The following is a 115,343-nucleotide window of genomic DNA, read 5'->3' as shown; positions in this document are numbered from 1 at the left end:
TGGAGGCAATTTTTCAGTTATCCCTTCCTTTTTAATCCATTTGTGGTATTTCATTCTATTGAAATTCCAAAGATTGGTATGACAACCAATGCTGGTGATGTCAGTAAATCCTTCTTTGGTTAAAAGAAAACTCATGTATTGCGGCAAATGCAAACAGTGTTTTACCTTGTTGAAAACCTCTGGGTTCTCTTCTTTCAAACGGTAAATTTGCATTCCTGAATTCAGGCTTCCTAAAACCGGAGAAGCAGTTTTCACTGCGAAAACTTCTTCTCCTTTGTATTTAGAATAAAACTCATTTTTAAGGTTTTCAGGATATGGTCTAAGATAATTGTACAATGGCGTCAAAGGATTTCCTTTTTCGTCAACATACACAAAACTAGCACCATAAGTACTAAAATTAACAGCTTTTAAGTTGTATTGGGTTTGAGATTTCATCTGTTCCCAACAACCCAAAAACCAGTCTTTTAGCGCTACAATATCTTCGCATGGAAATCCGTTTTCATCAACTGTTTCAGGAAGGTTTACTGAATTTTCCCAAACAATTTGATAACTTTCATTGAATAGAAAGGCTTTTTTATTTGTTTTTCCAATATCGAAAATGGCTACTGCATTCATTAATTATGGGTTAATAAGTTATGGGTTATGAGTTTTGGGTTATGAATTATTTTTTTTGCTCGAATAGTTCAATGGCAATAAGCTAAAATCTTTTTGACATCAAATAATCAGCTTTATAACTTATAACCCATAACTCACAACTTATATTAAAACTACAATCCTGTTGCTACAGTTTTCAATCCTCTTGCTCCAATTAAAGCATCACGTACTCCTAATTCACGGTATAAAGCAACTGGATTAAGAGCTGCACCAGCACGTAAACGAGCTTCAGCTACTAATGCACGAACATCAGTACGGAAAGCATTTTGTAAAATTTCCTGAGCTTTAACAACATCATTTTCATTTTGAGCAATTTCTAAAGCTTTTCTATCAACAGAAAGTGCCTGAGCATAAGCAATCATGATAGCCTCAACAGATTGTAATAAATCTTCCATTGGATCTTTTACATTGTGAGAAGCATCGATCATCCAACCTAAGTCAGTTGCGTGGTTCATTCCTCTTGCATCCATACCTTCAACTAATTCATTGAATATTAAGAATAATTGGTAAGGTTTTAATGCACCTGCAGTTAAATCGTCATCACCGTATTTAGAATCGTTAAAGTGGAAACCTCCTAATTTATCTTCCATCAATAAGATAGAAACAATTTGCTCGATATTAGCATTTGGAAGGTGGTGACCTAAATCAACCAAAGTTTTAGCTCTGTCTCCTAATTTTTTAACATAAGAGTAAGATTGTCCCCAGTCAGCTACTGTAGTTGAGTAGAAATTAGGCTCAGCACATTTGTACTCTAAGAATAATTTCCAGTTAGAAGGCATAGCCTCGTAGATTTCCTGTAAACTTTCCAATGTATTTTCGTAAGCTTTACGGAAATTCAATTGCCCAGGGAAGTTAGATCCGTCAGCTAACCAAACAGTTAATGAGTCAGAACCTAACTCAACACCTTGCTGGATAACATCGATATTGTGTTGAACCGCTTGTTTACGGATTGATTTGTTTACGTTTTGTAAAGAACCAAATTTATAAGAATATTGGCTATCAGCCTGATCCTGAAACGTGTTAGAGTTAACAGCGTCAAATTTCAAACCGTGTTGAGCAGCCAAAGCTTTGATAGCATTACGATCAGAAGGGATATCCCAAGGAATGTGTAATGAGATAGCACCAGAAGCTTTGTTTAAAGCGTGTAGCAAACCTACATCTTCGATTTTTTCTTCTAAAGAACGAGGCTCTCCACCACCCGGGAAACGACCAAAACGAGTTCCTCCTGTACCTAAAGCCCAAGATGGAATTGCAATTTGGAAATCGATTAATTTTTTAATGATGCTTTCACTTTCAGCAATTTCAGAAGCAGTGAAAACCAATTTATTTTTATGTGCTGCATAAAGTCCGTCATTATGAGCAGCTATTTTATTAGAATCTAATATCATGATAATTATTTTTTTTTTAAGGTAAATAAAAAACTTCTTTAAGTGAAACACTCACCGGAGAATTGTCAGGATTTGCATCCATGATATCCCCCATATATTTCCACCATTTTTGCATAACTGGATGTTTAGGAAGTTCATCTAAACGACTTGGGTCTTCGATTTTTAAAACACCAAAAAGGGCATGTGTATCTTCATCAAAAAAAATAGAGTAATCTTCTACTCCTACACTTTTTAACAAATCGGCTAATTCTGTCCACAATTCATCATGTCTTTTTTGGTACTCCTGAACCTGACCTTGATGCAACTGCATTTTAAATGCTACTTTTTTCATAATTTATGGTGATTATAAGCGGTAGACATAAAACAATTTCGAAACCCTAAATTGTTATGAATAATTGTTTTTAAAAAAAGGTGAAAAAATTAAAAATGCAGTTATCAGATTAAGAAAAATCTAACGCCCGAAAAGAATCGGACGTTAGATAAATCAATCTAAAAACTAACATCTAAAATTATCTATAGAATCCCATAGCAACACCACCATCAACATTTAATGCATTTCCTGTTGATTTGCCTAACAAACCTCCAACAAAAGCATAACAAGCGTTAGCGATATCATCTGGTAATATAATTTCATTTAATAAAGTACGCTTAGCATAGTAAGCTGGCAATTCAGCTACAGTAATACCGTAAGCCTTAGCACGTCCTTCAGCCCATCCACCTGACCAAATGTTTGAATCAGAGATTACAGCATCTGGGTTAACTGTGTTCACACGGATTTTATCAGCACCTAATTCAGCAGCCATCAAACGAGTCAAGTGAGCCTGAGCCGCTTTAGCAGATCCATAACCAGGGTTGTTTGGTCCTGCAACAACTGCATTTTTAGATACGATGTTTACGATATCCCCACCAAAACCTTGTTTACGCATTACTTCGATTCCTGCTTTAGAAACAATAAATTGTCCTTTAACTAAGATATCGTATAATCTGTCCCACTCTTCTAATGAATGCTCAGCAATAGATTTAGAAATACTGATTCCTGCATTGTTTACAATAATATCAGCTCCACCAAATGCTAAACAAGCAGCATCTAAAGCTTTTGCTGTACTATCAGAATCAGTTACGTTTAATAAAGTACTGGAAACTGCATCTTTACCAAAAGTTTTGATAAAATCAGCTGTAGCTCCTTGTAAACGCTCTTCGTTAATATCATTGATAACTACACAAGCACCTTCTTCAGCAAATTTCTTAGCGATAGCCTTACCAATTCCACCTGCAGAACCTGTAATTAAAGCGATTCTTCCAGATAAAGCTTTTGGTTTTGGCATACGTTGTAATTTAGCTTCTTCTAACAACCAGTACTCGATGTCAAAAGCTTCCTGACGTGGCAATGAAGTATATTCAGAAACTGCTTCAGCACCTTTCATTACGTTTACAGCATTGATATAATATTCAGACGCTAAACGAGCCATTGTTTTATCTTTTGCAAAAGTAAACATACCTACACCTGGATATAAAATTACAACCGGGTTTGGATCACGCATTGCTGGTGAGTTAGATTTTTTGCAAGTGTTATAGTACTCAGAGTACATTTGACGGTAAGCTTCAAAAGCTGGAGTTAATTTAGCTTTGATAGCATCAACATCAGATAAATCTTCGTTTGGAGCCAATTCAATCACTAAAGGACTGATTTTAGTTCTCAGGAAGTGGTCAGGACAAGAAGTTCCAAGAGGAGCTAATTTTTCCAAATCATTAGAGTTGATGAATTCCAATACTCTTGCATCATCAGTATAGTGACCAATCATTTTACGCTCAGAAGAACAGAAACCTCTCAAGATTGGAGCTACTTTAGCAGCCTGTACTTTACGAGCTTCTTCAGAAAGGCTTTCAATTTTTTGACCTCCAAAAACCGGACGTGTTTTTCCGTAGTTAGACTCTAAAAACTCAGCACATTTCTCGATTACTTCAAGAGTGTTTACATAACTTTCGTAAGCAGTATCTCCCCAGGTAAATAAACCGTGAGATCCTAACATTACACCTTTTAATTTTTTCCCTTTAGCAGCAGCTTCTTCAAGGCAAGCACGCATTTGCAAACCTAAGTCGAAACCTGGACGTTGCCATCCAACCCATCCAATCTCACCGTTGAATAATTCTTCAGTGATTTTTGCACCGTCTTTTGCAGCAGCAATAGCAATAGCAGCATCCGGGTGCAAGTGATCGATGTGAGCAAATGGTAAGAATCCGTGTAATGGAGTATCAATTGAAGGCGCTTTTGAAGCTAAATCAAAAATACAGTGGTTGAATAATTCCACCATTTCGTCTTCAAATTCGATTCCTCTGTATACATTTTCAAGGTTACGTAATCTCTCTAAGTAAAGAGCAGCACAACCTGATTTAGTTAATGTTCCAATATCTCCACCAGAACCTTTAATCCACATTACCTCAGTAGCAGCTCCAGTCAACGGATCTTTATCAGTAATTTTTACAGAAGTATTTCCTCCTCCATAGTTCGTTAATCTCAAATCAGCTCCTAATAAATTAGAGCGATAGATAAAAAGTGCTACTTCATCTCCTGCTAATTCAGCAGCTTTAGCATCATCCCAAAGGTAACTTACGTGTTTAAAAGTCATTGTATTTGTATTTGACATTGTTATATTAAATTTAAATTGTTAATCTTTTTTTAAAGTGAATTCCCTAAACCTACTAATACGATTGACAAGAACATCAGGGAAATACCGAAAAAGAATACTTTGTATGTCTTATCAGACACACCTTTCCATTCTTTTAAATAAAATCCCCAAAAATTAGCTGTCAAAATAATCGTTGACATGTGCAAGATCCAAGAACCTGCTCCATTCCCCATCTTACTTTCCCCCATTCCGTAGAAGAAGAATTGTAAAAACCACATTGTTCCGGCAATTCCGGAAAACAAAACATTTTTAGCAATTGAAGTTTCCGTATTTGTATAATCTCCAAAAGTTTTATTTTTAAAGTTAAGATACATACACCACAAGAAATTGGTTGTAAGACCTCCCCAAAGCAATACTACATAAGTAACGTTATTTTGATACAAAAATTCACCCTGACCCGGATTTAAGACTTTCCAAGCCTCATTAGCTGTATCCGCCATTGGCTTCCCTGCTTCAATTCCGAAATTAAAAAACGAACTTAAAATCCCTGAAATAATTGCAATAATTAGACCTTTTACTAAGTTAAAATCTTTATCCTTATCCTCATGACCTACTGCAAAATCTTTTTCTTTAAGCATTCCTGCTTTTCCTAAGAACACAATTCCTAAGATACAAACCAACACCCCTAATAAAACCAATTGTCCCCCAGAAGTAGAAGCCATTTCAGTAAATGATTCTTTTCCGATAGTAGGATTAAAATTATAATAGATAGGTGGTACCAAAGCTCCAAATGCAGAACAAAATCCTAAAGTGATAGAGTTCCCTAAAGACATTCCTAAATAACGAACACCCAAACCATAAGTTAACCCGCCAATTCCCCATATCAATCCCATTGTATAAGTAACCGTTTTAATGGATGGAGCTGCAGCACTAATAATATCTGCAAAATTTGGAATTGTTAAATAAGCCGCTAAAGGCGGTACAATCAACCATGAAAAAAATCCTCCTATAATCCAGTAGCTTTCCCAAGCCCAACCTCTTACCTTTTTAAAAGGCATATAAAAACTTCCAGAAGAAAAACCTCCTATTGAGTGAAAAAGAATACCAAGAATTGATTCCATAAAATAAATTTGAGTTAAAGGTTAATTAATAGAAGTGTAAAATAAAAAAAAAGGAAAATTAAAACTGTCCTGTACAGTCCTTGTATTGACATTATTTATACTTTTTTTACACATTTATGACAGATTTTATACTAATTGTTAGAATTTAATTAGAATTAAACCTGGAAAAAGACTACTCTTTTACATTATATCTAATAGAATTATAAGCAGCTGTCTATTTTTTTAGACATACTCATTTTGCTTACAGATTAAGTCAAAACTAAAATCTTAATTTTTAGTGTATGAAACAAAAAATGAAACTTACGATACAACTTTAAAGATTAAAGCAGTAGAACTAAGCAAGAAAAGAAGTAAGCTTTCTTAATTGACCAGAAAAATCGGTGCAAAGGCATCACTGATTGATTAAATAACACAACGTTAATCAAGAATGCTGACAAGGTAGTTTTCAGGAAAAAGACATTTAAAATTGTCCTGAATAAAAATGAATTTAAAAAAAGTCAAAACTACAATTGATAGTATAAAATATTATTGAGCCTTAGTTCCTGCTATATACGAATCCAGATAATCTATAATATGTTTTTGATTTTCCATAATCGTTTTAACCAGGTCCCCTATTGAGATGACCCCAACAACCTGATTATCCTGTACAACAGGCAAATGACGGATTCGTTTATTAGTAATCAAATTCATACAATAATCTAATTTGTCAGTTGGTTTTACTGTAACCAAATTAGTATCCATTATTTCATGTACCAAAGTATCTCTCGAAGATTTGTTTTTCAGAGCAATTTTGCGGGCATAATCTCTCTCAGACAAAATTCCTTTTAGGACATTATCCTCTATAACCAAAACTGCTCCAACATTTCTCTCTCCCATTATTCTCAAAGCCTCATATACTGTAATAGTAGAAACTATAGAGTAAACATCGCTTCCTTTTACGCTTAATATTTGATTTACAGTCATAATAGATGTTTTTAAGTATCTATAAATTTAACAAAAAAAAACGAAAACAGAAAAAGACTCGCTAACTATATTCGTTTTTGGTTAGTCTATTATTACTGAAAAACAAGCAATTAAAATTACAGAGATCCTCTGAGAATCAATTTGAACGGATTTTCGATATGGTCTTTGGAATTGTTTAATACCAGATTGGCGGCGGTAATTCCCATGGTTTTAAAATCAGTGGAAATAGTGGTGAGTCCGCTCATAATATAATTCTTAAGAGGAGTTTCATTGTACGAAATCAAACCTACCTGCTTACCTAAAGTTAGATTTAAACTTATAATTTTGTCTAAGATTTTAACCAAATCTTCTTCCATCAAATTAATATAAACCTCACCTTCACTCACTTGCTCTTGATCCAAATTATGAACTATCTTAAAGTTAAAAGCATAGTTGTAGCAAAAATTCTCGAAACCTTTTATAATCTCTTTAGAGAAATAACTATTAACCGGAAAAATCAATTTTAAAGTATGATATTTACTTAAAGGATCCAAAGCTTCGGTTAAGGCATTATAAATGTCCTGTTCAAAATTTTCATAAACCGCAGCGTAATCTCCTGTTATGTCTTTTATTTTTTTGCCTACCAAAACCAATTTCTCTTTTGGAAGTGCCTCAATCAGCAATCTGTAAGCATCTGATTTTTCAATAAAATGGGGAATAATTACATAATGCGTATAATCTGTCTTTTGTTGTTGCAATAATTTTTTAAACAAAGCATAATCGTTGTTATAAATATAAAAATCAATAGCTGCTTTATCTCCTAAGGTTTCAACAAAGGCATCATAAATGATTTTTTTATGTGCACTTAACTTGTTAAACATCAAAAATATTTTAATATCCTGTGAAACGTCAGTATTGGCAATAAAATATCCCTTGCCGTGATAGGCTTCCAGAATCCCCATTTTTCTTAGGGTGTTATAGCCTTTTTCGATAGTTACTCTCGAAATTTCGTATTGAAAACTCAATTCGTTAATTGATGGCATCGCATCGCCTTTTTTCAAAACTCCCTGCTTAATGGCATTTAATATCGCATTCACCAATTGTTGGTATTTAGGCGTAGCCGAAAACTCATCAATAGTAAGACTGGCTATTTTAGAAGATTTTTTCATTAATTTATTAAATACTGAAATTAAAAAAACAGACGTCAAATATAGTGATTATAAAAAAAGTAAAGAGACTATTTCAATTTTTTGAAACCGTCTCTTTCTGCTCTTAATTGATTATAAATTCATCAATACTTTCTTTTCAGCCATGCTTCCGGCACCGGAATGATACAGATATTCATACTGCGATTGTCTTCGCTTAACATAGCCGATTGAATTTGGATTTTAGTCCCATCAGGACTCATTGTAGGATGCGGATGATCGGAAGCCGTTTGTTTATGACCAGTAGAAAGCAATAGCATTTCATTGTTTTTTCTATCAATTAGATAAATACTTCTGGAGAAATCATCGCCTACCGCCCAGCGACCATCAGGCGAACCGCTTACATGCCATAAACCACTTCCTGAATCCGTTTGTCCTGCTATTTTCATTTCTCTTGTTCTTAAATTTACAATAGCCAATCCGGTTGGTTTTTCTCTGGTTCCTGATGTCCCCCAGGCTGCTTCCTGACCGGGATTAGCTCCACTTACTGCCGTTCCTGTAGTATCTAAACCCTGAATTTTTCGATGTCCCATAATTGCTATAGCCACTTCATCTTTGCTTATCACCGCTTCATGTGTTACCCATTCGTATTCTGATTCCGGATATAACGGTCGAAGTCCTGTTCCATCACTCAATACTGTCCAGGTACGTTGCGGCGATTTTCCTCCAGTTTCCCAGCAAAAAACAATTTCGCCCGCTACCCAAGGATTGGTTTGGATGTGTCCAATTTGAAAAGGAACTGATATTACATATTTAATTTCTCCGGTATGTACATTCATAGCAGCAATTCCTGCTGGGCCTGCTCCCATTTTTCTTGGACCATAATTTTCTTCGAGTTTGGTACCAGAAGGTAAATATTTTGCTGCATATTCTTTTCCTACCCGAAAATAAGCCCAGTTTTCATCTCCATCCAAAGCCAAATCACCGCCTGCTCCTATTTCTGGTTGAGTAGAACCACAAACACGCTGATAATAATCGGCTTTTTTAAGTTTTCCAATTTTACTATCTGCAAATAATTTTGCCAAATCTACTTCTACAATTTGCATCGAAGTTGCTTCAGCTTTCGAAGTTTTATCTTTTTTATTTTTCTTTGAAAGATTATCCGCTGCTTTTCTCATAAAGAAAAGTTTCATGCTGTTGCGAGCTACATTTAACATTCCAACATAACCTCCTTCGGTTACCTGAACCATTTCGCCTGTTTTTTCATTTACAGCCATGGCTTCCCCTTCTACTCTATTCGAACGAAAAATAAGCCACTCCCCATCCGATGTCCACTGATTGTGCGTTTGGTAAATTTTATTATCACCATTTGGCGTACTAGTCAAAAAAGTCAACATAGTACCTGTTACTGGATCTTTAAGCTCTTTTCGTTCTGAAGGAAAGCGTTTGCCAATTTGAGCATTTGTACTTTGTATTAAAAGTAGAAAGCTAACCAAAACGATGCTATTAGAAAACTGTTTCATATTTTAGATTTTTACCGGTCTGAGAATAAAATTTACTTTACTAATAACTCTTTGACTTTATCTTTTTATCATTCTTATCTTTTAAAGGCGTACTATCTTTTATCGATAATTCACTCACGTCTTTCATTACAAGCGTTCTGGAATCTGTTCCTTTATCGGTAGAAACATTTCGCAGTTTTAATCCTTTTACATCGTTTACAATCATAGCTGGACGGGTTTCATTGCCTAACAAATGAAGATTAACATTATTCAATTCTATGTTTTTTACATGACGAATGAAAAAGCCATAAGCAGGAATTATTCCGAATTTCTGTGGTTCCGGATATCCTTTCTCAAATTCTGGAACTTCTTGTTGAATAGCATTTTTTGAAATTGAATCCAATGGACGATACCAAATACTAATATTGCTCAAACGCACATCTTCAATATCATGTCCTGGAATTCCGCTAATTAGTGTAGCAAAACGAGAATCGGCATTGTAAATATTGATATTACTGATATTAATACGCCGTAAAGCCCCCACTGCAGTACCTTCAGGCGCACGCATTCGACCTCCGAGACGTAAAAAAATAGGCGAATTGATAATATCACGCATTGTAATATTACTGATAGTCACATCTTCTAACAAACCACCATCAACGGTTTCGAGTGCTAATCCGCGGCAATATTCAAAAACACAACTACTGATTGTAATGTTTTTAAAACCGCCATTCGATTCTGTTCCAAATTTTATTCTTCCTGTTGGTCCTTCTTTATCAGGAACCAAATGAGCTTCATTGCGCAGGTAAGTTCCGTTGTAAAAAGTACCTCGATCAAAACCGCTAACACTGCAATTGGTAATAGTTACGTTTTCGGTTGGTCGGGCATAACCCAAAGCAAATGAACTTTTAAGACAAATAGCATCATCCCACGGAGAATTTACAGTGCAATTTGAAATACGAACGTTTTTACAACAATCGATATCCATTCCATCCCGATTGGTATCAATTTTTAAATTATCTATAGTTAGATTATCTACTCCAGTTGCTAATATTCCAAAATGTCCACCGTATAATATGGTAAAATCTTTTAACGTTACATTACGACAAAGCTTCAAAGCAATGGCTTTATTTCCTATTGGCGCACGATAAGGGCCACTTCTTGACAATCCTTTTCCATGAATTATTCCTGGTCCCAAAATGGATATATCCTCCAAATTTTCGCCCCAGATTAGACTGTTTTGCCAATGGCTATGTCCAAAATCCTGATAAATTTCATTATCTGCTTTTTCGGGAGCATCATAACCTATTTTATCAGAAGGTGTTGCTGCTAAAATAGTAGCACCCTGATCTAGATAAAGTAAAATATGACTTTTAAGTCGGATAGAAAAACTAAGATAAGTTCCCGCTGGAAAATAAACTGTTCCACCACCTGCCTTGGCAGCAGCTTCAATTGTATTATTGATGGCCTGTGTATCTAATGTAGTACTATCTCCTTTGGCACCAAAAGTCTTTACATTAAAAACGGTATCTGGCGCGGCCTGAATAGTATTTAATCCTAAGAATAAAAAACACAGACAAAGTCTATACTGAAATAAAAATGACTTTAAAAAACCAATATTTTTTTTCATCTAATAAATATAAATTGAAGTAATAGAATAGCAATTTACAAATACAATACAAACACTTCATCCTGTAGCATCCTGTATTTTAAAAGCTATATGAATATGGGTTTCTCATACAAATAATTGAGAATGGGACACAGATAAAACTGATTCTATCGGATTATTGCAGATTTTCATTTCCAAAGAACTATAAAAATCCGTTTTTTATCTGTTCAGTCATTGTCATCTGTGGCTTTTTTTAGTCCGCTTAGCGGACATTCATAAAAGTTAAAATCAAAAAACCAGTAAACATTCTTATTTACTGGTTTCGAATTTTATTTGAGAAACTAAACTTTTAAAATTTCACCAACTTCTTTTCTCCATTTGCCAAAGAAACATTTACTGTATTTTCTTTCGAAGAAAAACCAATCTTTTTCACGGCTAATAATTCTTTGTTACTCCATTTTTCTCCTGATTTTTTCCACAACATTAATGTGGCATAAACAGTGGATTGTTCTTTTTGAGGTAAATAATTATTCGAAAGATTAATAACCGAACTTTCATTGGCCTCAGGATGCAAACCTTTAGCCTGAACCACTTCTGATTTATCCCAACCTAAAAGCGGAATCATTGCTAATTGGTATTTTCCATTATCAATAATGGTTACTTCGTAATTTTTTATTTTTCGAACAGTAGTCTTAATTTCACCATCTAATTTTGGCAAAGCATAATGTCCTAAACGCACTGCAAATGGTACTGTACTGTTATTTTTATCAACTCTTAAAATTCCGTTTGCCAAAGGAATATCAGCCAGATTAAATTTCACATTCGAATCGGTTTCTAAAACTACGTCTCGATAATAAATGCCATCTTCAAACTTTTTAAAGTTATACAATCGAAAAGCTTCCCATTTGTCCGATTTATTTTTGATGACATAATTCATCGCCACTTCGCCCTTTTCACCATCAGCCTGCCAAGGGAATGCACTATTATAGGATAATCGGTTGTAGTTTTCTGTCGATCTAAATTTCTGCCAATCGTCTTTTACTTTAGCATTACACCAGGCTCTTACTTCCGAAGCGCCAATATTTGGATAATCGGTAATTAAAATTTCAGAAACGCCCTGAAATTTATTGTACACTTTATTTTTCTCGAATTGGGTTTCCCAATCACCATTATTTTCTTTGGCTGTCCAAAACGGATTATCATCAGGAACTAATAAACCAAAAAATATTTTCCCCATCCAATACACACTGCCACGACAGCTGTAAACTTGCACCGCAGGTTCAAAAGGTCCATAAACCCCAAGCGTAGGAACATTATCCTCCATAAAATCAGGATGTGTGAAAAATTGTTTAATCACTCCCGAAGCTATTCTTCGCATCCAACCATAATTAATCGAGGAATCTTTTTGAAATCCCATTAGCGGAAACGGAATAACAGCTCCCACTCTGTAACTCATGCTTCTGCCCCACACAATCATTTCACCATTTTGACTAAATAAATACGGGTAATTATTGTTTAATTCCTTGAAATTATTTTCAAATCGGGCTGCATATTCCGGATAATTTTTCTTTCCAAAATATTCCGACCACATCATCCCATACATCTGAAAAGCCCACATACTGTAATAATCATAAGCAGGACTGTCATTGTACCAGCCGTTTCCTCTGTAATCTTTTAGCGATTTTTCTAAATATTCAACTAATAATTTTTCGTTTACTGCGTAACCTTGTTGCTTAAAGAAACTCAACACAAAAATGTTGAAAAACTTCCAGTTCGAATCCACCGTTGGTCCATCTCCATAACTCAGCATGGTTTTTGCCAAAGCATCTTTTTGTTGCTGAGTCAAAGGATTCCATAACACTTCAGGATTCGTAATTAACGAAATAGACAAAGCTCCAAACTCCACTAAATTCTGACTTGGCCCACCATTTTTAGAACGAGGAACAATATAAGACGAACTTTGAGGATTTGTTAGTTGAGTAATCTGATGTCGATAATAATCGGCAACTTTTATGTTATTGATAACTAAAGAAGGATTTTCTTTTAAAAGCGGAGCTGCCACAAACAAAGTTCTACACAAACCTTCCAGTTTTTCAGTTGGCACTTTCCCTTCATCTTGCGGATAACTTTTCCCTTCTTGTTTGGGAAATTTCATCGGATCGTCTAAGGAATGGATATAACCAAAAGCGCCTTCCAAAAGATACATTGCCGCATCTTTCCAATGTTGTTTGGTCATTCCTGTTACAGGACTTAATTTAAAATCGGGATTTTTAATTTCGAAAACCGAATTACTATTCGATTTTTCAAGTGCTTTTTTATTTTCTGATTGTTGCGCCCAAACAGGTAAACACAATAGTAATAAAACTAGAAATTGGTAGTTCTTCATAATAGTTATAAAAATTTAAAAGTTCTTTTTTAAAAGAATATTTATATAAAAAAATGGTAATTGGTTATAGTTATTTCAAAGATAAAAAGTCAACTCAACTAACAACACTACACCCTACCAGTTTATGAATTATATAAAAAAAGGAAAGCAACTTTATTAAATAGTGCTTTCCTTTTTTAAGGCAAAATTTATTCTTTAATTCTTCTTCACAGGATTAATTCCTGCATGAGTAGGAACAACTTGCTTAATCGTTCCGTCAGCATTGAATTCGAGTTTATCGATGGCCACTTCACGATGAAAACCGGCTGCATCGCCCATATTGATTCCGGTAGGGTACGAAAAACGGTGATATACAATATACCATTCGTCTTTTTTAGGAACTTTCACTACCGAATTATGTCCTGTTGCATAAATTCCTTGTTCTTTGTTTCCCTGGATGACAATATTATCTTTTGGCATTACAATTGGTCCAAGTGGCGAATCTGAAATACCATATCTCACTTTATAATTTGGACTTCTGGTGTCGTCTTCACTCCACATAAAGTAATATTTATCATTTCGATAAAATACATAAGTTCCTTCGCGGTAACTATCATTTACGGCAATTACCTTGGTAGTTCCTGGTTTTAAAGAAACCATATCAGGATTTAACTCAGCCACTCCCATATACATATTTCCCCAATACAAATAACTTTTACCCGTTTTTGGATCAGTAAAAACGTCCGGATCAATTTCCTGCCCGTCTTTTATGCCTTCAGGTCGGGTAGCTACAATTGGTTTTCCGCAATCTTTAAATGGACCTGTAGGATTGTCTGAAACCGCTACTCCTACTTTTTGCGCTCCAGTGTAATAATAAAAATACTTATATTTTCCTTTTATTTTTTTCTCCACGATACAAGGTGCCCAGGCATTTCTTCCCGCCCAAGGGACATCTTTTTTAAGATCTAAAATGACTCCTTCCGGTTTCCAGTCTACTAGATTATCCGATGAAAAAGCTTTAAAATAATAACCACCCCATCCATCAAATCCATCACTGGTTGGGTAGATATAATATTTTCCCGTTTTCTCAGCATACAAAACTTCAGGATCAGCATGATAGCCTTCAAGAACAGGATTATTATTAATTTGTGGATAAGCTGCTGGTTTTCCCCATTTGGCAATCAAAGCTTTCAATTCAGAGCGTGTAATAGGTAAAATCGTTCCGTGACGCGGATGAAAATCCATTGAAATTTCGTTGTCAATTACCGTGAAATGTTCTAAATCTTTTGTTTTAGTAAACTGATATTTTCCTTTCATGTAGACATCATACATCAAGATATATTCGTCAGAATGATTTAATTTGAATACACTGGAACCTTCAACACCTTCTTTAGTTTGTTGCAAATAATTATCATTTTCTGTCCAGTTTCCAGATGTCAAATCAGTTGTTGTAGCCACTTTAATTCCCGGAGTATTGGTTTCGGTTTTATAAAAAAGATGGTAAACGCCGTCTTTTTCGATAATATCACCATCAATACAAGCATTTTTAGCCTTTGGAACAAACAACACTTTTGGCTCAGATTCCAAGGCTGTAAAATCCTTATTAGCATAAGCATAATAAATAATATCAGGACCTCCGGCATGTTGCATGCTATAATAAATCATGTATTTACCCGCTTTTGCATCATAGATAGTTTGTGGTGCCCAAACTCTTTTTAAATTTTCATTTCCGGGAAAAGTCTTTTGGATATTGACTACGTTGCTTTTCCAATTTACCAAATCGGTACTTTTTAATAATACCATTGCACGATTAGAATCCCAACCTTTAGAAGAAGTCATATCAGTCAACACCATGTAAAATGTTTTACCATCGTCACCTCTTAAAATATGCGGATCACGAACACCGCCTGTAGAACTGATTATTTTACTATCTAAAATAGGTTTGTTATCATTAAGATGGTAATAATGATAACCATCAGCACTAATAGCATAACGCACCGCTTCCTCTTCAACACTATTCCCTGTGAAATAAACAAACAGGTAAGATGTTAAATCTTTTTCGGCAATAACAGGCGGAACACCGTTTTTATTTTGAGCTTTTGAAAAACTAGTTAATAGTAAAAACAAAAGCAAACTGAATTGTAATTTGAGCATTATTTTTTGGCTTTTAATTTATAAAGAACAGAACTATGAGCCGCTAACGAAGCGGAAATTTCATTAGAAACTGAACCTGTTTTTTTTCCTGTCCATAGATTAGTAACATCGGCATTTTTAATTCCTAAATCAGATAAAGAAACAGTAACATTTTCAGTCTTTTTATCTGAAAGATTAAACAATGCTAAATAAATACTTCCGTCTTTTGGATTTTTTGAAGTCACTGCCACTTTCCCGTCTTTTTGAAAAAGTTGCTTTACATCAGTACTTTCACGGTGCATTTTTAGGACTTCTTTATTGGTTAATAATGATAAAGTAAAAGCATCATTACTTGGCATATCTCCTCCAAAAAACAATGGCGATTTAAAAATATTAAAGAAGGTCATCAATGTATATTGTTCGTCTTTGGTTAATCGGGACATTCTATCTTCGCCACGTTCTCCTCTTAACGAAATTCTTCCTAAAGGAATCATATCGCAATCAGGCCAGGTACCAGGTGCAATATGTGGGTACCATTTTTGAGCCACATCCATCAAATGGGTAACATGTGGCCAGGTATCCCAAACATCATCCACCATACGCCACATATTAGCATGAGAACCCACGTGAGCAGCTGCTGAAATTGGTGTTTCTCCAGGTGAAGTACTTAAAACTATTTTGCGACCACATTTGTCAATTGCTTTTCTAATCAAATTGATTTCTGCTTCGTGATACGGTCTTGACAAATCATCGATTTTGATAAAATCTACTCCCCATTGAGCGTACAATTCGAATAAAGAATCATAATATTCCTGTGCTCCCGGTTTATCTGCAAGAATAGTATAATTGTCTTTCAACCATTCGCATTGTAAGGCTGTAGTATAAATTTGGTCAGCGGTAATTCCGTTAGCACCTTTAATTGGTAACTTTTCTTGTACTGCTTTTTTAGGAATTCCACGCATAATGTGGATTCCAAATTTCAATCCTTTACTATGAATATAATCAGATAAAGGTTTAAATCCCTGTCCGTCTTTTGCTGATGGAAATCTATTCAATGCTGGTAAATATCTTCCGTATTGATCCATTACATAACGTGGGTCTTTCTGGTTGTAGCCTCCTGCTTTATCATTTTCAACAAACCATCTGATGTCTACTACAATATATTCCCAACCTGATTTTTTTAGGTTTTTAACCATATAATCCGCATTGGCTTTTACCTCATGCTCCTCCACTGTCGAGCCATAACAATCCCAACTGTTCCATCCCATTGGAGGGGTTTGAGCCCATTGTTTAAATTCATCTTTTTTAAAAACTGTTTTCTGGGCATTGGTAGCAACCGATACCAATACAACTACTAGTGCCAGAGCAATTTTATTCTTTATTCTCATTTTTTGGTTTTTATATGTGTTAATATTACACTTCAAATATAATAAACATTTTTATCATAAGAAATAAGCTATCTGCTAAAAAACAAACAGCTTATTCTGTAGAAATATTTTATTTTATGACTGTCCGCTAAGCGGACTAAATAAAGAAATAGGCCACAGACCTGTCTACCGACAGGCAGGTGACACTGATTGAACAGATAAAAACGGATTTTTCATAGTTCTTTATAAATTAAAATCTGCGATAATCTTTTAAAATCAGTTTCATCTTTGTGCCATCTCAATAATTTGGTATAAGTAACGGATAGTAATACTTTATTTTAAAAACGTAAATTACTGTATAAAAGCGTGTTATTTTACATTAATAGTAACTTCTACTGATTTTAACCATGGGCTGGAAAACTGAACTTTAACAGGTTCATTTGTTCCATTTGCCTGAATATAAGCTAAAATATGTCCGTGAAAAACACGGTGTACATTATCAGTATAATCAGTCATATCCGAATTATTTCCAGCTTCTAAGCCTAATAAACTCGCTGAACCACTTAGAATTTTACAAGTAATTTCATTATCAGAAATCATTACCGGAACTCCGTTTTCATCAACTATTTGCAACATGATTTCGGCTACACCTCTGTCTTTATTGACAACTGCATCAGCACTTTTCACAACAATAGCATGAGGTTGTTTTGAAGAAGTAATAGCATAACGGCTCACTTCTTTATCATTTTTATCCAATCCTACAGCTTCCAGTTTTCCTGATTGAAACGGAATATCCCAAGAAATAATTCCAACTTCCGAATCGTAGTTTTTCACTTCGCCAACAATTTTTCCATCTAATTCAAGTCGCGCTTTAGCAGCATTGGTATAACAAACCACTTTTACTTTTTGACCATCATTGTAATTCCACAATGGCCAAGCATCCATTGACAGGTCTTTTTTGTTTGGATTATTCGAAAGATAAGTTCCAATGTAAATCATTGGTGTATCTGACCAAAGTGATTGACGGAAATAACCTCTAGGTTTAATTTGTCCTGCAAAATCAACCAATCCCGAATAGAATCCTCTTGACGGCCATCTTCCTGATTCTCCTAGATAATCAATTCCTGTCCATAAAAATTGTCCAAAAATATGTTCGTTGTTTTTTACCGCTAACCAGGCATCATAATCATGACGGTTTTCGCTACCAAAAATTACACGTTTAGGGTATTTTTTATGATCTGATTGGTATTTACTTTCGGTATAATTGTATCCTGTAATATCCAAAGCTCCCGGATATTCTGTTTCATTAGACATCGCTACTCCGGCTAAACCAGCAGTTGTAGGACGAGACTTGTCGTATTTTTTTACTGCAGCAACCAATCGTTTTGCAATTGCTCCCAAACGCATCGCATCCGGAGCATCTTTTTTATAACCTCCGTAAGCGGCTTGTGAGAATCCTGTATCTCCTCCTCCAGCTAATACCGGGTGAGAATATGGATCATTAGGATAATCTACTTCGTTACCAATACTCCAGGCAAAAACAGAAAGATGATTTCTATCACGACGCACAAAATCTTCCAAATCTTTTTCGGCCCAATCAGCAAAAATATCAAAAGAACCTTCAAATCCTGGTGTTCCCTGATTCCATCCTTCTAACCATTTGCGTTTTGGGAACTCCCATTCGTCATAAGCTTCGTTTAGAACCAATAAACCTAATTGGTCGCAAAGTTCATAAAAATCTGGTGCCTGAGGATTATGACTGGTACGTATTGCATTTACTCCAATTTCCTTTAAGGTTTTCAATCTTCCTTCTAATACCTCGCGAGGAACCGCCGAACCTAATACTCCCGCATCATGGTGCAAACAAACCCCTTTTATTTTCATCCATTTGCCGTTTAAAGCAAAACCTTTATTGGCATCAAAAGTAAAATTGCGGAAACCTGTTTGAGTCACCGAATGATCCACTACTTGTCCGTCTTTTAACACGGTAGTTTTTAGTTGGTACAAATTTGGATGCGCTAAATCCCATAATTTAGGATTATTCACTTTTATTTTTGTCGCTATTTTTCCTGATTGATTAGCAGCAATTGCTACATTATTAGTACTCTTTGCAACTGTTTTTCCATCATTGGAAATCAATTCGTTAACAACAGTTAAATTGGTATTTCCAGCAGAAGCATTTTCTACATCCACTTCAACATTCAAAGTTCCTGTATTTTTACTTACTTCAGGATAAGCATAAACACCCCATTGTGCAATATGCACCGGATTAGCATAAACTACCCAAACATTACGGTAAATCCCTGAACCAGTGTACCAACGTGAATCGGCACTTTTACTGTGATCCACACGAACAGCAATCGTATTTTTTTCTCCATATTTAATGTACGGAGTAGCATCATAAGCAAAAGAAAGATAGCCATTAGGACGTTTCCCTAAAGACTTTCCATTAACAAAAACTTCGCTTCTGTTGTACACCCCTTCAAAATACAAATATACTTTTTGACCTTTCTTTGCTGAAGGAACATCCATTGATTTTCTGTACCATGCAATTCCTCCGGGTAAAAATCCTGTAGCACTCGCTAAGGTTGGACTCAATTGTCCTTTGATACTCCAATCATGAGGAAGTGCAATATTTTGCCATTTACCATCATCAAAACTTGAATTCTGAAAGTCTTTATTGTCCTGCAGAATAAATTTCCATTGTTCATTAATTTTTTGAGAATCCCCAAATCCTATTTGGCTAAAAGCGGCTCCATAAGAAAAAGCGAGAATTGCTAGAAAAGTTTTTTTTGTTGTTAACATAAATTATATTTTTAATAAAATAAGTGCGCTATATCATTATGGTTTTCTATAAATACAGCTTATAGAAGCAAAGAAATGATTAAATAACTATAATAAAGAGGGACAAATTCGCAAATAATGAGGGTAAATTTATCAAAAGTTAATTTTTTTATTCTTTATACGACAAAAACCCTATTTATAAATACCTACATAAGTAACTACAGCTCTTGCCGGAATTTCAAAACTAGCCGCTGTTACATCAGTACCTTTTTTCAAACTCATGGTTTCTGAAGTAGTATAAGGAGTCAATGCTTTTTTTATCAATACGCTTCCAGAAAGATTCAACTTATACCTTTTCATCGAATCGTTATTGTTGACGGCCACAATTACTACTTTTTTATTAGCTACATCTTTGTAAGCAGTCAGCAATATACCATCTTCAACTTTTTGATTTTCGATTTGTAAACGAATCATTCCGGGACGTACAAAACGAGAATAATTACCAAAAGCCCATAATAATTTTGAATCATGATAGAATCCATCATTTTTACAATAACCGTCAATCATACTTCCGTTGTTTGTTCCATCGTCCAGATAAATTAATCCATCCTTGAAATCAGCCCTACTGAGAGCCGTCCACCATTGCCATGAAGAAGCATTGGCAACAGCAATATCGTTATGAATAATTTGTGCAGCAAAAAGTGCCGTTTTCATTCCAAGATCTCTTTGATGACCAGAGCTACCCGGAATTACATCTTCACCAAGTTGTTCCAGAATACTATATTCCGTTTGCCAATATTTTAAGTTCTCAATTTGTTTTAAACGAGAACTTAATTTCTCACGATAACTTATTTGGTCTTTTACTGGCCAAATCGAAAAATAACTGTGTCCTGTAATTACTTTTTTCACATGAGGCAATTGTGAAATATTGGTTGAAGATGAACCAAAAAACGTATTTATTTGATCGTCTCTACTTTCGTCATTTACATTTTCATACAAATAATTTATTATAGCTGCTTCCCCCAGAACAATCTCTGTTTTCAGTGATTTTGATTGTATTCGTTCTGATAAAAGTTTTGTAAAATTAAACATTTCCTGATTGGTTGCAGGAGTTCCTTCCTGGCTTGCCAGCCCGTTTTCCCCAGCCATCCAATCCCATTGCGGTTCGTTTATTGGACTTAAATAATCAAAAGTAATTCCTTCATTGCGCTGTAAATTATCAATAGTTTCTACCAAAAAGTCGGCATAATTAGGAAGCATTCCCTTTTTGATATTCATATTAACTTTTTGTGGCGAAAACGCTTTTCCATTTAATGTCATTTGTACCGGCGGACTAATGGTGAAAGCCAGAAATTTTTCAACTCCGCGACTTTTAGCTGCCTGTAAAAACCATCTTTGTCCCGCTTGCTTTGTCCAGTCATAACTTCCATCTGGATTTTGAAAGCATTCGCTTCTACGCCATTCATCAGCAATACCGCTATTTAATCCTTGTTCCGTACTTCCCGCACCTAAATAAAATCTCCAAACAGACAAGCCAATTCCTTTAGGATTCCCTTCTTTATCAACCTCTTTACTAAAAAGTAAATCGGCAATCGCATTTCTTTTTTCTAAAGGCCAATTTTTACCAACCATCTGACACCTCCAGGCATCTGATGCTCCAAAACCATCCATAGTTTGTAACTCCTGATTCAAATCAATTTTAATTTCGGCAATATTCGAAAGTGTTGGTTCTGATTTCGAATTCATTTTTGATGAACAAGATGCAATCAATAACAAACCTGTAAAAACTGTACTTGCTGAAATTATTTTTAATATTCTCATAAATAATGCTTAACTGTTTTTCAAAAAAAACAGCGATGTTTATTACAAAACAAACCTATTACAATAATTTACTGCAAATAGGTTTGTTGTTGTTGTTGTTGTTTTTGTGATTTTGTTATTTACTCTAATAAATACTTGTAGCTCCTTCTTTAGCTTTTTCTTTTTCTTCTTTTAAAATCAATTTTAAAGCATCTGGATTTTTAATAGTATCCGGATTAAATGAAGAACTATTCATATAATCTAGTATCGAAATCAACATCTGTTTTGCAACAGGACGTTTTTCTAAATCCGTACTTAAATCAAAGGATGCAATCATCAATTTTCCAGTTCCTACACTTCCTTCAAAAAGCGAAGCTAACTTGCGGTTGTTAGCAAAATTATCAACCATTTCTACAATAGGATTTCCTCCTACAACACTATCCATGATAAGTGTTGTAGAGTTTACGTTCAGATCCCACCATTGCCAATCGGTATTCATATCTGTTGGGAAATGATCCAAAGCTTTATGCGAAGGATTACACAGCACTCCCATAGTCCCGGCCTGTTTTGGAAAATGAACCGGACTCCAAAATACAGGAACAAATTTCCCTTCGATACCTTTAATTTTTTTCCAATCCGGATTCAATAATACTTTCTTTCCGGCATTAAGCAATTTATACGCTTCATCAAGATTTCTGGTATAAACTACTTTTCCATAATCAATAGTCTGTTTCTGCGGATAAACCCAAATATTCCATTGGTTTTTATAACTTGTTCCCTTTAAATTTACTTTAACGGTCAATTTTGATGCCTTTGTAATTTTCTGAAGACTTTCGTTTAAATCTAAAACTTTATGATTGTAACCAATAGCGATAGTAGCTTTAGTATTTCCCGAAGCAATTAGTGTATTTCCATCAGAAATACTCCATTCAATTTCCTGATTATTCAAATTACTTTCAGCATAATTACTTATATCTAATGAAGCTGTAAAAGATTCATTATTAGTATAAGTTGCTTTAGCAAAACGCATAAGTGGCACTACAGGAGCTGAAAACGCTCTAAATTCTTCTGCCGAAATCAAACCTTTGCTGTCCCAAAAAGCATCCAGCAAACCTACTAAAGCCGTTCCTTGTCCCGGAAAATCATGTAAATCTAATAATTGAAAACCACTAATTCCTGCTGTTTTTAAGGCTCTCTCTATTTCTTCTTTATAAAGTATTACAGCTAATTTACCGGAAGCCTGAGTATAATCAGCGGCTTTATTGATTAATCCTTTTCGTTCTAAATCTTCTTTTACCGATTTAAAATTAATAGGATCTAAGACTCCTGTATATTTCGAAATTTCATCTATTTTAGGATAAACGGCATATTGTCCAATTTCATGTGTAACCAATGGCACCGTCATTCCTTCAACCGAAGCTACATAATCTTTGTTAAAATTTGGTGATTCACTATTAAAAACACCCTGACCACGCACCCATCCTTGTTTAGTCCATTGGGTAATAAAGAAATCATCTTCCGGTTCCGGCCATTTTCCATGTCCATTTTCGAAAGTAAAAGAAGTTGTGGTGTACAAATGTCTAGCATCCTGAGCTTTTAAACTGTTCATTAATTTTGTTAAAACAGTCATATCTCCCTGAAGTTCATTACCCATTGACCACATACAAAAAGAAGGATGATTACCATATTCATCAATCATTCGCTGTGCTTCGGCATATAAAAAATCAGTTGTTTTTTGATCTTCTCCAATTTTAAGAACCCAAACCGGCAATTCAACCTGCAAATAAAATCCCATTTCATCTGCTACTTCAAAAGCAGCCTGAGGCGGACACCAGGAATGAAAACGCAGGTGATTCAATCCCCAGTTTTTAGCTGTTCCAAATACTTTTCTCCATCCTTCTTTGTCCATTGGCGCATAGCCAGTAAGCGGAAAAATATCACATTCTAATGTTCCTCTTAAAAATACAGGACGATTATTTATTGTAAGTACCGATCCTTTTTTAGAAAAACTGCGCATTCCAAAATCGGCTGAAATAGTTGATGTATTTTTAGCTGCGTTTAATTCGGCTTTCAATTCATACAGCTCAGGTGAAAATTCACTCCAAAGCTTTACGTCCTTGCCCATATTATAATCTACTTCAATAACAGATTGTCCCATTTTGACCTGGATATCCTTTTGAAGTGTTGCTACCGGAATATTGCTTTTTTTATTTACCGCAGTAATTTTTAATATTCCCTTAGCAATTTTATTGGTATTGTTATTCAATGCCAATTTTACTTGTGCAGTTCCGCTACTAATTTCAGGTTTAATCTGAAGATTACTAATTCGAACGGCATCAAATGCTTCAATTTCCATTTTGCCAATAACACCATTCCAAATAATTTGTGTATGATTAGTATAAGCATGTGCCATGTTATCTACACTAATATCAAATAGTTTACGGTTGTCAATACGAATAGTTATACGATGTGTTTTACCGGCAATAAGATATTTACTAAGATCAAAATAATGTGGGGCAATAAGGCTATTTTGTTCCGTTCCCAGTTCTTTTCCATCAATCCAAACATTAGTTTTCCATAAAACACGCTCCAGTTTTAATAGCATTTCTTTACCTTTCCAATTTTTAGGAATTGTAATTTCACGGCTGTACCAGGCAGCTCCCAAATAACTGTTTTTACGGGTTAAATGGCTCATTTGTGGCTTTTCTATACTTGGTTTTAGTTTATTAGGTACTCCAAGACCTGCATCATCTGTAGTTCCCGGTAATTTCATTGACTGCTTAAAAGCCGTATTTTGCCAGCCGTTTTTAAGTCCAATATCGGTACTGTCTAAGGCAACTGTCCAGTCGCCATCAATATTTATTACCTTCTTATCTCCGGAATTCCATGAGGAGAGAAAGAACAGCAGAAAAACTGATGTTACTATATATTTGATTTGCATGCTGTTGTTTTTCATTATTAACATTTCTTTTGTGCATTAGATAATTAGTAAGGAACAATCTTGATTACTATCTCATTATTGTTTTAGAGAAAGCTATCCGTTTCATCGTAGAAACAATCAGCCTGCCTGAAAACCACTAACAGACAGGTTGATTGAGAAACTAACCTAATTAACACTTATTTTACATTGATAATCATTTCAACTGGTTTTAACCACTGACTTGTAAATGTCACTTTTATGGGTTGCGCTTCGCCAGTAGCCTGAATATAAGCAGCTATCTGACCATGAAATACTCTATGTACATTATCTGTATAATCAGTCATGTCGCTATTGTTTCCAGCTTCCAAGCCTAATAAAACTCCAGGCCCACTGATAGTGCATGTCACTTCATTATCTGACAACATTACTTGTAATCCTTTTTCATCTTTTAACTGAACCATTATTTTTGCCACACCTTTATCTTTAGCAATCGTGATGTTTTTATCAGCAATTGTTAATTCAACAGGTTGTTCAGTAGATGTAATTGCATATCGGCTTACTTCTTTGTTGTCATTACTTAAACCAATTGCTTCTAATTTTCCTGAAGTAAATGGAATATCCCAGTAAATAATTCCTGTTTTTTCATCGTAAGATTTAGTATCACCTACTACTTTTCCGTTTAATTCCAAACGAGCTTTAGCAGCATTGGTATAACAAACCACACGAATTGTTGCTCCGGAATTATAATTCCAAATTGGCCACGCATCTTTAGAAACTTCTTTTTCATCTTTTAATGGATAAGTACCAATGTAAGTCATCGGTTTATCGGACCACAATGACTGACGAAAATACCCTCTGGGTTTGATAATTCCTGCAAAATCAACCAATCCTGAGTAAAAACCTCTTGAAGGCCAGCTTCCTGATTCTCCTAAATAATCGATACCAGTCCAGAGAAATTGCCCAAAAATATGCTTGTTATTTTTTACAGCTAACCAAGGTTCCATATCGTGAACATTTTCACTACCAAAAATGACTCTGTTTGGATATTTCTTATGATCAGATAAGTATTTACTTTCGGTATAATTATATCCCGTAATATCTAAAGCTCCCGGATATTCAGTTTCATTAGACATGGCTACTCCTGCTAATCCTGCTGTAGTTGGACGGGATTTATCGTATTTCTTAACTGCTGCAACCAAACGTTTTGCAATGGCACCTAAGCGCATGGCATCTGGTGCGTCTTTTTTGTAACCGCCGTAAGCTGCCTGTCCAAATCCGTCTTTTCCTTTATCCAAAACCGGATGTGAATAGGGATCATTTGGATAATCTACTTCGTTACCAATACTCCATCCAAAAACAGATAAATGATTTCTGTCACGACGAACAAAATCTTCCAGATCTTTTTCGGCCCAATCAGCAAAAATATCAAAGCTTCCTTGAAATTCCGGTGTGCCTACATTCCAGCCTGTCATCCACTTGCGTTTAGGAAACTCCCATTCGTCATAAGCTTCATTTAAGACTAACAATCCTAATTCGTCACACAATTCATAAAAATCAGGTGCCTGCGGATTATGGCTGGTGCGTATAGCATTTACACCTATTTCTTTCAATGTTTTTAATCTTGATTCCCAAACTTCACGAGGAACTGCTGAACCTAAAACACCTGCGTCATGATGCAAGCAAACCCCCTTCATTTTCATCCATTTATCATTTAATGCAAAACCATTATTAGCATCAAATGTAAATTTTCTAAAACCTGTTTTTGTAAACGTTTGGTCTATTTCCTTACCATCTTTAAAAACAGTTGTTTTCAGTTGGTATAAATTTGGATTATCTAAATCCCATAATTTTGGATTTTTAACTTGCAATTTGGTTGCAATTTTACCGTTTGTATTGGCTGTAACCTCAATCTTATTAGAAGTTTTTGCAACAGATTTTCCTTCTTTCGAAATCAATTCGTTAACTACAGTAAGAGTAGATTTTGATGCAGAACCATTTTCAACCTCAACTTCTACATTTAAAGTTCCTGTTCCTTTTTTCACTTCCGGATAAGCATAAACGCCCCACTGTGCAATATGCACCGGATTAGCATACACTACCCAAACATCTCTATAAATACCTGAACCTGAATACCATCTCGAATCGGCACTTTGACTGTGATCCACACGAACAGCAATTGTGTTTTCTGCTCCAAATTTCACATAAGCAGTTGCATCATAAGCAAAAGAAATATAGCCGTTAGGACGTTTTCCTAAAGAATGTCCGTTAATAAAAACTTCGCTTCTGTTGTAAACACCTTCAAAATACAAATAAACTTTTTCGCCACTTTTACTTTGTGGAATATTGATTGATTTTCTATACCAGGCAATTCCCCCGGGAAGATAACCGGTACAACTAGCCAATGTTGGGCTTAATTGTCCTTTTACACTCCAGTCATGCGGTACATTTACCTTCTGCCAATTACTATCGTCAAATGCTGTGTTTTTAGCATCCGAAATATCCTGAAGATTAAACTTCCAGTTATCATTTATTTTCTTCGAATCACCAAATGACAGCTGACTGAAAGCAGACCAACATGACAAGAAAAAAACAGCTACTAAGATTTTTTTTGTAAACACTATTCTATTTTTTTATTTATGAATTATAAATAAGAGTTTACTGTTTTTACACAGCAAACTCTTATCAATAAAAATGAGAGTTATTAATTCTCATTTTTTAATTTTTATTAAATTTCTTAATTGTAAGTTCCTACATAGGTTACAATAGATTTAGCCGGAATATCAAAAGCAGTTGCATCAACAGCTGCTCCTTTTTTCAAACTCATTGTTTCAGAAGTAATATAAGGTGTGAATTTATTATCAACTAAAGCACCACCTGCAAGATTTAATTTGTATGTTTTTGCCGAAGCAGAAACATTAACCGCTACAATAATCAGTTTTTTTGCTACTTCATCTTTGTAGGCTGTTAGCATTACATTAGTAGTTGCAGCAGCATTATCTATATTAGGTATTTGAACTCTTTGCATACCCGGCTTTATAAAGAAAGAGAAGTTCCCTAAAGCCCAAAGAATTTTAGTTTCTCTTATATTACCATCATATTTACAATAATTAGCATCACCAGCACCATTTGATAATCCGTCATCAACATGAAGTAATCCGTCTTTGTAATCACCACGACTTATAGCCGTCCACCATTGCCATGAAGTAACTCCTCCAATGGAAATATCAGTACTGATAATACGGGCAACCCAAAGTGCGGTTCTAATTCCTAAATCTCTACCTGGGCCTGCTCCACCCGGAAGTTCTGATGTTCCCGGATTTTCAAGAATACAATATTCAGAAGCCCAAACACTCAATCCCGGAACTGTTGCTGCTCTGGTTGCAACTGATTGTCTTGATGTAATTAATTCTCTCAATGGCCAAGCTTGCCAATAACTATGTCCAGAAATTGTTTTCTTTACATTGCTTAATCCTGCAATGTTTTTAGCCGAATTAACTCCAAAGAAATAATCAATCTGGTTAGAACGATTTTCTTTTCCACTTACCGTTTTATACAACGGTTCGAAAGCACCAGCTTCACCTACAACAATTTTCGAATTCAATCCTTTTGCCTGTAATTTTGGAGACAAAATATTCACAAAACTATAAATATTGGCATTTGTAGCCGGAGAACCTTCCTGACTTGAACCATCCCATTCGTACTGTGGTTCATTAAACGGACTTAAATAATCAATTGTTAAATCGTGTTCTGTCTTTAGTTTATCAATAGCATTAACCCAAAAATCAGCTAATTCAGGCATTTTACCATCTTTTAGATTGTAAAAAGTGTTAATACTTGCGTGTGCTTTTCCGTTTTGGGTCAAATAAACAGGAGCACTATTGGTAAAAGCCAACAACTTATCAACTCCACGTTGTTTTGCCGCTTTCATAAACCATACCTGACCTGCTTGCTTATTCATATTATAGCTTACACCGTCAGTAGTAAAACACTCACTGCGTCTCCACTCATCAGTAATACCACTTGCTTCTCCTTGTTCAGCACTTCCTGCTCCAAGGTTGAAACGCCATAATGACAAACCAATTCCTTTAGGATTTCCATCGCTATCCAGTTCTTTACTGAACAACAAATCAGCCATTTTATTTTTTTTATCAAGAGGCCAGTTTTTCCCAATATTGTTAGACTGCCAAGCATCAGAAGCTCCAAAACTTTCCATAGTTTGAAGATTCATATCGAGATTAATTTTCAACTCTGTTGTAGTTTCAACTCCGGTTTCTGAATCTTTAGTATCATCAGATGAACAGCTAACAAAGGCTGAATTAATGGAAAGTAAACCTACTAACAGTAGGCTTACTTTATATTTTTTTAATAAATTCATATTAATAATTTGGATTTTGAGTAATTACACCGTTACTTAAGTCTCTTTCTATCTGAGGAATTGGCCAAAGCAAATGCTTCGTCGGATCAAAATTAATTCCTTTATCCTGAGCTTCTCTTGTATTAGTAGTTTCATAAGGATCAGTTGAATTCAAATTGTATTGTACAAAAGTTCCGTTAGGTCCCATCAAAGTTTCAATCACTTTTTTTCCTGAGCCAGGATCTTTTTGTCTTCTGATATCAAACAAACGCAATCCTTCAAAAGCTAATTCTAAACGACGTTCTTTATAGATTTTTCTCAAAAGATTTGGTCCGGCCATTCCTTCTACTATAGGTAAATCTACACGATCTCTAATTACATTAATATCGTCCATAGCTCCACCGGCATCATTTAAGTGATAATTAGCCTCAGCTCTTGTAAGATACATTTCGGCCAAACGAATCAATGGAATATTCAATGGTAAGTGTCCGTCTTTCTTGTCTAATGCACGACGTGTAGCGATAGGAATATAATATTTACGACAAATACGTCCTGATTTATTATCATTCAAACTAAACTTATGAGTTGGATTCAAGACTTCGTCTCCATAAGCCGCTTCTCCCCATTTAGTGATAGTACTTCTACGACGAATTACATCACCCTCTGAAATATAAGCGTTTTCTAAGTCACTTGTTGGCATACACCATCCCCATCCGTCAATTACATCGGCAGTACTATTACTTGGGAAATTTTGCTTGTCTTCTCCTCTGGCTCCAGAAAAAGTAGGAAGAGCAGCACCTAAGTTTCTATCTTGTACTGATGAAGTTTGTGCTTCCAAAATGGATTCAATTCCGTTATGGTTATCTACACTCCAAATATCTAAGAAATTTTCTTCTAACTGGAAAGGTCCTTCTGCAATTACTTTAGTTGCATATAATTTTGCATCAGCCCATTTTTCCTGAAACAAAGATACTCGGGCTAATAAAGCATAAGCTGCCCATTTATTAATTCTACCATTTCTTGATACAGTAACGTTTTCCAATTTTTCTGCCGATTCTTTAAGATCAGCTTCAATTTGAGCATAAACTTCAGCAGCTGAACTACGAGACAAATTCAAATCTCCTGTTCCAAGAGATCTTGTGTACAAAGGAACTCCTCCAAAAAGGTTTACCAATTCGTAATAACAATAAGCACGAACGAATAAAGATTCTCCCATGTACTGATTTTTTTGAGCATCAGTAATTGGCGCAACAGCCATTCTCTCTAAACCAATATTGGCTGATTGAATAGTATAATAATGTGCTGTATAGATACTATTCATAGCTCCCATATTTTCGGGAGTTACCACATATTGTGCACAAGGTCTAAACGCACCATTGTCCTGACCTGTGTTACCCATCCAGGCATCATCAGTCGCCGTTTCGTTAATTAATCTTGGCGCAAGTAAAGTGTACCAATCTTTTGCCAACAATAATCGCTGGGTTAATTCATTGGTATAATTTTCACATTCCTGTGCTGTTTGAAAGTAATTTTCTAAAGTTTGAGTTCCTCTTGCTTCTTTCTCTATAAAATCACTACAAGAAACTGCAACAGCAGCAAAAGTTAGTATTGATACTAGTATTTTTTTCATATTCGTTTATTATTAAAATGCTACATTAAGCCCCATTAGAATTGTTGGTTGAACCGGGTAATTCCAGCCTCCAAAACCTGATCCTAAAACACCTCCTCCTACTTCAGGATCTACTCCTGTGTATTTAGTCCATGTCCATAAATTTTGACCTGATAATGAAATTCTTAATTTATCTAATCCAAATTTATTGTACAATGAATATCCTAACTGAAGGTTTTTCATACGTACAAAAGAACCATCTTCAACATAGAAAGAAGAGAATTTTGTAAAGTTTTCGTTGTTATCATCTCTTGACAAACGAGGAACGTAATTAGAAGTTCCCTCACCATGCCAAGCCATGTTGTTTAATCCGCTCACTTTGTTAGTTAAACTGGTACCGTTGTATAAATCTGAAATATTTTGGTTAACCAAATCATTACCGATACTAGAATAGAAATTAGCCACTAAATCGAAATTTTTATAAGCAAAATTCAAATTCAAACCAACATTGTAATCAGCCCAAGGAGAACCAATTTTTGTACGGTCTTTATCATCTAATTTACCGTCACCATTTACATCTTTAAAACGAGTATCTCCTAGTTGTGCATAAGGCTGTAACTTAGTTCCATGTTCGTCAGTATGAGCATTCAATTGGGTTTGATTCTGGAATAAACCATCTGCAACATAACCATAAAAATAACCTGGCTCATCACCTTCAATAGTTATTGTTCTGTTACTCGCACCATATAATTTTTCTCCTTTAGTAGATAATGACAACATCTCAACATCAACAGTGGTAAATGTTACATCTACACCATAAGAGAAATCGCCTTTAGTATCTTTATAAGATAATAATAAATCGATTCCGCTAGATTGCATAGAACCTACATTTGTCCAAATGGTAGAATATCCCGGAAAACCACTATAAGTAGGGAACTGTTTAAGAAACAACATATCGTTTGTTTTCTTTTGATAATATTCTAATGATCCTGAGATTTTATTTTGGAACAATCCAAAATCAAGACCAAAACTGATATCCTCAACTGTTTCCCAACGAATGTCTCTGTTAGCCATTGTTGAAGGATATGAAGTATCTACAACCTGACCATCAATAACATAATAACCTTGTCCTATATTAGACTGATAAACAGAAGCAGGTAAATTTTGATTTCCTACTTTACCCCAACCTGCTCTAAAAGTTAAATTATTAAATACAGAGTTGGCATTAGTCATAAAATCTTCATTCGAAATTCTCCAGGAAACTGATGCTGCCGGGAAATTAGCCCATTTGTTGTTAGCCATAAATTTAGAAGAACCATCACGTCTAAATGAAGCTGTTAAATAGTATTTGCTGTCGAAATTATAAGAAAAACGAGAAATGTATGACAGTAAAGAGTTTGACCATCTGTTTCCCCCACTGTTACGGTTTTTAGTTGCTGCATTTAGCTCTCTCATTGACTCAGAGTTATTAGGAACTCCTTCTCCATAACCCCATACATCATTACCATTGTACTCTTCCATTGTACTACCAACCATCAAAGAGGTATTGTGTTTCTCAGCAAATGCTTTAGAATAAGTTGCTGTAGTTTGCCATGTCCAATCACTATTAGTAGTTGCTCTTCTTTCAATACTGTTAATTTCAGCTTTTTCGTGAGCTGCATCAATCACAAAATCGGGTCTGAATATACTTTGCACTCTATTTCCAACTTCAATCGATCCTTGTGTACGGATTATTAATCCTTTAATTGGTTCGTATTGCAAATAACCATTTGTATTTAAATTGTACTGATCAGTATTATCATCAAATCGGCTAACTGTAGCTACTGGATTCCAAACATACGATGGAGAACGTGCATAGATACTATATTCATTTTCAGTTCCGTTTAATTGACTTGCCGGTTTGTAGATAGGAGTAATTGGATCAATCTTCACAAAATCAGCCCAGTTTCCTGGAGATCCCCAAGTTTCATAACGAGGATTTAAAGTAATCCCTGCCGAAAATTTATCAGTAAATTTAAAATCATTAGCAATTCTGGCAGTTACTCTTTCCCATCCTCCAATATCATAAAATGAATCTGAATTGTAATAGTTCAAACTGATGGCATAAGTATTTTTTTCAGAACCTCCAGTTACTCCAATAGAAGTATTGGTTATTGATGAAGCTTTATTGATTCCTGCTTTCCACCAATCAGTAGTTTTTCCTCTGTATTGTTCAGCATTAGGTAAATATTCAGAATACCCAGAATTAGTATAAGCAGTATTCATTATAGTAGCATAATTTTCGGCATTGGCCATATTGTAAGGCTTCTCCATAATTTGGTAACCTGTACTCATATCAACAGTAAACTTTGTTTTACCGGCTTTACCTTTTTTGGTAGTAATCAAAATAACCCCGTTAGATGCACGAGAACCATAAATAGCACTTGCAGAAGCGTCTTTAAGTACATCCATAGATTCAATTTCGTTATTGCTTAAGAAATTGATGCTGGTTCCCATTGGGATTCCATCTACTACATAAAGCGGATCAGTACTTAAATTTACAGTAGAAATTCCACGAATCAATACTCTTGGCTGAGCTCCAGGACCACCTGCCCCAGTAATTTGAACCCCTGAAACTTTTCCTTGTAGGGATTCAGTAACATTTCCTACTGTCATCGTTTGAAGTTCTTTGCCTTTTACGGATGATATAGAGCTGGTAACATCTTTCTTTTTCACGGTAGCATAACCTACCACTACTACTTCTTCTAATGCCTGATTGTCTTCCAATAATACAACATCAAATGTTGTTTTTTGATCTACTTTAATTGTTTGTGTAGCAAACCCAATAAAAGAAAACTCAATTTGTGCTTCTTTATTAGGAACTACGATTGCAAATTTCCCATCAAAATCAGTAGAAACTGAAGTTTGAGTTCCTTTTACAAAAACATTTACCCCCGGAATAGGAATAGCGGTCTTGTCCTTAACAGTACCTTTTACAGTAATTTGTGCAAAGGCTGCCGAGCTACATAAAATAGCAATTAGTAAGCCTATAAATTTATATTTCATATCAAGATAATTTATTAATTAATGTTATATCAGCTATAACAAACTATTTTTTAGTGATAAATGCTCTTTCTAATTCGGTATCCAAAATCACTTTATAAACACCCGGAGCAGCAGGATATTTAGCATTTCCATTTGAACCCGGCGACATGGTAGCAATACCATTTTTAATCAATCTCCAGGATGGACTCCACCACTGACCTGTAAAAGTTCCTTCCATTGTACCTGTAAGTGTATATTCACCTACTAATTGATATGGATTGTTTGGATTATTAGCCAAATGTAAACTTGTTTGAACCCAAGCATTCCAGGTATCCCAGTTAGCACCTTGAATTCCTCCACCAGCAATACTCACAAAAGGTCTTCTTTGAGTTTCATCATCATGCCATAAACCGTTAGCAATATTTGCCCAAACATAACTTGTAGGAGTATATTTAGTTACCGTATAATCTAAAGTACTTGGATTAACTTTGATTTTATAATAGCCTTTTGTAGGTAAAACAATGGCAGACGAAGCCACATCATCCACTAAATCTCCCGAAGCATTTAAACCAAAACAATGTGGTGCAAAATCAGATTCCTGTCCTAAGAAATAAATTTCTTTATTATCAGTATCCGCATAATATTTGAATTCAAAGTCCTGTCCTACTTTAGTATGGAAATACATAGGCACACCTACTGCATCAGTAGTAAGATTAGTTCCTTTAGGCTGGTCACATAAATATATTGCCGGATATTCATTAGTTGCTACAATGTTAATGTTCATTGTTCCCATATTAGGAATTGCAAATTTATCTTTTGCAGTAATAGTCAAAACATATTGGGCAGCAGTTACAGGCAAATTATAAGTTTTGTTAAATGTGTATGACTGCGGAGAACCTGTTAACTGAATCAATTCATCAATATTTAAAGCTTCACATTTTACTTCGATATAATCAATTCCTGAATCGTCATTCACAACAAAATTAACCGGTAATTCAGTACTGGATGATAATAAAATCACTGCACCTTCTTTAGGAGTAATCATGCTAATTGCAGGAGCACTAAATTCGCCATCCAAACGTAAATCAATCTCCTGATCAATTTCGTTACCGGAAACATCTGTAATTGTTAATTTAATTTTAAAAGCCTCTGATGTTCCTCTATCAGCTGGGACTTCAAAGAAATAACTCAAATCATAGGTAGTCAAAAGAGGTTCCGTGGCAAAATTGATTGTTTTATCTAAACTCAATTCCGGAATTTCAATTCTAACACTCTTTAGACCTAAATCATCATTTAAAGTCGCTTTGATTTCAAATTTTCTATTTGGAGCTCCATAAATTTCATTTGTCAATACTTCAACTGTTGGATTTTCAGATGAAGGAAAACTTGGTTCATCTTCCTGACATCCTGTAAAAAGGAGTGCAAAAAATGTAAATAAAAATAAATACGAGAGTTTTTTCATATCATTGATTTTAGTTTTTGTTGTCGTCTATATAATGCTATAAACAACCTTTTGATTTTAATAGTAGTTCTAATTTTTTATAGTAATACATCATTTTATTGAGTTCCTATACTTTTCATAAGCTTTAGTTTTTGTTAGTCTGGTTAATAATATAGTGTGTGATTATTTTTTATGATAATTTAACTTAAAACAAACCTCAAGTCTGAAATAATAAACTATCATCCTAGCAAAGAAATGACTTAATAGCATTATCAATAGGGGGGATTTTCGAAAAAAAAGAAGGGTAAAATTGAAAACGACAAGGACAAAACGTTCAAAAAAGACAATTCAACAAAAAAATCTGACTTTATTTGACTTATACACAAATTATAAGTTATATAATTTCCATATTAACAAAAAATCCCAACCTTATTATTAATAAGATTAGGATTACCTGAAATATGTTTATTATTTGATTTTAAAAAAGAGAATACTCGAAATTTATTATACAGCAGAACAATAACTACTTAATAACATTCAAATCTTTGTTAAAAGAATCTTTATATTTTTTTACATATAAGGAAGGAGTCATACCAAAAAGTTTGACAAATTGCTGTCTGAAGTATTTTTGATCTTCAAATCCTACTTCGGCACTTGCCTGAGATATATTCATGTTTTCGGTAAGCAACAACATTGCAGCTCTTCGCAAACGAATGGAACGAATAAAAGCATTTAAAGTTTCTCCCGAAATTATCTTGATTTTTGTATATAAAGTACGATGACTCATTCCCATTTCGAGAGCAAAATTCTTAATTGTAAAATCACGATTACCCATATTAGCTTCGATAATATCAATACATCGTTTTAAAAATTCCTGATATTCTGCCGGAACTTTTTGAGAGTTCTCCTTTAAGGTAATACTATCTAAGAAATACCTCCTTAAATTACCTCTGTTTCTCAATAAAGTATCTACACGTGCCAAAAGCAAATCATCATCAAATGGCTTGGTAATATAATCATCTGCTCCATCGGTTATTCCTTGCAAATGGGTCTCTGGATTATTAGTAGCTGTTAACAACACAACCGGTATATGTGACAATTGCTCACTTTCTTTTATTTTTCTACACAATTCCAATCCATCCATTACCTCCATCGCAATATCCGAAATAACAATATCTGGCATGTATTTTTCGGTCATTTTTAAACCTTCATGACCATTTACAGCATTATAAACCAAATGAGTTTGGGAAAACAACTGAATTAAATAATTTCGAATTTCGGCATTATCGTCAATAATCAATACCGATTTCTTATCAGTCAGTATTTCTTTATTGAATTCTTCATCCGCATTTTCCTTCTTTAATTCATTTTTATCATCAAAATCATCGACTATAAGCTCTTCTAGTAATTCACTCATTTTAGGAGCACTCGAACTTATTGGCAAATCATCAAAATGCTGCTGCCCTTTTAAAAATGTCAATGTAAAACAACTTCCTTTACCCAATTCGCTTTCACAAACAACAGTTCCCTTGTGTTTATCTACAAAATACTTCACAATATACAATCCAATTCCAAAACCCGTACTTACGGCAACTTTTGAATCTAACTGTTTGAATTTTTCAAAAATGGCTTGAATATTTTGCTGGTCAATTCCGGAACCGGTATCAGCAATAGCAACCGATACTTCTTTTTCTGTTTGAGTCAATTTAACAGTAATACTTCCTCCGTCGGGGGTGTATTTAAAAGCATTGGAAACTAAATTAAACAATGAAATTTCAATCTTTTCATAATCTCCTACAATTTGAAGTGCCTCATCAGGAATTTCAATTGCATAATTGATAGCTTTATCTCTGGCCTGCGTTACAAAACACTGATATACTTCCTGACATAAATCGTTCATATTAATTGCTGACAATCGCAATACATCGGCATCATTTTCAGCCTTACGGAAAAGCAACAATTGATCTACTAAACTTAAAAGTCGTCTTGCATTTCTATAGGCAATTTGCAAATCACCCTTAGAAGAATCATTTTGAACTTCCTCCTTTTTAATTACTTTTTTCAAAGGATTTATAATCAACGAAAGCGGTGTGCGGAATTCATGAGAAATATAAGTAAACATCGACGATTGTTTTTCGGCAATTTCTTTCTCTTTTTCCCTTTCTAATTCGGCTATTCTAACCTTATACTTTAATCTTTCTTTGTATTTACTATACCTTACATAATTGTAAATAATAGCTCCCCCAATTATAAAATATAAAAGATAAGCCCACCAGGTTCTGTACCAAGGTGGCAAAACTACTATTCGAATCAAAGTCTCAGCCTTACTTAATTCATCCTGAAAATTAGAGGTCTTTACTTTAAAAAGATAGGTTCCTTCAGAAAGATGCGGATAATTAGCCTTTCTGTTCTGTCCGGCATTACTCCATTGATCGTCCCAGCCTTCCAGAAAATAAGCATAATTAATTTTATCGGCGCTCGAATAATCCAAAGCCACAAACTCAATCGATAAAGTAGTCTGATCATAAGGCAATCGAATTTCTTTGATTTGGTGCTTAGACGTCCATTCCGAAATTAAATCAGGCTTAGTGGCAATAGGTTCATTATTTACATTCAAATCCGAAAGAAGAATCTTAGTATTCGAAACTTCATCTTTTATCAATTCAGGATAAAACAGGTTAAATCCATTAATTCCTCCAAAGAAAAACTCACCCGAAGTCAATTTTAAAGCGGCATTAAAACTAAACTGATTGCTTTGTAATCCATCATTTTTAGAAAAACTTCTAAAAGTATTCGTTTCAGTATCTAAGCTGCTCAAACCATTATAGGTACTCATCCACAAATCACCTTTTTTATCTTCTAATATTCTCAAAACAGTATTAGAAGCCAATCCATCGGCTGTGGTAAACCTTTTGAAGCTATTGTTTTTTCTGTTAAACAACAATAAACCGCCTTCTTGTGTAGCTACCCAAAGTTGTTTTTTTCTGTCTTCATGAATAGCACGAACAGGATAACCAATATTAACTTTGTAATGTTTTTTACGCGCTTTATCTATGCACACAATAGAAGTATAGTTACCTCCCCACAATTTACCATCACTAGTTTGAGTCAGACACTGTAAATTGTTAATGTTTTTATTGTAGAGTAAAAACGTTTTTTTAATAGAATCAAAAAGATACAAACAACCTTCATTTGTGGCACTTGCCCAAATATTTTTTTGTGCATCCTCATAAACCAACCAAACATTTTTCTCTATCTGTTTTGTAAACGGATTATAACAGGAATAACGACTTATTGAATTGGTCTTAGGATTGATTCGGTTAACTCCGCCAGCCCAGGTTGATAACCAAATTTCCTTATTACTATCACAAATAACACTGGTAATAAAATTACTTGAAATAGCATTTGCCGAATTGGGATTATTGTTATAAACGGTATAAGTATTTGTTTTTCTATTCCAATAACGCAATCCCGCTCCATCAGTTCCAATCCATAAATTTTGTTTTTCATCTTCACAACCGGACAAAATAAAATTTTGAGCCAGATTATTTTCTTTCGCATTGTATTTTACAGTTTTAAAATATTTGGGAGCAGCACTTATCATACTAATTCCACCTCGAAGTGTCCCAAACCATACATTTCCAAAATGATCTTCGTAAACACTCCAAACAGCACTACTCTTAATAATTTGCTGAGAATTACCCTTGCTAAAAGGAACTACTTTTTGATTCGCCCTGTCTAAAACATAAATTCCACAACAATCAGTAGCAAACCAAAATTGATTTTTCTTATCTCTCAGAATATTCGTTATCGAATTTTTATTTGAAAAATAATTTTTTGAAATTAAAAAAGTGCTGGTATTAAACAGAAAAAGACCTTCATCAGTCCCAATCCAAAGATTGCCACTTGTATCATTTTCCATACACTTGACCTCCATAATTAAAGGAGTAATCAATTTTATTTTTTTAGTATTAAAACTATAATAACAAACCCCTAAATCCCTAACATACAACCATAATCCATTTCCTTTTTTATCTTTTTGAACACCTAATACATCATAATTATAAGGATTTTTCAATTTTGTTATGGGAATAGTTTTGCCAACAAATGAACCATTTTCAAAAACCAATAATCCGGCATTTTGCGTTGCTAACACTACTAAATCAGCCGAAACCGCTTTTATCTGATGCACCGCATTTTTTAAAATAAGAGCTGCTCCATCTTCTTTTAGTTTGTATTTTACCTGATAAAACAAGGCTTTTGATTTATCATAAACAGATGCTCCTTTATTTCCTCCTATCCAAATATTTCTATTTGAATCTCCGTCTAACGTATAGATTGTGTTATTTGATAGTGAATTCTCATTATTAATTTCGTTTCTAAATATCTTAAAGGTATAGCCATCATACCGATTTAAACCATCGTAAGTACCAAACCACATATAACCTTCCTTATCCTGGTAAATTGTAGTAATGGAATTGTTAGACAATCCATCCGAAATATCAAGAAATCGCACTGAGTAATCTTGTGAAAAACTAATAAATGAAGAAAAAAACAGTGTTAGTACTAAAGTTAAATGTCTCAAAATATAGAATTTAAATATTAAGTCTCTTGATTAAAATTGAACAGCACAAGATATAATAAAATTAGTTAATCTCATAAATTCATCGACTTTTTCAAACGTAGATTTTTACTAAGGAAACCGATTTAGAATATAAAAAAAGTGCGAACTAATTTTTATTAGTTCGCACTTTTTAAAAATATAAATTATTAAATACACTACCAGAACTTCACGTACAAAGCAGCAATAATTAATAAAGTAATAATAATTAATACTGTAGTTTGTGGTTTTACCTTAAACATTTCAGTATCTAATTCGAATGCTTTAGGATTCACTTTTGGTCCGGCAAAACTGATTCCAATCATTAACAACATTGTAAAGGCAAATGATAATCCCATACAAATGTGAAACGGAATTTCGAAACCACCTTTACCATTTGGCCAGGCTGTGTACAATAACGTTTCGTTTCCAAACATAGCCGGAGCGTATTCGTTGAATAAAACAGACAATAAGAAACCTGCAATTACCCCAACAATAGCCGCTGTACCTGTAGTTCTTTTCCAGAACATTCCTAAGAAGAACATAGCAAATACTCCAGGGCTAATAAATCCTGTGTATTTTTGGATATAGGTAAATCCACCAACTCCACCGATTCCCAGAACATCATTCCATGTAAACAATACAGCCAAAACCATAGAAGCAAAAACGGCATAACGACCAATGTTTACCTGAGCTCTGTCGGAAGCATTTTTTTGAATGTACTTTTTGTGAACGTCTAAAGTATAAATAGTCGAAATACTGTTTACTTTACCCGCTAACGATGCCACAATAGCAGCAGTTAAAGCCGCAACCGATAATCCTTTTAATCCTGTTGGCAAGAAAGTCAACATAGCCGAATAAGCTCCGTCTTTTCCACCAACTAATTGTGGTAAGTGTCCCCCCTGGTACAATACATAAGCAGCAATACCCGGTAACATTACAATTACAGGCATTAATAATTTTAATAATCCTGCAAACAAAATACCGGTACGTGCTGTTTGTAAATCAGCACCCAAGGCTCTTTGTGTGATATATTGGTTACATCCCCAATAGTTCAGGTTGATAATCCAGATACCTGCTAAATAAGACAACATTCCCGGAAAAGTAAGGTATTTATCAATTTCTAACTGTGTAGAAGTAGCCGTTGGCCTTGGAATAATCATTTTGAAATGCTCAGGAGCTTTTTCCATCAATACGTTGAATCCTGCGATAGCATCTTTACCAACACCAAAATATTCTCCTACGGTAGTTAGAGCGATATAAGAAGTCACCAAACCTCCAATGATTAATACAGCCACCTGAATAACGTCGGTATAAGCTACTACTTTCATACCTCCAAGAGAGATAATCAAAGCAAAAACAGCCAATCCTAACATAATAACATGAAGAAAATCTCCTCCTGCTAATCCGTTAATGGCAACAGCTCCTAAATATAAAATAGAGGTTAAGTTCACAAAAACATACAAAAACAACCAGAAAACAGCCATAATCAAAGCTGTAGTTTCGTTGTATCTTGTTTTTAAGAATTGTGGCATGGTGTAAATCTTGTTTTTCAAATAAACAGGAATAAACCAAATAGCGATAATAATTAACGCGATAGCAGCAACCCATTCGTAAGCAGCTACAGCAATTCCTAAAAAGAATCCTTCACCACTCATTCCGATAAACTGCTCAGCTGAAATGTTAGAAGCAATTAACGAAGCTCCAATAGCCCACCAGGTTAATGTTCCTTCGGCTAAGAAATACGCCTTAGCATCGTGTTCGTTTTTTTCGCGCTTGCGATAAATAATATATCCGTAGATTGAGACTACTAGAAAGTAGACAATAAATACTGCATAATCTGCAAATTCGAGACTTGAGCTCATAAGAAAAAGTTGTTTTTAGTTAGTTATAGATTTTAGTTTTAAATTATTTTTCAGAATCTAAATCTTAACATCAAATGTTTTCTATTCTCAATTTTAAGAATATCCAAACGTTAGGATTTATCACTTCAGAATTTCGCTATAATTCCAATTATAAAATAGTGCATCAATTTTATTTCATCACTTTTTTTACGAAAAACGAAATCCAAAAGTAAAATAAAAATACTTATCTACATCATTTTTTTAAATGTAAATACAACATTTATAACCAAAAAAAAATTCAAAACACTAAAAACCAATACATTAAATTTTTAAAACAGACTATATTTTTTTAAACAATTAAACAAAAACATTCTAAATAAGGCAAGAAAAACTACTAAACAGGCAACCAAAGTTGTCTAAAAAAGGTAAAAAAACTCAATAAAGCATTTGAATTTCTTTAAGTCCATACTCAACAACTCGATCATCTTCTAACAAAACAATCAATTTTCCCTTTTTAGAAACTCCTTGTATAATTCCCATAAAAACTTTCTCAGTTTCTAACTTAAAAGCCATCGGAAATTCTTTTTTAAACAAATGATTAGTGTATTGAGCCCATAAATAATCAGGATTTGAACCAATAAATGCTAAATTTACTTTTAATCGCTCAACAATTAAAATAAGTAATTCGTCTTTATCAAAAGTCGAATTGGCAATAACTGCCATTGAAGAAGCTTTAGGAAGATTTTCAAAATTAGTTTGATTAACATTCAAACCTATTCCAATAATTGAAGAAATACTGCCGTTACTTTTAAAATTATTCTCGATTAAAATACCAGCAATTTTAAAATTAGCTGACATAATGTCGTTAGGCCATTTTATACTTAAATTTTGAATTTTATAAGTTTTCAAAACCTCAATTATTGCTAAAGCTGTAGCTACATTAAAATTATAAATCTCCTCTGCACTCACCAACAAATCCTTTATAAAAACACTCATTATTAGGTTTTTAGACTTTTCAGAATTCCACACAGCCCCCATCTGCCCTCGCCCTTTAGTTTGATTTTCGGCTGTAACAACAGTAAAGTTTTCAAGCTCATCAGTTGCCGATAATCCTTTAAGAAAATCGTTTGTAGAATCTATGGCATCGAGTTTGATTAGTTTCATTAGCAATTATTTTTGTAACATTATTTAATATTATGTTAAGGTTCAAAAATAATCACAAAAAATGGTAACTTTACACACTTATTATAAAAATAATTCATGGCAAAAAAGACTGTAAATAATGATGACCTATTGGCAAACATTATCAAAGGAATAGAAGAAGTAAAAGGAAATGATATAGATATTCTCGATCTTAGAGAAATCGACACCGCAGTTTGCGACTATTTTGTTATCTGCAACGGAAATTCAAATACTCAGGTTAACGCAATTGTTAACTCCATTCAAAAAATTGTTTCTAAAGAAATTAAAGACAAGCCTTGGCATGTTGAAGGGACTGACAATGCCGAATGGGTACTTATGGATTATGTTAACATTGTGGTTCATGTTTTTCAAAAACAAATTAGAGAATATTACAACATCGAAAGTTTGTGGGGAGATGCAAAAATTACTACAATTGCAAACAAATACTAAAAGCAAGACAGAATAACTATGGCAAAAGATAACAACCCCAATTCTAATAAATTCAGAATAAGTCCTTGGCTGGTTTATACAAGCATACTGCTTATTTTCTTATTTATTAGCTTCGTAACTGGTAGTTCCAGCTTACAGGAGCCTGCTCAATTAAAATCGTCTAACATAGATAATATGTTGACAAAAGGTCAAATTAAAAACGTCATTATTTTTAACAATAAAGATGCTGAAATCTACCTTTCTGATGCAGGATTAAAAGATCCCGCCAACAAAGCTGTAGCCAAAGACATCTTTGACCGACCTAATAAAGGGCCACATTACACTACAAAATTTGGTGATTTAAAATCATTTCAGGAAAAACTTGACAGAGCTAAAGCTGAAAAAAAATTAGTCGATTACGACTTTAAGGAAGCCAGCAATTGGTCTGATATACTAATCAGCTTACTTCCTGTAATCATCATCATTGGAGTATGGATTTTCATCATGCGCAAGATGTCAGGTGGTGGCGCTGGTGGTGGCGGACAAATCTTTAACATTGGAAAATCAAAAGCCAGACTTTTTGACGAAAAAAACGATGTTAAAACCACATTTAAGGATGTTGCCGGATTAGAAGGTGCCAAAGAAGAAATTCAGGAAATTGTTGAATTCCTTAAAAACCCTGAAAAATTCACCAATCTTGGAGGTAAAATCCCAAAAGGAGCATTACTTGTAGGACCTCCAGGAACAGGAAAAACATTATTAGCTAAGGCTGTAGCCGGAGAAGCTCAGGTTCCGTTTTTCTCTTTATCAGGTTCTGATTTTGTCGAAATGTTTGTAGGTGTAGGAGCTTCCAGAGTTCGTGATTTATTCAAACAAGCCAAAGAAAAATCACCGGCAATCATTTTTATTGACGAAATTGATGCCGTAGGTAGAGCCAGAGGAAAAAACAGCATGTCAGGCGGAAATGACGAAAGAGAAAACACTCTGAACCAATTACTAACCGAAATGGATGGTTTTGGTTCCAACTCTAACGTAATTGTTCTGGCTGCAACAAACAGAGCCGATGTTTTAGACAAAGCTTTAATGCGCGCCGGACGTTTTGACAGACAAATATTTGTCGATTTACCAGACATTCGCGAGCGTGCTGAAATTTTCAAAGTGCACTTAGCTCCTTTGAAAAAAGTAGAAGGCTTAGACTTAGACTTTTTAGCCAAACAAACTCCGGGATTCTCAGGTGCCGATATTGCTAATGTGTGTAACGAAGCAGCCTTGATTGCTGCAAGAAACAATAAAACTGCTGTTGACAAACAAGATTTCCTTGACGCTGTTGACCGTATTGTAGGTGGTTTAGAAAAGAAAAACAAAATCATCACTCCGGAAGAGAAAAAAGCAATTGCCATTCACGAAGCGGGTCACGCTACAGTTAGCTGGATGTTAGAGCATGCAGCTCCATTAATCAAAGTAACTATTGTTCCTCGTGGACAAAGTTTAGGAGCGGCATGGTACTTACCGGAAGAACGCCAAATTGTTCGTCCTGACCAAATGCTGGACGAAATGTGTGCTACTATGGGAGGTAGAGCTGCCGAAAAAGTAACGTTTAACCGTATTTCAACCGGTGCATTAAGTGATTTGGAAAAAGTAACCAAACAGGCTCGCGCTATGGTTACTATCTATGGTTTGAATGACAAAATAGGAAATGTTACCTATTATGATTCATCAGGTCAAAGCGAATACAGTTTCTCAAAACCATATTCAGATGAAACAGCAAAAGTGATAGATGCCGAAATATCAGCACTTATCGAAAGTCAATACCAGAGAGCGATTCAAATTTTAGAAGAGAATAAAGACAAACTAAATCAGCTTGCTGATATTCTTATCGAAAAAGAAGTCATTTTCAAAGACGATTTAGAAGCTATTTTCGGAAAAAGAAGTTTTGACAAAAATTTGGAAGAAGTAGTCTCTTAATTAGTCAGTTGACATAAATTATTTAAAATCTTAATTCAAAACCGCGTTTTGAATTAAGATTTTTTTATCTTTGGACGGTTACAAATAACATATCAAGTACCCTACAAAATATGAGTCTTTTTAGAAAACTTTTTGGATCTAGTATTTCAGCTTCAGATGAGGAAAAAGAAAGTCAGAATAATAATTTCTTTCCTGATAACAATATCTCTGTTGATGAACGATTTATCTACAATTTTAAAAAAAATGGAGGTAAATTCTTGTACTGTGAAAATGCTCAGGAAGTAAAAGACCAATTTGAAAATATATTAGAAGAAAACGACTGGTTTGAAAGCGAAGTATTATGTTATGATTCAAACTTATTTGGACTTTTGGATGAAAACAAATTAAACTATACCAAACCTGCTAATCCTAAATTTCTATTATCAAGTTGCGAAAATTTGATTGCTGAGGAAGGCTCTATACTTTTTTCATCAAAACAAATCAAACAGCACAAACCAAACGAATTACCTACTAACATTGTAGTTTTAGCAACTACAAGTCAAATTCTCGCTATGAAAAGCGACGGACTTAGTGCTATAAAAAAGAAATACGAAAGAGATTATCCTACCAATATTACGGCTATAAAATATTTTGAAAAAGCAAAAGAAGAGGACTTTACCCAATATGGAAGTTCGGCTAAAAATCTTTATTTATTGCTTTTAGAAGATCTTTAAAATGAATGAAACTCTAAAAAGGTCTATATCAGGAGCTATTTACATCTTATTATTAATAACTTCTATTTTATACTCAACCGAAAGTTTTTTTATACTTTTTGGTGTATTTCTAATGATAGCCATATATGAATTTTGCAATTTAACTCAGGTTAACAAAACCCTGCCGCTAATAGCAGGTTTTTTGCTTTATTCCGGCATTACACTAATTAGTCATTACAATAAAATTACTACTCAAACAATCAATGCCTTTTTGGGCTCTACTATTGAAATCACAATCAATATTCAGCAAATGAATATCATTTTATTAGCAACCACATTAGTTGTATCGGTAAAATGTATTCTTTTTTTATTTTATGATAATATTCAAAAAATAAGTACCTCATCAAAATACCTTTATCTATTTGGTTACATCATTCTTCCATTTGTATTTATAACTAAAATTTCTTTCGGAATAAAAGACTACAATCCTAAAATCATTATTGGTTTATTTATTTTAATCTGGACCAATGACTCTTTTGCTTATGTTGTTGGGAAATCCATTGGAAAAAACAAATTATTCGAACGCATCTCTCCTAAAAAAACTATCGAAGGATTTATAGGCGGAATACTTTTTGCCATTTTAGCCGGTTATTTAATTTCAAAATACTACATCAAAGCCAAACCTGAATTCAGCGCACAATCCATACTGATTTGGACTTCTATTGCAACTATTGTAGGGATATTTGGAACAATAGGCGATTTGATTGAATCTAAATTCAAACGAATTGCAGGAGTAAAAGACAGCGGAAATATCATGCCCGGACACGGAGGCGTACTAGATAGACTAGATAGTGTTATATTTGTAGCACCAATTATATTTTTATTTTATCAAATTTTAAATTATGTTTCATAAAGAAGGAGCTCCATCTATTTTATTAGCAACCGTTTTTACGGTAGTTACACTATTACTTGCGGACAAATTTATTGACATCAATTGGTTAAGAATGTCGGTTGAAATCTTTGCTTTCTTAATTTTAATTATTGTATTACAATTCTTTAGAAACCCAAAAAGAACTGTAATTATCAACGACAAACAAATCCTGGCTCCTGTTGATGGAAAAGTGGTTGTTATTGAAGAAGTTTACGAAGGAGAATATTTCAAAGACAAACGTCTTCAGGTTTCTATCTTTATGTCCCCAATAAATGTACATGTTACTCGATATGCCATGAGCGGAATTATAAAATTCAGCAAATACCATCCCGGTAAATTCTTAGTAGCCTGGCATCCAAAAGCCAGTGAAGAAAACGAAAGAACTACTGTTGTAATAGAAAACAATAGTTTTGGTGCTGTTTTATACCGTCAAATTGCAGGAGCATTAGCACGCCGAATTGTAAATTATGCACAGGAAGGAATGCAGGTCGTTCAGGGTACTGATGCCGGCTTTATTAAATTTGGTTCCAGAGTAGATTTATTTTTACCTTTAGGTACTCCTGTAAATGTGGTACTCAATCAAAAAGCCATTGGAGGAAAAACTATTATTGCAACAAAAGAATCATAAATGACTAAAAAAGATTTAGATACTCGATTTAATGAAGCGGTTGAAAAGGCCTCTAAAATGACTCAAGCATCTTTACCTCAAGATGTCCAGTTGCGACTTTATGCCTATTACAAACAAGCTACAATTGGTACTGTAGAAATAAGACAAACTTCTAATTTCCACCTTAGAGATGCCTTTAAAATCAATGCCTGGATGCAAATAAGCCATATCACCGCCGATGAAGCCAAAGAAAATTATATCGAAATCATCAATTCTCTTTGAAATAAACAACATCATCATGAAAAAACTTATTTATACAATCAGCAGCCTATTTTTATTTGTTTTTTTAATTTCCTGCAACAATAAAAAACTAACCGAAGTAGTTGAAGTTCCTCTTCCTACTGCCGAAGAAAAAGTAACTCTGGGATTTCCTGACGATGTAAAAGCAGAACCCGGTTCTTTTTTACTGGATAAATTACCTTATTCTTATGATGCTTTGGCTCCAGCCATTTCAGCTCTTAACTTAGAAGCTCATTATTCTAAACATTATCTGACATACACTAACAATCTTAACGCCGCCATAGCCGGAACAGAATACGAAAACATGTCTATCGAAGACATCTTAGCCAAACTGGACATCAACGATACCGAATTAAGAAATAATGCCGGAGGTTTTTACAACCATTCGCTTTACTGGAAATCAATGGCTCCTAATGCAGGCGGAACCCCAAAAGATACGATTGCCGGAGCTATCGACCGGGATTTTGGTTCTTTTAATGAATTTAAAACTGCATTCAAAGAAGAAGCTACTAAACAATTTGGCTCGGCCTGGGTTTGGCTAATTGTGGACAAAGCCGGAAAACTAAAAATTACCAGTTCTCAAAATCAGGACAATCCCTTGATGCGAAATGCTGCTGTTCCCGGAACTCCTATTTTAACCCTGGATTTATGGGAACACGCTTATTATTTGGGTCACCAATACCGTCGTGCAACCTACATTGATTCGTTTTTTAACGTAATCAATTGGGGAAAAGTAAATGAAAATTATCAAAATTCATTCATCAAAAAATACTAATCTGTTTCTCCAAACAAATAAACAAAAAGCTGATGCACTACTCTCATAGTATTCATCAGCTTTTTTGTTTAAAAATCAACGCAAAATATCCCTTTAAAAATCATAAATAAATAGTAATATTTATTGGTTTTGTTTCCTTTTTCATAAATTTGACAAAAATATACACCCTTGAATAAATCGCTATTTTTCATCTGTTTTTCTCTGTTTTTACTTCTTTCGACAAAAGTAAATGCGCAAACACCTAAAAAAATAATTGTTGAACATTCTGATTTCGCTGATGTCAATCAAGCCGAAATGCCCGATGCTTTTTTACTTACCGGAAATGTGGTTGTCAATCATGACGGAGTGGTGCTGAGTTGCAATAAAGCCTATTTTTTTCAAAAAGAAAATTACATCAAAGCCTTTGGAAATGTCCAACTCGTACAAGGAGACACCCTTTATTTGAACAGTAAATATGCCGAATACAATGGAAATGTAAAAAAAGCATTCGCCACCGGAGAGGCTGTAATGAGTTCGCCTAATGCCACTTTAGCAACAGATACTATCAATTTTGACCGAAATACACAGGAAGTATTTTACAACACCAAAGGAACAATTACCAATAACGAAAACACCTTAGTGAGCAAATCGGGGAGATATTATGTGGCTCAAAAAAAATTCCAATTTCTAACAGAAGTAATTATTACCAATCCAAAATATGTTATCAAATCTAATCATTTAGATTACTATAGCAACTCTGGGCATTCCTATCTTTTTGGTCCGTCAACCATTACCAGCAAAAACAATTACATTTATACCGAAAAAGGTTTTTATGACACTAAGAAAAACCTCTCTCATTTTCTTCGAAAATCCTACATAAAATACGATGACCGACGTATAGAGGGCGATAGTCTATACTATGATCGAAACAAAGAATTTGCATCGGCTACCCGAAATGTAAAAATTACCGACTCCATCAATAGAGGAATCGTAAAAGGACATTATGCCGAAGTTTTCCAGAAAAAAGATTCCATGTATGTAACCAAAAGAGCCGTTGCTGTCAATTTTGTAGAAAACGACTCCGTTTACATTCATGGAAAAAAATTGATGGTAACAGGAAAAGAAGGTGATCGAATTATTCGTGCTTTCAACAACGTTCGCTTTTACAAAACCGATATGAGCGGTAAATGCGATTCGATACATTCCAGCACCAAAACTTCACTAACAAAACTCATTGGAAATCCTATTCTTTGGAATGGCGAAAGCCAAATTACAGGAGATGTAATGCACCTCATCGGAAATAGCAAAACTCAAAAACTGGACTCTCTCAAAGTGCTCAACAACACCTTTATCATCTCCAAAGATACCTTAGGAACGGGTTTCAATCAGATAAAAGGACTGAATCTCTATGGGAAATTTGAGGAAGGAAAACTCCACGATGTTGATGTTATAAAAAATGCAGAAGTGATTTATTATATGCGCAATGACGACAATGAGCTCATTGGTATCAATAAAAACGTATGCAGTAAAATCAGCATTCTTTTCGACAAAAATGCTATCGAAACCATTACATTTTTCCAACAAGTAGATGGAGACATTTATCCCGAGGAAGAACTGGATGAACACGACAGGAAATTCAGAGGATTCAAATGGCGTGCTGATGAGAGAATAAAATCAAAAGATGATATTTTCCCCGAAGAAGAAAATCAATACAACGACAAGATGATTGAACAGAGCAAAAAAGAAGAAGCCAAACCTAACGTCCCTATGGAAATCAGGAAAGAAACGCTCGATTACGATAAAAAGAAGAAAAAAAGTAATCAGTAAGCAGTTTTTAGTATTCAGTTCTTATTAATAACTAAATAAAAAACTCCGTTAAATTTGCGTGTCATCCTGTCCCGATGTTTCGGAGATCATAGGACTTTGCAAACTCTGCGGTAAAAGAAAAACGTGGATAATGATTTTATAAAATATCAAGCACAAACTTCTCCCTATCCTTTAGGAATGGAAGTTTCACACGCTATCGGCTCTTACATATACGATACCAATAATAAAAAATATCTGGATTTTGTAGCAGGGGTTTCGGCCTGTACCTTAGGTCATCAACCACCAAGAGTAAATCAGGCTATAAAAGACCAATTAGACAAATATTCGCATGTAATGGTGTATGGAGAATATTCGCAAAGTCCTGCGGTAGAATATTGCAAACTAATGGCTTCACTCCTACCCGCTCCTTTAGACAAAACCTATTTAGTCAATTCAGGAACCGAAGCTATTGAAGGCTCTTTAAAATTAGCCAGAAGAGTTACCGGCAGAAGCCAATTGATTTCTTGTCATAATGCTTACCACGGAAACACTATGGGTTCTATGAGTGTGATGGGATTTGAAGAACGCAAACAGGCTTTTCGTCCTTTAATTCCCGATGTTGATTTCATCACTTTCAACAATGAAACCGATTTAGAAAAAATAACCACTAAAACTGCAGGGGTTTTACTGGAAACTATTCAAGGCGGAGCTGGTTTTATAGAACCACAGAATGATTTCTTAAAAAAAGTACGCGCCCGTTGTACCGAAGTTGGCGCCATGATGATTCTGGACGAAATCCAGCCTGGTTTTGGAAGAACCGGAACTTTATTTGGTTTCCAAAATTATGATATAGTCCCTGATATTATAGCCATGGGAAAAGGAATGGGCGGCGGAATGCCTGTAGGTGCTTTTACCGCTTCATCAGCTATGATGGATTTATTAACTGAAAATCCTAAATTAGGTCATATCACTACCTTTGGCGGACATCCTGTCATTGCGGCAGCCTGTTTAGCTACTTTGAAAGAAATAACTGAAACCAAGCTAATACAAGAAGCTTTAGAAAAAGAAAAGCTATTCAGATCACTTTTGGTACATCCTTTGATACAGGAAGTTAGAGGAAAAGGATTGATGCTTGCTGCAATGACAGCAAATGCTGAAATCACGAATGAAGTGATACTAAAATGTCAAGACAAAGGACTGATATTATTCTGGCTACTATTTGAAGGATGCGCCATCAGAATCACACCTCCTTTAACCATTTCTAACGAAGAAATACGTGAAGGATGTTCTATAATACTAACAGTAATGGATGAAGTAATGGCTTCACTAAAAAAATAAGATCAAAACTGAAATTAGCTTAGTTTCCTTTGTTAATTAAATTGTTCACAATAATTCATTTTTTTCTTCTAAAACAAACCGAATGATACCTAACTTTAAGCTAGGTCAAATTCTAAAAACAGAAAGTATGCAACTCAGCAATGAAGAAGAAGATTATAACTTATCTCTATCCAAATTTGAGTCGATGTTGAAGACCAACAAAGTCCTCTTTTTTGACTCCGAAGAATTTGAAGAAATCATACTTCATTATCTTGATACAGGTAAGGCCGCTTTAGCGAAAAAAGCGCTTAAATTAGCATTAGACCAACACCCTAAGTCAACTGGCTTAAAACTCGTTCAGGTTGAAATGCTCGTTTATGATGACAAATTGGATATGGCCGAGAAATTACTCAATGAGCTGTATGCCATAGAACCGAACAATGAAGAAATTTACATTCAAAAGGCCAACATCTACTCCAAAAGAGACCAGCATGAAAAAGCCGTTGAATTACTAAAAATTGCTTTACAATATACCGATGATTATGCCGATGTGTATAATTTAATAGGAATGGAATACCTTTTCATGGATAATCTCGAAGCCGCTAAGGACAGTTTTATCAAATGTTTAGAAGAGGATATCGAAGACCAGTCAGCCTTGTACAATGTAGTGTATTGCTTCGAATTTTTAGACCAAAATGAAGATGCCATCAGCTTTCTTGACAACTATATTGAAAAAAATCCATACAGCGAAATTGCCTGGCACCAAAAAGGAAGATTACATTATGGTCTAAAAGATTATGAAAAAGCCATTCATGCCTTTGAATATGCTACACTTATAGACGAAGAATTCTTAGGTGCTTTTATGGAAAAAGCCAAAGCTTTGGAACGTTTAGGTAAATATGACGAAGCAATTGAAAGCTACAACAGAACCATCGAATTAGACGATGCTACTTCGTATGCTTTACTTCGAATAGGTAAATGCTACGAAAAATTAGGTAATAAAGTATTGGCTCTTAAGTTCTATAACGAAACCGTACACGAAGATCCTCTATTAGACAAAGGATGGATTGCCATTACCGATTTCTATTTACGTGAAAAAAACTTTCAAAAAGCCTTATTTTACGTAAAAAAAGCCTTAGAAATAGACAATCAAAACCGCTTGTATTGGAAAAGATACGCTTCTATCAACAAACAAATGAACTTTTTTGAAGAAGCTGAATTCGGATACAGAAAAGCGGTTGAATTTGGCGATACCGAATTAGAAACCTGGTTATTCTGGGTGGATATTTTACAATTTCTTGGCGAATTTGAAACCGCTATTCACACCCTCTTGCAGGCTGCCGAATATTTCCCTGAAGAAAATGAAGTAGAATACCGTTTATCCGGACTTTATTTTATGATTCAGGATACCCGAAAAGCCAAATTCCATTTGAGTAATGCCTTGCGATTAAATTTTGACAACTATGTTTTGATTGAAGATTTATTTCCTGTGGTTTGGACAAATAAAATGGTGCAAAATTATATCGAAAAACAGAAAAAACAATAATGACCAAAAATTCAAGAAAGCGCTTCGGGCTACTGGGGCGCAATATCAGTTATTCCTTTTCTAAAGGACATTTTACGACTAAATTTGAAAAAGAAAAATACCAAGGTTACACTTACGAGAATTTCGACATTCAGGAAATCGCTGCATTTCCGGAAATCATTAAAAACACAGAACATTTAAGCGGTTTAAATGTTACTATTCCTTACAAAGAAGAAGTAATTCCTTTTTTGGACAAATTATCTAAAAAAGCCACAAAAATTGGTGCAGTAAACACCATTAAGATTACCAAAAAAGGCAAACTAAAAGGCTACAATACCGATTATTTTGGATTTTTAAAATCCTTAAAACCTTTGCTAAAACAGCATCATAAAAAGGCTTTAATCCTAGGCACAGGAGGCGCTTCAAAAGGAGTTGCTTTTGCACTGGAAGAATTAGGTATCAAATATCAATTTGTATCCAGAAAAGCATCTGAAAATGCCATTGACTACAGCCAAATCAATGTCGAAACTTTTCAGAAATATCAAATTATTATTAATTCTACTCCTATTGGAACCAGCCCTAATATAGAAGCTTGTCCTGATATTCCCTATGAATTGTTTACTGAGCAACACATTGCTTACGATTTGATTTACAACCCGGCAGAAACACAATTTCTAAAGAATGCTGCAGCACAAGGTGCACAAATAAAAAACGGTTTGGATATGCTGATTTTTCAGGCCGAAAAAGCCTGGGAAATTTGGAATAAATAAAAAACATTTCAATTGTCAGACTGAGCTTGTCGAAGTCCGAATTAAAAAAACATTATTGTAGAGCAGTCGGGAATCTATTAAAAACTTCCCGACTGTTTTCTTTTTGGCACTATTTGTGAGTTAAAGCAGAAAAAAACTCATTTCCACTATAACTTATGAATCCCAAAAAACTCCTCCTCCTGACTTTAAGTATTTTTATATTCTTTACTTCCAATACTTTTGCCGAAGTAACACTTCCTAAAATTTTAGGGCATAATATGGTTTTACAACGTCATAAAAAATTCGCAATATGGGGAACTGCAGCTCCAGCCGAAAAAATATCAGTTGCTTTTGCGGGACAAACCAAAACTACAGTTGCTGATAAATCCGGAAAATGGTCTGTGAAACTTAGTCCAATGAAAGCCTCGTTTACACCACGCGAAATGACCATTAAAGGAATAAATACCATTGTATTGAAAAACATTTTGGTAGGTGAAGTATGGCTTTGTTCCGGGCAATCCAACATGGAATATGCAATGCGCAAATACAGCAAATTCCAGACAGCCGTAAAAGGAAATAAACCACCTGAAGATGATTTAAACACAGCCAACAACACCAACATTCGTATTTTTTTAGATCGTCGCAAATACATGGCCCCTAGTCCGGAACATCTGGGTTGGGATACAGCCATTGGACGACCTCTAGTCGATTTTTCGGCTGTTGGATATTATTTTGCAAAAGATTTGTATGCTAGATTAAATGTACCCATCGGAATGATTTCGGCAGCAGTTCCGGGTAGCCGTATTGAACCATGGATTCAGGCTTCCAAATTAGAATTTGAACCTAAACTCAAAAACGGAAAAATTCTTGATAAATTGAGTACTGATGATGGTGATGCCGGTAAATTTTACGATACCATGATACAACCGCTCATCCCATACACATTGAAAGGAATACTATGGTATCAGGGAGAATCGAATTGTTTTTTGAACGAAAACATTCGTTATGCTTATAAATTAAAAACATTGATAGAAAGCTGGCGTAACGACTGGAAAGACAAAAAAATGCCTTTTTATTTTGTACAAATAGCTCCTTACAACTATTCGGCTTCTAAAGACAGACCACTCACCGCCGAACAGCTTCCTGAATTCTGGGAAGCACAAAAGCTGGCATTGCATTTAAAAAACACCAATACAATTGCAATTACAGATTTAGTTGATAGCATCGCCGATTTACATCCCGGATACAAATGGGAAGTGGGTCGTCGTTTGAGTTTACTTGCTGCAAATAAAACTTACGGACAAACCGATGTGGTTTACTCCGGACCTACTTATGAAAAAATGAAAATTGTAAACAACAGTATTGAGGTTACTTTTTCAAATATAGGAAGTGGTTTAAGCAGTCGTAATGGAAAACCGCTAAGTTGGTTTACTATAGCCGGAGCAAATGGTAAATTTGTACCCGCTAAAGCGGAAATAAACGGCAATAAAGTAATCGTTTCTGCTCCTGAAGTCCAACACCCCTATTCGGTACGTTTTGGCTGGAATGAAACCGCCCAATCCAATTTTATCAATAAAGAAGGTCTTCCGGCCGTTCCTTTTAGAAGCGACAATCCCTGGGATAAGCTTTTTAAATAAAATTATTTCACAATACTAAAAAATCCTATTTTGAACTGATGTTCAAAATAGGATTTTTTAGTTACAAAAAGGAAGTTTTGAAAGCAATTTCGATTTTTTGAATTTTCTAAAATTCCTCAAAATTCAATATACAAAAAAAGCCTCTTCTTTCGAAGAGGCTTTTGCATTTTGGGTGGATGACCGGGTTCGAACCGGCGACCCTCGGCACCACAAACCGATGCTCTAACCAGCTGAGCTACAACCACCATTTGCTTTGCGGTTGCAAATATACAACGTTTATTGACTTCTGCAAACTATTTTTCTAAAAAAAACCAATAAAATTACAGCAAATCCGCTAAACTATTGACAACCAAACATCTTTCAACTGTAAATCCTTCAGCATAATCTACACCAACGAGCCTTCCTAAGTCTCTGGAACGGTAATTTAAACTCTCAAAGAAGTTTTTTGAGGTAATTGGCGACTCCGGTTCTGTAGAATTCGGATCATAAAACTGAGAACGATAGGCTAAAATGGCTTCAATTTTCTTATCGGTGAATCCTGTAATATCCACTACAAAGTCAGGTTCAATGTTTTTCCACTGGATATAATGGTACACTAATTTAGGTCTCCAGGCATTTTGCTGCTCTCCTTCCAACTCGGTTTCAATTTTCATCAAACCCGATAAAAAACAAGCGTCAGAAACTAATTTACTTCCCTTTGCATGATCAATATGACGGTCATCTATGGCATTGCATAAAACAATTTCAGGTTTATATTTCCGAATCATTTTGATGATTTCTAATTGGTGTTTTTCATCATTGACAAAAAAACCGTCTCTCATATTCAAATTCTCTCTTACTGAAACTCCTAATATCTTGGCAGCAGCAGCAGCTTCTTCATCTCTAATTTCCGCCGAACCACGGGTTCCTAATTCCCCTCTGGTTAAATCAACAATACCTACCTTTTTCCCTAAGGAAACCTCTTTTAAAATTGTTCCCGCACAACCCAATTCTACATCATCGGGATGAGCTCCAAAAGCTAATATATCTAGTTTCATTATTTTAATATTTTCCCTCCCTCAGCCCCCTCCGAAGGAAGGGGAAACTTTACGGAGTTTTATTGTGTTTTATTTATTCTAATTTCTATTTTTTTTACAGCAAAGAAAAGAAGTCCTTCTACAAGCTCAGGATGACACGCTAACTACACAAAGTTTTTAAATTCTGCCTTCTCTATTCTAAAAACTGCCTTCTCCAAACTCCCAACTCCCAACTTCTAACTTCTAAAGCACACTCTTCATCGTCATGGATTTATTCACACTTTCATTCCACTCTTTTTGCGGAATACTTTCTTTGGTAATACCACAACCCATATACAAATGCGCTGTTTTTTCCTTTATTTGCATGCAACGTAAATTCACATACAAATCGGATTTTTGTTTTTTCTCAGCAAAATCTTTCTTATTCAATTCGCCCAGAAAACCAGTGTAATACTCTCTATCATAAATTTCATTTTCTATAATAAAATCTTTAGCAGCCTGTTTTGGCAAACCACAAACAGCAGGTGTTGGATGCAAAACTGAAACCACCTGATTCAATTTTGATTCTTTATTAATTACTCCTTCAATATCCGTTTTTATATGCAAAACATTTCCGGCCTGAACCGTATATGGACTGGAAATAGCAACTTCAGAAGTCAGTCCTTTCAGGTTTTCTAAGATAAAATCGGTTACAAATTGCTGTTCTTCTATCTCTTTAGATTCCCAAATCACATCTGTTTTTCCTTCAAAATTCTGTGTTCCCGCTAATGCCATAGTACAGAATTTTTTTCGGCTGGCTTTTAGCAATCGTTCCGGTGTTGCTCCCATCCACAAACCTATTTTGGGGTGGTACCAGCAATAACAAAAAACCGCCGGAAAACGATGAATCAGTCTTGTAAAAACAGTGACCAAATCAAAATCAGGCACATCTAAGATTTCTTTTCGGGACAAAACAACCTTGACAAACTCCCCTTTTTCAATAGCTTTAACTGCTTTTTGAATTAGATTTTCAAAATGTGCTTTTTGCTGTTGATTTTCTTCGGTAACTAAACCAACCGTATGATTCTCTTCAAAAGAATCAATTTCTGATTCCCAAATGACCGATTGATTTTTGGGTATCAATATCATCTGATTGCCATTGAAAGGAGCAAAAACAAAACCTGTTTCGTCCAAAGTTTCAGCAAAATACAAATGGTCATTTTTTTGAAAAAAACCTCTCACCTCCGATTTATATGGCTTACTATAAATAACAAAAGGCAATTTTTGAGCTTCTTGTTGCTTTACTTTTATAAAAAAATCAATCATACGTTAATTTTATTAAAGGTTTGTTTCTATTCAAAAAGTTTAATGTGTTTTCTTTCTTTTTGGCAAAACCATATTGGTCAGTTTGCAAAGCGAAATCAGATTATCTCTTTCGTCAACAATGCGAATTTCCCATAAATGAATACTTGCCCCCTGATGAATGATTTTTGCAGTAGCAGTAACTACACCTTCACGCTTGGATTTTAAATGATTGGCCGAAATTTCTATACCACGTACTTCGCTAACTTCCGGATTGATGAATATAAAGGAAGCGGCACTGCCTACACTCTCTGCCAAAGCTACCGTAGCACCTCCGTGTAACAAGCCCATCGGTTGATGAACACTCGAATTTACCGGCATTTTAGCAACTAGAAAACCTTCGCCAGCATCAATATATTCAATATTTAAGGTTTCCATTAAAGTATTTTTTGAAATACGATTACAGTATTCCAATATCTTTTCTTTATCGAATGTCATGAATTTTATTTTAATCGATTGTAAAAATAAAGAAAGAATAGATACTAGCATCCAAATAACAAGCATATTCTGCAATCCATTTTAAAATTAAATCTCAACAAATAAGATTTTTTCTATTTTTACCAAAAAACAAAACGCATGCGTCCTTTTTCGCTATTATTTATCTTCGGAATCTTATTTTCTATCTGTTCTTGCCGTACTGATTTTTCTACTGTACCGAGTAATGGAAAATTAGTTTTTTCAAGAGATACCGTTTTTCTAGATACTGTTTTTTCAACTATCAGTTCGAGTACTTATTTATTGAAAGTCTATAATCACAGCAAAAATGATATTAGTATTCCAACGATTAAATTTGGTAAAGGTTTAAATTCTAAATACCGCATGACCGTTGACGGAATGCAGGGTGAGGACAATAAAATCTTCAATAATGTAACTTTATTAGCCAAAGACAGCCTTTATGTTTTTATTGAAACCACTCCAAATAATTCAAATGCGAATCCTGTCGATTTTTTATATACTGACAACATTGAATTTGACAGCGGTACTAACTTGCAAAAAGTGGCCTTACTGACCTTGGTGAAAGATGCGGTTTTTCTGTATCCAAAGCGCTTCAACGATGGCACCACCGAATCCGTAACTTTTGATAACACAAAACTAAACGGTTTTTACCTGGACGAAAATGATGCGACCAATGGCAACGAATTGCATTTTACCAATCAAAAAGCATATGTAATTTACGGCTATGCCACCGTTCCTGAAGGCAAAACAGTTATTTTTGATGCAGGAGCCCGCGTTTATTTTCATGCTAATTCGGGTTTGATTGTACCCCAATCGGCTACTTTGGAATGCAACGGAACTGTTTCAACCACTAACAAACAAGAAAACGAAATTATTTTTGAAGGCGACCGTCTCGAAGCAGATTACGCCAATGTTCCCGGGCAATGGGCTACCATCTGGCTTCGTGACGGCAGTACGGCTCACAAAATCAATCACCTTACAATTAAAAACGCTAGCATTGGTTTGCGAATTGACAATCAGGATCAAACTACCGTTTCGATAAAAAATAGCCAAATTTATAATTCGTCCAATTACGGAATTCTGGCTCAAAATGCTAAAATTGAAGGCGAAAATATCGTTATTAATACAGCCGGAAAAGCCACATTGGCATGTACTTACGGAGGGAATTACCTATTTACACATTGTACTTTTAACAACAATTGGAACAACGCCCAACAATTCGCTCTAACGATAAATAATTTCAAAACAGGCGCAAATCCTGAAGCAAAAGATTTAACCAAAGCCACTTTTAACAATTGTATCATTTATGGCACCTATTCAAGCGAATTCAATTTGGACAAAAACAATGCAGCATCTTTTGAATACCAATTCAACAATTGTCTGTTAAAATCGGATGCGAGCAGCTCGAATCCATTATATAATTTCTTAGGTGATGCGACACATTACAAAAACATAATTCTAAACCAAAACCCTCGCTTTTTTGATATTGCAAAAAACAAACTCAACATTGACAATACTTCTGCCGCTTTCGCAAAAGGAAATCCCGCTTATTTAATTCCGCAGGACATCAACGGAAAAACCAGGACTTCTCCTCCTGATTTGGGTGCTTATCAAAGTATGGCGTTTCCTAAATAAGTTTAAAAATTACCGCAGATTCGCAGATTTTTTAGTTTAATTTGCAATTCCGACAAAGGAGGAATCTCATCAATTGACTCACACAACGGAGATTCCTACTTCGTCAGGAATGACAAGATTGAGTAAACACTAAAAATAAAACTCTGTCTGAATTCTACCTTCTACAATCTTAAAAAGAGCACCAAAACATACTAAAAACGACTACTTTAAAAAGTCTTTTTTACACTTGTCGGTACTGTTTTTTTAACCTAAATTTGCATCGCAATTCATCAAATACAAAATAATGATTCATTTCTTTGAAAACCAAAGCAACGCAATTTTTGCCGTACAAACACAAGGCGAAATTTCGGCTCAAGATATTTCTAAACTGAACTGGCTTTTTGCCAATGCAAATAAGATAGAGAAATCCGTATTGACGGATTTTTTTGTTGGTCCTCGCGCCACGATGATTACGCCTTGGAGTACCAATGCCGTAGAAATCACTCAAAATATGGGGATTTCCGGAATCATTCGTATCGAAGAATTTCACAAAGCAACGGAAGATTTCACTGATTTCGACCCTATGCTTTCTCAAAAATATACCGAATTAAATCAGGACATTTTTACCATCAATATACAACCGGAAGCTATTTTGAATATTGATGATATTGACGCTTACAACAAACAGGAAGGTCTGGCTTTAAGCTCAGAAGAAGTTGAATATTTAGATAATTTGGCCACCAAATTAGGAAGAAAACTAACTGATTCTGAAATTTTTGCTTTCTCACAAGCTAATTCGGAGCACTGTCGTCACAAGATTTTCAACGGAACTTTTGTTATTGATGGTATTGAAAAAGAAACTTCTCTTTTTAAATTAATCAAGAAAACATCTCAGGAAAATCCTAACGATATTGTTTCGGCTTACAAAGACAATGTGGCTTTTGTAAAAGGGCCAAGAGTACAACAATTTGCTCCAAAAACTGCTGACAAACCTGATTTTTACGCAATAAAAGAATTTGATTCAGTTATCTCTTTAAAAGCAGAAACGCATAATTTCCCAACTACTGTAGAGCCTTTCAACGGTGCTGCAACAGGTTCAGGAGGAGAAATCCGTGACCGTTTGGCTGGTGGACAAGGTTCGTTGCCATTAGCAGGAACTGCAGTTTACATGACTTCTTATTCCCGTTTGGCTAATGACAGAAACTGGGAAAATGGAGTTGCCGAAAGAAAATGGTTGTACCAAACGCCAATGGATATTTTGATCAAAGCTTCGAATGGAGCTTCTGATTTCGGAAATAAATTTGGACAACCGCTTATTACAGGTTCGCTTTTAACATTCGAACACGAAGAAAACGACCGTAAAATTGGTTACGACAAAGTAATCATGCAAGCGGGAGGAATTGGTTTTGGAAAATTAGATCAGGCTATCAAACACAAACCAAAAGAAGGCGATAAAATCGTTATCCTTGGTGGAGAAAATTACAGAATCGGAATGGGTGGTGCTGCAGTTTCTTCAGCAGATACTGGTGCTTTCGGTTCAGGAATCGAGTTAAATGCTATTCAGCGTTCAAACCCTGAAATGCAAAAACGTGCTGCCAATGCCATTCGTGGATTGGTAGAAAGTGATAACAACCCAATTGTTTCTATTCACGATCACGGTGCCGGTGGACACTTAAACTGTCTTTCGGAATTAGTGGAAGATACAGGAGGATTAATCGACTTAGACAAATTGCCTGTGGGAGACCCTACCCTTTCGGCAAAAGAAATTATTGGTAACGAATCTCAGGAAAGAATGGGATTGGTTATTGGTAAAAAAGATATTGACACCTTACAAAGAATTGCCGACAGAGAGCGTTCGCCAATGTATCAGGTGGGAGATGTAACTGCTGACCACCGTTTTACTTTCGAATCAAAATCGACTGGTGCTAAACCAATGGATTATGCTTTGGAAGACTTCTTCGGAAGTTCTCCAAAAACAATAATGACAGACAAAACTGTTGATTATAATTATGCAGCATTAGACTATTCAGTAAAAAATATTGCTACTTATTTAGAGCAAGTATTGCAATTAGAGGCTGTAGCCTGTAAAGACTGGTTAACAAACAAAGTAGATCGTTGTGTAGGTGGAAAAGTAGCCAAACAACAAACTGCAGGACCATTGCAATTGCCATTGAACAATTGCGGTGTAATGGCTTTGGATTTTCAGGGAAAAGAAGGAATTGCAACGTCAATAGGACACGCTCCTATTGCTTCACTAATTGATCCTGTTGCTGGAACAAGAACTGCTATTGCCGAATCCTTATCGAATATTGTTTGGGCTCCAATTAAAGACGGATTGAAAGGAATTTCTCTTTCAGCAAACTGGATGTGGGCTTGTAAAAACGAAGGTGAAGACGCTCGTTTGTATGCTGCTGTTGAAGCTTGTTCTGACTTTGCCATCGAATTGGGAATCAATATTCCAACAGGAAAAGATTCGCTTTCGATGAAACAAAAATATCCAAATGATGAAGTAATTGCACCGGGAACGGTAATTATTTCAGCAGCCGGTAACTGTACTGACATTAGAAAAGTAGTAGAACCTGTTTTACAAAAAGACGGTGCTTCTATTTATTATATCAATTTATCTCAGGACGAATTCAAATTAGGAGGATCTTCTTTGGCACAAACTTTAAATGCTATTGGTAACGAAGCACCAACTATCAAAGATGCTGCGTTCTTTAAAAAGGCTTTCAACACGATTCAGGAATTAATTTTGGATAACCAAATCGTAGCGGGTCACGATATTGGAAGTGGTGGTTTGATTACTACTTTATTAGAAATGTGTTTTGCTGATGTGAATTTAGGAGCAAAAATTGATTTCTCTGTTTTCGAAGAAAAAGACATCATCAAATATTTATTTGCTGAGAACATCGGTATTGTTTTCCAGGCGAAAGAAGATGCTGTTATAGAAAACAAATTGAATGCTAACGGAGTTTCGTTCTACAAACTAGGAACTGCAACTAATGAAGCTACCTTAGACTTTGGTCCTTGTAAATTAGACATTGCTAAATACAGAGACGTTTGGTTTAAAACTTCATTCTTGTTAGACCAAAAACAATCTAAAAACGGAACTGCACAAGAGCGTTACGATAACTATAAAAACCAGGCGTTAAACTTTAGTTTCCCTGCTCATTTTACAGGAAAAAAACCTGAAATTGATGCTTCGAAACCAAGACCAAAAGCAGCTATTATCCGTGAAAAAGGAAGTAACTCCGAGCGTGAAATGGCTAATGCGATGTACTTGGCAGGTTTTGATGTAAAAGACGTTCACATGACCGATTTGATTTCTGGTCGTGAGACTCTTGAAGATATTCAGTTCATCGGAGCTGTGGGTGGATTCTCTAACTCAGATGTTTTAGGTTCTGCTAAAGGTTGGGCCGGAGCATTCAAATACAACGAAAAAGCCAATACAGCCCTGAAAAACTTCTTCAAAAGAGAAGACACTTTATCTGTTGGAATCTGTAACGGTTGTCAATTGTTTATGGAATTAGAAGTAATCAATCCTGAGCACGAAGTACACGGAAAAATGTTGCACAACAACAGTCACAAACACGAGAGTATCTTTACTTCGGTAACCGTACAGGAAAACAATTCGGTAATGTTGTCAACTTTAGCTGGTGCAACTTTAGGAGTTTGGGTTTCTCACGGTGAAGGTAAATTTAATTTACCAATGGGTGAAGAAAATTACAACATCGTAGGTAAATACGGTTATGAAGGATATCCTGCAAACCCTAATGGTTCTAATTTCAACACAGCCATGTTATGTGATGCTACAGGACGTCATCTAGTTACTATGCCGCACATTGAACGTTCTGTTTTCCAATGGAACTGGGCTAATTATCCAGGCAACAGAAACGACGAGGTTACTCCTTGGCAAGAAGCATTTGTTAATGCCAGAAAATGGTTGGAGAAAAAATAATTTTAGTTTTTAAATAATGGAAAGCGTTCTCGGAAGGGAACGCTTTTTTTGTGAGATAATTTTTAATTAACAAATTATAAATCCTTACATTTGGCTTTACATTAGCCATAAAAACAGCAAATAAAAAACCATGAAAAAATCACTATTAATTTTAAGCTTCTGCGTACTTTCTCTTTCAGCAAACGCACAAAGCACTTCAAAAATCCAAAAAATAAATCAACTACTGGAATTGACCGGTTCGGGAAAAATGGCAATACAAATGATGAATCAAATGATGGGCAGTCTTAAAATTAGTCATTCTAAAACTAGTGAGGATTTTTTGAAAGAATTCAAAAAAGAAGTAAAAGCAGAAGATATAACAAATATGATTATTCCTATTTATGATAAACATTATACTGAAAGTGATATAGACCAATTGATTGCATTTTATAATTCCCCTATTGGAAAAAAAATGATTAGCACCATGCCACAAGTAATGCAAGAATCGATGATTGTGGGGCAAAACTGGGCAAAACAAATTATCGAAAAATCTCAGGCTAAACTTAAAGAAAAAAACAATTTGGAAAAGTAATATAGTATGGATAGTTTTGCTTAAGTCTATCAAAATACCAATATCAATTTATAAAATAAAAAATCATGCCATCACCAGTTTCTGAATGTTTGTATTGCCAGGAAAACGAAACCTTACACAACCTAATGATTAAAATTACCGACCTGAAAGTATCACAATTGTTCTTATTTAAAGAGCAATCATACACTGGCCGTTTAAATGTAGTTTACAAAGATCACGGAGTTGAATTTCATGAACTAAGCGAAGAACAACGCAATGCTTTTATGGATGACGTTGCTACCACTGCAAATGCTATTGCGAAAGTTTTTAATCCTGATAAAATCAATTACGGGGCTTTTTCGGATAAATTATCGCACTTACATTTTCATATCGTACCTAAATATGCAGATGGCTATGGTTTTGGAAATGTTTTCGAAATGAATCCAAACAAAGTAGCACTTTCTGATGCTGAATACGATGCTATCATTGAAAAAATTAAAGCAAACTTAAAATAGTCTTCCAACTTTACAAAACGAAATCCTCTTTTTAAATCCGTTTAAAAAGAGGATTTTTTTACCATGTTCTATGAATAATAGGAACACGAACCTGTCTGCCGACAGGCAGGTTAAACTGATTTTAGCAGATTAACTCAGATTAAAATTAAGACAAGTTAATAAAAATCTGGTTTTATCCGTTCAATCCGTTTCATCTGTGGACCATTATTTTAGTCTGCTTAAGCTGACACAATTAACAAACTGTACCCGTAAACAACAACATTTCTGTATCTGTACTTATCTTTTTGGAATGGATAATTTTACTTTCTAAATATCAAAGTATGGAAACAATTATCAAACAACAGCAAAATCTAAACTTCAGAGCGGTTACAATCTCTGATATGAATGCAATTGTAAAGCTTTACCAGGAACAAAAAACAACATTAGATTCAGCATTAACAAATCAGTTTGGCCTACCTTTTTATGTAGCCGAATTGAACAGTAAAATTGTTGGATACTCTTGTGCAACTACAAATATTCCAAACAATTACCAGATAAATACCTATATTGATTCTCCATTTTCTAATGATTACGTTAACGAAAGTTTAGCGCAGGAATCTGCCATTTTTTTCAAAAATGAATGGCAAAATGGTCATTATAAAAATCTATCCACAGCTATAAATCAATTGGTTAATTGGTTAAACAATTCCAATTCCTAACACTCAAATGGTTACAGTTATAATTTTTATTACTTTTATAGGACACAAATAACACAATCATAAAATGTCGAAAGAAATTTTATATCTAAAGATTGCAAAAATAATCGAAGAGCAAATTGCAACTGGAACCCTCAAAACAGGAGAAAAGCTGCCGTCTATTCGTACCGTACAAAAAATCTACAACGTCAGCATCAACACGGTAAAACAGGCTTTTTTAGAATTAGAAAGCAAATCTTTAATAGAATCCCGACCAAAATCAGGTTATTATGTCAGCAGAGCTTTCAATACCCGACTGGCACTTCCTTCGATAAACAAACTCCATTTATCCGACAAAGAAAAGACTCCTGAAGACTTAATCGGTAAGGTATTCAATACTTTGACCAATAAAGACTTCACACAGTTTTCACTGGGAGTTGTGGATAAAAGTATGCTGCCCATTGCTAAACTCAACAAAGGTATTATAAAAGTATTACGCAATTTAGAAGACAGCGGAACAGGCTACGAACCAGCACAGGGAAACATCAATTTGAGGAGAAATATTGCCAAATGGTCTTTTACCTGGGATGGCCATTTAACAGAAGATGATATTGTAACTACCTTCGGAGCACTAAATGCGCTATTTTATTCTTTAATAACTGTAACTAATCCCGGAGATACGGTTGCCATTGAAAGTCCTGTTTATTTTGGTATTTTGCAAATGATAAAATCACTGGGGTTAAATATTATTGAACTTCCTACGCATCCTGTTACAGGTGTGGCCATCGAAGATTTAAAAAAAGTACTACCTAAAATAAAAGCCTGTTGTTTTGTCACCAATTTCAACAATCCTTTGGGAAGTTGCATGCCTGAAGAAAACAAAAAAGAAGTGGTTCGTTTGCTTACAAATCATAATATTCCTTTGATAGAAGACGATTTATATGGTGATTTATTTTTTGGCCCCAGCCGACCAAAACCTTGTAAAGCTTTTGACGAAGCTGGGATTGTCATGTGGTGTGGTTCGGTGTCTAAAACCTTAGCTCCGGGTTATCGTGTGGGCTGGGTTTCACCCGGTAAGTTTAAAGAAAAAATGATTCGAAAAAAACTATTGCATACCATGTCGAGTCCGCCTCTTTTTCAGGAAGTAATTGCTGATTTTATGGAATATGGCCGCTACGAACATCATTTAAGAGGATTACGAAATACGTTATATAATAACTATTTGTTTTTTCAACGCACTATTGAAGAATATTTTCCCGAAAATACTAAAATTTCTAAACCACAGGGCGGATTTGTTTTATGGCTAGAGCTAGATCCAAAAATTGATACTGCAGTCTTATATGACATTGCTGTACAGCATAAAATAGGTTTTGCTCCGGGAAGAATGTTTACGCAACACGATCAATACAACAATTGTATGCGATTGAATTTTGCCATAAAATGGGATGAAAAAGTCGAGCACAGCCTCAAAAGTCTGGGTACATTAATCAAACAACAACTATAAGATGAAAATATATCAAATTGATGCCTTCACTAAAAGCGTTTTTTCCGGAAATCCAGCTGCCGTTTGTCCACTTGAGGAATGGTTAAGTGATAAAATCATGCAAAAAATTGCCGCCGAAAACAATCTGGCTGAAACTGCTTTTTATGTAAAAAATGGCGATAAATATGATATCAGATGGTTTACTCCTCAAACTGAAGTTGACCTTTGCGGACACGCAACTCTGGCGGCAGCTTTTGTTTTATTCAATTATGAAAATCATAACGATTCGATTATTACATTTCACTCACCCAGAAGCGGAGATTTGACAGTAACCAAGGAAGGCGATTTACTTTCGTTAAACTTTCCCGTTGATGAATTTGAACCAATTCCTTTGACAAATGAAATCTGTGATGCCTTTGACAGTAAACCTCAACTGGCTTATAAGGGAAAAACCGACTACATGCTCGTTTTTAATACTGAAGAAGAAATACTGAACTTAAATCCCAATTTCATTAAGCTTTCAAAACTCCCGGTGCGTGGAATTATTGTTACCGCCAAGGGAAACAACTCCGATTTTGTTTCTCGATTTTTTGCACCTCAATCCGGTATTAATGAAGATCCGGTAACCGGTTCAGCACATACCACTCTTATTCCGTATTGGGCAAAAAAACAGAATAAAACAACATTATCAGCTATCCAACTTTCGGAACGAAAAGGTTATCTAGAATGTGAACTTTTAGAAAACAGAGTTCGCATTAGCGGATACGCTATGTGTTATTTGATTGGGGAATATTTTTTATAAAAAAGAAAAGCCACTTTAAAACTAAAGCGGCTTTCTTTAAAAATTTATCAAACCCTAAAATGACAAATTCTATATTTTCTATTTTATATTAATCGATTTCTAATGAAATGTTTTCCATAAAAATTTGTGGTTCTCTTTCATTTTGCCAATAATCAGCAAGAATACTCAAAACAACATCTTTTAATCCACTGAAAGAACTTTCTAATTGATGTTCTTCGTCTTTGATTACTTCAATAAGTAAATCATTTACTTTTCTAATCTTATCTGAATTTGTCATCTTGTCTATAATTAGTTCGTTAATTATTTCCTTTTTTATTCGAAGTAAAAGTATATGAATTCGCTTTTTATAGCAATACCCACTTTTAGTGATTTTTTGATAATAAATTAAGAAAAAACAACGTATTATCTTACTGCGAATCGAAAAACGTTACAATCACACTTTTAAGCATACTCAAACGCTTTCTCCAAATTCGATATAAACCAAGCAATTGAATTAAAAAAACAATTATAATAAATACCAATAAAAAATACTTAGCGGTGGTAAAATGAATATTGTAACTAAAAAACAGCAACAATCCACACACAAAACCTATTCTACTAATTATGGCAATAAGAGCATATTTTTTTAAGCTATAATAAAGACGTTCTAAAGCGACTTTAATATTCGAACCATTTGCTAAATACTTATTATAATGATAACCATAAATGCTATGTAATATTGGCATTAAAAGAGTGCTTATCAAAACTAAATTCACCCAAAAGGGCTTAGTTGCTCCATCAAACATTGAATAATACACCATTAAAAATAAACTCCATGCCATAACTTCAATCACAATTTGTTTTCGGATTGATTTTAAAACGGGATGCTTGTTTTCTTGTAACATCAATAATAGTGTTTCCTCGCTTTTGGGAATGGACTGTACCGCATTCCAATCGGATTTTAAATCGTCTATTTCCATGATTATTTCATTAAGGTTTTTATTTTGGCTTTAACGCGATTGAGTTTTACACCAACATAATTTTCATTGATTCCCGTAATTTCAGCTATTTGCTGATAAGACAATTCTTCAAAATACAAGGCTATCAAGGCTTTTTCGCTATCGTCTAATAATTTTAAAACGGCAAACAATCGTTCTTGTCTTAATTCGATTTCATCATTTGGATGTTCTTCTTCAAAATCAGGCAATTGGTCTAAATAATTTATTGAAGTCGTTTTTTTTCGAAAAGAAGCCAAAGCTGTATTCAAAGCAATACGATACATCCAGGTACTTATTTTTGCATCTCCTCTAAATTTAGAATAGGATTTCCAGAGTTGAAAAACAATTTCCTGAAATAAATCTTCACGATCTTCATGACTATCACGGTACAACCGACAAAGTTTATGAATCATCGCATTGTATCGGGAAAGTGTGGCTAAAAATTCTTTTTCAATGGATTCCATTTACTATCATTTCATTTCGAAAACCAACTAAGATAAGCTAATCTTATTCATTTTCAATATTTAATTCTTTCTTTATCAAACGAATATCTTCAATAATTTGCTCATTTTGAAGTTTTAAACTATCCAGCTGTTCCTGAAGATTCTCATCTCTTAATTTTAATCTTCCTTCTGGCGAAGATTCTTTTCCACAACTCACTACTCCAAAAAGCAGCATCATTAAAATTGCTCTCATAACTATTATTTTTACCTCATTAGTTGTTATCATTTCAAAAAACTTACAACAAAATCAAAAATATCTGAAAAAAAATATTGCGCAACCAATTAATTGCATTAAATTTGAAACCAATTGGTTTCTTAATTTTTAAAAATGAGAAGAGATATTTTTCAGGCTATTGCCGATCCTACCCGACGTGCCATAATAAGTCTCATCGCTGTTCAGGCGATGACACCTAATGCCATCGCAGAACATTTTGAAACCAGCAGACAAGCTATTTCTAAACATTTGCGTATTCTTTCGGAATGTGACTTAATCCAACAAGAACAAAAAGGAAGGGAAATTTATTACCAATTGGAAGTAAACAAAATGAAAGAAATAGACCAATGGCTAGCACAGTTTAAAGCCATCTGGGAAAATAGATTTAACGAACTTGATAACATATTAGCAAACCTTAAAAACAAAACCGATGAAAACGAATCTACAATTTGACTTCATTGTCAACAAAGAAAACAACACTGTAAACGTAACAAGAGAATTTGCGGCCAAGCTTCCATTGGTTTGGGATGCCTGGACAAAACCTGAAATATTAGATTTATGGTGGGCACCAAAGCCATATCAAACCAAAACAAAATCAATGGATTTTAGAGAAGGCGGTACTTGGTTGTATTATATGGAAAGTCCTGAAGGAGCTATACATTGGTGTAAAAATGATTATAAAAAAATTGAACTGTTAAAAAGCTTTTCTGGTTTGGATGCGTTTTGTGATGAAAACGGCACTACAAACAATGATTTTCCACGTACAGTTTGGAACAATACATTTACTGAAAATGGAGAAACTACAACAGTAACTATTGTAGCTCAATATGAAAAACTAGCCGACCTGGAACAAATCATTGCTATGGGATTCCAGGAAGGATTTACAATGGCATTGGGCAATTTGGATGATTATTTAAAAGAAGCAACAAAATGATTTTTCCCAAAAAAGCCAGTCTGGTAGCAGCAATCATTCTTTGTAGCCAAATCAATTTTGGCCAAGTCAATTTAAAAATCGAAAAGAATCGAAGCCACTTTACCGAAGGCAAAGACAGTATTTTAACATACCAAGCTTCAGAAAAATCACTTAATGGAAAATACATTCGTTCGAATTATATTCATCCATTATACACTTTGGATGGTACCGTTTTAACCGAAGATTTCCCTGTAGATCATTTGCATCATCGCGGGATTTTCTGGGCTTGGCATCAATTGTATATTGGCGACAAAAGAATTGGCAACGGCTGGGAAATTGAAAATTTTAAATGGGAAGTCAGTTCTGTAAAAGAGAAAAAACAAAAAGACAACAGCAAGGCCATACAAACTACCGTTCTTTGGAAATCGCCTTTGTGGAAATCCAAAAATGGCGTAGAGAAAGCTTTTGTAAAAGAAATGACGACTATCCAAGTCTATCCAAAACAAAAGCATTATCGTCTAATTGATATTGAAATCGCATTATTAGCACTGGAACCCAATATGAAAATTGGTGGTTCGGAAGACGAAAAAGGTTATGGTGGTTTTTCTCCTAGAATTCGCCTTAGTGATGATATTGTATTTACTAATCCAACAGGAAAAATCACTCCCACAAACCTTCCAATTCCTGCCAGCGAGTGGATGGATATTTCGGGTTCTTTGGGAAAAAATGGAAATCAAGCGGGACTCACTATTTTATGTAATCCTAAAAACCCGGGAGCTAAAAATCCCTGGATTTTGCGGGCTAAAAAAAGTATGCAAAATGCAGTCTATCCGTTTCCGGGAGCAAAAGCAGTTCCGTTATCGAATAAAAAACCAACTGTGTTGCGCTACCGATTAATCATTCACGACGATAATGCCAACAGTATCCCGATTGAAGAAATTTATAAATCATATATTATGAATTAAAAGAATACGGGCTATTTACCACAATAGCAAAGTCCAACTATTAACCACAAATTGCACAAATTTCCGCGAATTAATCTGTGGAAATTTGTGCAATTTGTGGTTATAAAAAACTTAAATATTAGTTGGAGACCACTTTATAAGTAGGATCTTCCATAATATTTACCTCAATAATTCCCTGGGCATTCTGCAACAATTGACGACAATCTTCGCTTAAATGACGTAAATAAACCGTCTTCCCTACTTTAGCATAACGCTCGGTAATTTTGTGTACGGCATCAATAGCGCTCATATCGGCAATTTTACTTTCTTCAAAATCAATAACTATTACATTTGGATCATTCAACACATCAAATTTTTCAGCAAATGCAGTAGTTGAAGCAAAAAACAAAGGACCATAAATTTCGTAATGCTTCACCCCTTTATTATCCATATATTTTTTGGCTCGAATGCGTTTTGCACTTTCCCAGGCAAAAACCAGTGCCGAAATTATAACTCCTATTAATACCGCCAAAGCCAAATTGTGCAACACAATAGTGATAAGCGCTACTGTAACACCTACAAAAATATCGTGTTTTGGCATTTTGTTGATGATTCGAAAACTAATCCATTCAAAGGTACCTATCGACACCATAATCATCACACCGACTAAGGCTGCCATTGGTAATTTTTCAATTACTGGCGCGCCAAATAACACAATACAAAGTATCGTTAAGGCTGCAACAATTCCGGACAATCGCGCTCTGGAACCTGCCGATAAATTCACCAAAGTTTGAGCAATCATAGGACAACCACCCATTCCAAAGAAAAAACCATTCAAAATATTAGCACTGCCCTGAGCCACACATTCCCTGTTTCCGTTTCCTTTTGTCCCGGTAATTTCATCCACTAAATTTAATGTCAACAAACCTTCGGTCAAGCCAACACAAGCCATAATCAAAGCATACGGAAGAATCAATTGTAAAGTTTCTAAATTCAAAGGAATATTCGGAATATGAAAAGGTGGAAATCCGCCGCTTACCAATGCAATATCAGCAACTGTTTTAGTTTGGATTCCAAAACCCAAAACCAACGCAAAAACCACCATAATTGCCACCAAAGAAGCCGGAATAGCTTTGGTTATTTTTGGAAAAAACAACACAATTCCAATGGTCAAAGCTACCAAGCCCAACATAATATACAACGGACTTCCTGACAGCCAAACACTTTCGCCATTCACTATTGTCTTAAACTGTTCGAGTTGCGACATAAATATGACTACTGCCAAACCATTTACAAAACCAAACATCACGGGCTGAGGCACTAATCGAATGAACTTTCCCAGTTTAAACAAACCTATTAAAATTTGGATTACTCCAGCCAATGCCACAGCGGCAAAAACATAATCCAAACCATGCGATTTCATTAAGGCTATCAACACAATTACGGTTGCTCCTGCTCCTCCGGAAACTAATCCCGGACGTCCGCCAAAAATTGCCGTTACCAAGCCCATTATAAAAGCAGCATACAGACCTACCAATGGCGGAAATCCTGCCAAAATTGCAAAAGAAAGCGACTCCGGAATCATGGTCATAGCCACCGTTAATCCCGCTAATATTTCGGTTTTATAATTTACTTTTTGCGAAAAATCAAATAAGTCAAAATACTGTTTCATTCTTTTGTGGAAGATTATAATATTAAAGCCAGACAATTAGTGGGCTTTTTTCAAGAATTGCAAAAGTAAGTTTTTTGTAACTATCCAGTATATTCAATTTTCAAAAGATTAATTGCCTCCAGCTTCAGCTAGCTCTTTGGCTAAAGCCAATTCTACATTAATTTCTTTTACTCCAGCTGAAGCTGGAGGCAATTCAAATTACTACTTCAACTCCATTTTCTTGTAACATTTAAAAAGAAAATAGTTTATTTTTAACCCTGATTCACAATAAACAATACACCAAATGCAAACCACCGATTTTTTTAAAGATACTTTCGAATACAACTATCATTTCAATCAGGAACTCATTCAGCTATTCGAAAAGGAGAAACAAATCATTCCCGAAAAATCCATCAAATTATTGAACCACTTGATTAATGCGCAGGAAATTTGGAATGCCCGAATTCTGAATCAAGACATTTCTGTAGCTGTTTGGGAAATTCGACCTTTAGAAAATTTGAAAAACCATAATGAAACCAATTACAACCAAAGTATAAGTATTTTAAACAGCATCGAATTAAGCAAAAAAATAATCTATAAAAACTCCAAAGGAATCGTGTTTTCAAATACAGTTCAGGATATTATTTTTCATGTGATTAACCATTCTACTTATCATCGGGCACAAATTGCAAGTGATTTGAAAGCCAATGGAATCGAGCCCATTAATACCGATTATATCTTTTACAAAAGAAAATAACACCGCTGAAAATCCTTTTTTACAATTTAAACAAAAATATGAGATAGATTTTTTAACTTCGTTGCCGCAATGAAAATAAGTACCTTCATATTATCCATTTTAATACTTATTTTATCTTTAAAACCTTGCTCAGACGGAAGTAATTCCGAAGACCTGAAAAAAGATAACATTAGTCTGAAGCACAATCATCAGGAAGATCATGATGATTCCTGTCCTGTGACTTGTATTTGCAGTTGTTGTGGAATGTCTATTACCTTCGAAAGTATTACAAACTACACTTTCAGAGTGCATACTGCCATTTCTAATGTAGTATTATCTTCTTACCAATCAGACTATCAGTTTGATTCTGTTGCTGCTATTTGGCAACCTCCTCAATTAATTAGTTAAAATTATCCAGACAAAAAGTCTAATTTTTAATTAATTAAATTTCATTTCTAATGAATAAACTCCTTTTGAGCGCAATGCTCATACTATTATCATGCCTTGCGGTTAAGGCACAAACAACTGATATCCAAATACAAGTAGTTTCTGAAAACGAAGCCGTAATTGGTGCCAACATTTATCTCGAATCAGACAAAAAATCGGCTGTTACAGATGCTGAGGGAAAAGTACATTTTTCAAATATTTCCAATGGAAAACAAAACGTTATAATTACTTTTTTGGGCTTCGAAACCTTAAAGAAAGTAATTCAGATTCCCGGCCAAACCGTTTTTGTTTTTCATTTGGAACCGAATGAAAACGAACTTGAAGAAGTAGTTTTACAAACTTCCCGAACCAGTAGAACGGTTAAAAAAATCCCAACCCGAATTGAATTTATCGATGGCGAAGAATTAGAAGAAAAAGCCACGATGAACCCAACGAATATTTCGATGGTATTGCGCGAAAGTACCGGAATCCAAATGCAACAAACTTCGCTAAGCAGCGGAAATTCGAACATTAAAATTCAGGGTCTTGACGGGCGTTATACCCAACTTTTAAGAGATGGTTTCCCTCTATATTCCGGTTTTTCAAGCGGCTTGAGCATTATGCAAATTCCCCCTTTGGACCTAAAACAATTTGAAATTATCAAAGGAAGTTCGTCTACACTCTATGGCGGTGGCGCTATTGCCGGTTTAGTGAATATGGTTTCTAAAACTCCTGATGAAGAACCGGATTTAGACATTATGCTCACGCAAACGCACGCTTTAGGAAGTACGGCGAATGTGTTTTATAGTAAACGAAATGAAAAATTTGGAACAGCGCTTTATGGTTCGGCACATTATCAAAAAGCCTATGATCCCGAAGATGATGATTTTAGTAATTTACCCCAAACAAAATCCATTTCTTTTAATCCAAAATTCTTTTATTATCCTTCCGAAAAAACTACTTTTTGGCTAGGCGTTAATGCAACTTATGATGACCGAATTGGAGGTGACATGACTAAAATTAAAAGTCAGCAAAACGGCATTCATCAATACACCGAAGACAACGTTTCTAAGCGTTTGAGCTCTCAGGCGGTATACAAAACCCAGCTGGATTCGTTGAGCAATTTCAATATCAAAAACAGTATTTCTTATTTTGACCGTTCGTTGCAAGTGCCTGATTTTAATTTTAGCGGAAAGCAAATCAATACATTTACCGAAGTAAGTTACGAAAGAGCCAATGCTAAAACCGATTGGATTTTAGGGGCGAATGTGTATTCGGTTAATTTTGATGAAGCTGATAAAGCCGCATTACAACGCGATCAAAAAGAACTTACCTACGGTTTATTTGCTAATAGCATTTTTGATATTAGCGAAAACTGGATTTTAGAAACGGGTTTGCGTACGGATTACAATTCCGATTGGGGATTTTTTCCTTTGCCAAGAATTTCCTTATTGTACAAAAATGAAAATGGTTTTTCAAGCCGAATTGGTGGTGGATTAGGTTATAAAATCCCGGATATTTTTACTGAAGAAGCCGAATCGATCAACTTTGAAAATGTATTAGGCATTGATAAAGACAATCTAAAAGCCGAACGTTCGTATGGTGTGAATTATGATTTTAATTACCAAACCCGTTTGGGCGAAATTGGATTCTCGGCAAACCAGCTTTTCTATGTCACCGCTATTCAAAATGCCTTATTATTAAATAGCTCCGGAACTAATTTTAAATTTGAAAATGCATCTGAAATTATACTGAGCAAAGGTGCCGAGACCAACATCAAGTTCAATTACAAGGATTTTAAATGGTTTTTAAACTATGCTTTTATTGATGCCCGTTTGCATTATTTAGCGGGAAATCCTCAAAAACCGCTGACCCCAAAACACAATGTAGGCAGTGTGATTATGTACGAAAGTGAAGCCTGGCGCATAGGTTTTGAAACCTATTACACCGGACAACAACTGTTATCGAATGGAACTAAAACCACCGATTTTACCACAATGGGGTTTTTACTGATGCGAAATTTCAAATGTGGCGCGCTCTTTACCAATTTTGAAAACTTTACTGACCGAAGACAAAGTCGTTTTTCACCGTTGGTTTTACCTACACATGACCGACCAGTTTTTCCAGAAATTTATGCTCCTACCGACGGATTTATTTTCAGTGTGGGAATTATCATAAAGCCTTTTGGGAATAAAGAACATTAAAAAAAATTACCGCAAATTCGCAAATTATTTCATTAATGAGCTGTTTTAAAATTTGTGAATTTGCGGTAAAAATTAATCCCTCTTTATCAAAAATAAAAGAGGGATTTTTTATATAAAACAGGATTTTAAACTGGAAATCCCATTCAAAAACTTACAAAAAATAATTCGTAAACAATAAAACTTCATAAAAAAACTGTAAGATTTATTTATATATTTGGTAAAAATACAATACACTATAAAATAGCGACAATCTACCCATATTTGGGTGTATAGACGCTACTTTGTAGCGAGTATATACAAGTTGGCAGTAATCTAAAAGTACCTCAATGAAAATAGAACTTTCAGAAGTCAAAAAAATAATTGACCATCACAAAAAAGAAAAAACTGAATTGGGGAACATAATTCTTCCGATCATCGACAAATATAATTTACCTGATAAGGAAATTCTTGAAGTTTGTCAAATTGGAAAATTTGTGTATAAAATAAACTCTGAAATTAAAATTCTCGAAAAGCCAAAACCGCCAGATCCCGATTTCATAATTGAATATCAATCTAAAATTATTGGACTTGAACATACCAGAATTTTCACGGAAGATGTTGTAAATTATAATAAAGTCAATTCATTGATAAAATATTCAGAGAAACTTTATACTTCCAAATTTCCTAATGAAAAACTCTTTGCACAAATTTCTATTGTTGATGATAAATTAGAATACAAAGAAACAGAAAAGAGAAATTTAGCAACAGAAATTGTAGAATATATTCACAATTTATCAAAAGGAATAAACGAAAATAAACCATCCTTTATTTCCAAAGTTAAGATCTCAATTCATTCTCAAATAAGCTTTTCCTACAATGAGAAAAATTGGCAAGGTCCATATTTAACTCAAACTCGACTAGAAAAAGAAATAAGAAAAAAGGAGCGAAAAATAAAAAACTATAAATCTAGTAACACACAAATTTCAGAATATTGGTTGGTTTTGTTCATCGGTTCACTTTCTTCTGTTTCTTATCAATTTGATGAAAATGAAAATTATGAAACAAAGACTGAATTTGATAAAGTATTTTTGATGACAGATTTTGATGCCGAAATAATAAAAATCAATAACTAGACTACTGCCAACAGCCACTACAACGGATTTGGGCAATTGGCTTAATGGAAAAATGGTCTTGTATTTGGAAGATTTGGCAAATCCGAATAATGGGCTTAATTTAATCCCAAACCCGCTGTAGTGCCATAACGTTGATTAAAATTAAAATATGAAAGATTCAAATATCTTAGACATCCCTAAACTTCATTTTGAGATTGAAGCAAAATCAAAAGAAATTGGTTTTACTATGCCTTCAGATTTATTTATTGGTACTTTATTAAAAACACTTATTACCTCTAAACCAAAATCAAACCTATTAGAACTTGGTACCGGAATTGGTTTGTCACTTTCCTGGATGATTGACGGAATGGATTCTGATTCTAAATTAGTTACTATTGACAATGATCCCAAACTAACTGAAATAGCTAAAAGTTATTTTGGAACTGATGAGAGAGTTGAAATTATTTGTGCTGACGGAAGTGAATGGATTAAAAACTACAGTGGTGAAAAATTTGATTTAGTTTTTGCAGATGCCTGGCCAGGGAAATATAGTGAAATAGACGAAATTCTGGAATTGATAAAAGTTGGAGGTTTTTATATTATTGATGATATGTTGGCACAACCAAATTGGCCTGAAGGACATCAGGAAAATGTCAATAAACTAATAGAATATTTGGAAAACAGAAAAGATTTCAATTTAACAAAATTGAATTGGTCAACAGGAATAGTAATTGCTACAAGAAAAAATTAGATGCAATCCCGCTCGTTCGAAATCTCCTAATTTTTAAATTAAGTAAAAAGCAACTCCCGATGATAATCCACTCTGGCGCTCGTTCAATGTCATTAAGTTAAGCTTATTTTGTGTCATTTCGACGAAGGAGAAATCACAAAACGTAAGTAACATGTGCGATTCCTCATTCTTAGAAATGACAAAACAGGCTGTATTTTCAACGCTCGTGCGCGAATCCTTTCGCGCCAAGCTCGGTGAAGTCTCCTGACTTCGCCAAACAAGCTAAGCAACGCAATAAAGTGGAAATCTTCCATGTTCGCAACATTAAGCAAATAACCTAAACTAATACTTTATATAGTTAGTGGCGGAGATGCTTCCTTCGTCAGCATGAGAATTTTGTGCATAGCTGGTGTATTAAAAAATTAATTGCAACTGCATAGCCCTACTAAGGACGAATTTGAGTTTAACCTGGATTACACATTTGGAAGACAGTTAACACAGATGAAGCGAATTCACACGATTATTTAATTGTTTTTAAAGCCTAAAATCTGCAACAATCAGCATAATCTGCGTGACAAAAAAACCAACAAAATACTAATGCGGATTCTGAGTTTAACATAAATATTTCTAAAAAACATATTATTTACAATTGTTAATCCTTTTTTTATTTTTACATTTGCCTTATTTTTATTTATTCTAAATAGAACAAACAAATTAAACCTAAAAAGAAAAATCCTGTCTAAAATTGTAAAATAATAAAATAATGAAGAAAAATCTATTTGTTTCTCTTGCTTTGGCTACTACTTTCTTTGCTACAGCTCAACAAAAAAATTCACTATTAGAACCGTCTTTTTGGAAAACATCTCCTGATGTTACTGCACTTAAAGCAGAAATTGCAAAAGGAAGTAATCCTTCTGCAAGCAATCCAATGGCTTTTGACGCTGTGGTTTATGCCATTAATAATGAGGCTCCAAATGAAACTATTAAATTTTTATTGGAACAACCGGGTAATACGGTAAGCAAATTAACTCATGATAATCGCATCTATCTGCATTGGGCAGCCAGCAAAGGAAATCTGGAAATAGTAAACTATTTAATTGCTAAAGGTTCAGATATTCATTTTGAAGACAGCCACGGAACTACTCCTATAACATTTGCCATTAATGCCGGTCAAAAAAATACAGCCATGTATGATGCTTTTTTCAAAGCCGGATTAGATGTTAAGAAAAAATACAAAGACGGAGCTACTCTCTTACTTTTGGCTATAGCAAATGACAAAGATCTAAGCCTAACTAATTATTTTATTGCTAAAGGACTTTCGTTAAAAGACACAGACAACAATGGTAATACTGCTTTTAATTACGCAGCCAGAACAGGAAATATTGAGCTTCTGAAAACACTTTTACAAAAAGGGGTAAAAGCTACTGACAATGCACTTATTATTGCTGCTCAGGGTTCTCGTCGTGAAGCGAATACCATTGAAGTTTTTCAATATTTAACAGATGATTTAAAGCTAAATCCAGGTGTAGTTTCTAATGAAGGAGAAAACGTATTACACTATTTAGTGCGCAAACCCAATCAATCCGAAATTATCACTTATTTCTTAAACAAAGGAGTTGAGGTTAACAAAGCTGATAACGATGGAAATACGGTGTTAATGAATGCAGCCGCTGCCAGAGATACTCAGGCACTGGAATTATTACTTCCAAAAGTAAAAGACATCAACGTTCAAAATGCAAAAGGGGAATCAGCATTATCTATAGCAATCTTGTCAGGAACTCCGGAAACTGTTGAGCTTTTATTGAGCAAAAAAGCTAATATTGCTGTTTTGGACAAAGACAACAACAACTTAGGCTACTATTTAATTCAATCGTATCGCACACAAATGATGGGAGGACGTTCACCTGAATCCAGCAATACACCTAAGGCAGACCCTTTTACTACAAAAATAAAATTATTGCAAGATAATGGTTTGAAACTGGCTGAAGCACAAAAAGACGGAAGTACTTTGTATCATTTTGCAGTACTAAAAAATGATTTACTTTTGTTAAAAAAAATAGCCGATTTAAATATTGATATAAATGCCAAAAACAAAGACGGATTAACCGCTTTGCACAAAGCTGTTATGATTGCAGACAATGATACCATTATAAAATACTTATTGTCCATTGGTGCCAAAAAAGATATTAAAACCGACTTTGACGAAAGTGCTTACGACTTAGCCAAAGAAAACGAAACACTAACTAAAAACAACATTTCTGTTGAAATTTTAAAATAATAAAATGAACTCATTAATTAAAACAGCCTTAGCTGGCGCATTTATTTTCCTTATTTCTTTTCAGGCTAACGCACAAAGCAGCAAATACAAATGTATGCTTCAAATGTCTAATTATGCTGGCGAAGGTGCTTATGTAGTAGTTTCTTTGATTAATGCCAAAGGTGATTACGAAAAAACACTTTACGTAATGGGAGACGACAAAAAATGGTACAACAGTTTAAAAGAATGGCATAAATTCAACTCTAAAAAACCTTCTAACATCAGCGCTATAACTGGTGCTTCAGTTACTGGTGGAGATCGCAGCATGACAACAATTGAAATTGATGATTCTAAAATTAATAAAGGATATAAATTGCGCTTCGAATCGGCAGTTGAAAATCAAAAATACCATGTTTCCGATGTAGAAATCCCACTTACAACTGCTGGAATTGCAGCAAAATCTGAAGGAAAAGGATACATCCGCTACGTAAGATTAAGCAAAATTTAAAAGCATAGCTAAATGACTCTTTCTTTTTGGCGGTACTCACACCTCGCTTTGGCGGTATTTTCTGTTGCATTTTTAATTATCGCATCCGTTACAGGTACAATACTTGCAGTAGATGCTATACAGCAGAAAATACCTGCCCATCGGGTGGAAAATTTCGATGCTATTACATTGGGGCAAACCCTGCCTGAACTTCGAAAAAGCTATCCCGAAATAACCGAATTAAGTATCGACCACAATCAGTTTGTTACTTTACAAGCGATTGATAATGATGGAAACGATGTCAATGCGTATATCAATCCAGAAACAGCAAAAATCATTGGTACTCCAACTAAGAAAAGTGATTTTATTAATTGGATTACCGGCCTACACCGCTCTTTATTTCTACATGAAACAGGACGATTGTTTATAGGAATTAATTCTTTTTTATTAGTATTAATTGCTATGTCAGGTTTTGCTCTTGTTATCAATAGGCAAAGAGGTTTACGCAACTTCTTAGCTAAAATTATCAAAGAATATTTTGCACAATACTACCACGTTTTATTGGGGCGTTTGGCATTAATTCCCATCTTGATTATAGCACTTTCGGGAACTTATTTATCAATGGAACGATTTCATCTTTTCGAAAATGAAAACCAAACCGAAAACCCAACAACAACTCAAACTAAAAAAACATTCGATTTAAGGAATACCCCTTTAGCCGAGGTTACTAAAATAGAATTTCCTTTTTCAGACGATGAAGAGGATTTTTATATTTTCGAACTAAAAGACCGAAAAATAGAAGTCAATCAATATTCTAACGAAATTATTTCAGAAGAACTTTACCCTGCCTCAGCCCTATTAGCGGATTTGAGTTTGGACTTACACACCGGAAGAGCCAATAGTATTTGGGCATTTATTCTCGGATTAGCTTCTTTAAACATTCTGTTTTTTATCTATTCGGGATTTGCTATGACCTTTAAAAGAAGAGCAAGCCGCATTAAAAATAAATTCAAAGCCGAGGAAAGCAAATATATTTTATTGGTAGGTTCAGAAAACGGAAGTTCATTGCGTTTTGCCAATGCTATTCTAAAACAATTAAATGATCAGGGTAAGAAAGCACACCTTGCACAATTAAATAATTACACCAGCTATCCAAAAGCCGAACATTTACTGATTTTCAGCTCCACTTATGGTTTGGGCGATGCACCTTCTAATGCCAGTAAATTTGTAACTCTTTTAGAAAAAAATGCACAACAACAACCCATTAATTATTCTGTAATTGGTTTTGGTTCCAAATCTTATCCTGATTTTTGTGGTTATGCCAAAGAAGTGGATAATCTTTTAGAAACTAAAATCTGGGCGAATCGTTTGTTAAAGTTACAAACCGTAAATGATAAATCAACCGAAGAATTTGTCAATTGGGTACAATTATGGAGTGCTAAAACCGGAATTTTGCTGAGCACTACTTCATCGGTTTACAATCATATTCCAAAAGGATTACAGCAATTAATGGTTTTAGACAAAACTACAGTTTCCGAAAAAGAACAAACCTTTTTACTGACTTTAAGAGCCGGAATGCGAAGCAAATTCACCTCCGGAGATCTTTTAGCCATTTATCCTGCTAATGATAATCGCGAACGTTTATATTCTATTGGAAAACATACCGGCAATATCCAGTTAGCCGTCAAATTGCATCCTAACGGTTTGGGTTCGGAATTTTTATACAATCTAAAACCCGGAAACACCATCAAAACTCAAATTATCAACAATCATGCTTTTCATTTTCCGAAAAAAGCGAGACAAGTGGTTTTAATTTCTAATGGAACGGGGATTGCTCCGTTTCTGGGAATGATTGAACAAAATAAAAAGAAGACTGAAATTCATTTGTATTCCGGCTTTCGCCAAAAAACCGAAATCACGGCACATTACGAAAAATTTGCGGCTGAAATGAAGCAAAAACAGTATTTAAAGCAATTTCATTTGGCATATTCCCGTGAAGAAAATCATCATTATGTGATGGATTTAATCCAAATGGACGCTGATTTCTTTGCTAATTTACTGCAAAATGACGGCGTAATTATGATTTGTGGTGCACTAGCCATGCAATTTGATGTCGAAAAAGTATTAGACACTATTTGCATTTCTAAAAACAATACAAACCTTTTAGAATACAAAACCAAAGGACAAATACTGACAGATTGTTATTAATACTATTATCCTGCAAGGTTTTAAAAACCTTGTAGGCATTTGTTTTTCTATTACTATTCAAGTCAAATCTGTTTGAGAAAAACCATTATGAAAACAAAATCTATACTTCCACTTTTCCTTATTTTCTGTTTAACAATAAGTTTCTCTGGTAATGCACAGGTTTTACGAAAAAGAAGCACCGTGCTTATGGGCGGTCGATTTGACATTAGTATTGTGGCACAGGATTCCCTTTCTGCCGAACAAAACATTGATAACATTATTGCCGAAATTAGCCGAATTGAAAACTTAATCTCCGATTGGAAACCCACTTCACAAGTCTCAGAAGTCAATCAAAATGCAGGAATTCGTCCTGTAAAAGTGGATAAAGAAGTTTTTGAATTAACAAAAAGAGCATTGTATTTTTCCAAAATTACCCATGGTGCTTTTGACATTAGCTTTGCAGCCATGGATCGAATTTGGAAATTTGATGGTTCCATGACCGAAATGCCAACTCCCGAAGCCATAAAAAAATCAGTAGCAAAAGTAGGTTATAAAAACATTGTTCTGGACAGCGTTAATTCAACTATTTTTCTAAAATTAAAAGGAATGAAAATTGGATTCGGAGCACTAGGCGAAGGTTATGCTACCCACAAATGCCAACAAATGATGCTTGCCAAAGGAATCCAATCCGGAATTATAAATGCCACTGGCGACATGAGCATTTGGGGAACACAGCCCGACGGAAAACCCTGGAATATCGGTATTACTAATCCTTTTCATCCCGGAGAAATTACAGCTGCTATCACACTGAAAAATACCGCAATAACCACTTCGGGTTCCTATGAAAAATTTGTTTTTTTTAATGGAAAACGCTATTCACACATTATCAATCCTGCAACAGGTTATCCTGCAACGGGTTTATGCAGTGTAACTGTTTTAGGCCCGAATGCTGAAATGGCAAATGGTTTTAGTACATCGGCTATGGTTTTAGGCAAAAAAGAAGCCCTCAAATTACTGAACCAATTTCCTGAATACAGTTGCATTTTAATCACCGATTCGGGCAGAATGATAAAATCCAAAAACTTTCCCAAACATTTACTAAAGAAGTATCAATAAGCTTAAAATCTTTTCTCAAGAAACCGATTTCAAGATTAATCTTTCGCAAAAAACATCCTCAAAATAAAGTATTAAAAATCTTATTTTAGATCAAAACAACGTAAAATAATACTTTCAAAAAGGACAAGTATCTAATTAAATGTACTTTATCGAGATATACGGCCTATCATCGATTAAACTATAATTACCGCGGTTTAATATTTAATTTTACACTATTACTTTAAATAGTAACAATCCAAGAATTGATCCTAGCTGTTTATTGAGAATTTTACTCAAAAAAAACATTCACCTTTTTTCCTAGAAGAAAAACTATTAATCTCTATCAAAAAATATTCAGGCTAAAAAAACATACCCTATTAAAGCTTGATAAAATATTTAAAAATTGTTTTTTGAATTTAAATCGGATTAATCATGAAACAAAAATACTTATTCTTACTATTTATTATATTTAATTTCCTTTCCGCTTACAGTCAGGCAGATGGTGATTTCCAATCAAAAGCTACGGGTAATTGGGAATCTGCTTCTTCATGGGAAATTTACAATGGCACAACACTTAATTGGGAATCTGCTTTGAATTATCCTGGTCAGGCTAATGGAAACTATGCTGTTACGATTAATTCTAGCCATACAATTACGGTTTCAACAAATCTGGTTACAACTTCAATGGGAGATTTAACTGTTAATGGAACTTTAAATTTATTAGCAGGTTCAAATCCGAAACAAGTTGATTTAAAAACACCGCTTTTATACCTAACTGCTACTGGTATTTTAAATTTTACCAACCAAAAAACACAATTGTATTTACCCAACAACGCAGTTATTAAAATCGATGCTGGAGGAACTATTTCAGGGGCCTGTTCCAATAATACCGAAATATACATTGACAACAAATTAATTGCTGTTTGTAATGGATCAGGTAATAGCGACGTATTAACATTTGGAGAAATCGTTGCCGGATCAGGAACACTAAATGCCAACATTATAAACCCTGTTGATTTTTCTTCAACCCTTTGCAATGGAACAAATATAGCACTAACTGGTGGATATACAGGAACTCCAAGCGGTGCAGTAACTTATCTTTGGACGGTAAAAGACCCTACTAATGCCGATGTCACAATCGCCAATAGTACCTCAGCTTCAACCTCCTTTACTCCCACAATGGCGGGACTTTACAGCATTTCGTTTATAGTTACCGATGGAACTGCTTTTTCAAATACTGAAACAAAAACCGTTACAATACAATCAGTGGTTACTCCGGGAACTATTGGTAATACTCAAATGATTTGTAGTGGAACAGCACCTGATTCACTTACATCTACAATGGATGGAACCGGAGATGGGACCATTTCTTATCAATGGCAAACCAATGCTAGTGGCAGTTTTCAAACCATTGGAGGAGCAACATTGGCAACCTACAGTCCTCCTACACTAACTGCTACAACAAGCTACCAAAGAAGAACGGTATCTATTTTAAATGGAGTAGCTTGTTATTCGGCTTACACAACTCCTGTAATAATCACAGTTGGGGATACTACCAATCCTGTTTTAACTGCCGAAGCCAGCCAAAATGCAACTTTAAATGCAAGTTGTTTGGTTACTATTCCAAATCTAGTGGACGGTTCTTCAGCTACCGATAATTGTACCGGAACTACCATCACTCAAAGTCCGGCTGCGGGAACAACGCAAGCAGCCGTTCACAACGGAACAATCAACGTTACCGTAACCGCTACCGATGCTGCCGGAAATATAGATTCTGAAATTGTGGTGATTACTGCAAAAGATTTGGCGGCTCCTGTTTTAACTGCCGAAGCCAGCCAAAATGCAACTTTAAATGCAAGTTGTTTAGTTACTATTCCAAATCTAGTGGACGGTTCTTCAGCTACCGATAATTGTACCGGAACTACCATCACTCAAAGTCCGGCTGCGGGAACAACGCAAGCAGCCGTTCACAACGGAACAATCAACGTTACCGTAACCGCTACCGATGCTGCCGGAAATACCGATTCAGAAATTGTGGTGATTACTGCAAAAGATTTGACAGCTCCTGTTTTAACTGCCGAAGCCAGCCAAAATGCAACTTTAAACGGAAGTTGTTTAGTTACTATTCCAAATCTAGTTGACGGTTCATCAGCAACCGATAATTGTACAGGAACTACCATCACTCAAAGCCCTGCTGCCGGAACAACGCAAGCAGCCGTTCACAACGGAACAATCAACGTTACCGTAACCGCTACCGATGCTGCCGGAAATACCGATTCAGAAATTGTGGTGATTACTGCTAAAGATTCTACTAATCCTGTATTGACTCCTGAAGCCAATCAAAATGCAACTTTAAACGGAAGTTGTTTAGTTACTATTCCAAATCTAGTTGACGGTTCTTCAGCTACCGATAATTGTACCGGAACTACCATCACTCAAAGCCCTGCTGCGGGAACAACGCAAGCAGCCGTTCACAACGGAACAATCAACGTTACCGTAACCGCTACCGATGCTGCCGGAAATATAGATTCTGAAATTGTAGTGATTACTGCAAAAGATTTGACGGCTCCTGTTTTAACTGCCGAAGCCAGTCAAAATGCAACTTTAAATGCCAGTTGTTTAGTTACCATCCCAAATTTAGTGGACGGTTCATCAGCAACCGATAATTGTACCGGAACTACCATCACTCAAAGTCCGGCTGCGGGAATAACGCAAGCAGCCGTTCACAACGGAACAATCAACGTTACCGTAACAGCTACTGATGCCGCTGGAAATACCGATTCAGAAATTGTGGTGATTACTGCAAAAGATTTAATGGCTCCTGTTTTAACTGCCGAAGCCAGCCAAAATGCAACTTTAAATGCAAGTTGTTTGGTTACCATTCCAAATTTAGTGGACGGTTCATCAGCAACCGATAATTGTACCGGAACTACCATCACTCAAAGTATTGCAGCTGGGACAACTCAGGCTGCCGTTCACAACGGAACAATCAATGTTACCGTAACAGCTACTGATGCCGCTGGAAATACCGATTCAGAAATTGTGGTGATTACTGCAAAAGATTTGACGGCTCCTGTTTTAACTGCCGAAGCCAGCCAAAATGCAACTCTAAATGCAAGTTGTTTGGTTACCATCCCAAATTTAGTGGACGGTTCATCAGCAACCGATAATTGTACCGGAACTACCATCACTCAAAGTCCGGCTGCGGGAATAACGCAAGCAGCCGTTCACAACGGAACAATCAACGTTACCGTAACAGCTACTGATGCCGCTGGAAATACCGATTCTGAAATTGTGGTGATTACTGCAAAAGATTTAATGGCTCCTGTTTTAACTGCCGAAGCCAGCCAAAATGCAACTTTAAATGCAAGTTGTTTAGTTACTATTCCAAATTTAGTGGACGGTTCATCAGCAACCGATAATTGTACCGGAACTACCATCACTCAAAGTCCGGCTGCGGGAACAACGCAAGCAGCCGTTCACAACGGAACAATCAACGTTACCGTAACAGCTACTGATGCTGCCGGAAATACAGATTCTGAAATTGTGATGATTACTGCAAAAGATTTGACCGCTCCTGTTTTAACTGCCGAAGCCAACCAAAATGCAACTTTAAATGCAAGTTGTTTGGTTACCATTCCAAATCTAGTTGACGGTTCATCAGCAACCGATAATTGTACCGGAACTACCATCACTCAAAGTCCGGCTGCGGGAACAACACAAGCTGCTGTAAACAATGGAACAATCAACGTTACCGTAACAGCTACTGATGCTGCCGGAAATACAGATTCTGAAATTGTGATGATTACTGCCAAAGATTCAACCGCTCCTGTTTTAACTGCCGAAGCCAGCCAAAATGCAACTTTAAATGCAAGTTGTTTGGTTACCATTCCAAATCTAGTTGACGGTTCTTCAGCAACCGATAATTGTACCGGAACTACCATCACTCAAAGTCCGGCTGCGGGAACAACGCAAGCAGCCGTTCACAACGGAACAATCAACGTTACCGTAACCGCTACCGATGCTGCCGGAAATACAGATTCAGAAATTGTAGTGATTACTGCAAAAGATTTGACTAATCCAACCTTAACTGTTGGTGCAAACCAAACTGCAAATACCAATGCTGGTCTTTGTACTGCTTCGGTTGTAGTAACAAATGTAATTTTTTCTGACAACTGTAGTGGTTCTTTAATTTCTTATTCGCTAAGCGGAGCTACAAATGCAGCAACTACATCAGGACAAGTAGGAACTTATGTCTTTAACAGAGGAGTAACAACTATAAATTATACCGTTACTGATGCTGCCGGAAACACTACCACAGGATCTAAAACAATAACTGTAACTGATAATATCAAACCTACAATAACAGCTCCTCCTACAATTAACACAACTACAAATACCGCTTGTACTGCAACCGGAGTGGCTTTAGGAACTCCTGTAACCGCTGATAACTGTGCTGTAGCATCGGTAACTAACAATCATCCATCAACAACTTATTCGTTGGGTAATACTACGGTAATTTGGACTGTAACCGATAGTTCAGGAAATACTGCAACAGCCAATCAAATTGTTACAGTTACAGATAATGTTCCTCCAACAATTACTTGCCCTGGAAATATCAGCGCTAATACTAGTGCAAACGGAACCGGTGACTGTTATACAACGGTAAACATTGGTACACCTACAACAAACGACAACTGCGGAATTGCTTCGGTGGTTGCCAGAGTATCCGGAACTATAATTAATACTGCCACTTATCAATTCCCTATTGGAAATACAACCGTTAACTGGACAGTAACAGACAATTCCGGATTAACAGCTTCTTGCAATCAGACCATTACTGTAATTGACAATGAGAATCCTTCTATAAGTTGTCCTGGAAATCAAAACGTTAATTACAACAACAATTGTCAATTTCCTTTACAGGATTATACCTCACTTGCAACGGCTTCAGACAACTGTGATACTAACCTGACTATTACACAAAGTCCAGCTCCGGGAACATTAATTTCTGCTGCCATAACCACAGTAACACTTACAGCAAGAGATGATGCTAACAGAACAAGTACTTGTACATTTACAGTTAGTGCAATAGACAACATTGCACCAACTGCAGTATGCAAAAACTACACTGCTAACTTAAGTGCAGGCGGCACTGTAAATATCGCAGCTTTAAATTTAGATAACGGTTCATCTGATAATTGTGGAATTGTAAATATGACGGTAACTCCAAATGCTTTTAATTGCAGTAATGTAGGGCCTAACAATGTGGTTTTTACAGTATATGACAATAATGGAAACAGTAATAGCTGTAATGCTGTAATTACAGTAGTTGACAATACACCTCCAACGGTGATTTGCAAAAATTTTGTTGTTGTAATTGATCCTATTTCCAGAGTTGCCACCATTAAAGCCTCAGATATTGACAATGGATCAAATGATGCTTGCGGAATTGCCTCTTTGAGTGTATCTCCTAGTACTTTTCCTGATTCCCCTAACCTTTATACCGCCACAACGACATTAACTGTTGTGGATGTTAATGGAAATTCAAATAGCTGCACAGCAACCGTTACTGTCGAACCTCCAAAGAATCTATTTACTTATTTAACTGGAGTTATAATAAACCCTATTCCGGATAACACGCAACCACCAAGCGCATTAGTAGAAGTTACAGCCTGTCCTGGTGGAATTACAGTTCCTAAAGACATCCAATTTACATTACAAGCTATTGGCACTTATAATTTACAAGCTTCACATGTTTTAAATTGGGAATATTCTAATGATAATGGCGAAACCTGGATAAGCATTCCTAATACTGCTGGTTTATTAACTTATACTTTAATTGGGTTAACAAGCGATACTTTTGTCAGACTAAGAATTACCGATGCAGACAATCCTTCTCTTGTTAAAACTTCTGCCGAAGCCTATGCAAGATTCTTACCGCCTGATGAACCGCCTATTATTGTGAGTCATACCGCTTTAGATATTTGTCTGGGAGATTCAGTAACTGTAAATGCCGAAAGTTTTTACGATCAACCCGAAGGACAATTTGGTAAAGGAGGAAAATTTAATTATGCCCAACCTGACGGATGGCGTGTAGATGGCTTAGACGGATTCTTCCCTGCCAGTGGAAATAATAATGAACAGCCAACTTGGAAAGAAACCAACTCTACCAACAATCCAAATACAACCTTTAGCGGAATTAATTATGACACTTCAGACAACACAAAATTTGCTATTGCACATGCCGCTCAAGCAAACAGAATTACAACATTAGAAACTCCTGTTTTCAGTACTATAGGAATGACTTCCAGTGAAGCAATATTAACATTCTATACCGCTTACTATTTCTGTAATGGTGGCTCAGGAAAAATCGAATTGTCTTTTGACGCTGGAAATACTTATACAGTGACATTGAATACGATGCAAAATGACATACTAACAGCTGGAAACACTACAGGTGTTCGTGCTTATAAAGGTTCAGGAGGTTCTGCCTGTACTAAACAATATCTTGTAGCCGATGCGTTTCGATATACCTCAATCAATTTAGGGCCTTATGCAGGACTTGCAGGATTACGCGTTAGATTTACATTTAATTCCGGACCAAGTGGTGGTAGTTGTAATAATGTAACTTTCCCAAAACATGCTTCTAATAATTGTACCAATAATCAAACTTTTAACGTTGGGAGTGGTTGGGCTATAGACGATGTTGGTTTTACTTTTGGTACTGTTGATGATGAATTAGAATGGACAGATGAAGACGGAAATGTAATTGCCAAAGGAACAACAGCAACTGTTACTCCGGTTACTCCCGGAATTAGAGAATATGGTGTAACCACTTTAGTAAATGGTTGTAGAACTGATAATGATGCCGGAACTAATTATGTTAACATCAACACCAGTTTAGCCTACGCAGGAGAAGACTACATTCCGCTTGCGAGTAATTGTGGCGAAAACACACTGCAATTAAATGCTTATGACAATACCGTTTCTGCCGTAACCAATTACAATAAAGGAGCCTGGAAAAGCAATCTCTATGTAGTTCCTGATACAGCTTCGGGAGACACCGACTATCCTGGAACTGGAATTACAGGAACATGGACTATTATAAGTGCCAGTACTACTTCTTGTGGAAATTCAGCTGTTTTTTCCAGCGCAACAGACCCAAATGCCATTTTTACCGCTGATCCGGGTAGCTACACTTTGAGATGGACACTCACTAATGGTTGTTTTGATGAAGTAAACATTACCGTTATTGATTGTAAATCGGTGGATTTTGATGGTAATAATGACTATGTTTCTTTTAAAGACAATTACAATCTCAATGCTGCATTTAGTATCGAAGCCTGGGTAAAACCAAATTCAACTGATGGTACAAGAACTGTTTTCTCCAGAAAAGATAACGGAAGTAATAACAGTGGTTATGATTTAAGCATCGTTAATAGTCAGCTAAGATTCAATTGGTACAATGCTTCCGGAGCTAACAATGTAACATCCGGTTCGTATTCCATTGGTACTGACAGATGGTATCATTTGGCAGTCACTTTTGATGGATCAACTTATAAACTATATGTTGATGGTTTAGAAATAGCTACGAAAAATGGAGCTACTCCTACAGCAACTTCAAATAACATTGAAGCACTTTTGGGTGCTATGGATCAAACAGCAACGAACATTCCAACCAACTATTTTCATGGCTGGATTGACGAACTTAAAATATGGAACAAAGCTATTGGAGTAGAACAAATTAGACAAATGATGAACCAAGAAATTGACATTTCAGGTTCTGATGTGGGAGGTGTTGTTATTCCAATGAAAATTTACGGAACAGATAATGACCAAAACGGTATAGAAGACAATCCATTATTATGGAATAATCTTTTAGGTTATTATCGAATGAATACCAACTGCGGAGATTTGGCAGCATATAAAGGAATTAGTGGAAGACTGCATAATATAAACTCAAGTCAACAACAAACAGCTCCTATTCCATACACTTCCAGAGTTCCAAACCAAACCTGGAATACTGATAATACATGGACACATTTTGATGTATGGAATGTTCCTAATAGTTCTGGAATAAACAACCAACCTATAAATTGGAATATTGTTAGACTCAATCATCAGGTTACATCAAACACCCAAGATCTTACATTATTAGGTCTTATTGTATTGTCTAATGAATTAATAATTACAAATTCAGGTACTCAAAATGAAACTAATCCGGGGCATGGGTTATGGATAACACATTATTTGAAATTAGATGGAAAAATTGATTTAATTGGAGAATCACAATTGGTTCAAAAACGCTATACCCTAGCCCAATACAGCGAAAGTATTTTTGAAGAAAGCAGCACAGGCTTTATCGAAATAGACCAACAAGGCAAGAAAAACAGTTTTAATTACAATTACTGGTCTTCGCCAGTAAGCAATCGCGGAGCTGCTAATAATTCTACTTATGCGATATTTAATATTTTAAGAGACGGTACTGATTCGGTAAATCCTAAAACAATTACTTTTGGTGACGGTCCTTATTTTGCCGATGGACCACTTTCAACTCCAATTAAAATTAGTAATCGATGGATTTGGACTTATAGTTCACTAACTCCTGCTTCAAATTCAAATTGGGATAACTACTGGCAATGGCAATATAAAGCCAGTACAGGACTTATAGCCGCTGCTGATGGATTTACCATGAAAGGAACTGGCGGAACGGCTACCATAAATGCTATGCAAAACTATGTCTTTACCGGAAAACCTAATTCAGGAACTATTAACAAGTTCATTGCGATAAACCAAACCTACTTAATAGGAAATCCCTATCCAAGTGCATTAGATGCAGATGAATTTATAAAAGATAACTTAAAAGATTGTACTGGTTGTAAAGGAACAATAAATACTTTTGGTGGTGCACTATATTTCTGGGATCATTTTGGATTATCAAACAATCACGTTTTAGCCCAATACGAAGGAGGTTATGCGGTCTATACCCTAACTGGAGGTGTATCAGCTATTGCTAACGATCCTCTTAATGTAAACAATGGTGCAACAGGTTCAAAAATCCCACAACGTTATATTCCGGTAGGACAGGCTTTCTATATAAATGCTTCTTCAAATGGTGTTGTGCAAGGAGGAACATTTTCATTTAAAAACAGTCAACGTGCTTTTGTTAGAGAAACTTCGGGGAACGCTATTTTTATGAAAGTTGCCAACGACAAAAATTCTTTTGCTGACAAAGAAACTGTTGACAAACGAATGAAAATCAGATTAGGATTTGACTCCCCAATTGCCACTCACAGACAAATACTCGTTGGTACTGATCCTAATACTACCAATCAATTTGATTTTGGTTATGATGCCCGAATGATTGACGTTAACGACAATGATATGTATTGGGAATTAGAAAACACTCCTGTAATAATTCAGGGGATTCCAAGTTTTGGTACTGAACAAATCATACCATTAGGAATTAAAATTGCCAATGAAGGACAATCAACCATAAAAATTGATGCCCTAGAAAATGTTCCTAACAATCTTGATATTTTCCTTTATGACAATGTTACAAAAACATATCATGATTTAAGAATAGCAAATCTGGATATATCATTAGCAGCAGGTGAATATACTGGGCGTTTCTCATTACAATTTGTGAATCGATTAACCAGCATTAACGAAACTACTATCGAAAATGGAATTATAACTTATTATACTAATGAAAATCAAATGCTAAATATTAGAAACTATTTTTCAGATGTTACTATTAAATCAGTTGCTTTATTCAGCATTTTAAAACAAAATATCGATAATTGGAGAATTACAGATAGCGATCAAAATCACATTCAAATCCCTGTTAGAAACCTAAGTTCGGCTGTCTATCTGGTTCTTATTAAAACCAATAAAGGTGAGTTTTACCAAAAAATAATTATCAAATAAGCAAACCCTAATTTCCCCAAAAAACACTTTCAGTAATGGAAGTGTTTTTTTATTTTAACCTAATAGTCCATTCAAAATCCATCTCTGAAACCTGCTCCCCATTTTCATTTGTACCAATAGATTTTAGCCAAAAAGTCTGCCCTTCCCTAGTTGTTATTGCATTTTGTATAGCCATTTCTATCTGATTTGCATTTTGACATTCAAAGGTAATTCTTCCAGTTGCTTTTTTGGTAAACTTACTTTTATTACTAGCAACCAGCATGGCAATATTTCGATTACTGTTTTGAATATGCATCATAACTAAAGCTCCTGTGGTTAATTCGGCTGCCATTGCCTGAACAGCAAAATACATGGAATTGAAAGGATTCTGGTTAATCCATCTGTGTTTTACTGACACTTTGCAACTAGTAAAATCGATTTCTTTTACCCGCACACCACAAATGTATGCCGATGGTAATTTGAATAACAAAAAGCGATTGAGTTTTGCGACCGTAAGTTTCATTAAATTGGTTTTGAAACTAATATACAAAATAATTAGTTAGCTCTCCTGAATTCATCTTTGTTAATTATATGTTAATTTTAAGTACTTTGCAATACACAATACCTGTTTTAAGATATATATTTGTATAAGAAATTACTATACACTAAAAACATGGAAACCAAAACCGAAAAAACCACCGCAGCATTAGCTCACCTAAGTGCTCTTTCACAGTACTTTATCCCTTTTGGAAATTTTATTTTTCCAATAATAATTTGGAGTAGTAAAAAAGACAAATCTGAATTTATTGATTATCACGGCAAACAAGTCATTAATTTTCAACTGAGTCTTTTATTATACTCAATAATATTTGCTCTTATTGCCGTTCCCACATTTGCAACAGTAGTTTTTAGCAGTATGGACTGGAACGAACTATTAAACGATCAGGATGTTATTTTCGAAAAAATTAATATGGCTAACAATATTAATCTAATAACCACCGGAATTGTAGCTGTATTATTAATCATTCTATTAAAAATTGCTGAATTTTTCTTAATCATCATTGGAGCTATCAGTGCTTCGAATGGAGAAAAATACAAATATCCTATCACGATAAACTTTATTAAGTAAAACAAAATGACAAATCATGAACATTGAAAACACAAAAGCACAGATGCGTAAAGGTGTTCTCGAGTTTTGCATCTTATCCGTTTTAAAACAACAAGATGCCTATACATCCGAAATATTAGAGACATTAAAAAACGCAAAATTATTAGTCGTCGAAGGCACCATTTATCCTTTGTTAACACGACTAAAAAACGACGGATTGTTAACCTATCGCTGGGAAGAATCAACCTCCGGACCACCAAGAAAGTATTATGGACTAACCGAAACAGGACAAACTTTCTTAAACGAACTAAATGGCACTTGGACTGAATTGTCAAATGCTGTAAATTTAATAACAAATCAAAAAACAAAGTCATGAACAAAACTGTAAATATAAACCTGGGTGGTGTGTTTTTTCATATAGACGAAGACGCATACCAAAAACTTTCGCGCTATTTTGACGCTATCAAACGTTCTCTTAACAACGCTTCGGGACAGGATGAAGTAATTAAGGATATCGAAATGAGAATTGCCGAATTATTAGGCGAAAAACAAAAAAGTGACAAGCATGTTGTAGGCTTAAAAGAAGTAGATGAAGTGATTGCTATCATGGGACAACCGGAAGACTACATTCTGGAAGACGAACCAAAAACTTTTGAAAACAACTACCAACAAAGCGGAACCGGTAAATCAAAAAAACTATACCGTGATGGCGAAAAAGGAATGATTGGCGGGGTTGCAGCCGGTTTAGGTCATTACTTTAATGTAGATGCCGTATGGATTAGAGTGGTTTTACTTTTATTAGTATTTGCCGGCTTTGGTACAGGAATATTTGCCTACATCATTCTTTGGATTGTAACTCCAGAAGCCAAAACTACATCGGAAAAACTGGAAATGACTGGTGAACCTGTAAATATTTCGAATATCGAAAAAAAAGTAAGACAGGAATTTGAAAATGTTTCTGAAAAAATTAAAAATGCCGATTACGACAAATATGGTAATCAGATAAAAAAAAATGCTTCGAATGTAGGGAATTCATTAGGCAACTTTATTCTAAGCGTTTTCAAAATCATAGCTAAATTTCTGGGAATTATGCTAATAATTACAGGCATCAGCATATTAGTCATTTTATTGATAGGCGTTTTTACATTAGGAACAAACACCTTTATTGATTTTCCATGGCAGGGATTTGTAGAAACAGGTAATTTTACTGATTATCCTATCTGGACTTTCGGCTTGTTAATGTTTTTTGCAATTGGTATTCCCTTCTTTTTCCTGACATTATTAGGCTTTAAATTATTAGCTCCTAATACAAAATCGATTGGGTCTATTGCCAAATACACTTTGCTGGCGCTTTGGATTATCGCTATTGCTTTAGCCGTTTCATTGGGATTAAAACAAGCTTCAGCCTTTGCAATGGATGGTCGCGTAGTTAAAAAAGAAGCGTTGAATATTCCGTTACAGGATACTTTGCAAATTAAATTCCAGCACAATGATTATTATGCCAAAGACATTTATGATCGCTCCGAATTTAAAATCACTCAGGATTCAACCAATAATGATATTATTTATTCGAATGAGGTGCGTTTTAGAATACAAAAATCGAACGAAAATTATTCGTATATCCAAATCGAAAAAGAAGCCAAAGGAAAATCATTTTCAGAAGCCAGAGAAAAAGCGGAACAAATTCGTTACCAATATAAAATAATTGGAAACCAGCTGATTTTTGATAATTATTTACTAACTGATTTAAAAAATAAATTCAGGAATCAACACATAGAAATCACCTTATTTTTAACCGAAGGCACTTTATTTAAAATAGATTCCAGCGTTCATGATTACGATCAATCTGATGATGATTTCTTTGATTTAGATTACGATACTGACGAAGCTATCTACAAAGTAAATCATTCAGAAGCTGCATGTTTGAATTGTTCTGATAATGAAAATACGGAAATTAAAACTACTTCTGAAAGTCAAACAACAGACACTATAATCAATTCTGACACACAGATTGAAGAATTAAAAATTGGCAAAGACGGTGTTATCATTAAAACCAAATAATTATGTTAGTAAGCTTAAAAAATAGCCTGATTGTTTTTGCCGCAGCAACATTGATTTCCTGCAACAACAACCATCATCATCATTCAATTAAAGGTAATGGCAATATTGTTACCCAAAAAAGGGATATTGAAGACAATTTTAAAAGTATCGAAGCTAACAGCGGTATCGAAGTAATCGTTGAACAGGCTGACAGAACCCGAATTGCAGTAGAAGCCGATGAAAATATTCAAAATAGTATTACTACCAAAGTTAGAAATGGTGTTTTGATTATCAGTCGAAAAAACGGAAGCTACAGCAGTCATCATGGACAAAAAGTTTTTATAACCGTTCCTGTCATCGAGGAATTGACAGCCAATAGCGCTTCATCAATAAAAACCAAAAACACTTTAAAAGGAGAAAATATTAGTCTAAACACTTCGAGTGCCGCAAAAATAGAAGCGCAATTATCCATTGATAACATCAAAGCCAATAGCAGTAGCGCCAGCAAAATTGACATTAAAGGAATGGCACTCAACCTCGATGCAGAAGCCTCTAGTGCCAGCAAGATAGAGGCCGAAGATTTGCTTGTAAATACTATTACAGTGGAAACTTCAAGCGGATCAAAAGTTAGTGTTCATCCTATCCTAAGTCTAAAAGCTGACGCCAGCAGCGGAAGCCGGATTGAATACCACAATAATCCAAAACAAATTGAAAAAACCTCAAGTTCCGGAGCAAGTATTGAACAGGACTAAACATAAATTCATATAAAAATCGAAATCGCTTACTATTTAAGTAAGCGATTTCTTTATATTTGTAAAGAACCTAAAGAATATTTACATGAAAAAATTTAGCATCCTACTTCTGGCCTTTTTATCCAGCACCATTATTCTAGCTCAGAAAAAAGAAAAAATAAGCGGTTCAAAAACAATCGTAACAAAGCAAAAAAACATCAAAAACTTCAGTGCTATTGAAGTACAAGACAATCTGGTTGTTTCATTAGAAAGAGGTGAATATCCTGAAATAAAATTGGAAGCCGATGATAATTTAATTGACATTATAGACATTGATGTTACTGATAGCGTCCTGCATCTTTCTACTTCTAAAAATGTGGTAAAGAGTAAATCTTTAAAAGTAAAAATTACATACACCGAACAACTAAACAGTATTACATCAAAAAATGAAGCTGTAGTTAATGCAATCCAGGAAATCCTTACAGAAAATCTGAACATCAAAACTTTTGACGATTCAAAAATATTCATGAATGCCAAAACAACCCATTTTCTGTTACAAGCTGACGGCAGTTCAAAAATTGAGCTGAATCTAAGCAGTGAAAAAATAAAATTCGAATTAACTAAAAATGCAGAACTGAAATCCTTAGTAAAAACCACTGATTTAGCCATAGATATGTATCAAAAAACAAAGGCTAAAATTGAAGGTGAAGCTGATAGTAGTATCATCCGATTAGAAAACAATTCAGAATTAGAAGCCTCTAAATTAGATATAAAAAGTATCGAATTAATTACTGAAGGACAAAGCAAAGCAGCTGTAAATCCTAAAAAAGACATTATTATCAACGCCAGCGAAAAATCGGAAATAGATCTTTATGGTGAGGCAAAAATCGAGATGAATCAATTTATAGACAAAGCCAAAATATCTAAAAAATAATTTTACAAAAAAAAGCCTGTTCCACTCAAAATGAAACAGGCTATTTTTTTATTCTAAAAAAAATTATCCTTTAGCAGCCAAATATCTTTCGGCATCCAAAGCAGCCATACAACCAGTACCAGCAGCAGTAATCGCCTGACGGTATACATGATCAGCAGCATCTCCGGCTACAAAAACACCTTCAACATTCGTTTTTGAAGTTCCAGGCGTATTAATAATATAACCTGTTTCATCCAGAGTTAAATAATCTTTAAAAATATCAGTATTAGGTTTATGACCAATAGCCACAAAGAAACCTGTCGCTGGAATATCATAAGTTTCATTGGTAGTCTTATTCAATACTTTGATAGCTTCCACTACCTGACCATCTCCTATAACTTCAACCGTGTCGTGGTTTAATAAAATCTCAATATTCTCCGTTTTACGAACTCTTTCTTCCATGATTTTTGAAGCTCTGAATTTCTCACTTCTTACCAGCATAGTTACTTTTTTACAAAGTTTTGACAAATAATGCGCTTCTTCACAAGCTGAATCCCCTGCTCCTACAATCACTACTTCCTGATTTCTATAGAAAAAACCATCACAAACGGCACAAGCCGAAACTCCACCACCCATTTGTAAATAATGTTGTTCTGATGGTAATCCTAAATATTTAGCCGAAGCCCCAGTAGAAATAATTACCGTTTCACAGTGTAATTCGATAGTATCATTAATCCACACCTTATGAATATCTCCTGAAAAATCCACTTTAGTAGCCCATCCATCACGAATATCTGCACCAAAACGTTGCGCTTGTTGCTGCAACTGAATCATCATTTCCGGCCCCGTAACTCCATCAACATATCCCGGAAAATTCTCTACTTCATTAGTAGTAGTCAATTGACCTCCTGGTTGCATTCCTTGGTATAATATTGGATTCATATTAGCTCTGGCCGCATAAATTGCTGCAGTATAACCCGCAGGACCAGAACCTATAATAAGACATTTTATTTTTTCGATTGTATCTGACATAATAATTAAAGGTTTAATTTTAAAAACAGCACAAAAGTAAGTTTTTATTATTTGAAAACGAGACTAGAATTATCAGTTTTTATTATTTTAATATAGAAGAATATGAAAACTTTTCTAATCCTAATAAAGACACCAGTAAAATAATAATGCCATATTGGAGATACTATCATGTCCATACATAGATTCGATTACCCCTGGAATTTAAAAATACCAAACAAAAAAAATGACTGAATTAGAAGATGTTATCCCTTTAAAAGAGACCTAAAATTTAGGAAAACAAAAAGGGTAGCCAAATAGGTCTCATTTTCTTTGATACAACTTGAACATTTTGGAGTCAAATAAATAGAAAAACCCCTTAAATCATACGATTTAAGGGGTTTTGACTGCTTTTAAAAAGCTTAAGTGTCGGGGTGGCAGGATTCGAACCTGCGGCCTCCTGCTCCCAAAGCAGGCGCGATAACCGGGCTACGCTACACCCCGTAACGCGGCTGCAAATATACAACTCTTTTTAAGTTTTGCAAACAATTATTGAAAATAAAATAAAAATATAAAAATCCAAACCATAATTCCTCAAAACACCACAAATCAAGCTTTAACAAATGTTAACAAAATAGATTTTTAGAAACAATAATAAATTGTATTTTTACCGTTCAAAATTATACAAAATAAATGGGCAAAATCATTGCGATTGCTAATCAAAAAGGAGGCGTTGGAAAGACTACAACATCTGTAAATCTTGCAGCTTCCCTAGGTGTTTTAGAGAAAAAAGTATTATTAATAGACGCTGATCCTCAGGCAAATGCCAGCTCAGGATTAGGTATCGATGTGGAAAGTGTAGAAATTGGTACTTACCAAATTCTGGAACACAGTAACACTCCAAAAGAAGCTGTAGTACAATGTACCGCTCCTAATGTAGATGTTATTCCTGCTCACATCGACCTTGTGGCTATCGAGATTGAATTAGTTGACAAGGAAAACAGAGAATACATGCTTAAAAAAGCATTAGAAAGTGTAAAAGACGACTACGATTATATCATTATTGACTGCGCGCCTTCGCTTGGACTGTTGACATTAAATGCCTTAACAGCTGCCGATTCTGTAGTTATCCCTATTCAATGCGAATATTTTGCTTTGGAAGGTTTGGGTAAATTATTGAATACAATAAAAAGTATCCAAAAAATCCACAATCCTGAATTAGACATCGAAGGTTTATTATTAACCATGTACGATTCGAGATTGCGTTTATCTAATCAGGTAGTTGAAGAGGTACAAAAGCATTTTAACGATATGGTTTTTGAAACTATTATCCAACGAAATGTAAAATTGAGTGAAGCACCAAGTTTTGGTGAAAGTATCATTAATTATGATGCTACCAGTAAAGGCGCGACCAATTATTTACATCTTGCTCAGGAAATTATAAAGAAAAACATCCAATAATTATATGACGAAAGCGATAAAAAAACAGGCTTTAGGAAGAGGTTTATCGGCTTTACTAAAAGATCCGGAGAACGATATTAAATCTGTAGAAGATAAAAATGCAGACAAAGTTGTTGGAAATATTATTGAACTTGAAATTGAAGCTATTGAAATCAACCCGTTTCAGCCCAGAAGCAATTTCAATGAAGAATCTTTAAAAGAATTAGCTACTTCTATTAAAGAATTAGGTGTAATTCAGCCTATTACTGTTCGAAAATTAGACTTCAATAAATACCAGTTAATTTCCGGGGAACGTCGTTTGCGTGCTTCGAAATTAGTTGGATTAACTCATGTTCCGGCTTATATCAGGATTGCGAATGATAACGAATCTCTGGTTATGGCATTGGTTGAAAATATTCAACGTCATGACTTAGATCCTATCGAGATAGCACTTTCGTACCAACGTTTGATGGACGAAATCCAATTGACTCAGGAACAAATGAGTGAGCGTGTAGGAAAAAAACGTTCTACAATTGCCAATTATTTGCGACTTTTAAAACTGGATCCGATTATCCAAACCGGAATTCGCGACGGTTTTATCAGTATGGGACATGGTAGAGCCATCATCAACATTGAAGATTTAGATGCACAAACTGATATTTACCAAAAAATTGTAAGTCAGAATCTTTCTGTTCGCGACACCGAAACTTTGGTAAAAAACTACCACGAAAGTCTAAAACCAAAAACGGCTGTTGTAAAAACAAAAGCAGCTTCATTTGATGTAAACGAAAGTCAAAAAAGAATTTTTAATGCTTATTTTGGAAACTTAGTTGACATCAAAGTTGCTACTAATGGAAAAGGAAAAATTACCATTCCATTCCAGTCTGAAGACGATTTTAATCGAATTATTGAATTAATTAAGGGATAGTGAACAAAATTATTTCCATAGCACTATTTCTAATTATTTTAAGCAACACTTCTGCATTGGCACAAAAAACAGCCAAAACAGAAGAAGTAGTAGCCAAAGACACTCTGAAGTCAATTGACATCGATCCTTTAACACCGGCAAAAGCAGCATTTTATTCGGCCGTTTTACCGGGTTTGGGTCAGGCTTACAATAAAAAATATTGGAAAATTCCATTGGTTTATGGAGCCATTGGAACCAGTCTGTACTTTTATTTAGACAGCAATAAAAAATACCATCAATTTAGAGATGCTTACAAACGAAGATTAGAAGGATATACCGATGATGAATTTTCGTTTTTGGATAACAGCCGATTGATTGCAGGACAAAAATTTTACCAGCGAAATCGGGATTTCTCTACTTTGTTCATCGTAGGTTTTTATGTTTTAAACATTATTGATGCCAATGTTGATGCGGCATTAATGCAATTTAATGTTGACGACAGACTGTCGATAAAACCTACTCTTTACAGAAACGACATCAACCTTAAAACAAACGTAGGGCTTAGCCTTAATTATAACTTTTAATCGAATACAAAAGAATTGATTGATTCAATATCTTTTTAATTTAAAATAACACACAAATGAAAATCGCGCTTTTAGGATACGGAAAAATGGGTCAGGTAATTGAAAGAATTGCTCTGGAAAGAGGTCATGAAATTGTTTTGAAAAAAGACGAATTCAATACCTACGACGGACTTGCAACTGCTGATGTTGCAATTGATTTTAGCGTTCCTATGGCTGCTGTAGATAATATTTCGGCCTGTTTCAACAACAATGTACCGGTAGTTTCAGGAACAACCGGCTGGTTAGACCGTTACGACGAAATGATTGCTTTGTGCACAGCAAAAAACGGTGGTTTTATTTCGAGCTCTAACTTTAGCTTAGGAGTAAATTTGTTTTTTGGTCTAAACGAATATTTGGCTAAAATGATGGCTAAAATTGACGGTTACAAAGTAACTATGGAAGAAATTCACCATATCCACAAACTAGATGCTCCAAGTGGAACAGCAATTTCATTGGCTCAGGGCGTTATCGAAAACAGCGATTACAAAAACTGGACATTAGAGCAGGCTAAAGAAAACGAAATTCATATTGAAGCGGTTCGTACCGGAGAAGTTCCCGGGACACACACTGTAACTTATGATTCCGGTATTGACAGCATCGAAATCAAACATACAGCTCACAACCGTGAAGGATTTGCACTTGGAGCTGTAATTGCTGCCGAATGGTTAGCCGGTAAACAAGGTATTTTCAGTATGCGTGATGTTCTTAACATTCAATAATCAAACCCAAATTAACCTTTAATTCAAAAGAACTATGACACTATATCAATGGTTTGTATTTTTTCTTATTATTCAAGTTGTTCATTTTTTAGGAACTTGGAAATTATATGAAGCAGCAGGAAGAAAAAAATGGGAAGCTGCAATACCGGTATATAACGCTATTGTTCTGATGAAAATCATTAACCGACCTACTTGGTGGACTTTATTGCTTTTTATACCAATTATCAACCTGATTATGTTTCCGGTTATTTGGGTAGAAACACTAAGAAGTTTTGGAAAACGCTCTCAACTAGATACTCTTTTAGGAGTTGTAACTTGCGGATTGTATATTTATTACATCAATTACACTCAAAAATTAGACTACATCAAAGAAAGAAGTCTGCATCCTAAAAACAAAACAGCCGATACGGTAAGTTCACTATTATTCGCAATAATTGTTGCTACTTTTGTACATACTTATTTTGTACAACCTTATACCATTCCAACTTCTTCATTAGAAAAATCATTACTCATAGGCGATTTTCTTTTTGTAAGCAAGGTAAATTATGGAGCCAGAGTTCCTATGACAACAGTTGCTTTGCCGATGGTTCATGACTCTATTCCAATGACCAAAAGAAAATCCTACCTGAGTTTTCCGCAATTGCCTTATTTAAGATTACCCGGAATTGAAGACAAAATTGAACGCGCAGACATTGTTGTTTTTAACTGGCCTGTTGACACCGTGCATTACTTTTTTGAGCAAAAAGGAAAACCTGGAGTGATTAAACCTATTGATAAAAAATCCAACTATGTAAAAAGATGCGTAGGTATTCCGGGAGACAGTTTGGCTATAAAAGACGGCACTATCTACATTAACGGAAAAGTATTACAACTGCCTGAACGTGCAAAACCTCAATTTTCTTATGCAGTAGGAATAGACACTAAAAATCCACCTGTTGATTTTGAAAACCTATTAAGAGAATTGGATGTTACCGATGGAGTAGCTATAAACGAAGCAAAAGACACCTTATATTTTAGAGCATTAACTGCTGCAAGTGCCGAAAGATTAAGAAATACAGCCGGAATAACTATTGTAAAACAACAAATCGCAAAGAATGTTGAACCAAGCATTTTTCCAAATATCAACAAATGGAATCAGGATAATTTAGGCCCTATTTATATCCCGGAAGCAGGAAAAACAGTAGCACTTACTTTAGAGAGTTTGCCTTTCTACGAAAGAATCATTACTGATTATGAAAAAGACGAAAACGGAAACAAAAACGACTTAAAAGTTACCGGAAACGAAATCCGCTTGAATGGGAAAGTCATAAACAGCTATACTTTCAAACAAAACTACTATTGGATGATGGGTGATAATCGCCACAACTCAGAAGATAGCCGTTACTGGGGTTATGTGCCCGCAGATCACATTGTAGGGAAACCTGTTTTTATCTGGATGAGTTGGGATGCGAATGGTAAAGGAATCAACAAAGTGCGTTGGGACAGAGTTTTCACTACTGTAAATGGCGAAGGTCAACCACAATCATATTTCAAAATTTTCTTAATTCTATTGGCAGCGTTCTTCATTGGAGAATATTTTTGGAAAAAAAGAAAAGAGAAAAACAATATCTAGTTTAAAGTTTTAGGTCTAAAGTTAATTCTGAAATCAATTTTAGACCTAAACTGATATAAAAAAACACATGAAAACCTTATTACACCCATCTTATTTTCCATCGATTAGTCATTTTGTTGCCATGCTGCAATCAGAAAGTATCGTCTTTGAAATGGAAGATAATTTCCAAAAACAAACCAATAGAAACCGCACTTATATTTATAGCCCAAACGGAATCCAACTCCTAAATATCCCTATAAAACATTCCAAAACGAGCCATCAAAAAACCAAAGACATTCAGATAGAAAACGATTTTGACTGGCAGAAACAACATTTTAAATCTCTGGAAGCCGCTTACAGAAGCTCTCCTTTCTTTGAATTTTTCGAAGATGATTTTGTGCCTTTTTTCGAAAAAAAACATACTTTCCTGATGGATTTGAATCTGGAAGCATTCGAAATTATCTCCAAATGTATGCGTACTAAATTCGATTTCGAAACTACTACCGAATATTTTCATGAAGTAGATTCAAATGAAATTCAGGATTATCGTTTTTTAGTAAACGGAAAAAAAGACACTTCTGTATTCGAACCTTATACCCAGGTTTTTGATGATAAATTTGGTTTCATCAACAACTTAAGTATTCTAGATTTACTTTTTAACGAAGGAAAATTTACTGTAGATTATCTAAAAACACAGCATTTAGTTATTCGATAATTTGGCTTTTTTTTTTAAACCGTAAAATTTCTCACTAATAATTCGTGCATTCGTGGCTATAAAAACCTAATCCAACGAAAGCTTTGCCATTATCGGATAATGATCGGAATTATCGAATTCAGGGAAGGTTTCAAACTTTTTGACCTTCATTATTCTGTCGGCAAAAATATAGTCTATACGGGCAGGATAATACTTAAAACGATAGGTTTGCCCAAAACCTTTTCCGGCTTCTTCAAATCCATCTTTTAAACTGCCTTTAATGATGCGATACACATAAGAGAAAGCACTATTGTTCATATCCCCACAAATAATAAGCGGATATTTACATTCTCTGATACTTTCTTTTAAAATTTCGGCTTGCTGTTGTTGCTGTTTGAAAGCTTTACTTATTCGAATAAACAACATCTGGGATTTTTGCTTATTAATCACATCTATATTCTCCGAAATCTCATTAACATCGGGCGAAATCTTGATTGACTGTAGCTGCATATTGTAAACCCTTATAATGTCCTTACCTTTCTTAATATCGGCATAAACTACGTTGTTATTCGAATTGGGAAAAGAAATTTTACCCTGCTCAATAATTGGGAATTTCGAAAAAATAGCCTGCCCGGTTTTTATTTGCTTTCCTTCCATAAAAATGGCACGGTGCGGATACACTTTCAAATCAACTTGAGCTGAATTAGAATACTCCTGAACACATAAAATATCGGGGTTTTTATCATTTATAAATTCTAAAATAGTCTCCGGAATATCTGATTTATCTTGCCATTTAAACAAATTAAACAAGCGCACATTGTAGCTCATTACTACAAAATCCTTATCGGTTTCAGGATACTCTTTATTCGAAAATTTATAGAATTTATTAATAAAAGTAATCCCCATTAGCAAAACCAAGCCCGATAACATCATCCTCTTTTTGAATTGAATGGCCCAATACAGAAAAAAAAGAGTATTAAATATAAAAAACAAAGGCATAAACAAAGTCAGCACCGATAAAAGAGGAAAAATCTTCGGTGACAAAAATGGCAAAACATAAGCGATAAAAGTAAGGGCTATCAAAAGGATATTTAAAGAAAACATTCCTCTGTTAAACCACGAAAGCTTTTTCATTATTTTTTATTTATGCTTAAAGTAAAACTAAGAAACTTCAAACAATTATTTCCCTGATTTGAATAAAAAATCTTTCTCTTCTTTTGTTAAACTATCATAGCCTGACTGACTGATTTTATCCAAAATCTCGTCAATTTGTTGCTGAACTTTATCTTTTGTTACAATTCTGGAAGCACGTTTTTCAACAGGCTGCCTTGAATAATTTTTATGTACTTTTTTAAAAGGTGTCGATGGCGATTTTCTAAAACTATTGGCGAAAAAATCAATAATTCTGGTAATTAGCAAACTCATATCGGTTCCGTTTTGTAAAACCTTGATATAAAAAAAACCAAAAAAAGCACCCGCCAAATGCGAAATATGACCGCCCATATTTTCCAAACGCAATTGCATCAAATCTAGTATAAGCAAGACTGCTGTAATGTGCCATAATTTTACATTCCCTACCAATAATAAACGTACTTGCATTAAGGGCTGGTAAGTGGTAACAGCAACCAATATTGCCATAATTGCCGCCGAAGCACCTACAATAGGCGCACTAATATTCATCAAATAATAAGTTGTCACAAAAACAATTCCTGCAAAAACAGCACTCAAAAGGTACAAGCCTAAAAACTGTTTCTGATTGAAAAAAGTTAAAAACAACTGACTTGAAAAATTCAAAACAATCATATTAAAAACCAAATGCCAAAATCCATCGTGAAAAAAAGCATAAGTCAAAAATGTCCATGGATTATAAATAAAGTCTTCGGGAGAAGTTGACAACAAAATCCAGGAGGGATAAGCAAACGAACCAGCTTGAAACTGATAGAAAAAAAGCAACGAAATCAAAAAGCAAGCTACATTCCAATAGATTAATCTATTAGCGATTCCTCCGAGTTTGTATTGCAATTTTAAGTCGTCTAGAATATTCATATATCCGGTTTTATCAAAGTTAATTCTCTTTTAAAATATTAATTCCAACGGTTGCTGTTAAACTCATTTTTCTTCCAATACCACATGATTAAAAAACCAAACAAAGCACCTCCTACATGTGCAAAATGAGCAATTCCAGTTCCTCCAAAAATTGATTGTCCGGATACTCCCAAATACAAATCGATTAAAACCAAACCCGGTACAAAATACTTGGCTTTTATTGGTACAGGAATAAATAGCAAAGCCAACTCTGCATTTGGAAACATAAAAGCAAAAGCTACAACAATTCCATAAATAGCACCGGACGCTCCTACAACAGTGCCTACAAAAGCACTAATAAAATTCTGATATTCTGATGCTGTTAAAATCGATTGCCATCGTGTATCAATTTTTCCTTCATTCAACAATTTTAAAATCTCTGTTTTTTGAAAACCCTGTTCTCCTAATATACTGATGGCATCATTAAAATAGTAATAATTAATCCCTGTATGCAATAAAGCAGCTCCTAAACCACAAGAAATATAAAAGAAAAGAAATTTTTGACTTCCCCAAAAATGTTCCAACGCAGAACCAAATGAATACAAGGCAAACATATTGAAGAAAATGTGCATAAAGCTACCGTGCATAAACATGTGCGAGATAACTTGCCAACCATGAAATTCCTGATTTTCGGGAAAATACATTGCCAATATCTCGTAAGCTGGATTACCTACTATTAGAGTTCCTATAAAAAACAGAATATTTATTATCAATAATTGTTTTACTGTTTCGGTAACATTCATCATACTGCAAATTTTTTATCTATATCTTCCACACGCATGGTGATGAAAGTTGGTTTTTGAAAAGGCGATACATTAGGGTCTTTACAGGCAAAAAGACCATTTACTAAATTTTCCTGTTCCTTAACGGTTAAACTTGTTCCTGTTTTCACGGCTAAACTCTTTGCCATCGACTTGGCAATAGTATCATTTTGACTAAAACTATTCTCCGGAATTCCATCCTGCAAATCGTTCAGTAACTGTTCTAAAAGCATTGAAACCTCACTCTCGGTAACATTTACCGGAATTCCTGAAATCACCACATGATCATCATTAGTAACTTCAAAAACAAATCCTGTATTGACAAGGGAAAGCTTCAATTCATCAATTAATTCCATTTCGCTTGACGAAAAATACAAATTCAACGGGAACAACAATTGCTGGCTCGATGCCTGATGCACCGTCATATTCGTCAAAAATTGTTCGTACAAAACACGCTGGTGCGCGCGTTGCTGATCCACAATTACCATTCCAGACTTGATGGGAGAAACAATATATTTTTTATGAATTTGATATACATTCTGAACGGCGTGTTCTACTTCTTCGTCATTAAATAACGAACCCGTAACTTCTTCACTTTCGAATGAAAATTCAGTGCTTTCGGTTTCCGTTGTGAATTCAGGCTCTTGCTTTAACCCCACATATAAACTTTCCCAACTGGCTGTAGCAGCCGGTTTTTTGTATGCAGAAGTCGAAGCTGAACTTGAATTAGAACCAGCATAATGCTTATTGACTTTATCATCCGAAAACGGATTAAAAGTACTATCCACCTGAATGGTAGGCATAGCTCCTTCCATATCTTTATAATGATAAGGCGTATCCAAATTAGCATCTCTTTCGAAATCCAAAACAGGTGCCACATTAAACTGCCCCAAACTGTGTTTTATCGAAGCCCTTAAAATAGCATACAAAGCACTTTCATCATCAAACTTGATTTCAGTTTTGGTAGGATGAATATTGATATCGATAGAGTTCGCAGGAACTGTCAAATACAGGAAATAACTCGGTTGGGTTCCGTCTTTTAAAATTCCGTCATAAGCAGCCATCACCGCATGATGCAAATAACCACTTTTTATAAATCGGTCATTGACAAAGAAAAACTGTTCTCCCCTGTTTTTTTTAGCAAATTCAGGTTTGCTGACAAATCCCTGAACCGTTACAATTTCAGTATCTTCCTGAACGGGAACTAATTTCTCGTTAGTTTTCCCCGAAAAAACATTTACCACACGCTGTCTTAAGGTCGAAATGGGTAAATTATACATTTCGCTGCCATTATGATAAAACGTAAAATGAATATTGGGATGTGCCAAAGCCACACGCTGAAATTCATCAATAATATGTCGGTATTCCACCGTATCCGACTTTAAGAAATTACGTCGGGCAGGAATATTGAAAAACAAATTTTTAACGGCAAACGAAGTCCCTTTAGGCAACACAGCCGATTCCTGGGAAACAAATTTACTTCCTTCGATTACAATTTGCGTTCCCAATTCTTCCTGATCCTGTTTGGTTTTCATTTCCACATGGGCAATCGCTGCAATGGAAGCCAAAGCTTCACCGCGAAAACCTTTGGTATGCAAACTAAACAAATCTTCGGCATGACGAATCTTGGAAGTAGCATGACGCTCAAAACACAAACGTGCATCGGTCACATTCATCCCCTTTCCATTATCAATAACCTGAACCAATGATTTCCCTGCTTCTTTTATAATCAACTTGATATCCGTAGCATTAGCATCGACAGCATTTTCAAGCAATTCTTTGACCACCGAAGCCGGTCTTTGAACCACTTCACCCGCAGCAATTTGATTAGCAACATGATCAGGAAGTAATTGGATTATACTCGACATTTTTTCAGTATTCAGTTTTCTGTAATTAATATTCAAAGGATAACGAAGTCCAGCAAATTTAATAATTTTTGGCTGGCTTTCCTTCTTTTGCAAATCATAAATAAAACAAAAAAACCTATACCATTTGGCTAGAATAGTATAGGTTTCATTTTGAATTATTTAGTCTTACTCTTTTAATTCTAAAGGCGTCCCTTCATCCAGCTGAATTGCTCCCGAAGTCAACAAATTTTGCGGTACATAATCATGAGTCAATGAAGCCTGCTGACGAATGTAAGCCATTTTTATTGCTGCAATCGCCGCTTCAGTTCCTTTATTTCCATGAATCCCTCCACTTCTATCAATGGATTGTTGCATAGTATTATCGGTCAACACACAAAAAATTACCGGAATATCCGTTTGCACATTCAGATCCTTAATTCCTTGTGTTACGCCTTCGCAAACAAAATCAAAATGCTTGGTTTGTCCCTGAATTACACATCCAATTACAATTACAGCATCCACTTTTTGAGTTTGCAACATTTTTTTAGCTCCGTAAATCAACTCAAAACTTCCCGGAACATTCCATCGGATAATATTTCCCGCTGGAACTTCATTGTCTAAAAAAGCGTCTTCCGCTCCTTTGTACAAACCTTCTGTTATAGTGTCATTCCACTCTGAAACTACAACTCCAAAACGAAAATCTTTCGCACTTGGAAGTGTACTCTTATCGTAAACTGATAAATTTTTATTAATCGTTGCCATATCAAATTTATTTTTTTAGACTTTCAATTTATAAATAAAAATTGGTGATTACAAGTATTAATTCCTTGCAATCACCAATTTTTAAATGTGTTTTATATTATTGAGATAAACCTATCAAAGCATCAACTGAAGCAGCTTCAGGTGAATTCTCATAATTATCTTTAATATCTGTAAAATACTTCAAAGCGTCTTCTTTGTTTCCTAATTCCAAAGCTGTTTTTCCGGCTTTCAATAAGAAACGTGGCGTTGTAAAATCATTTTTATTAGATTCAAATGCTTTAATATAATTTTCTAAAGCTTCTTTTGGCTGATTTTTCTCTGCATAAGCGTCACCGATTGCTCCTTTTGCCAAAGCACTCAAAACAACATCATCCGATTTGAATTTTCCTAAATACTCAATAGCCTCTGCAAATTTACCTGTATTCAAATAAGCAATACCAGCATAATAATTTGCTAAATTTCCAGCTGAAGTTCCTGAATATTCGTCAGCTATTTTAATAAAACCAAATTTACCTTCAGAACCGTTTAATGCCAATTTGTACAATGAATCACTTGCAACACCGCTACTGGCCTGTTGAAAATTTTGTTGCGCCACAAACATTTCGCTAGCCGCTTCCTCTTCTTTTGGTTCAGCAATAAATTTTTGATAAGCTACATATCCTACAGTTAATAAAGCAATAGCTCCTACTACACCAATAATGATTTTTTGGTTTTTAGCTACCCAGTCTTCCGTTCTTGATGCAGTTTCATCTAATTTAGAAAAAACCTCAGCCGTTGTGCTGTTTTTTTCGTCGATTACAACTTCTTCAACTGTCTCTTTAACTTCTTTCTCTTTTGGTGCTTTATATCCTCTTTTATTGTACGTAGCCATTTAAAAATAATTTAGTGAACCGCAAAAATAAAATTTTTATTCAAACCCACACATAAAAACTAATATTTTATACCTAAATCGAAAATATTTTTATTTTAACGAATAATCCTCAAATCCTGCAGGATTTTTTTTGGCACAGAAACAAATTCAAAAGCCATTTATATCGATATTTTTCAATAATTTGCAGCCGTTTTTAAACACAGCTACAAAAACAGCAAATACCTCAATAGCAGCAAACCACAAAATGTATTTAAAAAAAATATCTTTATTCAACTATAAAAATTTTTCAGAAGCCAATTTCGAATTTGACGGTAAAATAATCTGCTTTGTTGGAAAAAACGGTATTGGAAAAACCAATATTCTGGACGCTATTTACCATTTATCTTATGGAAAAAGCTATTTTAATCCGCTGGCAGTTCAAAATATCAAACATGGCGAAGAGTTTTTTGTAATTGATGCCGAATTCATCAAAAATGAAAGAAGCGAACAACTGGTTTGCAGCCTGAAAAAAGGACAAAAAAAAGTACTGAAGCGCAACGGCAAAGCTTATGATAAATTCTCCGATCATATTGGTTTTATACCACTCGTGATTATTTCACCAGCCGACAGGGATTTAATTATCGAAGGCAGCGAAACCCGCCGAAAATTCATTGACAGCATTATATCCCAACTCGATTCCCATTATTTGCAACAACTCATTCAATACCAAAAAGTAATGAGTCAGCGCAACGCTCTGTTGAAATATTTTGCTTTGAATCATGTTTTTGACAACGATACCTTATCTATATATAATGAGCAACTCAACGATTTTGGGAAATACATTTTCGAAAAAAGAAAAGAATTCATTGCCGAGTTTATTCCCATTTTCAACGAACACCATCATGCCATTACGGGTTCGCAGGAATCAGTTCAATTAGTATATGAAAGTCATTTATTCGAAAATGATTTATTAACGCTTTTACAAGAAAACATCAATAAAGACAGAGCCTTGCATTATACCAGCATGGGAATCCATAAAGACGATTTATCTTTTGAAATTGACAATCATCCCATCAAAAAATTCGGCTCACAAGGACAACAAAAATCATTTTTGATTGCTTTAAAACTGGCACAATTTGAATTCCTAAAAAAACAAAGTGGCGTAAAACCCATTTTATTATTTGATGATATTTTTGACAAATTAGACGAAACTCGGGTAGCAAAAATTGTAGAAATGGTTAACTCCGACACTTTTGGTCAACTTTTTATTTCAGATACACATCCGGAACGCACCGAAGCCATTGTAAAATCGACGTTGCAATCTTATAAGATATTCAACTTATAATTTTTTTTAAAACATATAAGTCATATTAAGTTATCATCTTAAATCAATTATTTAAAGCCTAAACTTTTAAAATATAAGTCCATATAAGAATTTAACATATTAGTAATTTATTATCATATAAAAACACCGCCAAACCTTATATGACCTAATTTACAAAACCATATACCCATTAAGTAAGACACTAAATAAAATAAAACTTACATTGACTTATATGTTTTTAAAAACCGACATTATTTCATTCCGATTACTGAACAGCAAATAATTTCAATTACTACTAGATTAATCCGTTTAAATCTGCGTTAATCTACGGTTAAAAAAAAATCACAAACGAAAGAAAACCTATCCTTTTTAACTATTTTTGAGACTATTAAAATCCAAATCCGATGAAATTCAAATCCTTATTCTCAATACTACTTATTTCCATCTTATTTTCTTGCAACGCACAAACTGTAACAAAAATAAAAACGGTTGAAGTTCCTGCTTTTGCAAAAGAAATAAAATCCACTCCAAAACCACAAATTCTGGATGTTCGTACTCCCGAAGAATTTGCCGAAGGACATATCGACAATGCTGTAAATATCGATTGGCAAAACGAAAATTTCGTTAAAAACACTGAAAAACTTAACAAAAACAAACCCGTTTATGTGTATTGCCGAAGTGGCAAACGAAGTCTCAAAGCATCCGAAAAACTATCAGCATTAGGATTTAAAAAAATATACAATCTGGATGGCGGTTATCTGAAATGGAACGCCGAATCAAAAACTGCAAAATAAAAATTCAAAAAACATCACGAATGCTTACAAAAGAATCACTGAAATTCTTAGACGATTTAAGAAACAATAATAACCGAGAATGGTTTCAGGATAACAAAAAACGCTATGAGATTTTTAAAAAAGATTATCATCAGTTAGTGAGTGATTTTCTGGATGCCATGAAACCGATGGATCCTGCACTGGAAATGCTGGAAATTAAAAATTGCACTTTCAGAATCAATCGTGATATTCGATTTTCTAAAGACAAATCACCTTATAAATCGCATTTGGGTGTTTGGTTGTCTTCGGGAGCTAAAGATCAAAACCGTTCCGGATATTACGTTCACATAGAAAAAGGAGGGAGTTTTATAGCTGGAGGATTTTATTCGCCAGATCCTGACCAACTCAAAAAAATACGCAAAGAAATTGCCTTTTTTTACGAAGATTTAGAAGCCATTTTGAACGACCCTAATTTCAAAAGAGAATTTGGCGATTTTAACCGTAACGAAAACAGCGTTCTCAAAAATCCACCCAGAGGTTATGAAAAAGAACATCCTGCGATTGATTTTTTGAAATTAAAAAGTTTCGAAACCGTTCAAAAATTCGATATTTCCGACGTAACTAAAAAAGATTTTGTTTCGAAAATGAGCCAAAAACTAATCCTTTTAAAACCATTGAACGAGTTCCTGAATCGCGCCTTAGAAACGGATGAATTTTAAGAGTAAATACTGGAATTTCACCACGCTGCGAGCGATAGCGAACCGGCGTAGTAATTGACCAATTTATATAAAATAATTCTTGAATTCGTAGCAAAAAAACATCTTTAATGAAAAAAAGAAAGATACTTTTTCTTGGAGAATCCTACCGCGCTGATGCCATCACCTGGATAAACGGCTTAAAGGAATTTGGCGATTTTGAAATTATCAATTGGGAATTACAAACTCCAAATAATTCGTTGTTGAGCAGAATTCTCAGAACATTGGAATTCGGCTTCGCTCCTTTTACGATTCAAAAAATAATTCGCCAGCAAAAACCCGATATGATTATTGCCGAAAGAACAACCAGTTATGGTTTTCTGGCAGCACTTTCGGGATTAAAACCTTCCACCATTGCCCAACAAGGCAAAACCGATTTATGGCCTGAAAATTCCATCAGCATTCCTTTCAAAAAGATTTTGCAAAATTACGCCTTCAGAAAAGCCACACTCATTCACGCCTGGGGTCCTATAATGGCCGAACACATGAAAAATTCCAAAGTGGACATGAGCAAAGTTTTGGTTATACCGAAGGGAATTGACCTGAATCAATT

Annotated in this window: 86 protein-coding genes and 2 tRNA genes (2 of these 88 running past the window's edge); 47 read left to right on the top strand and 41 right to left on the bottom strand. The window is 34.9% G+C overall.

The window, feature by feature from the left end:
- The 23 genes from FDM27_RS03590 to FDM27_RS03480 form a co-directional block, all read right to left on the bottom strand.
- On the bottom strand, window positions 1–615 hold the beginning of the coding sequence (locus FDM27_RS03590) for an FGGY-family carbohydrate kinase (protein ID WP_140485202.1). The gene continues 738 nt to the left of window position 1, outside the view; 615 of the gene's 1,353 nt are visible here — the first part of the coding sequence; it begins with the start codon at window positions 613–615; the stop codon falls past the left edge of the window.
- A 152-nt stretch (window positions 616–767) separates the two neighbouring features.
- Entirely contained in the window at window positions 768–2,042 is a 1,275-nt protein-coding gene (locus tag FDM27_RS03585; protein ID WP_140485201.1) for a TIM barrel protein, read from the bottom strand.
- 16 nt (window positions 2,043–2,058) lie between these two features.
- Window positions 2,059–2,373 carry an L-rhamnose mutarotase gene (rhaM, locus tag FDM27_RS03580; RefSeq protein WP_140485200.1) on the bottom strand — a complete coding sequence of 105 codons (315 nt, stop codon included), beginning with the start codon at window positions 2,371–2,373 and terminating at the stop codon, window positions 2,059–2,061.
- A 178-nt stretch (window positions 2,374–2,551) separates the two neighbouring features.
- Window positions 2,552–4,687, bottom strand: a complete 2,136-nt coding sequence (locus FDM27_RS03575) for a bifunctional aldolase/short-chain dehydrogenase (RefSeq protein ID WP_071185368.1) — start codon at window positions 4,685–4,687, stop codon at window positions 2,552–2,554.
- Between the two features lie 32 nt (window positions 4,688–4,719).
- Window positions 4,720–5,790, bottom strand: coding sequence for an L-rhamnose/proton symporter RhaT (gene rhaT, locus FDM27_RS03570; protein WP_140485199.1), 1,071 nt, complete (start codon window positions 5,788–5,790; stop codon window positions 4,720–4,722).
- Between the two features lie 525 nt (window positions 5,791–6,315).
- A complete protein-coding gene (locus tag FDM27_RS03565; protein ID WP_140485198.1) occupies window positions 6,316–6,753 on the bottom strand; it encodes a CBS domain-containing protein in 438 nt (145 codons plus the stop codon).
- Between the two features lie 116 nt (window positions 6,754–6,869).
- Window positions 6,870–7,901 (bottom strand): GntR family transcriptional regulator, encoded by a 1,032-nt coding sequence (locus tag FDM27_RS03560; protein ID WP_071185365.1) that lies wholly within the window; start codon window positions 7,899–7,901, stop codon window positions 6,870–6,872.
- Window positions 7,902–8,023: 122 nt separating this feature from the next.
- Window positions 8,024–9,400 (bottom strand): hypothetical protein, encoded by a 1,377-nt coding sequence (locus FDM27_RS03555; RefSeq protein WP_140485197.1) that lies wholly within the window; start codon window positions 9,398–9,400, stop codon window positions 8,024–8,026.
- A gap of 40 nt (window positions 9,401–9,440) precedes the next feature.
- Complete coding sequence (locus FDM27_RS03550) at window positions 9,441–11,009, bottom strand: glycoside hydrolase family 28 protein (RefSeq protein WP_140485196.1); 1,569 nt, start codon at window positions 11,007–11,009, stop codon at window positions 9,441–9,443.
- 328 nt (window positions 11,010–11,337) lie between these two features.
- Entirely contained in the window at window positions 11,338–13,374 is a 2,037-nt protein-coding gene (locus tag FDM27_RS03545; RefSeq protein WP_140485195.1) for a DUF2264 domain-containing protein, read from the bottom strand.
- Between the two features lie 195 nt (window positions 13,375–13,569).
- On the bottom strand, window positions 13,570–15,507 hold the full coding sequence (locus tag FDM27_RS03540; protein WP_140485194.1) for a family 43 glycosylhydrolase: 1,938 nt from the start codon (window positions 15,505–15,507) through the stop codon (window positions 13,570–13,572).
- Window positions 15,507–16,874, bottom strand: coding sequence for a glycoside hydrolase family 27 protein (locus FDM27_RS03535; RefSeq protein ID WP_140485193.1), 1,368 nt, complete (start codon window positions 16,872–16,874; stop codon window positions 15,507–15,509). The genes FDM27_RS03540 and FDM27_RS03535 overlap by 1 nt, the downstream gene beginning before the upstream one ends.
- Window positions 16,875–17,222: 348 nt before the next feature.
- On the bottom strand, window positions 17,223–19,658 hold the full coding sequence (locus tag FDM27_RS03530; RefSeq protein ID WP_140485192.1) for a sugar-binding domain-containing protein: 2,436 nt from the start codon (window positions 19,656–19,658) through the stop codon (window positions 17,223–17,225).
- Between the two features lie 171 nt (window positions 19,659–19,829).
- A complete protein-coding gene (locus tag FDM27_RS03525) occupies window positions 19,830–21,458 on the bottom strand; it encodes a glycoside hydrolase (RefSeq protein ID WP_140485191.1) in 1,629 nt (542 codons plus the stop codon).
- A 124-nt stretch (window positions 21,459–21,582) separates the two neighbouring features.
- The gene (locus FDM27_RS03520; protein ID WP_255510456.1) at window positions 21,583–24,393 is read right to left on the bottom strand and encodes a glycoside hydrolase family 2 protein; all 2,811 of its coding nucleotides are present in this window, start codon (window positions 24,391–24,393) and stop codon (window positions 21,583–21,585) included.
- A 161-nt stretch (window positions 24,394–24,554) separates the two neighbouring features.
- Window positions 24,555–26,975 (bottom strand): sugar-binding domain-containing protein, encoded by a 2,421-nt coding sequence (locus FDM27_RS03515; protein WP_140485190.1) that lies wholly within the window; start codon window positions 26,973–26,975, stop codon window positions 24,555–24,557.
- 116 nt (window positions 26,976–27,091) lie between these two features.
- Complete coding sequence (locus FDM27_RS03510; RefSeq protein WP_140485189.1) at window positions 27,092–28,732, bottom strand: glycoside hydrolase; 1,641 nt, start codon at window positions 28,730–28,732, stop codon at window positions 27,092–27,094.
- Between the two features lies 1 nt (window position 28,733).
- Window positions 28,734–30,341 carry a RagB/SusD family nutrient uptake outer membrane protein gene (locus FDM27_RS03505; protein ID WP_071185356.1) on the bottom strand — a complete coding sequence of 536 codons (1,608 nt, stop codon included), beginning with the start codon at window positions 30,339–30,341 and terminating at the stop codon, window positions 28,734–28,736.
- A gap of 12 nt (window positions 30,342–30,353) precedes the next feature.
- The gene (locus tag FDM27_RS03500; protein ID WP_071185355.1) at window positions 30,354–33,365 is read right to left on the bottom strand and encodes a SusC/RagA family TonB-linked outer membrane protein; all 3,012 of its coding nucleotides are present in this window, start codon (window positions 33,363–33,365) and stop codon (window positions 30,354–30,356) included.
- Window positions 33,366–33,408: 43 nt separating this feature from the next.
- Entirely contained in the window at window positions 33,409–34,806 is a 1,398-nt protein-coding gene (locus tag FDM27_RS03495) for a hypothetical protein (RefSeq protein ID WP_140485188.1), read from the bottom strand.
- Between the two features lie 502 nt (window positions 34,807–35,308).
- On the bottom strand, window positions 35,309–39,370 hold the full coding sequence (locus FDM27_RS03490) for a hybrid sensor histidine kinase/response regulator transcription factor (RefSeq protein WP_255510455.1): 4,062 nt from the start codon (window positions 39,368–39,370) through the stop codon (window positions 35,309–35,311).
- 194 nt (window positions 39,371–39,564) lie between these two features.
- Complete coding sequence (locus FDM27_RS03485; protein WP_140485186.1) at window positions 39,565–41,250, bottom strand: sodium/sugar symporter; 1,686 nt, start codon at window positions 41,248–41,250, stop codon at window positions 39,565–39,567.
- Window positions 41,251–41,664: 414 nt separating this feature from the next.
- Window positions 41,665–42,393, bottom strand: coding sequence for a biotin--[acetyl-CoA-carboxylase] ligase (locus tag FDM27_RS03480; protein WP_071185351.1), 729 nt, complete (start codon window positions 42,391–42,393; stop codon window positions 41,665–41,667).
- A 96-nt stretch (window positions 42,394–42,489) separates the two neighbouring features.
- Here FDM27_RS03480 and rsfS point away from each other — a divergent pair, with 96 nt between their 5' ends.
- From rsfS to FDM27_RS03420, 12 genes are all read left to right on the top strand, one after another.
- Complete coding sequence (gene rsfS / locus FDM27_RS03475; protein WP_071185350.1) at window positions 42,490–42,861, top strand: ribosome silencing factor; 372 nt, start codon at window positions 42,490–42,492, stop codon at window positions 42,859–42,861.
- Window positions 42,862–42,879: 18 nt separating this feature from the next.
- Entirely contained in the window at window positions 42,880–44,805 is a 1,926-nt protein-coding gene (gene ftsH, locus FDM27_RS03470) for an ATP-dependent zinc metalloprotease FtsH (protein ID WP_071185349.1), read from the top strand.
- 110 nt (window positions 44,806–44,915) lie between these two features.
- The gene (locus tag FDM27_RS03465; protein WP_071185348.1) at window positions 44,916–45,518 is read left to right on the top strand and encodes a lactate utilization protein B/C; all 603 of its coding nucleotides are present in this window, start codon (window positions 44,916–44,918) and stop codon (window positions 45,516–45,518) included.
- 1 nt (window position 45,519) lies between these two features.
- A complete protein-coding gene (locus FDM27_RS03460; RefSeq protein ID WP_071185347.1) occupies window positions 45,520–46,410 on the top strand; it encodes a phosphatidate cytidylyltransferase in 891 nt (296 codons plus the stop codon).
- Entirely contained in the window at window positions 46,400–47,056 is a 657-nt protein-coding gene (locus FDM27_RS03455; protein ID WP_140485185.1) for a phosphatidylserine decarboxylase family protein, read from the top strand. Before FDM27_RS03460 ends, FDM27_RS03455 begins: the two co-directional genes overlap by 11 nt.
- Window positions 47,057–47,317, top strand: coding sequence for an acyl-CoA-binding protein (locus FDM27_RS03450; protein ID WP_071185345.1), 261 nt, complete (start codon window positions 47,057–47,059; stop codon window positions 47,315–47,317).
- Between the two features lie 16 nt (window positions 47,318–47,333).
- Window positions 47,334–48,110: a superoxide dismutase gene (locus tag FDM27_RS03445; protein WP_140485184.1), complete on the top strand. Its 777-nt coding sequence runs from the start codon at window positions 47,334–47,336 to the stop codon at window positions 48,108–48,110.
- 168 nt (window positions 48,111–48,278) lie between these two features.
- On the top strand, window positions 48,279–49,916 hold the full coding sequence (locus tag FDM27_RS03440; RefSeq protein ID WP_140485183.1) for an OstA-like protein: 1,638 nt from the start codon (window positions 48,279–48,281) through the stop codon (window positions 49,914–49,916).
- Between the two features lie 123 nt (window positions 49,917–50,039).
- Entirely contained in the window at window positions 50,040–51,233 is a 1,194-nt protein-coding gene (locus FDM27_RS03435; protein WP_140485182.1) for an aspartate aminotransferase family protein, read from the top strand.
- 127 nt (window positions 51,234–51,360) lie between these two features.
- On the top strand, window positions 51,361–52,758 hold the full coding sequence (locus tag FDM27_RS03430) for a tetratricopeptide repeat protein (protein WP_071186378.1): 1,398 nt from the start codon (window positions 51,361–51,363) through the stop codon (window positions 52,756–52,758).
- Entirely contained in the window at window positions 52,758–53,507 is a 750-nt protein-coding gene (locus FDM27_RS03425; RefSeq protein ID WP_140485181.1) for a shikimate dehydrogenase family protein, read from the top strand. Before FDM27_RS03430 ends, FDM27_RS03425 begins: the two co-directional genes overlap by 1 nt.
- 155 nt (window positions 53,508–53,662) lie before the next feature.
- Entirely contained in the window at window positions 53,663–55,123 is a 1,461-nt protein-coding gene (locus FDM27_RS03420; protein ID WP_140485180.1) for a sialate O-acetylesterase, read from the top strand.
- 171 nt (window positions 55,124–55,294) lie between these two features.
- On the opposite strand, the gene FDM27_RS03415 is transcribed toward FDM27_RS03420, so the two are convergent.
- The 4 genes from FDM27_RS03415 to FDM27_RS03400 form a co-directional block, all read right to left on the bottom strand.
- Window positions 55,295–55,368 (bottom strand) — tRNA-His (locus FDM27_RS03415).
- Window positions 55,369–55,443: 75 nt separating this feature from the next.
- Complete coding sequence (bshB1, locus tag FDM27_RS03410) at window positions 55,444–56,160, bottom strand: bacillithiol biosynthesis deacetylase BshB1 (RefSeq protein WP_140485179.1); 717 nt, start codon at window positions 56,158–56,160, stop codon at window positions 55,444–55,446.
- Between the two features lie 222 nt (window positions 56,161–56,382).
- Entirely contained in the window at window positions 56,383–57,444 is a 1,062-nt protein-coding gene (locus tag FDM27_RS03405) for a chorismate-binding protein (RefSeq protein WP_140485178.1), read from the bottom strand.
- Window positions 57,445–57,483: 39 nt separating this feature from the next.
- Window positions 57,484–57,918, bottom strand: coding sequence for a PaaI family thioesterase (locus FDM27_RS03400; protein WP_071186376.1), 435 nt, complete (start codon window positions 57,916–57,918; stop codon window positions 57,484–57,486).
- 138 nt (window positions 57,919–58,056) lie between these two features.
- On the opposite strand from FDM27_RS03400, the gene FDM27_RS03395 reads away from it, so the two are divergent.
- The 7 genes from FDM27_RS03395 to FDM27_RS03365 all read left to right on the top strand — a co-directional run bounded on the left by FDM27_RS03395 (window position 58,057) and on the right by FDM27_RS03365 (window position 67,532).
- Window positions 58,057–59,571: a hypothetical protein gene (locus FDM27_RS03395; protein WP_140485177.1), complete on the top strand. Its 1,515-nt coding sequence runs from the start codon at window positions 58,057–58,059 to the stop codon at window positions 59,569–59,571.
- Window positions 59,572–59,854: 283 nt separating this feature from the next.
- Window positions 59,855–63,508 carry a phosphoribosylformylglycinamidine synthase gene (gene purL, locus FDM27_RS03390; RefSeq protein WP_140485176.1) on the top strand — a complete coding sequence of 1,218 codons (3,654 nt, stop codon included), beginning with the start codon at window positions 59,855–59,857 and terminating at the stop codon, window positions 63,506–63,508.
- Between the two features lie 130 nt (window positions 63,509–63,638).
- Window positions 63,639–64,079, top strand: a complete 441-nt coding sequence (locus tag FDM27_RS03385; RefSeq protein WP_140485175.1) for a DUF2059 domain-containing protein — start codon at window positions 63,639–63,641, stop codon at window positions 64,077–64,079.
- Between the two features lie 65 nt (window positions 64,080–64,144).
- Window positions 64,145–64,573 carry an HIT family protein gene (locus tag FDM27_RS03380; RefSeq protein ID WP_140485174.1) on the top strand — a complete coding sequence of 143 codons (429 nt, stop codon included), beginning with the start codon at window positions 64,145–64,147 and terminating at the stop codon, window positions 64,571–64,573.
- Window positions 64,574–64,893: 320 nt separating this feature from the next.
- Complete coding sequence (locus FDM27_RS03375; RefSeq protein WP_140485173.1) at window positions 64,894–65,271, top strand: hypothetical protein; 378 nt, start codon at window positions 64,894–64,896, stop codon at window positions 65,269–65,271.
- A gap of 64 nt (window positions 65,272–65,335) precedes the next feature.
- The gene (locus FDM27_RS03370) at window positions 65,336–66,751 is read left to right on the top strand and encodes a PLP-dependent aminotransferase family protein (protein ID WP_140485172.1); all 1,416 of its coding nucleotides are present in this window, start codon (window positions 65,336–65,338) and stop codon (window positions 66,749–66,751) included.
- Between the two features lies 1 nt (window position 66,752).
- A complete protein-coding gene (locus FDM27_RS03365) occupies window positions 66,753–67,532 on the top strand; it encodes a PhzF family phenazine biosynthesis protein (RefSeq protein ID WP_140485171.1) in 780 nt (259 codons plus the stop codon).
- A gap of 88 nt (window positions 67,533–67,620) precedes the next feature.
- Here the strand turns inward: FDM27_RS03365 and FDM27_RS03360 are convergent, their stop codons facing one another.
- From FDM27_RS03360 to FDM27_RS03345, 4 genes are all read right to left on the bottom strand, one after another.
- Window positions 67,621–67,809, bottom strand: a complete 189-nt coding sequence (locus tag FDM27_RS03360) for a hypothetical protein (RefSeq protein ID WP_071185330.1) — start codon at window positions 67,807–67,809, stop codon at window positions 67,621–67,623.
- 130 nt (window positions 67,810–67,939) lie between these two features.
- Complete coding sequence (locus FDM27_RS03355) at window positions 67,940–68,491, bottom strand: hypothetical protein (protein WP_140485170.1); 552 nt, start codon at window positions 68,489–68,491, stop codon at window positions 67,940–67,942.
- Between the two features lie 2 nt (window positions 68,492–68,493).
- Entirely contained in the window at window positions 68,494–68,973 is a 480-nt protein-coding gene (locus FDM27_RS03350; RefSeq protein ID WP_140485169.1) for an RNA polymerase sigma factor, read from the bottom strand.
- A gap of 43 nt (window positions 68,974–69,016) precedes the next feature.
- On the bottom strand, window positions 69,017–69,205 hold the full coding sequence (locus tag FDM27_RS03345; RefSeq protein WP_140485168.1) for a hypothetical protein: 189 nt from the start codon (window positions 69,203–69,205) through the stop codon (window positions 69,017–69,019).
- A gap of 135 nt (window positions 69,206–69,340) precedes the next feature.
- Between FDM27_RS03345 and FDM27_RS03340 the strand changes: the two genes are divergently transcribed.
- The 3 genes from FDM27_RS03340 to FDM27_RS03330 are packed head-to-tail and all read left to right on the top strand — an operon-like array spanning window position 69,341 to window position 71,104.
- A complete protein-coding gene (locus tag FDM27_RS03340; RefSeq protein WP_140485167.1) occupies window positions 69,341–69,679 on the top strand; it encodes an ArsR/SmtB family transcription factor in 339 nt (112 codons plus the stop codon).
- Entirely contained in the window at window positions 69,657–70,160 is a 504-nt protein-coding gene (locus FDM27_RS03335) for an SRPBCC domain-containing protein (protein WP_140485166.1), read from the top strand. Before FDM27_RS03340 ends, FDM27_RS03335 begins: the two co-directional genes overlap by 23 nt.
- Complete coding sequence (locus FDM27_RS03330; RefSeq protein WP_140485165.1) at window positions 70,157–71,104, top strand: DUF6807 family protein; 948 nt, start codon at window positions 70,157–70,159, stop codon at window positions 71,102–71,104. Before FDM27_RS03335 ends, FDM27_RS03330 begins: the two co-directional genes overlap by 4 nt.
- Before the next feature lie 118 nt (window positions 71,105–71,222).
- Here the strand turns inward: FDM27_RS03330 and FDM27_RS03325 are convergent, their stop codons facing one another.
- Complete coding sequence (locus FDM27_RS03325; protein ID WP_140485164.1) at window positions 71,223–72,755, bottom strand: SulP family inorganic anion transporter; 1,533 nt, start codon at window positions 72,753–72,755, stop codon at window positions 71,223–71,225.
- A gap of 283 nt (window positions 72,756–73,038) precedes the next feature.
- Here FDM27_RS03325 and FDM27_RS03320 point away from each other — a divergent pair, with 283 nt between their 5' ends.
- The 10 genes from FDM27_RS03320 (at window position 73,039) to FDM27_RS03275 (ending at window position 93,880) form a co-directional block, all read left to right on the top strand.
- Window positions 73,039–73,491, top strand: coding sequence for a DinB family protein (locus FDM27_RS03320; RefSeq protein ID WP_140485163.1), 453 nt, complete (start codon window positions 73,039–73,041; stop codon window positions 73,489–73,491).
- Window positions 73,492–73,560: 69 nt separating this feature from the next.
- On the top strand, window positions 73,561–73,878 hold the full coding sequence (locus tag FDM27_RS03315) for a DUF6660 family protein (RefSeq protein WP_140485162.1): 318 nt from the start codon (window positions 73,561–73,563) through the stop codon (window positions 73,876–73,878).
- Between the two features lie 50 nt (window positions 73,879–73,928).
- Window positions 73,929–76,100, top strand: a complete 2,172-nt coding sequence (locus tag FDM27_RS03310; RefSeq protein WP_140485161.1) for a TonB-dependent receptor domain-containing protein — start codon at window positions 73,929–73,931, stop codon at window positions 76,098–76,100.
- A 326-nt stretch (window positions 76,101–76,426) separates the two neighbouring features.
- On the top strand, window positions 76,427–77,212 hold the full coding sequence (locus FDM27_RS03305; protein ID WP_140485160.1) for a hypothetical protein: 786 nt from the start codon (window positions 76,427–76,429) through the stop codon (window positions 77,210–77,212).
- 148 nt (window positions 77,213–77,360) lie between these two features.
- Window positions 77,361–77,942, top strand: coding sequence for an O-methyltransferase (locus FDM27_RS03300; protein ID WP_140485159.1), 582 nt, complete (start codon window positions 77,361–77,363; stop codon window positions 77,940–77,942).
- 742 nt (window positions 77,943–78,684) lie between these two features.
- A complete protein-coding gene (locus FDM27_RS03295) occupies window positions 78,685–80,199 on the top strand; it encodes an ankyrin repeat domain-containing protein (RefSeq protein ID WP_140485158.1) in 1,515 nt (504 codons plus the stop codon).
- Window positions 80,200–80,203: 4 nt separating this feature from the next.
- Window positions 80,204–80,686 (top strand): DUF2271 domain-containing protein, encoded by a 483-nt coding sequence (locus FDM27_RS03290; protein ID WP_140485157.1) that lies wholly within the window; start codon window positions 80,204–80,206, stop codon window positions 80,684–80,686.
- 12 nt (window positions 80,687–80,698) lie between these two features.
- Complete coding sequence (locus FDM27_RS03285; protein ID WP_140485156.1) at window positions 80,699–82,873, top strand: PepSY domain-containing protein; 2,175 nt, start codon at window positions 80,699–80,701, stop codon at window positions 82,871–82,873.
- Window positions 82,874–82,960: 87 nt separating this feature from the next.
- Window positions 82,961–83,968, top strand: coding sequence for an FAD:protein FMN transferase (locus tag FDM27_RS03280; RefSeq protein ID WP_255510452.1), 1,008 nt, complete (start codon window positions 82,961–82,963; stop codon window positions 83,966–83,968).
- Between the two features lie 411 nt (window positions 83,969–84,379).
- Entirely contained in the window at window positions 84,380–93,880 is a 9,501-nt protein-coding gene (locus FDM27_RS03275) for a LamG-like jellyroll fold domain-containing protein (protein ID WP_140485155.1), read from the top strand.
- A 49-nt stretch (window positions 93,881–93,929) separates the two neighbouring features.
- Here FDM27_RS03275 and FDM27_RS03270 read toward each other — a convergent pair whose 3' ends face one another.
- Window positions 93,930–94,382 (bottom strand): DUF4442 domain-containing protein, encoded by a 453-nt coding sequence (locus FDM27_RS03270; RefSeq protein ID WP_071185312.1) that lies wholly within the window; start codon window positions 94,380–94,382, stop codon window positions 93,930–93,932.
- 150 nt (window positions 94,383–94,532) lie between these two features.
- On the opposite strand from FDM27_RS03270, the gene FDM27_RS03265 reads away from it, so the two are divergent.
- From FDM27_RS03265 to FDM27_RS03245, 5 genes are all read left to right on the top strand, one after another.
- Window positions 94,533–94,988, top strand: coding sequence for a DUF4870 domain-containing protein (locus FDM27_RS03265; RefSeq protein ID WP_140485154.1), 456 nt, complete (start codon window positions 94,533–94,535; stop codon window positions 94,986–94,988).
- A 16-nt stretch (window positions 94,989–95,004) separates the two neighbouring features.
- Entirely contained in the window at window positions 95,005–95,343 is a 339-nt protein-coding gene (locus FDM27_RS03260; RefSeq protein WP_140485153.1) for a PadR family transcriptional regulator, read from the top strand.
- Window positions 95,340–97,028 carry a PspC domain-containing protein gene (locus FDM27_RS03255; RefSeq protein WP_140485152.1) on the top strand — a complete coding sequence of 563 codons (1,689 nt, stop codon included), beginning with the start codon at window positions 95,340–95,342 and terminating at the stop codon, window positions 97,026–97,028. The genes FDM27_RS03260 and FDM27_RS03255 overlap by 4 nt, the downstream gene beginning before the upstream one ends.
- A 2-nt stretch (window positions 97,029–97,030) precedes the next feature.
- Entirely contained in the window at window positions 97,031–97,759 is a 729-nt protein-coding gene (locus FDM27_RS03250; RefSeq protein WP_140485151.1) for a head GIN domain-containing protein, read from the top strand.
- 85 nt (window positions 97,760–97,844) lie between these two features.
- Complete coding sequence (locus FDM27_RS03245; RefSeq protein ID WP_140485150.1) at window positions 97,845–98,672, top strand: GIN domain-containing protein; 828 nt, start codon at window positions 97,845–97,847, stop codon at window positions 98,670–98,672.
- 63 nt (window positions 98,673–98,735) lie between these two features.
- On the opposite strand, the gene trxB is transcribed toward FDM27_RS03245, so the two are convergent.
- Together trxB and FDM27_RS03235 are read right to left on the bottom strand one after the other, a co-directional pair.
- On the bottom strand, window positions 98,736–99,683 hold the full coding sequence (gene trxB / locus FDM27_RS03240; RefSeq protein ID WP_071185306.1) for a thioredoxin-disulfide reductase: 948 nt from the start codon (window positions 99,681–99,683) through the stop codon (window positions 98,736–98,738).
- A 405-nt stretch (window positions 99,684–100,088) separates the two neighbouring features.
- A tRNA-Pro gene (locus FDM27_RS03235) sits at window positions 100,089–100,163 on the bottom strand.
- A 189-nt stretch (window positions 100,164–100,352) separates the two neighbouring features.
- Here FDM27_RS03235 and FDM27_RS03230 point away from each other — a divergent pair.
- The 6 genes from FDM27_RS03230 to FDM27_RS03205 all read left to right on the top strand — a co-directional run bounded on the left by FDM27_RS03230 (window position 100,353) and on the right by FDM27_RS03205 (window position 105,654).
- Window positions 100,353–101,120: a ParA family protein gene (locus tag FDM27_RS03230; protein ID WP_140485149.1), complete on the top strand. Its 768-nt coding sequence runs from the start codon at window positions 100,353–100,355 to the stop codon at window positions 101,118–101,120.
- 4 nt (window positions 101,121–101,124) lie between these two features.
- Entirely contained in the window at window positions 101,125–102,027 is a 903-nt protein-coding gene (locus tag FDM27_RS03225; protein WP_140485148.1) for a ParB/RepB/Spo0J family partition protein, read from the top strand.
- The gene (locus FDM27_RS03220; protein WP_140485147.1) at window positions 102,027–102,590 is read left to right on the top strand and encodes a DUF5683 domain-containing protein; all 564 of its coding nucleotides are present in this window, start codon (window positions 102,027–102,029) and stop codon (window positions 102,588–102,590) included. Before FDM27_RS03225 ends, FDM27_RS03220 begins: the two co-directional genes overlap by 1 nt.
- Before the next feature lie 56 nt (window positions 102,591–102,646).
- Window positions 102,647–103,348, top strand: a complete 702-nt coding sequence (dapB, locus tag FDM27_RS03215) for a 4-hydroxy-tetrahydrodipicolinate reductase (RefSeq protein ID WP_140485146.1) — start codon at window positions 102,647–102,649, stop codon at window positions 103,346–103,348.
- A 34-nt stretch (window positions 103,349–103,382) separates the two neighbouring features.
- Window positions 103,383–104,960, top strand: a complete 1,578-nt coding sequence (gene lepB, locus FDM27_RS03210) for a signal peptidase I (RefSeq protein WP_140485145.1) — start codon at window positions 103,383–103,385, stop codon at window positions 104,958–104,960.
- A gap of 67 nt (window positions 104,961–105,027) precedes the next feature.
- Window positions 105,028–105,654 carry a WbqC family protein gene (locus FDM27_RS03205; RefSeq protein WP_071185299.1) on the top strand — a complete coding sequence of 209 codons (627 nt, stop codon included), beginning with the start codon at window positions 105,028–105,030 and terminating at the stop codon, window positions 105,652–105,654.
- A 66-nt stretch (window positions 105,655–105,720) separates the two neighbouring features.
- Here the strand turns inward: FDM27_RS03205 and FDM27_RS03200 are convergent, their stop codons facing one another.
- The 6 genes from FDM27_RS03200 to FDM27_RS03175 all read right to left on the bottom strand — a co-directional run bounded on the left by FDM27_RS03200 (window position 105,721) and on the right by FDM27_RS03175 (window position 111,959).
- A complete protein-coding gene (locus FDM27_RS03200; protein ID WP_071185298.1) occupies window positions 105,721–106,767 on the bottom strand; it encodes an endonuclease/exonuclease/phosphatase family protein in 1,047 nt (348 codons plus the stop codon).
- A gap of 45 nt (window positions 106,768–106,812) precedes the next feature.
- A complete protein-coding gene (locus FDM27_RS03195) occupies window positions 106,813–107,679 on the bottom strand; it encodes a rhomboid family intramembrane serine protease (RefSeq protein ID WP_140485144.1) in 867 nt (288 codons plus the stop codon).
- A gap of 38 nt (window positions 107,680–107,717) precedes the next feature.
- Window positions 107,718–108,464 (bottom strand): rhomboid family intramembrane serine protease, encoded by a 747-nt coding sequence (locus FDM27_RS03190; RefSeq protein WP_071185296.1) that lies wholly within the window; start codon window positions 108,462–108,464, stop codon window positions 107,718–107,720.
- Window positions 108,461–110,347, bottom strand: a complete 1,887-nt coding sequence (gene mutL, locus FDM27_RS03185) for a DNA mismatch repair endonuclease MutL (RefSeq protein WP_140485143.1) — start codon at window positions 110,345–110,347, stop codon at window positions 108,461–108,463. Before mutL ends, FDM27_RS03190 begins: the two co-directional genes overlap by 4 nt.
- Before the next feature lie 165 nt (window positions 110,348–110,512).
- Window positions 110,513–111,088 (bottom strand): 6,7-dimethyl-8-ribityllumazine synthase, encoded by a 576-nt coding sequence (ribH, locus tag FDM27_RS03180; RefSeq protein WP_140485142.1) that lies wholly within the window; start codon window positions 111,086–111,088, stop codon window positions 110,513–110,515.
- Window positions 111,089–111,185: 97 nt separating this feature from the next.
- Entirely contained in the window at window positions 111,186–111,959 is a 774-nt protein-coding gene (locus tag FDM27_RS03175) for a tetratricopeptide repeat protein (protein WP_140485141.1), read from the bottom strand.
- Between the two features lie 244 nt (window positions 111,960–112,203).
- On the opposite strand from FDM27_RS03175, the gene recF reads away from it, so the two are divergent.
- From recF to FDM27_RS03155, 4 genes are all read left to right on the top strand, one after another.
- Window positions 112,204–113,283, top strand: coding sequence for a DNA replication/repair protein RecF (gene recF, locus FDM27_RS03170; protein WP_140485140.1), 1,080 nt, complete (start codon window positions 112,204–112,206; stop codon window positions 113,281–113,283).
- 383 nt (window positions 113,284–113,666) lie between these two features.
- Window positions 113,667–114,056: a rhodanese-like domain-containing protein gene (locus tag FDM27_RS03165; RefSeq protein WP_140485139.1), complete on the top strand. Its 390-nt coding sequence runs from the start codon at window positions 113,667–113,669 to the stop codon at window positions 114,054–114,056.
- A 20-nt stretch (window positions 114,057–114,076) separates the two neighbouring features.
- Window positions 114,077–114,754, top strand: a complete 678-nt coding sequence (locus tag FDM27_RS03160) for a DUF2461 domain-containing protein (protein ID WP_140485138.1) — start codon at window positions 114,077–114,079, stop codon at window positions 114,752–114,754.
- A 107-nt stretch (window positions 114,755–114,861) separates the two neighbouring features.
- Window positions 114,862–115,343: the start of a glycosyltransferase gene (locus FDM27_RS03155; protein WP_140485137.1), read on the top strand. It continues 580 nt past the right edge of the window; the window shows 482 of its 1,062 coding nt (coding positions 1–482); it begins with the start codon at window positions 114,862–114,864; the stop codon falls past the right edge of the window.

It is taken from the genome of Flavobacterium sp. GSA192, assembly GCF_006386525.1.
Taxonomy (GTDB): Bacteria; Bacteroidota; Bacteroidia; order Flavobacteriales; family Flavobacteriaceae; genus Flavobacterium; species Flavobacterium commune.
This window is presented reverse-complemented; position numbering and strand designations above follow the sequence as displayed.

What these genes read in the sequence shown, in the direction of transcription:
- FDM27_RS03555 (WP_140485197.1), bottom strand. Translation starts at nt 9,400, where the DNA reads ATGAAACAGTTTTCTAATAGCATCGTTTTGGTTAGCTTTCTACTTTTA.
- FDM27_RS03550 (WP_140485196.1), bottom strand. Translation starts at nt 11,009, where the DNA reads ATGAAAAAAAATATTGGTTTTTTAAAGTCATTTTTATTTCAGTATAGA.
- bshB1 (WP_140485179.1), bottom strand. Translation starts at nt 56,160, where the DNA reads ATGAAACTAGATATATTAGCTTTTGGAGCTCATCCCGATGATGTAGAA.
- FDM27_RS03230 (WP_140485149.1), top strand. Translation starts at nt 100,353, where the DNA reads ATGGGCAAAATCATTGCGATTGCTAATCAAAAAGGAGGCGTTGGAAAG.
- FDM27_RS03455 (WP_140485185.1), top strand. Translation starts at nt 46,400, where the DNA reads ATGTTTCATAAAGAAGGAGCTCCATCTATTTTATTAGCAACCGTTTTT.
- FDM27_RS03380 (WP_140485174.1), top strand. Translation starts at nt 64,145, where the DNA reads ATGCCATCACCAGTTTCTGAATGTTTGTATTGCCAGGAAAACGAAACC.
- FDM27_RS03255 (WP_140485152.1), top strand. Translation starts at nt 95,340, where the DNA reads ATGAACAAAACTGTAAATATAAACCTGGGTGGTGTGTTTTTTCATATA.
- FDM27_RS03505 (WP_071185356.1), bottom strand. Translation starts at nt 30,341, where the DNA reads ATGAAAAAAATACTAGTATCAATACTAACTTTTGCTGCTGTTGCAGTT.
- rhaT (WP_140485199.1), bottom strand. Translation starts at nt 5,790, where the DNA reads ATGGAATCAATTCTTGGTATTCTTTTTCACTCAATAGGAGGTTTTTCT.
- FDM27_RS03290 (WP_140485157.1), top strand. Translation starts at nt 80,204, where the DNA reads ATGAACTCATTAATTAAAACAGCCTTAGCTGGCGCATTTATTTTCCTT.
- FDM27_RS03245 (WP_140485150.1), top strand. Translation starts at nt 97,845, where the DNA reads ATGAAAAAATTTAGCATCCTACTTCTGGCCTTTTTATCCAGCACCATT.
- FDM27_RS03340 (WP_140485167.1), top strand. Translation starts at nt 69,341, where the DNA reads ATGAGAAGAGATATTTTTCAGGCTATTGCCGATCCTACCCGACGTGCC.
- FDM27_RS03360 (WP_071185330.1), bottom strand. Translation starts at nt 67,809, where the DNA reads ATGACAAATTCAGATAAGATTAGAAAAGTAAATGATTTACTTATTGAA.
- FDM27_RS03385 (WP_140485175.1), top strand. Translation starts at nt 63,639, where the DNA reads ATGAAAAAATCACTATTAATTTTAAGCTTCTGCGTACTTTCTCTTTCA.
- FDM27_RS03325 (WP_140485164.1), bottom strand. Translation starts at nt 72,755, where the DNA reads ATGAAACAGTATTTTGACTTATTTGATTTTTCGCAAAAAGTAAATTAT.
- FDM27_RS03225 (WP_140485148.1), top strand. Translation starts at nt 101,125, where the DNA reads ATGACGAAAGCGATAAAAAAACAGGCTTTAGGAAGAGGTTTATCGGCT.
- FDM27_RS03400 (WP_071186376.1), bottom strand. Translation starts at nt 57,918, where the DNA reads ATGACATTCGATAAAGAAAAGATATTGGAATACTGTAATCGTATTTCA.
- FDM27_RS03500 (WP_071185355.1), bottom strand. Translation starts at nt 33,365, where the DNA reads ATGAAATATAAATTTATAGGCTTACTAATTGCTATTTTATGTAGCTCG.
- FDM27_RS03250 (WP_140485151.1), top strand. Translation starts at nt 97,031, where the DNA reads ATGTTAGTAAGCTTAAAAAATAGCCTGATTGTTTTTGCCGCAGCAACA.
- FDM27_RS03530 (WP_140485192.1), bottom strand. Translation starts at nt 19,658, where the DNA reads ATGTTAACAACAAAAAAAACTTTTCTAGCAATTCTCGCTTTTTCTTAT.
- FDM27_RS03450 (WP_071185345.1), top strand. Translation starts at nt 47,057, where the DNA reads ATGACTAAAAAAGATTTAGATACTCGATTTAATGAAGCGGTTGAAAAG.
- recF (WP_140485140.1), top strand. Translation starts at nt 112,204, where the DNA reads ATGTATTTAAAAAAAATATCTTTATTCAACTATAAAAATTTTTCAGAA.
- FDM27_RS03460 (WP_071185347.1), top strand. Translation starts at nt 45,520, where the DNA reads ATGAATGAAACTCTAAAAAGGTCTATATCAGGAGCTATTTACATCTTA.
- FDM27_RS03480 (WP_071185351.1), bottom strand. Translation starts at nt 42,393, where the DNA reads ATGAAACTAATCAAACTCGATGCCATAGATTCTACAAACGATTTTCTT.
- FDM27_RS03365 (WP_140485171.1), top strand. Translation starts at nt 66,753, where the DNA reads ATGAAAATATATCAAATTGATGCCTTCACTAAAAGCGTTTTTTCCGGA.
- ftsH (WP_071185349.1), top strand. Translation starts at nt 42,880, where the DNA reads ATGGCAAAAGATAACAACCCCAATTCTAATAAATTCAGAATAAGTCCT.
- FDM27_RS03330 (WP_140485165.1), top strand. Translation starts at nt 70,157, where the DNA reads ATGATTTTTCCCAAAAAAGCCAGTCTGGTAGCAGCAATCATTCTTTGT.
- FDM27_RS03445 (WP_140485184.1), top strand. Translation starts at nt 47,334, where the DNA reads ATGAAAAAACTTATTTATACAATCAGCAGCCTATTTTTATTTGTTTTT.
- FDM27_RS03585 (WP_140485201.1), bottom strand. Translation starts at nt 2,042, where the DNA reads ATGATATTAGATTCTAATAAAATAGCTGCTCATAATGACGGACTTTAT.
- FDM27_RS03190 (WP_071185296.1), bottom strand. Translation starts at nt 108,464, where the DNA reads ATGATGAATGTTACCGAAACAGTAAAACAATTATTGATAATAAATATT.
- FDM27_RS03205 (WP_071185299.1), top strand. Translation starts at nt 105,028, where the DNA reads ATGAAAACCTTATTACACCCATCTTATTTTCCATCGATTAGTCATTTT.
- FDM27_RS03510 (WP_140485189.1), bottom strand. Translation starts at nt 28,732, where the DNA reads ATGAATTTATTAAAAAAATATAAAGTAAGCCTACTGTTAGTAGGTTTA.
- FDM27_RS03295 (WP_140485158.1), top strand. Translation starts at nt 78,685, where the DNA reads ATGAAGAAAAATCTATTTGTTTCTCTTGCTTTGGCTACTACTTTCTTT.
- FDM27_RS03285 (WP_140485156.1), top strand. Translation starts at nt 80,699, where the DNA reads ATGACTCTTTCTTTTTGGCGGTACTCACACCTCGCTTTGGCGGTATTT.
- trxB (WP_071185306.1), bottom strand. Translation starts at nt 99,683, where the DNA reads ATGTCAGATACAATCGAAAAAATAAAATGTCTTATTATAGGTTCTGGT.
- FDM27_RS03345 (WP_140485168.1), bottom strand. Translation starts at nt 69,205, where the DNA reads ATGAGAGCAATTTTAATGATGCTGCTTTTTGGAGTAGTGAGTTGTGGA.
- FDM27_RS03545 (WP_140485195.1), bottom strand. Translation starts at nt 13,374, where the DNA reads ATGAAGAACTACCAATTTCTAGTTTTATTACTATTGTGTTTACCTGTT.
- FDM27_RS03520 (WP_255510456.1), bottom strand. Translation starts at nt 24,393, where the DNA reads ATGAAAAACAACAGCATGCAAATCAAATATATAGTAACATCAGTTTTT.
- FDM27_RS03280 (WP_255510452.1), top strand. Translation starts at nt 82,961, where the DNA reads ATGAAAACAAAATCTATACTTCCACTTTTCCTTATTTTCTGTTTAACA.
- FDM27_RS03265 (WP_140485154.1), top strand. Translation starts at nt 94,533, where the DNA reads ATGGAAACCAAAACCGAAAAAACCACCGCAGCATTAGCTCACCTAAGT.
- FDM27_RS03535 (WP_140485193.1), bottom strand. Translation starts at nt 16,874, where the DNA reads ATGAGAATAAAGAATAAAATTGCTCTGGCACTAGTAGTTGTATTGGTA.
- ribH (WP_140485142.1), bottom strand. Translation starts at nt 111,088, where the DNA reads ATGGCAACGATTAATAAAAATTTATCAGTTTACGATAAGAGTACACTT.
- FDM27_RS03575 (WP_071185368.1), bottom strand. Translation starts at nt 4,687, where the DNA reads ATGTCAAATACAAATACAATGACTTTTAAACACGTAAGTTACCTTTGG.
- FDM27_RS03275 (WP_140485155.1), top strand. Translation starts at nt 84,380, where the DNA reads ATGAAACAAAAATACTTATTCTTACTATTTATTATATTTAATTTCCTT.
- FDM27_RS03525 (WP_140485191.1), bottom strand. Translation starts at nt 21,458, where the DNA reads ATGAGAATATTAAAAATAATTTCAGCAAGTACAGTTTTTACAGGTTTG.
- purL (WP_140485176.1), top strand. Translation starts at nt 59,855, where the DNA reads ATGATTCATTTCTTTGAAAACCAAAGCAACGCAATTTTTGCCGTACAA.
- FDM27_RS03195 (WP_140485144.1), bottom strand. Translation starts at nt 107,679, where the DNA reads ATGAATATTCTAGACGACTTAAAATTGCAATACAAACTCGGAGGAATC.
- FDM27_RS03395 (WP_140485177.1), top strand. Translation starts at nt 58,057, where the DNA reads ATGCGTCCTTTTTCGCTATTATTTATCTTCGGAATCTTATTTTCTATC.
- rsfS (WP_071185350.1), top strand. Translation starts at nt 42,490, where the DNA reads ATGGCAAAAAAGACTGTAAATAATGATGACCTATTGGCAAACATTATC.
- FDM27_RS03495 (WP_140485188.1), bottom strand. Translation starts at nt 34,806, where the DNA reads ATGAAAAAACTCTCGTATTTATTTTTATTTACATTTTTTGCACTCCTT.
- FDM27_RS03425 (WP_140485181.1), top strand. Translation starts at nt 52,758, where the DNA reads ATGACCAAAAATTCAAGAAAGCGCTTCGGGCTACTGGGGCGCAATATC.
- dapB (WP_140485146.1), top strand. Translation starts at nt 102,647, where the DNA reads ATGAAAATCGCGCTTTTAGGATACGGAAAAATGGGTCAGGTAATTGAA.
- FDM27_RS03485 (WP_140485186.1), bottom strand. Translation starts at nt 41,250, where the DNA reads ATGAGCTCAAGTCTCGAATTTGCAGATTATGCAGTATTTATTGTCTAC.
- rhaM (WP_140485200.1), bottom strand. Translation starts at nt 2,373, where the DNA reads ATGAAAAAAGTAGCATTTAAAATGCAGTTGCATCAAGGTCAGGTTCAG.
- FDM27_RS03375 (WP_140485173.1), top strand. Translation starts at nt 64,894, where the DNA reads ATGGAAACAATTATCAAACAACAGCAAAATCTAAACTTCAGAGCGGTT.
- FDM27_RS03310 (WP_140485161.1), top strand. Translation starts at nt 73,929, where the DNA reads ATGAATAAACTCCTTTTGAGCGCAATGCTCATACTATTATCATGCCTT.
- mutL (WP_140485143.1), bottom strand. Translation starts at nt 110,347, where the DNA reads ATGTCGAGTATAATCCAATTACTTCCTGATCATGTTGCTAATCAAATT.
- FDM27_RS03560 (WP_071185365.1), bottom strand. Translation starts at nt 7,901, where the DNA reads ATGAAAAAATCTTCTAAAATAGCCAGTCTTACTATTGATGAGTTTTCG.
- lepB (WP_140485145.1), top strand. Translation starts at nt 103,383, where the DNA reads ATGACACTATATCAATGGTTTGTATTTTTTCTTATTATTCAAGTTGTT.
- FDM27_RS03175 (WP_140485141.1), bottom strand. Translation starts at nt 111,959, where the DNA reads ATGGCTACGTACAATAAAAGAGGATATAAAGCACCAAAAGAGAAAGAA.
- FDM27_RS03305 (WP_140485160.1), top strand. Translation starts at nt 76,427, where the DNA reads ATGAAAATAGAACTTTCAGAAGTCAAAAAAATAATTGACCATCACAAA.
- FDM27_RS03300 (WP_140485159.1), top strand. Translation starts at nt 77,361, where the DNA reads ATGAAAGATTCAAATATCTTAGACATCCCTAAACTTCATTTTGAGATT.
- FDM27_RS03320 (WP_140485163.1), top strand. Translation starts at nt 73,039, where the DNA reads ATGCAAACCACCGATTTTTTTAAAGATACTTTCGAATACAACTATCAT.
- FDM27_RS03165 (WP_140485139.1), top strand. Translation starts at nt 113,667, where the DNA reads ATGAAATTCAAATCCTTATTCTCAATACTACTTATTTCCATCTTATTT.
- FDM27_RS03540 (WP_140485194.1), bottom strand. Translation starts at nt 15,507, where the DNA reads ATGCTCAAATTACAATTCAGTTTGCTTTTGTTTTTACTATTAACTAGT.
- FDM27_RS03565 (WP_140485198.1), bottom strand. Translation starts at nt 6,753, where the DNA reads ATGACTGTAAATCAAATATTAAGCGTAAAAGGAAGCGATGTTTACTCT.
- FDM27_RS03200 (WP_071185298.1), bottom strand. Translation starts at nt 106,767, where the DNA reads ATGAAAAAGCTTTCGTGGTTTAACAGAGGAATGTTTTCTTTAAATATC.
- FDM27_RS03315 (WP_140485162.1), top strand. Translation starts at nt 73,561, where the DNA reads ATGAAAATAAGTACCTTCATATTATCCATTTTAATACTTATTTTATCT.
- FDM27_RS03160 (WP_140485138.1), top strand. Translation starts at nt 114,077, where the DNA reads ATGCTTACAAAAGAATCACTGAAATTCTTAGACGATTTAAGAAACAAT.
- FDM27_RS03270 (WP_071185312.1), bottom strand. Translation starts at nt 94,382, where the DNA reads ATGAAACTTACGGTCGCAAAACTCAATCGCTTTTTGTTATTCAAATTA.
- FDM27_RS03355 (WP_140485170.1), bottom strand. Translation starts at nt 68,491, where the DNA reads ATGGAAATAGACGATTTAAAATCCGATTGGAATGCGGTACAGTCCATT.
- FDM27_RS03260 (WP_140485153.1), top strand. Translation starts at nt 95,005, where the DNA reads ATGAACATTGAAAACACAAAAGCACAGATGCGTAAAGGTGTTCTCGAG.
- FDM27_RS03420 (WP_140485180.1), top strand. Translation starts at nt 53,663, where the DNA reads ATGAATCCCAAAAAACTCCTCCTCCTGACTTTAAGTATTTTTATATTC.
- FDM27_RS03335 (WP_140485166.1), top strand. Translation starts at nt 69,657, where the DNA reads ATGAAAACGAATCTACAATTTGACTTCATTGTCAACAAAGAAAACAAC.
- FDM27_RS03370 (WP_140485172.1), top strand. Translation starts at nt 65,336, where the DNA reads ATGTCGAAAGAAATTTTATATCTAAAGATTGCAAAAATAATCGAAGAG.
- FDM27_RS03405 (WP_140485178.1), bottom strand. Translation starts at nt 57,444, where the DNA reads ATGATTGATTTTTTTATAAAAGTAAAGCAACAAGAAGCTCAAAAATTG.
- FDM27_RS03350 (WP_140485169.1), bottom strand. Translation starts at nt 68,973, where the DNA reads ATGGAATCCATTGAAAAAGAATTTTTAGCCACACTTTCCCGATACAAT.
- FDM27_RS03465 (WP_071185348.1), top strand. Translation starts at nt 44,916, where the DNA reads ATGAGTCTTTTTAGAAAACTTTTTGGATCTAGTATTTCAGCTTCAGAT.
- FDM27_RS03430 (WP_071186378.1), top strand. Translation starts at nt 51,361, where the DNA reads ATGCAACTCAGCAATGAAGAAGAAGATTATAACTTATCTCTATCCAAA.